Genomic DNA, 111609 nt, shown 5'->3' with positions numbered 1-111609 from the left:
CGCTGTCCGTGGCTTCCTTCTGCGGCGCGCCCTGATTCGGCGCCGCTTGTTTGGTGTCGGCCGACATCGGCATCGCGGCCGACTCGCCGCCGGAATCGTTCGCGGAGCAGCCCGCCAGCGCCAGCACGATGCCGGCGGCGGCGACCCATCTCAATCCCTTGTGCATCAAAACCGTCTCCCTCCAGTGCTGCGGAAAGAGACGGAACGGACGACGGTGCCGTTGCACCGTCCGGGTCACGAGTCGGTCAAGGCCCCGGGTTCGTGCCCGTTCGAAGGCTCGACGAGATGTTTGAACGCCTGAAGGTTCGCCAGCGACTCGCCGCGCGAGACGCGCCAGTCCCATTCGCGTTTGATCGATTCGGCGAACCCGAGTTCCAGCAACGTGTTGAAGTCGCCGTCGGCGGCCTCCAGCACCTGCCCGAGGATCTTGTCCAATTCGGCTTCGGTGACCGTGTCCAGGCCGAACCGGCCGACCAGGTAGATATCGCCGATCGCGTCCACCGTGTAGTGCACGCCGTACAGTTTCGCGTTGCGGCGCAACAGAAAGCGGTAAACGTCCTCATGGGACTCATCGGGACGGCGGCAGACGAAGGCTTCGACGGCGAAAGCGTGGTCACCGGCGACGAGCCAGCAGTTGGTCTGCAGCTTCTTGGTGCCGGGCAACGTGACGAAGTACTTTCCCTCGCCACGCCTTTCGTATTCCAGGCCCGCATTGTCCAAAGAGGACCGCAGGGTCTCGTCGAGCGTCAAACCGCCACCTCCGCGCGCTGTTCGAGGGCACGCCGGAACGCGCCGGTCGCCTGAGCGTACGTGTCCAGCAGGCGGTCCGTCGTCCGGCGCCAGGAGAAGCGCCGCGCGTGGACGACGGCGTTGGCCGAAAGCTCGGCCCGCCGATCGGGCCGCAGCGCGACGTTCGCCAGCGCACCGGCCCACTCCTTCGGGTCGTGCGAAGGCACGAGCAACCCGGAGACACCGTGCGGAACGGCGACCGGCAACCCGCCGACCTCGGCCGCGATCACCGGTGTCCCGCAGGCCTGCGCTTCGAGCGCGACCAGCCCGAACGACTCGTTGTAACTCGGCACGGCGACGATGTCGGCCGCCCGATAGACGTTGACCAGCGACTGGCCGGGCTGCGGCGGCATGAACCGGGTCTGCGCCTCGATCCCGAGGGAGCCGGCCAGTTCGCGCAGGGCCTGCGGCTGCTCCAGCCCGGTCCCGGACGGGCCGCCGACGATCAGCACCACCAGCCGCGACGCCAGCTCCGGCCGCTCGCGCAGCATTTCGGCCGCGGCCAGCAGGAGGACGTCCGGCGCCTTCAACGGCTGGATCCGGCCCGCGAAGGCCAGCACGATCGCGTCCCGCGGCAGCCCCAGCGCCCGGCGCGCGGCGGCCTGGGAGCCGGGCGTGAAGCGGTCGAGGTCGACGCCGGGCGGGATGGCGTGCACGGCGTGCGGGTCGGCTTCGTACAGCTCGATCAGCTCGCGGGCTTCGACGCGGGTGTTCGCGACCAGGCAGTCCGCCTCCTCGACGACCTGCTCCTCGCCGATCACGCGGGTGCGCGGTTCGGGGGTGTCGCCCTCGGCCAGCGCGGCGTTCTTGACCTTCGCCAGGGTGTGCGCGGTGTGCACCAGCGGCACCCCCCAGCGGTCGCGGGCGAGCCAGCCCGCCTGGCCGGAGAGCCAGTAGTGCGAATGGATGAGGTCGTAGTAGCCCGGCTCGTGGAACGCCTCGGCCCGCAGCACCCCGGCGGTGAAGGCGCACAGCTGCGCGGGCAGCTCGTCGCGTCCCAGCGGCTCGAACGGGCCGGCCGGGATGTGCCGGACGAGCACGCCGGGCGCCAGTTCGGCGATCGGGGGCTGATCCGAGGACGTGGCCCGCGTGAACACCTCGACCTCGACGCCCCGGCGGGCCATCTCGGTGGCCGTCTGGCTCACGTAGACGTTCATACCGCCGGCGTCGCCGGTACCCGGCTGCTCCAGCGGAGAAGTGTGCAAGGACAGCACCGCGACGCGCCTGGGCGCGGCGTCGAACCCGTGCAGAGGGATCGTCACCTGGTCAACACTCCCGAAGTCCTACTGATCGGCGAACCCGCGCAGCAGTTCACCGAACTCGTCCGCCGCTTCGGCGAACGGCAGATGCCCCACCTCAGGTAGCCAACGCACGACGGCCCCCTGAATCTTCCCCGCCGCGTATTCCGCCGCCGTCGGATCGATCACAGTGTCCGCGAGACCATGGACGATAAGTGCCGGTTTGTCCAGATTTCGAAGGACGTCCTCGCTCCCGACGTCACGCCGGAACAGCGCGGAGCGCACCGCGGGCGGCGTCGAAAGGCAGGCGCCGAGCAGCGATTGGGTGAGCGTGCCGGACACCGGCGCGGTGGTCATCCGCGCGCTGAACTGCACCAACGCGGGAATCGCGACCTCCGGGTCGTCCGAAAGCACCGCCGGAATGGCGTCGCGCATCGCGGGGCCGACCTTGCCGCCGGGGCGGTTCTTGCCGATTTCTGTGATAGCGCCCACAAGAACGACGCCACCGAGCCTCGACGAGCCGTGCACGCGGAGGTAGTCGGTGATGACCAGACCTCCGTAGGACCAGCCGACGACGATCGCGTCTTCGCCGGCGAAGTCGAGAACGGAGGCGAGATCCTCCGCCCACACCCGCGGATCGTCGTAGCCGGCGGAGGGCACTTCGGAATCCCCGTGACCGCGCAGATCCATCGCGACTAGGCGGAACCGCTCACTGAGCGCGGGATCCGCCAGCTGCGGCGCCCAGGCCCGGCCCGACTGGGCCCAGCCGTGCACGAACACGATCGGACGGGTGTTCTCCGCGCCCTCGACCCACAAGCCGATGCGGGTCCCGCCGTAGCCGACTACCTCGGTCTTCATATGTCCTTGATATCCGACGGGCTACTTGATCGCCGAAAGGGCCTTCCAGGACTTCCAGTCGTAGAACCAGTTCTTGACGTCCGATTTGGTCGGGCTGCCCAGTTTGGAACCGGTGATCTCGACCGGGTCGCCGATCATCGCCGAGTCGAAGTACTTCTTGGCGTCCGCTTCGAGCAGGTTCACGCAGCCGTGCGAGGTGTTGGCCTTGCCGATGTTCGCCGCGTTGTCCTGGTTCTCGTGGATGTACTCGCCGTTGTTCGAAATCCGGCAGGACCACTTCTTGTTGACGTTGGTGTAGCCGTAGCGCGCGTTGTCGAACCGCGCCATCGGCTCCTTCGTCATCACGATGAACGTGCCGTTGGGGGTGTTGCGCTGGACGTCGGAGTCCAGGCCGTTCGAACACGGGTAGCTCGCCGATTCCGCCCCGCCCCGGTAGACCTTCATCACGTGGTCCGGGGTGTTGATCTTGACCACCTGGTTGCGGCCGATCTTGAACTCGGTGGTCACGTCGGCCTTGCCGTACGCTCCGCCGCCGAGCGCGACGCCGTAGAGCTTCGCCTCGACGTTGACCTTGATGTTCGCGGGCCAGTACTCCTTGGGCCGCCAGTCGACCTGCGTATCCGACAGCCAGCCCCAGGAGCCCTCGACGTCCTTGTCGGTCTTCACCTTGAGCGCCTTCTCGGCGGCCGCCTTGTCCTTGACCGGGGACGCGAACTTCACGCTGATCGGCATCGCGACGCCGACCTCGGCGTCGTCGGTCGGGTTCAGCGTGGCGCGAACCTCCTTGGCGGGCCTGACCGTGCTGAACGAGCCCTTGAACTCGGCAGGTTTGTTGTCGCTGCCGGTGGCCTTCGCGGCGTACGTGTACGTCTTGCCGTAGCCGAGGACTTCGGTGCTGGTCCAGGTGAGCCCGTCGGGGGAAAGCTCGCCCTTGACGTCCTTGCCGCTGTCCCCGGTGACCTTGACCTCGGTGAGCTTGCCGTCGGCGACCTTCACCACGACCGGCGTCACCACGGACGCGTCCTTGGCGTCGGCGGCGGGTTCGGCGGTGATCTTCGCGACCGGGGCGGCGCCCTGTTCTCCGCCGCCGCTGCCTTCCGGCTTGGCGTTGCCGCCTTCCTCGCTGGAGCAGGCCGCGGCCAGCATGGCCGCCCCCGCGGCGAGCGCGGCCTTGAACACCGTGCGCCGTTCGATCACCGTGTACCTCCCATGAAGATCCCCGCGAGCTTCTACCCGCTCAGCGCCGGGAACCTCTCCGACGTTACCCGCGGCGACGGAACTCACCCTCGCCCCTCAGAGGGATAGACGCACGGGGGTGGCCTGGGGTTGTTCGCTCAAAGCGCGCAGTTGATGAGCAGGGGTTCCGGGTGCAGCGAAACGCCGAAGCGAGCCTCGACGCCGTCGCGCACTTCGCGCGCCAGAGCGAGGAGGTCCTCGGTCGAGGCCTTGCCCCGGTTGGTGAGCGCGAGCGTGTGCTTCGTCGACAGCGAGACCCGGCCGCCGGGCCCTTCGTGGCCCTTCGCGAACCCTGCCCGCTCGATCAGCCAGGCCGCGGACAGCTTCGTGCCGCCGGGCGCCGGGTACTGCGGCACGCGCAAGTCCTCGCCTGTGACGGCTAGTGCGTCGGCGATGCCGGCCAGCACCTTCGCCAGCCGCGCCTCCCCGATGATCGGGTTGGTGAAGAAGGAGCCCGCGCTCCAGGTGTCGTGGTCGTCGGCGTCCAGGACCATGCCCTTGCCGCGACGCAGCCCGAGAACCGCTTCGCGCGCTTCGGCCGCCGGGACGCGGTCACCGATCTCGACGCCGAGCGTGCGGGCGAGTTCGGCGTAGCGGATCGGGGCGGAGAGGCCGTCTTCGCTGACCTTGAAACGCACTGTGAGCACGACGCCCGCGTCGGTCCCCTTCAGGATCGACGTGCGATAGCCGAAGCCGAGCTCTTCGGCGGTCAGCGTGCGGATTTCGCGGGTGGCGCGGTCGTAGAGATCGACCGAGACCAGGGATTCGGCCACCTCACAGCCGTACGCGCCGACGTTCTGGATCGGCGTCGCGCCGACCGAACCGGGGATCCCGGAGAGGCATTCGAGCCCGCCGATGCCCTCGGCGACCAGGCCCTCGACGAAACCGTCCCAGTTCTCACCCGCCGCGACCTCGACGAGATCTCCGTCACGTGTCCAGCCGGTGTTGCCGACCTTCAGCACCGTGCCCTCGAAACCGTCGTCGGCGACGACGAGGTTCGAACCACCGCCGAGCAGCAGGACCGGCTCGCCCGCTTCGTCGGCCTCGCGGACCGCGTCGACCAGGGCCTGCACGGTCTTCGCCTCGGCATAACGCCGCGCCGGACCGCCGAGGCGCAACGTGGTGTGGTCGGCGAGGGTGGGAGTTTCGGCAGTGCTCACGCCCGTGAACGGTACTGTCTGGCGCCATGGCCTCCCGTATCGAGCACCGCTCAGCGTTCTCCGCAGACCTCGCGACCACGTTCGACGCGGTCGCCGGCGAGGCGGCGCTGCGGGCGAGGCTGGAGCAGATCGGCGGCGACGACGCGGAACTGCTGGAGTACGCCCCGGCCGAGGACGGAGTGCGCTACAAGCTGCGTCAGGGCATCAGCTCGGACAAGCTCCCGTCGGCCGTGCGGACGCTGCACCGGGGCGATCTGATCGTCGAGCGCGAGCAGAGCTGGAAGGCGGCGGGCGACGGCTACACCGGCACCGCGACGGCGGCGGTCTCGGGCGTGCCGGGCGAGATCACCGCGAAGACGTCGCTGACCGGCGAAGGCGAGCGGACGACGCTGGTCAACAGCGGCCAGGTCAAGGTGCGGATCCCGTTCGTCGGCGGAAAGCTGGAGGGCGTGATCGCCGAACAGGTCACCAAGCTGCTGGAGCGCGAGGCGGAATTCGTCGCGAAATGGCTGGCCGAGCGCTGAAACCGGTCGGGGCACCGACCCGGGGCACGACCAACCCGAACCGGCTCCGCCGGGTGGACCGGTGGCTCGCGAGCGATCCGGGAGTGACGCGGCTGCTGCGCCGCGCGGACGAACCGCTCGTGGTGGACCTCGGCTACGGCGCCTCACCGGTGACCACGGTCGAGATGGCGCGATGGCTGCGCACGGTCCGCCGCGACGTCCGGGTCCTTGGCCTGGAGCTGGACGCCGAACGGGTCGCCGTCGCGCAAGCCGCCGTCGACCGGCCGTGGCTGGACTTCCGGCGCGGCGGCTTCGAACTGGCCGGGACGCGGCCGGTGCTGGTACGCGCGTTCAACGTCCTGCGGCAGTACGACGAAGCCGAGGTCCCCGGTGCCTGGTCGCTCATGCTGGACGCGATGACACCGGGCGGGCTCCTCGTCGAAGGCACCTGCGACGAAATCGGGCGGCTGAGCACCTGGGTCGCCGTCGGGCACGACGGACCGCGCACCCTGACCTTGTCCGTCCATCTCGCCAGCCTGGAACGTCCGTCCACAGTGGCCGAACGGTTACCCAAGATCCTGATTCACCGCAACGTTCCCGGCGAACGGGTCCACGATCTACTGTCCACTTTGGATATCTGCTGGGCGACGGCGGCGCCGCACCAGAACTTCGGCGTCCGCGCCCGCTGGGCGCACGCCGTCCATCTGCTCACCGCCCGGGGCTGGCCGGTGCTGAACCGCCCGTCACGATGGCGGTTGGGTGAACTCACGGTGCCATGGTCGTCAGTAGCCCCGGAGTAGGAATTCACCGGTCGAACCCCGCTCCGTCACCCCAAAGCGACCTGCGGTGATCACCATGGAACCGTGGAACTGCTGGAGTACGTCACCGGGCTGCTGGAGGGCACGCTGGGCTCGCCCTGGCTGTGGGTGATCGTGTTCCTCGTGTCCGGGTTGGACGCGCTCCTGCCGTTCATGCCGAGCGAGACCACCGTCATCACCGTCGCCGTCCTGATCGGCACCGATTTCCCCCGCCTGGCGCTGCTCGCGCTGATCGCCGCGCTCGGGGCCTGGCTGGGCGACTGTCTCGGCTACACCGTCGGCGCCGCCGCGGGCCCGCGGGCGCTCGCCCGCCTGCAGCGCGGTCCGGACGGGGTCCGGCGCTACGAATGGGCGAAGATCCAGGTGCGGCGCAACGCCGTCCTGCTGATCCTCGCCGCCCGTTATCTGCCCGGCGGCCGCGTCGCGAGCGGGCTCGCCAACGGCAGCCTCGGCTACCCGCCACGCAAGTTCGTCCCGCTCGACGCCCTCGGCGCGGGTATCTGGGCGGTGTACAGCGTCCTGATCGGGCTCGTCGGCGGAGCGGCCTTCGCGGACGAACCGGAGAAGGGCCTCCTGCTGTCCTTCGCACTCGGCCTGCTGCTGGTCACGGCGATCGAGATCGGGCGGCGTGTCCGCGTCCGCATACTGACCCGGCGCCGCGCGGCGGCCGAGACCAGCGACAATGGTGTGCGTGTCGAACCCTGAACGTCGCTATGTGATCTCCTTCGGCTGCCCGGACCGCACCGGCATCATCGCCCGCATCTCGGGTTTCCTCGCCGAGCACGGCGGTTGGATCGTCGAAGCGGCGTATCACACCGACCCGGACACCGGCTGGTTCTTCACCCGCCAGGTCGTGCGCGCCGATTCGCTCCCGTTCGACGCCACCGAGCTGCGCACGCGCTTCGCCGAGGTCGCGAAGTCGCTTTCGGCCGAGTCGAGCTGGCAGGTCACCGACACCGGTGAGCGCCGTCGCGCGGTGATCCTCGTCTCCAAGGCCGGGCACTGCCTCTACGACCTGCTCGGCCGGGTCGCGTCCGGGGAACTGGACGTCGACGTCGCCGCCGTCATCGGCAACCACGCGTCGCTGGGCGACATCACCCGCGCCCACGGCATCCCGTTCCACCACGTCCCGTTCCCCGCCGGCGACCCCGCCGCCAAGGCGCCGGCGTTCGCCGAAGTACGGAAACTCGTCGACGAGCACGACCCGCACGCCGTCGTCCTGGCCAGGTTCATGCAGGTCCTGCCGCCGGAGCTGTGCGAGGCGTGGGCCGGGCGGGCGCTCAACATCCACCACAGCTTCCTGCCGTCGTTCGTCGGCGCGCGGCCGTACCACCAGGCTCACGCGCGCGGGGTGAAGCTCATCGGCGCGACCTGCCACTACGTCACCGCCGACCTCGACGCGGGCCCGATCGTCGACCAGGACGTCATCCGCGTCGACCACGGCGACTCGGTCGAGGACATGGTCCGCAAGGGCCGCGACATCGAGAAGGTGACGCTGGCGCGCGGGCTCCGGTGGCACCTCGAAGGCCGCGTGCTGGTGCACGGGAACCGGACTGTCGTGTTCTAGTGGTTCACTGGGGCCATGGGGACCTCAGAGATCAAAGTGATCGAGACGCGCGAGGCGTTGCGTGAGCACCTCGGCCACCCGGCCGAGCGGACCAGGGGAAAGATCATCCCCTTCCTCGATTCGCACGCGCGCACGCTGATCGAGCACTCGCCGTTCTACCTGCTGGCGACGGCGTCGTCCGACGGGACCTGTGACGTCTCGCCGCGCGGCGACCCGGCCGGTTCCGTGAAGGTGCTCGACGACAAGACGCTGGTGCTGGCCGACAGGCCGGGCAACAAACTGCTCGACAGCCAGACCAACATCCTCGACAACCCTCACGCCGGGCTGCTGTTCCTGGTGCCGGGGATGAACGAGACCCTGCGGATCAACGGCCGCGCGAAACTGGTCGCGGACGCGCCGTTCTTCGACGACCTGGTGGTCAAGGGGAAGCGGCCCGCGCTGGCGATCCTGGTCGAGGTCGAAGAGCTGTACATGCACTGCGCCAAGGCTTTCCTGCGGTCGTCACTGTGGAAGCCGGAGACGTGGCCGGAGCGGTCCAGCCTGCCGACCGCGGGCCAGATCTTCCGCGACCAGATGAAGCTGGACATATCGGCGGAGGCGCTGGACGCCACGCTGACCGAAGGCGCGCTCACGACGCAGTACTGAGCCCCCGCGCGTGCTATGAACGGTCCGTTCCTTGCAAATTTTGCAAGGAACGGACCGTTCATAGCATCCGGAGGCGGGTCAGACGCGGACCAGCATCTTGCCGGTGTTCGCCCCGCCCAACAGGTCGAGGAACGCCTGCGGCGCGTTGCGGATACCGTCCACAATGGTCTCCGAGTACTTGAGCTCCCCGGAGGCGACCAGCGGAGCGACATCCTTCACGAACTGCGGCTGCGACGCGAAGTGGTCGCCGACGAGCATGCCGCGCATGGTGAACCGCTTCGCGATGATCGACGCGAGATTGCGCGGCGCCGCGGCCGGTTCGGTGTTGTTGTAGACCGAGATCATCCCGCAGATCGCCATCCGGCCGTGCAGGTTGATCGAGTCGATGGCCGCTTCGAGGTGCTCGCCGCCGACGTTGTCGAAGTACACGTCGATGCCTTCGGGCGCCGCCGCGCGCAGCTGCTCGGCCACCGGGGCGTCCTTGTAGTTGAACGCCGCGTCGAAGCCCAGCTCGTCGGTCAGCCACTTGACCTTGTCGTCCGTGCCCGCGCTGCCGATGACCCGCTTCGCGCCCTTCAGCTTCGCCAGCTGGCCAACGACGGACCCGACGGCGCCCGCCGCGCCGGACACGAAGACGGTGTCGCCCTCCTTGAACTCCGCGACCTCGAGAAGTCCGGCGTACGCGGTGAGCCCGGTCATGCCGAGGACGCCGAGGTACGCGGTGATCGGGGCGGCCTCAGGGTCGATCTTCACCGCGTGCTTCGCGGCGACGACGGCGTGCGAGCGCCAGCCGAGGCCGTGCAGCACGATGTCACCGGGCTTGAAATCGTCCACGGTGGACTCGATCACTTCACCGACGGCGCCGCCGTGCATCACCTTGCCGACCTCGTACGGCTCGGCGTAGGACTTCGCGCTGCTCATCCGGCCGCGCATGTACGGATCCACGCTCAGCACCTGGTTGCGAACCAGGATCTGCCCCTCGCCCGGCACCGGGATCTCGACGTCGGCGATCTCGAAATTCTCCAGCGTCGGGACACCGTGCGGACGGGAGGCGAGCCGGATCTCGGTTGCGTTCACGAGGTAACTCCAAGTCTGTTTGCCGAAGCGGGGCGGTCGCCCCGTATTCACGACGGGTACAACGAGGGAACCGGGGCGCCCATTCCGGTTGTGGCGAGCGCTACACGACCTCGGCGAGCTTGCCGAGCACACCCTCGTAGATCCGCTTGAGCCCACCGGGCGCGAAGGTCTTCTCGAAGAAGCCGCCGATGCCGCCCGCACCGTCCCAGGTGGTCTCGATGCGGACGAGGCTGCCGCCCGACACCTCGCGGACGGTCCAGGTGGTCACCATGCTGGAGTTCGCGTCGGTCTCGACGAGGGTGCCTTCGGCGGGCTCAGTCACCGTCGCGGCGACGTCACGCACGCGCTTCGACGTGGCCTGCAGCTTCCAGCGCGCCTTCGTGCCCGCGCCGACGCCGCCTTCCGTGACCTCGTAGTCGCGGTAGTGCTCCGTCAGCAGCTTCGGCCGGGTTTCGGCGTAGTCCGCGACGAGCGTCCTGACCTTGTCCGCCGGCGCTTCGATGGTGCGCTCCGCGATGGCCGTGACCTTTCCCATCTCACTCCCTTTCACCCGTGTTGCAAGACAGCGTCCACGATTCCATCGCTGCTCGCAGTGGGAGCGGGCGGCCCCGTGGGAGCCGGCCGGGAAGGGGACGCCGACGTCGCGAAAGCCACTTTCGCGACGTCGGCTCGTCATCCCGATCAGACGCGCGGCGCGGTGCCGTTACTACACAATTATCCGCCAATGCTGAGCCGGAACGTTGTAATTGCACGTCGCGGTTCGAACACCGTGTTCGCTGGTTTGCACCAAGCACTGCCCGGTCGCGTAATTCCGCAGGCGCGGAAGAGACGTCGACGACGGAACTCTTTCCACATACCAGGTCCGATTCGGGGCGCCGTCACATGGACTCGTGTACACGTCGCCGGCGGAATTCCCGGACAGGCACCGAGCCGTCCCGACGTTCTTGAGCGTGGTCCTCGACGGGATGGCGCCGGACCAGGTCCACTTCTGGAAGTTGTTGCCCCTGACGCAGGGATTCATGTACACCAAGCCGCCCACGTTGCCGTCCAGGCAGTATCCGTACGCGAAGTTGACGAAGTTATGCGTCGCCGCCTGCGTGTCCGCCGAGGCGGGCCAACCCGCGACGACCAAACCACTCGCCACCGCGACACCGCCCAGCAGCACTCGAACCACATTCTTCTTCATTATCTCCCCTTTCCCAGAACGAGCAATGACGGCATTTGGCGAATCGAATGCCACCAGCGGACTGCGATTCCCCCGAACACCGGACTTACGACGAGAATATGCGCCGTCGGATTTCTATCAAATTGATTCGACCACGTTCGAATGTTGCCGAGCGCGCGCCGTGACGGCATAGCATTCGATCCATGCTCACGTTGCGCATGAACACGAGCGGGATGGGCAGGGTCAAGCTGGCCTTGTCGCCCGCCTCCGAGGTGCTGGTGTGGTTGTGGCTGCTCACGACGGGGCGGCGGCATCCCACCTTCGGCTTCCCCGGGCCGGTTGCGCGGTCGGCCCTCGGCCATCCCGACGTTGCCCTCGTCGCCGGCGCACTCTCGCCGGTCTACGCGCCCGACATGCTGACGCCGGCCGCCACTCCGGGCAGGAGCGCCGCCGTGCTGGACCACCAGCTGTCCCTCGTGAGCGGGACGGCCATGGAGACCGTCGCGGAGCAAATCGGGCACGTCGCCGTCTGCGGTGGCACGCTCTCATCCGAGGTACGTGGCTCGATCGATGCCGGCACCTTCGGCGCTCGCGCGGCAAGCGGTCTCTGGGTGTTCTGGCGGCAGGTGCTCGCCGACGACTGGCGCGGGCTGGAGACCACCATGGAAGCCGATCTCGCGCGGCGCAGGCACACCATGGCCGATCTCGGACTCGGCGAACTGCTGGGTTCGCTGCACCCGCGAGTGTTGTGGACCGGGCGGTCACTGGCCATCGATCTCGGCGCGCATGACGAGGAGGTGGAACTCGGCACCCGTGAGCTGGTGCTGTCACCGAGCATCCTCAACTGGCCGAACGTGACGGCACAGATCTGCGGCGAGCAGTCGGCGGCGATCAACTATCCCGCCTTCGGACAGGCGACACGTGACGGCCATACCCCGAAGTCACTTGCCCGTCTCTACGGCGCCACCAGGGCGAGTCTGCTCGCCGATCTGGAGTCGGAGCGGTCGACAGCCGAGCTGAGCGCGCGCCACGAGCTGTCCCCCTCGACCGTGTCCTATCACCTGAAGGTTCTGTATCAGGCCCGGCTGATCACCCGGCGACGCGAAGGACATCTCGTTCTGTACCAGCGAAGGACGTCGTCACCGTGATCTCGCGCGGGCGGACCCGGCCGAAACGGCTCCAGCCAGTGCCCTGCCGACTCCACCGGCCCCCGGATGCAATGAACGGTCCGTTCCTTGCGAAATTTGCAAGGAACGGACCGTTCATGGCACGCGACGGGACTAGATGAGCGACTTCTCCTTCAGCCAGTCCTTCGCGACGTCGCCCGGCTTCTCGCCGTCCGAGTCGACGCGCTTGTTCAGCTCACGCAGCTGCACGGTGTCGAGGGCCTTGCTCACGGCGTTGACGGCGGCCGCGAAGTCGGCGCCGCGCTCGTCGAGGACCTTCTTGTTCACCGCGGGCACGACGTTCTCGGTCGGCACGATGGCGAGGTCGTCCTCCAGCGCCACGAACTGCGGGTCGCCGACGAGCGGGCTCACCGAGTCGACCGGGATGACGGTGACCTTGCCGGACCGCAGCTGTTCGACGCGCGGGCCCGCCTCCTGCACCGTCTGGAACGTGGCCTTCAGCTTGTAGACGTCGGTGAAGCCCTTGAAGCAGGGTAGCCGCTTCTCGCACTCCGGAGCGCCGGCGACGACGACGTCGCCGACCTTGGACAGATCGCTGATCTTCGCCAGCCCCTTCTCCTTGGCGAGATCGGCCTTCACGATGTAGGTGTTCTTGTTCTCCGCCGGCGAGTAGTCCAGCAGGCCGATGCCGTCCGGCTCGAACAACTTCTTGAGCTGCCCGTGCTCGCCCTCCGCATCCTTCGCGGCGTCCTTGCCGAATCCGGTGCTGATGGCGGCGCCCTGGTATTCCGGGACGAACTGGAGTTCGCCGGACTTCAGCGCCGGGTAGATCAGCTCGCGCGAACCGAGGTTCAGTTTGCGGGTGATCGGGTATCCCTTGGCCTCCAACGCGTTCGCGTACAGCTCGGCGAGGATCACGCTGTCGGTGAAGTTGAAGGAGGCGACCACGATCGGCGCCCCGCCCTTGCTCTGCGCGGCCGGGGCCGCCGCGTCGTCGCCGCCCCCACAGGCGGTCATACCGAGGACGGCGGCGGCGAGCACCGCGCCCACTCGAACATTCCGTGTCCAGCGCACGTGCACACTCTCCTATGACTCGTTCAGAGGAATGGACAGTATCTCCGGGTCACGACAGAATCCACATTTTGAGAGCTGCACCCCTCGCGCTCCCAGAGAACGGAATCCGGCACCCCGAACGGGGTAAGGTCGGCCGGTGCGAGCCTCCTCCGTGTTCCCCGTTCCCGCCCAGGGCGGACGGCCGCTCTTCGAGTGGCGGTGGGTGGACCGTCACCTCGACGAGATCTTCGAGCGGCTCGGTGAGCACATCACCCTGACCGCGGCGGCGCTCGCCATCGGGCTGGTGGTGTCGATCGGTGTTTCCGTGATTTCGCTGCGTCGCCGGTGGTTCTACGTCATCGCGCTGAGCGCGGCGGGTTCGCTGTACGTCATCCCGAGCCTCGGCGCCTTCGCCGTGCTGGTTCCCTTCACCGGCCTGACTTCCTTCACCACAGCGGTGATCCCGTTGGCGACGTACACGTTGCTGATTCTCATCCGCAACATCGTCACCGGCGTCGAACAAGTACCCAAGGAAGTCCGCGAAGCCGCGATAGGCATGGGTTTCACCCGTTCGCGGTTGCTGTGGCAGGTCGAACTCCCGCTCGCGCTGCCGGTGGTGATCGCGGGCCTGCGGGTCGCGGCGGTGACCACGATCGGGCTCGTGACAGTGACTTCCATGCTCGGCAAGGGCGGCCTGGGGTACTTCATCCGCAACGGCATCCAGACCGCGACGCCGAACCCGACGTCGATCATCGTCGGCGTCGTGCTTTCCGTGGTGCTGGCCGTGGTGGTGGATCTGCTGCTGTGGCTCGGTGGGCGCGCGCTCGCGCCGTGGTCGCGGAAGGCGGCGTCGCGATGAGCATCATCGACCAGACCATCGAATGGCTCGGCGAACCGAACCGATGGAGCTGGACCGATCCGGCGGGCGTGCCGTACCGGACGGTCGAGCATCTCCAGTTCTCGTTGCTGGCGCTGGCGATCTCGGCCGTGCTGACGATCCCGGCCGCGTTGTGGCTCGCGCATTACCGCCGCGCGCAGTTCCTCGCGACCAGCGCGGTGAACATCGGCCGCGCGATCCCCAGCTTCGGACTGGTGATCCTGTTCTGGTTCCTGGCCTCCCGGCTCGGGGCCGACACGACGTTCTGGCCGCTGATGCTCGCGCTGGTGGCGTTGGCCCTGCCGCCGTTGTTCACCAACACCTATGCGGGCGTCGTCCAGCTGGAGCAGGAAACCGTCGACGCCGCGCGCGGAACCGGTTACCGCGAGTGGCAGATCATGCTGCGCCTGGAGCTGCCGCTCGCGTCGCCGGTCATCCTCGCGGGCGCCCGTGTCGCGTTCCTGCAACTGGTGGCGACCGTCGCGATCGGCGCGATCGTCAACGACGGCGGCGGGCTCGGACGGTACATTGTGGACGGTTTCGCGCTCGGAGATCCCGGCCACGGCGAGATCCTGGCGGGCGGGATCGCGGTCGTCGTACTGGCTTTGGTATGCGAGGGGGTTTTCGCGCTCGTCACGCGTTGGGTGACTCCTCGCGGGCTGGCGATCCAGTCCCGCGCGGAAACCCGTTCCTGAGCGCCGAAACCAGAGCCGTCACCGCCGGACCCAACGGCCGGTCCACCTCGACGGGCGGCACCAGTTCCCGCAGCCACTCGTAGGTCGCTCGCAGCTCCGGCGCCCCGTCCCCGGACGCCAGCCACCGCGCCTGCGAGCCCGTGATCAGCTCACAGGCCGTGATGGCGAACATCCGCGCACAGGCGTCGCGGAGCTGATTCCCCGCCGCCCAGGCGAACGCCTGCACATCCTCCTGCCCACCGGAAGTGTCGACGGAACCCAAGGTCGCGGGCGTGGCGAGCCGCCGCAGCGCGTGCAGCTCCCCCACCGCGCGTTTGTGCAAGGGGACCAGCCCCGCCTGCGGTCCCGGATCCACCGCGAGCTGTGCGGGAAGGCCGCTGAACCGCTCGTCGAGCAACCGGTGCGTCCGCTGCACGCTCACTTCGCCGAGATGCACCAGCGCCGCTGTCACCGCGTCCATCCGCAGTCCGAGTTCGACGGCGTGAAACCCTGTCGTGGACACGAATTCGCTGTCGAGGAACACGGGCGAATCGGTCGGCACCGAGCGCCCGAGCACCTCGTCCAGGTCGGCGGCGACCCGCGTCAGATGAGCCAGCGCGCGCGGAGCCACCCGCACGGAAACGGGCGCCTGCACGACCGGCCGTTCGACGGCACCTCGGATCAGACCGCTCACCTCGCGCAGGACCGAACGCAGCACCAGATCGTCTCCCGCCAACGCGGGTCGATAGACCCCTTGCGGCGCACCGAGAACGTCGATCGCGATCGCGGCGGCCAGCGTCTGGAGATCCACCACCTGCTGGACCTCGGTCCGCGCGAAGGCGGCGAGCGTCTCCGCGAGTGGCGAGCCCTGGATGAGGGTCGCGGCCTCCTTGAGGCCTGGCTCGTACGGCTCCGCCAGCACCTCCGACGCGGGCGTCTCGACGCCGTCCACCAGCACGGTCCCGACGCCGAGGAAGGTCTGGAAAGCATGCGCCAGCGGGATGATCTCACCGGCGCTGCCCAGCCCCGTCCTCGGCACGGCGGGGGTGAACCCCTCGTTCAGGCGGTCGACGAGGAACGTCACCAGCTCCGGACCGGCGCCCGCCTCGGGCGCGAGCAGATCCCGCAGACGCACCAGCAGCAGCCAGCGCACTTCTTCGGCCGAGAGCCAGGGCGGGCCGCCGACGGCACGGCCGATCAGCAGGTTCCGCTGGTGCGCGCTCGACGCGGGCGCGGCGGCTCCCGCGAGCCGCCCCATGCCGGTGTTGACGCCGTAGACGGGTCGCTCGTCCAGCGCGGCGAGGACTCGGGCGCGGTTTTCGCCGAGCCGCGCCAGCAAGGGGGGATCGATCTCGATGAACCCCGCCTCGAAGGCCGCGGCCAGCGGAAAGTCCTTTGTGGACAGCCTCACTCGACGGGGCGCGCGAGCCCGTCGATCACTTCGGCGCCCGGCAGGGACGCGAGCACCGAGCCCGGGATCAGCAGCTTGCCGCCGCGGATACCGCTGCCGATGACCAGTTCGGGTTCGTCGGCGACACGCTGGTCGATCAGGATCGGCCACTCCCCGGGCAACCCGACCGGCGTGATGCCGCCGTACTCCATTCCGGTGAGCGAGACGGCCTCGTCCATCGGGGCGAAGGAGGCCTTGCGGACGTCGAGCCGGCGCTTGATCACGCCGTTCACGTCGGCGCGGGTGGTGGCGAGGATCATCGCGGCGGCGAAGCGGACCTCGCCGGCGCGTTTGCCGGCGACGACGACGCAGTTCGCGGACGCGGAAAGCGGTGAGCCGTACGCCTCGCAGAAGGCGGCGGTGTCGGCCAGCCCGGCGTCGATCTCGACGACGCCGACGGCGTCCGGATCGGGCAGGGCGGCGAGTGCCTTGGCGACGGGCTCGGCGAGCAGATCCGTGCGGGTGAGGGCGGGGACGACGGTGAGGCTTCCGGCGATGGTCCAGGTAGTCACAGGCCCACCATAATCACCAGTTGCGGCCGCCGCGCTGGACCTCGATGAGCTTGGGGCGGACGTCCACGAGGTAGACCAGGACCGCGACCAGCGCGGGCAGCCACAGGATCATTCCGCCGCCGTAGAACTGGAAGAAGGTCAGCACCACGGTGGCCCCACCGGTGATGAGCATCCAGATGGGTTTGGTCTTCCGATCGGCGGCCGAATACGCGTCCGCACGCTGCAACAGCGCATGCACGAACGCGAACAGCCCCGTCAGCGCGCCGCCCCAATGGATGGCGATGAGGATCCAGTTGGCAACGAACACGCACTCAGCTTACGTCAAACCGGGCGAATGACCCGGGCCCCCGGCACCGAAGAGGTGCCAGGGGCCCCGGAATTCACGCGGACCTTACTTCTCGGTGGTCTTCGGCGCGGTGGCCGGCTTCTTGGCGGCCGGGCTGGAGGTGGTGCGGCGCGCGGTGGCCGTGGTCTTCGGCGCGGTCTTGTTGGCGACCTTGCGCGAAGCCGAGCGGGTCTCGTGCGCGAGGTCGTCGCCGATCTCCTCGACCTCGTCGGCGATCTCGCCGGCGACCTCGGTGACCTTGCGGGCGGTCTTCTCGCCGACGGAGCGGGTGCCCTTGGTGACCTTGCCGAGCACGGTGTCGATGCGCTCACGGGCGTCGGTGGTCGCACCCTCGACGCGGTCCTGCGCGGTGCTGATCGCGTCTTCGAGCTGCTCGATGGCCTTCTTGACCTGCGGCTGCGCGGCGATCTTGTCCCACGCCTGCTCACCGGACTCGGCCAGCTTGTTGTACAGCTTCAGCGCGGCCTCGGTGTACTCGTCGATGACCTTGCGCAGCTCGGCCGGGTCCAGCTTCTCGCGGAGGCCCTCGACGTCGTGCGGGAGCTCTTCGAGGTTCTTGCGGGCGGTCTCGCTGCCCTCGACGACCTTCTCCTTGGCCTTCGAGACGGCGTCGACGACGGCCTGGCCCGCCAGGTTGCCGGCGCCCAGTGCGGCCAGCAGCGGCGTGCGGACCTGGTCGAGGGCGGTGTGCTTGCGTTCGGTCTTGGTGGCCGTGGTCATGCTGACTCCTTGGTTTCCGTGGCTTCTGTTTTCGCCTGGGCCGCCTGTTCGGGTTTCGAGGCGGCGTTCTCGCGGCGGAACGATTCGTAGACGTCGAGCAGGACCTGCTTCTGCCGTTCGGTCAGCTCGGTGTCGGCGCGGATCGCGTCGCCGACCGGGCCGCCCGTCGGCAGATCGAGGATTCCCGCTTGCACATAGAGCGCCTCGGCCGAGATACGCAGGCCCTTGGCGATCTGCTGCAGGATCTCCGCGCTGGGTTTGCGGACCCCGCGCTCGATCTGGCTCAGGTACGGATTGGACACGCCGGCGAGTTTCGACAGCTGCCGCAAGGAGATCTTCGCGTTGCTGCGCTGCTGGCGGATGTACTCGCCGATGTCGGAAGCGATGTCCGCGACCTTCTCCATCGGTCCGCCCGATGTGGGCTGATCCCGGTCGGTGTCTGACATCGGTCACCTCCTCGCGACGTCTTCAACGCTACGCCCGAGTGCTAGCAATTGCAAGCACTCTGCTTGCAACCATCGGGTGTGTTGGTGCTCACCCGGCTACCGTGTAGGGATGTCGAACGCCACGCGGCTGCGACGGCGCCTCGTCGAGCATCTGCTCGCCGAGGGCGTGCTGCACGACGCGCACTGGATGGCCGCGTTCCGCTCGGTGCCGAGGCACGTCTTCCTGCCGCGGTTCTTCGTCCCGGCGGCGAACGGCTGGGCCGCCGTCGAGCACGGCGACGACGAGTGGCTCAGGCGCGTCTACTCGCCCGACGTGCTGGTCGTCCAGCTGGACGACGATTCCGGGCTCTGGGAACGGGCGCGGTATCTCGGCGCGCAGCCGGGAACGCCGACGAGTTCGTCCAGCCAGCCGTCGATCATGGCGATCATGCTCGAAGAGCTCCGGGTGGCCGACGGTCATCGCGTACTGGAGATCGGCACGGGTACCGGGTACAACACCGCGTTGCTGTGCCATCGGCTCGGTTCCGGGCTCGTGTACACAGTGGACATCGACCCGGATCTCGTCGACGCCGCGCGCAAACGGCTCGCGGAGATCGGGTACGTGCCCTCGTGCGCGGCGGCCGATGGTGCCGAAGGCTTCCCGGCGGGAGTGCTCTACGACCGGGTGATCTGCACCTGCTCGGTGTCGTCGATCCCGCCCGCGTGGCTGGCGCAGACGATGCCGGGCGGGCTGATCGTCACCACGCTGAACCGGCCGATCGGCGGCGGGCTCGTCCGGATCGTCGCGGGCGAAGGCGCGACGGGACACGGGCGGGTGCTCGCGCGCGACGGGCGCTTCATGCCGCTGCGCGCGCACCGGTTCAAGCAGTCGAAGATCCCGGACGGCGACGTCACCTGGCGGCCTGCCCGGCTGCCGATGGGAGTACTCACCGACGTCCGCAGCCGTTTCGAGTTCTTCGCCGGGCTCTGTCTCCCGGGCGTGACGGCCTCGCGAGACGGCCAGAGCACCGCCTTGGTTCATCCGGACGGCTCATGGATGCGCCACCGGCAGGCGGGCGACGAGTTCGAAGTGGCCGAAGGCGGCCCGCGGCGGCTGTGGGAGATCGTCGAAGCCGCGTACGACGACTGGCTCGACCTCGGCCAGCCCGGACGAGACCGGTTCGGGCTCAGCCTCGACGGGAATGAACAGGTGATCTGGCTGGATTCACCCGATGGCCGCACTTGGCCGTTGGGCTCCTGAAAGCAGGCCTCGCACCCACTTCTCGACATGGTCGACGGCGTCGCCGACCGGGATGTGGGTGGTGTCGAACAGTTCGACCGGCGGATCCATCGTGGGCGCTTCCGCTCGCAGCCACGCGTTGAACTCCAGCATCTCCTCGACGCGCTCCTCGTCCCACTCGCGCCAGGCGGGCCGCGCGAGCAAACGCTTGCGCAACGCGTCGGGCTCGCTGACGAGCGCCAGGTAGTGGATGTCGGAGAAGAAGACGCGCTCGGGCAACCGCTCGAATTCGGGCGGCGCGACCGTGCCGCACAGCACGACCGGCCGTCCGTTCTGGTGCAGCATCGCCGCCATCCGCAACCAGGTCGAGCGGAACGCGGGATGGCCGGGGACGTCGTCGCGCAACGCCCCGGTCCAGAGCACGTCCTGCTCGACCACGAGCGCGAGATCGCCGAGCCGTCGCGCCAGCAGCGGCCCGACCGTCGACTTGCCCGCGCCGCTCGGCCCGGTCAGCGCGAACAGCGGAAGCCGCCGGAACGGCCACCGGTGTGCGCATACCGCGCACACCAGCAGCCCGCTCTCGACTCGTGGCCGTTCGGCGCGATCACCGCAGGCCGGGCAGATCTTGAGATCGAGGACCACGGTCAGTCGAAGAGGCCCTCGAGGAAGCCGCCCTTACGACGCTTGTGTCCGTACCCGTGCGGAGAGTCCGCGTACCCACCGCGGTACCCCTTGGGCGAGTCGGCGTAGCCACCCCGGTAGCCCTTCGGCGAGTCCGCGTACCCGCCGCGATGCGGCCGCGGGGAGTCCGGACGGCCGTAGTGCGGCGCCGGCGCGTGCCCACCTCCCTGATACGGCGGAGGCGGCTGATGCCCGCCGTAGTACGAGCTCTCGGCGTTGGTGATGGCTTCCAGCTCACCCCGGTCCAGGAAGATGCCGCGGCATCCCTGGCACTGGTCGATGTGGATGCCGTTCTTGTCGACGGTCTTCATGGCGTTCTGGCACTTCGGACAAATCACGTATCAGAGATTACGCATTTTTCGCCCGCGAGGTCAGCAGGCGCACAGACAAAACGGGTGTCCGGCCGGATCCGCGTACACCCGGAAGGTCTTCGGCGAGTCGTCGAGCAGTTTCGCGCCGATGGCCAGCGCGCGCTCGTGGGCGGCCTCCATGTCGGTGACGTCGAGGTCGACGTGCGCCTGCTGCGGATTCTCGGCGGACGGCCACGCGGGCGGCCGGTGGTCCGGCACGCGCTGGAAGGAGAATCGCGCGCCGCCCTCCGGGTTCCGCAGGGTCACCCAATGGCCGTCTCCGGCGACTTCGGCCGCCTCCCAGTCGAGCAGCTCGCGGTAGAACTCCGCCAGCGCGACCGGATCCGGACAGTCGAGAGCCACCGCGCCGAAGGTCGGTACCGCACCCATCGTTCAGCCTCCAGAATGATCGAGTAACCAGTTAACTGAGTATGGGGGTTATCGAAGCCGATGACAACCGGTCTCGCCCGTACACTGGGCGAGGTGAACACCGACGCGTCCCTGGTGGTCGAGTTTCTGAACACGGTGAACGTCGAACGCGGCACCGACCTCCTGGACGAGCTGGAGTCCTGGCAACGCTGGGCCCGCGATCACCGGCTGCGAGCGGATACCCCCGCGGCCGCGCGCGAAACCCGGGACGCGCTGCGGGCCGCGATCGGCGATCCGCGGCTTCCTCGGCTCGGCCTGCGCGCTCCGGCGGAGATCGTCCTCGGCGCGGAAGGCCCGCTCCTGGTCTCGGAAACGGTCTGCGAGGCGGTACTGGCGGCGTCGACCCGGCTGACCGTGCTCGGCGAATGGATCCGGCTCAAGATCTGCCCGGCGGACGACTGCCTGTGGGCGTTCTACGACGAATCGCGGAACCGGTCGAGGACGTGGTGCTCGATGCGGGCCTGCGGGAACCGGGAGAAGGCGCGGGCCTGGCGGGCACGGACGGCGGACATCTCGACCTGAGTGCCGAACCCGAACGACCACAACTTCTGGGGTCACCCACCCCCGAGTTACCCCCAGGGGTTGTGCACAGCGTTAGGCCAAAGACGTGAAAAGCTGTGGATAACCCTGGGGATGACTCCACTTCCTGTGGACAACTCCCGGCGCGGCCCCTGGAGTGTGGTATACGCGCAGCGCTCAGAAGAGCAGCTGCGCGACCGTGTAGATGACCAGGCCGGCGAGCGCGCCGACCACCGTGCCGTTGATCCGGATGAACTGCAGATCCCGGCCCACCTGGAGCTCGATCTTGCGCGAGGTCTCCTCGGCGTCCCAGCGCTCCACCGTGTCGGTGATGATCGTGGTGATCTCCTTGGAGTAGTGGGTGACGACGTAGGCCGCCGCGCCCTCCACCCAAGTGTCCACTTTGGACCTGATGTGGTCGTCGGAGACCAGCCGCTCCCCGAGGGCCTCGAGGCCCGTGCGTACCCGGCGCCGCAGCTCGCTCGACGGATCCTCGGCGGCGTTGAGCAGCATCTCCTTCGCCGTCGCCCACGCCGAACCGATCAGCTTCTGCACCTCGTCGTGCCCCAGCATCTGGGATTTGACCTGCTCGGCGCGCGCCATCACCTCGGGGTCGGTCTGGAGATCCTGGGCGAACTCGCCGAGGAACTTGTCCAGCGCCAGCCGCATGGGGTGGTTGACGTCGGTCTTCACGGCCCAGACGAACGACAGCACCTCGCCGTAGACCTTGTCCGCGAGCATCTCGTCGACGAATTTCGGCGACCAGCTCGGCGCCCGGTCCGAGACCACGCGCAGCATCGTCGAGTGGTTGTCCCGCACCCATTCGTAGCCGCGGTCGCACATCAGGTCCACCAGCTTGTGGTGCGCCCCGTCGGCGAACACGCCTTCCAGGATCTTGCCGAGCGGCGGACCCCACGGCTTGTCCACGATCCGCTTGACCACGGCCTGTTCCATGATCGCCTGGACGTCTTCGTCGCGGAGCACCCTGACCGCCGCCCGCACGACGGTGGCCAGCTCGGACGTCACGCGCTCGGCGTTGGCGGGCTGCGAAAGCCAGCCGCCGAGCCGCTTCGAGACCTCGACCCGGCTCAGCTTCTCGCGGACCACGGACTCGGACAGGAAGTTCGAGCCGACGAAGTCACCGAGGCTGCTGCCCAGCGCGTCCTTCTTGTTCGGGATGATCGCGGTGTGCGGGATCTTGATCCGCAGCGGATGCCGGAACAGCGCCGTCACCGCGAACCAGTCGGCGAGCGCGCCGACCATCCCGGCCTCGGCGGCCGCGCGGACGTAGCCGACCCAGGCGGGCCATCCCGCGGCCTCGGCCCAGCTGGTCAGCAGGAAGATCACTGTCGCGCCGAGCAGGAACGACAACGCGACCGTCTTCATCTTGCGCAGGCCGCGGCGCTTCTCCTCCTCGGCGGCGGTTCCACCGGGCGGATCGGCTGGGGTCACCTTGGCGGGCGTCAGTTGCTCCACACCGCCATTGTCCGTGAGGATGGCTGATCGTGCGCGAACCTGTCCTCGTACCCCGCCTCCAGCCCTTCACGTCGACCATCTTCGCGGAGATGACGGCACTGGCCGTCCGCCACGAAGCCGTCAACCTCGGCCAGGGTTTCCCCGACACCGACGGCCCCGCCGGAATGCTCGACGCCGCCAAGAACGCGCTGTTCGGGGGTGCGAACCAGTATCCGCCGGGTCCGGGGCGGCCCGAGCTGCGCGCGGCGATCGCGCGGCATCGCCTCCGCTACGGCGTCGAGTACGACCGCGACACGGAGATCCTGGTCACCGCCGGTGCCACCGAGGCCATCGCGGCGTCGCTGATCGCACTCACGCAGGCGGGTGACGAGGTGATCGTCATCGAGCCGTACTACGACTCGTACGCGGCCGCGGTCGCCATGGCGGGCGCGGAGCGGCGCGTCGTCGGCCTGGTGGAACGCGACGGCCGGTTCGCGCTGGACGTCGAGGGCCTGCGCGCCGCGGTGACCGGCCGGACCAGGGCGATCCTGATCAACTCGCCGCACAACCCGACCGGCACGGTGTTCACGCGTGCCGAGCTGGAAGCCGTCGCCGCGCTCTGCGTGGAGCACGACCTGATCGCGATCACCGACGAGGTGTACGAGCACCTGGTGTTCGACGACGCCGAGCATCTCCCGCTGGCGACGTTCCCCGGTATGCGCGACCGCACCGTGTCGATCTCCAGCGCGGGCAAGACGTTCAACTGCACCGGCTGGAAGATCGGCTGGGTCTGCGCGAGCCCCGAACTGGTCGCGGCGGTGAAGGCGGCGAAGCAGTTCATCACCTTCGTCTCGGGCGGCCCGTTCCAGCCCGCCGTCGCCCACGCGCTGGACCACGAACTGCCGTGGGCCGAGGAGCTGCGCACGAGCCTTCAGGACAAACGGGACCGGCTCGCGGCCGGCCTCGCGGAGGCGGGGTTCGCCGTCCGGCCGACCGCCGGGACGTACTTCGTCTGCGTCGACGTCCGTCCGCTCGGCTTCGTCGACGCGGCGGAACTGGCCTGGGAGCTCCCCGAACGAGTGGGCGTGGCGGCCGTGCCCGTAAAGGTGTTCACCGATCACCCGGAAGAGTGGAAACACCTTCTGCGTTTCGCGTTCTGCAAACGCAACGAGGTCATCGACGAAGCGGTCACCCGATTGCGCAAACTTCGGTGACCCGTCCGATGTTCACGCCCAGCCGCCCTTTTCGAGTGTCCGTCTGAGCCGGTCCAAACACCGTCTTCGGAGCCTGCCGACACTGGCCGGACTGATGCCCAGCTCCCCCGCGAGCTGGGCGTAGGACAAGTCCGGCCGGTGCGCGAGAAGCCGCGCGAGCCGTCGATGCGAATCCGGCAGGCGATCGACCGCCGCCCAGAGCGCGCGGTCACGTTCGGCGCGGACGACCTCGGCCTCCGGGGTCGTCTCCGCACCGGGCAGCGGACGCGGCGTTTCGCGCCTGTTCCTGGTGATCATCCGGAGCGCGCGACGCCGCGCCGTGGTGGTCAGCCAAGCCCGGATCTTCGCTTCGTCGCGTAGCGCACCGGGCACGCGAAGCAGTTCCAGCCAGGCGTCCTGACAGATGTCCTTGGCATCGGTTTCGCTCAGCCGGTAGGTCTTCAGCGCCTTGAGCACCGCCGCCGACACCGCGTTCACGTCCCACATCCCGGACCTTCCCCTCCCGGCGGCTTGCGCCCGCCGCGCCGATCACCGAACGCGACTTCGACGGCACGCACCGCATCGGGGATCCGGAAAAGGTCAGGTCACCGAGGATTTGAGTAGTTCCACCCGTCCTCGGATGGCCGCCGGGCACATACCGAGAGTGATCAACTTCGGTACTCCAGGCACCGGAGCCGGTTGCGTCGTTCCGCCTAACGGGCTGGATCAGCGGCGGCTGAGGTGAAACACTCCCCTCCGGTGCTAAAACTGGTGCAGCCCCGGGGGAACTGCGACCTGACCGGAAGAGACCCCAAGCAAGATCGAACTCACGCGGAAAACGTGGGTTTCAGGCGCGGACGGTGGTGATTGCTGTGAGTGGTGCGGCAGTCGTGCGCCGTCACGACCTCACTTCCTGGAAGACCGGCACGCGAATTCTTTTCGCGGGCGGGCTCGCGCTCACCGGCTGGCTCCTCGGCGCCGTTTTGAGCACCCCGGCTTCGGCCGACGAACAGCTCCCCGTGACACCGGAAACCTCCGTGGTGCAGCCCTCGGACGAAGCCGGACCCGGGAAAACGACTACTCCGAACGAGTCCACTTCGGACTCCAGCACCACCGAGACCACGAAACCCGCCAAGCCCACCGAAACCTCGAATGAGCCCGCTCCCGTTTCGAGCGAAGAGCCCGAGGCCACTGTGGAGGAAAAGGCCGTTTCGAGCGCGAGTTCCGTCGAGAAGACTTCTTCTCCGGAGCCGGAAACGAAGACCGCGAAGGCCTCCAACGGTTTGCTGGGCGGCCTCATCGGCGGCGTGCTGAACACGGTCACGACCACGGTCGGCGGCGTCGTCGAAACCGTCGGCGGGGTCGTCGGTGTCGTCGATGGAATCGGCGACCAGGTCGTCGCGCCGATCGTCACGCCGAATCCGTGCTGCGGAGCGGGCGCCCCGGTGATCCTGCCGGGCACCGGCGACCTGCTCGATCCCGTCTTCGGCGGCGGCTCGGGCGAATCGGCGAGCGGCTCGGTCACCATCGCCGTCCCGGCGAAGGCCGTCACGCAGGACGCGCCCGTCACCCCGGCCCCGCGTCCGCTCGTGCCCGCCGAGAACCCCGTTCCGGTCGTGGCGAGCCAGAACCACCGCGTCACGCTGCCCGTCCGGGTCGAGTACGGCGCCCAGCCCGCTCCGGCCGCGCCCGCCGAGTCCGACACGCACGCGTCCAGGGACGGCGGCGGCTCGGGCGGCGGCGGCGGCCTGCCGAGCGCACCGGTGGCCCCGGTCGCGCCCACGACGACCGTCCAGCCTGGACACGACCACACCGGCGGCGGCCGCGGCCCGCTCGCCGTGCTCGACTCCGGAATCCCCGCCACGCAGCTGAAGCTCATCGGAACCGGCTGCGACCACGAAGGCGAGCGCACCGGCCGGGAAGCCGCGCTTCCCGCCACCTCCCCCGACTGACCTGACCGGGTCGCCGGGGAGAACCACGTCCAAACCAAGATCAACTTCTGGTTTCGGCGTCTGCTGATCCCACCGGCACAAGCCGCTTTCGCCTGCCCCTCTTTCAGGCAACCCCACTTTCTTTCCGAACGGCCGACCGCGCCCGGCCGGTTCGGATCCCGGCCCCGGCGCCGCGCTGCCCCTGCGGCGCCGGGACCAGCACCGGGTGGACTCCGGGGGTTTCTGCTCACCGCGCCGAGCAGGAGCCGGCCAAGCTCGAAGTCCGCCTGAACCGCGGGCGGTTCCCGGCACGTCGAGGGGCTGTGCCGGGTAACCGCCGCGGTGCCCGTCCCGAGGTCTCGGCCTCGGGGCGGGCCGGATAGCCGGTGCGCTGGTCGTGCGGCGCCGATGCCCTCCCTGGAGCATCGGCCGCCCCGCCGGCGCACCGGCTATTTCCGTTTCCGCCCTTCACGTTTCGGGAATCAGGTGACCTGGACGGCGACCGGGGCGACGATGGAGGGGGTCGCGGCCACCGAAGCGGCCGCCGCGCCCAGCCGTCGCACGGCCTCGAAAAGCATCTCGGCCGGAAGCGCGTACGGCAGCCGTAGCCAGCGCTCCAGTCCACCGTGGACACCGAACCGCGAGCCCGGCGCCACCTGCACCCCGTGCCCCGCCGCCGCGACGGCCAGCCGCGTGCTCATCGGCTCCGGCAGACGGCACCACAGCGAAAGCCCGCCGGGCGGGACGGTGAACGTCCATTCCGGGCAGTACCAGTTGAGCGCCCCGGTCAGCGCGTCACGCAGGGCCAGCGCCTCCTGACGGCGATGCGCCAGCGCGGCCCCGCCGTCGTCGAGCAGTTCCGCGAGGACGAGCTGTTCGAAGACCGGCGACCCCAGGTCGACGGCGAACCGGGCGGCGATCAGCCTGCCGATGACGTCCTCGGAGGCGCGGATCCAGCCGAGCCGCAGACCCGCCCAATGCGATTTGGACGCCGAGCCGATCGTGATGCCGAGATCGCCCATGAACGCGCCCAGCGGCGGTGGCCCGTCGGCCGGATCGCCTTCGAGGTCCAGTTCGACCAGTGTCTCGTCGATGATCGCCGGAGTCCTGGCGCGGTTCAGCGCGGCCGCGAGCCGCTCCCGGCCGGTGGCGTCCATGCGCAGTCCGGTCGGGTTCTGGAAGTCCGCGACGAAGTAGGCGAGCCGCGGCGCGGACTGCCGCAGCGCGGCCTCGATGCCGACGACGTCCCATCCGGTGACCGGGTCCAACGGCACCGGTACCCCGATGGCGTGCGCGGCACCGATGGCTTCCAGCGAGTTCGGATACGTGGGCTGCTCGACCAGCACCCGGTCGCCTGGACCGGCCAGCATGCGCAGGACCTGCACGAACGCGTGGTGCGCGCCGTTGGTGATCATCACCTGGTCGGCGTTGGTCGGCAGGCCGCGTTCGGTGTAGCGGCGGGCGATTCGCTCACGCAGGATCCGCAGGCCGCGCACCTGGTAGCCGTTCTCGCCGAGGTGGTCCACCAGCGCCTTCCGCGCGGCGTCCACGGCCGGGACCAGCCCGGCGACGGCGGGCGGGCAGGCCTGGGCGAGATCGATGAGGTCCTCGCCGGTCGGCAGGATCGCGCTCCGGCCCCGGCCGCCGGGGGACGCGATCCACGAGCCCGCCCCGCGACGGCTAGCGACCAGGCCGTCGGCGCGCAGTTTGTCCAGCGCGGCACCGATCAGCGTGCGGCTGACGTCCAGCGCGTCGGCGAGCTCCCGTTCGGCGGGCAGTTTCGTGCCGAGCGGCAGCCTGCCGTCGAGGACCAGCAGCTCGACGGCGGCGGCCAGATCCGCGGCACCGTGTCGAGAACCACTCTGCCGCCAACTCCCCAGCAAGAGGGCCAATTTCGGGCCTGAAACGCGTCCAGTCAGCGGGATCAGCGGTTCCATAAGACCAATTGTTCCAGATTGGCCATGGTCAAGGTAGCCACTTACCCCCGATGGTGCATTCGTGGCACTCAAACTCGACCTCAGACCTGTCGGCATCTCCCAGGACACCACCCGCCGTTCGATCCAGCTCGTCGGCGGGCTCGCCCTCTACGGCGGCAGCATGGCCATGCTGACCAGGTCGGGACTCGGCCTCGACCCGTGGGACGTGCTCCACGAAGGCCTGATGAAGATCACCGGTCTCTCGTTCGGCACGGTCACCGCGATCGCGTCGGTCCTCGTTCTGCTGCTGTGGATCCCGCTGCGGCAGCGGCCCGGTATCGGGACCGCGGCCAACGTCGTGGTCATCTCGCTCACCGTCGACCTCGTGCGGGTCTTCCTGCCCGAGCAGGACGTGCTCGGCTGGCAGGTCTTCAACCTGGTCGCCGGGGTCGTGCTCAACGGCCTCGCCGCCGCGATCTACGTCGGCGCGCGGCTCGGCCCCGGACCCCGTGACGGGCTGATGACCGGCCTCTCGGCCCGGACGGGCAAGTCGATCCGCCTCGTCCGGACCCTCATCGAGATCACCGTCCTGGCCGCGGGCTGGCTGCTCGGCGGCACGGTCGGCGTCGGCACGGTCCTCTACGCGCTCGCCATCGGACCGCTGACCCAGGCGTTCCTGCCGTACGTCGTGTGGCGGGAACGCGCACACGCGTGACTGGACGGACGGCACACGTGTCGGGATGGACGACACGCGTGACTGGGCGGACGACACGCGCCATAGCCCCGGCCGCGCGCGTGTCGTCCATCCGGTCACGCGTGTCGTCCGTCGGATCACGCGTGTCGTCCATCCGGTCACGCGAAAACGCCGGGCGAGCAAGAGCGACGGCTTCGCGATGGGTGATCAGCTGGCCTCGCGCTGCTCAAGGAGGCGGCGGACGGCGAGGTAGTCGATGCCCCGCTGCGCGAGCACGTCGGCGGCCGCGCCGGGAACGGCCGTCAGCGCGAGCAAGAGGTGTTCTCCTTCGATGCGCTTGCTGCCGACGTCGATGGCTTCGCGAAGGCTCTTCTCCAGCACCTTCTTCGCCTCCGGCGTGAACGGCCGATGACCGCGTCCGGCGCGCTTCCCGCCGGCCAGCGCCCCCGGGCCGTGGGTCTGCTCGACCCGCTCGACGATGTGCTCGACGTCGATGCCGAACCCGCTCAGGGCTTCGACATCGGCGTCGCTCATCCCGCCCCGGCGGCGGACACGCCGGAGGTCGTCGGCCAGTTCGTCCGCCGGACAGCCCAGCGCGGTCAACACACCGGTGTGCCGGGCGAGTGAGGTCAGCAGGTGCAGCCCGTCGACGCTCGCGGCTGTCTCGTCCGACGCCACACGCTGGGCGCCGACGACGACCTCGCGCAGTTCGGGCGTGAAACGTTCGAACATCAATGCCTCCCGTACTTCTTGTGCACCGCTTGCCTGCTGACCCCCAGCTCGGCCGCGATCTCCTGCCAGGACCAGCCGTGCACCCGCGCACTGCGGACCTGCACGGCCTCGAGTTGTTCCAACAGCCGGCGCAAGGCGGCGACGGCGCGCAATCCCACCCGGGGATCGCGGTCGCCGGCTCGCGCGGCCAGATCTGTCGCTTCGGTCATGACGTCAACCTACGTTGACATCTCGTCCACGTCAACCTCGGTTGACAGTTAGGGTCGGGGCATGGCCGAAATCGCAGTGGCGGAAAGGGACGGAGTAGGCGCGGACGGAGCGACGCGCCCGACCGAAGACCACGTCGCCGTCCTCGGCAACGCCGTGGTGGTGCTGGACGGGGCGACGGCGCCGAGGCCGGATCTGCCGTCCGGCGGCTGGTACGCGAGCCTGCTCGTGCACAGCCTGTCGCGGGCGCTGAGCGCGGAACCCCAGGCCGATCTCGCGGTGTTGCTGGCCGAGTCGATCGCCGACGTCGCCCGGCGCGAGGGCCTCGAACCGGGACGCTCGCCGTCGAGCACGGTCGCGATCGCGCGCTGGACGGACGACACCGTCGACGGGCTGGTGCTCGCCGACAGCCCCATCGTCGCCTTCGGTCCCTCCGGCGCCGACCCGCTCACCGACGACAGGCTCGTCTCGCTGCGCGAAAGCGGTCAGCTCCGCACCGGCGCCGACGTCCGCGCGAAACGCAACGCGCCGGGCGGCTTCTGGGTCGCCGAAGCGGAGCCCAGGGCCGCCGCCGAGGCCGTCCGGCGCAGCTGGCCGCGCTCGGAGGTCGACGCCCTGCTGCTGGCCACCGATGGCGTCGCGATCGGCGTCGACGAATACGGCCTGTTCGACTGGCCGGAGGTGCTCGCCATCAGCCGGAAGCGTGGCCCGGACGCCGTCCTCGACACGGTGCGCACGGCGGAGAAACAGGACCCCGACGGCGAGCGCTGGCCCCGCGCGAAAAGGCACGATGACCAGCTACTGGTACTGGTCGACTTCGGGGTAGCCCCAGGGTAAAACCGGGGGCTTCCCGGATCGGAAAATCGCGCCCGCGCGAGCACGCTGGACGCATGACGTTCCCTGGGGAGAGATCGCGGACGAGACCCTGGCTGATCGCGTCGGGCGCGGCCATCGGCTGGGCGCTGTTCACCATGGTCGTGCTTCACCTGATCAGCTCACGCGATCCGGTGTTCGACACGCTGTCCAGCTACGCCTACGTCGACCGCGGCACCGGCATGCTCGGCGCCAGCGTGCTTTCCCTCTCCATCGGCTCGCTCACCGCGCTCGGCGCGCTGGCCGCGGCCGGGATCCCGCTCAGCCGCACCACGAAACTGCTGTTCGTGCTGTGGTCGCTGGGGCTGGCGGCGGCCGCGATCTTCCCGGCGAGCTACCCCGAATTCCCGGATCCGGTCAGCGGCGAAATCCACCTGTACGCGTGCCTCATCGCGTTCCTCAGCCTGCCCGCCGCCGGTTTCACCCTGCGCGACAACCTGCGCGGCACCCCGGCGGCCAGGCTCGTCGGGCGCCTGGCCTGGGGTAGCGCGGCCGGTCTCGTCGTCTTCGGGCTCAGCTTCATCTTCGTGCGCCTGTCCGACATCCCGTTCTTCAAGACACTGACCGATATCGCGCCGGTCGGTGTCATGCAACGGATTTCGCTGGTGGCACACGTGATCCTGATCGCCGGGATGCTGAAGGTCGCGTCAGCGGCGCACCGCGTCGGCGAATTCGGGGGCGTAACCGTAGAGGCCGGGCAGCCCGCCCGTGTGCAGGAAGACGACGTGCTCGTCGGGCGCGAAATGGCCTTCGGCGGCCCAGCGGATCAGCGCGGCGCCCACTTTGCCGGTGTACACGGGATCGAGCGCGATTCCTTCCGTGCGGCCGAAAAGCCGCACCGCGTCCCACGTCTCGCCGGTCGGGATCCCGTAGCCGGGGCCGATCGTGCGGTCGTCGATACGCAGACCTTCGAGTGACGGCGGCTCGGTGCCGAGCAGCGCGGAGGCGGCGATGGTGAGATCGGCCAGGTTGTCGAGGGCTTCGTCGACCGGATGGCTGACGCAGGCGATGTCCAGGGTCAGCCAGCCGAGGTCCGCGGTCCCGACGACGAGCCCTGCGGACGTCCCGCCACTGGCGTGCGGGGCGACCAGCCTGGCCTTGGTGACCCCCAGCTCGGCGAGCTGCCCGGCGATCTCCCGCGCGGCCGCGACGTAGCCGAGCGCCCCGACACCGTCGGAGCCGCCGACGGGGAACGTCGCCACCTGGCGTCCCTCGGCCGCGGCCTCGGTGATCAGCCGGTCGTAGGTCCGTCCGGTCTCCTCGCCGTCGCGGCAGATGTGCACGTTCGCGCCGAAGAGATGGTCGAGGGAGACGTTGCCGGACCTTTCGTACGCGTCACCGTCACGAGGGACCTTCGCCGTCAGCACGAGCTCGCACCGCAGCCCGAGCTTCGCGCAGGCAGCGGCGGTCTGGCGGCCGTGGTTGGTCTGCAGGGCGCCGAAGGTGATCACCGTGTCGGCGCCGTTCTCGATCGCCGCGCCGAGCAGGAATTCGAGTTTGCGCAGCTTGTTGCCGCCCACGCCGAGCGGATGCACGTCGTCTCGTTTGAGCAGCAGGTTCGCCACGCCGAGGGCCTCGCCCAGCCGGGGCGCGGGATGCAGCGGCGTCGGGTAGCCGCCGAGGTCGACGCGGGGGAAGCGATCGAGATTCATGAACGTCACGTAACCACACGGAGGCTACTCGGTGGTATCGTTCGTTTGAACGAACGAGAACCAGCGGGGGGAACCCATGACCACCTCGAAGACCGACCTCGCGTTCACTGGCCTGGCCGAACAGGCCTCGCTGCTCGCCACCGGAGCCACGACATCCGTCGAGCTCACGCGCTTGGCGCTCGAAAAGGCCGAAGCCAGCCAGCCCGTTCTCAACGCCTTCAAATGCCTTCGCGCCGAAGAAGCCCTTCGCGAGGCCGAGGAGGCCGACCGTCGGCTGGCCGCCGGCGAGTCCGCTCCCCTGCTCGGCGTCCCGACCGCGATCAAGGACGACCTCGACGTCACCGGACTGCCGACCGCGTTCGGCTGCGAGGGCGATTTCACTGTCGCGACAACGGATTCCCCGGCCGTCGCCGCACTCCGCGAGGCGGGCGCGGTGCTCATCGGCAAGACCAACACCCCGGAACTCGGCCAATGGCCCTTCACCGAAGGCCCCGCGTTCGGCGCGACCCGCAATCCGTGGGACACCGAGCGCACCCCGGGCGGTTCCTCCGGCGGCGCGGCGGCGGCCATCGCGTCGGGGGTGATCGCCGCCGCGCTGGGTTCCGACGGGGCGGGGTCGATCCGGATCCCGGCCGCGTGGACCGATCTGGTCGGGATCAAACCGCAACGCGGCCGCGTCCCGACCGAACGCGAACTCTTCCACGGCCTCACCGTGGTCGGCCCGCTCGCGCGCACCGTCGCCGACGCGGCCCTGCTGCTCGACGTCGCCGCCGGCACCGGTACCGCTTTCCAGGCCGCCGCCCGCCGCGAACCTGGCCGGATGCGGATCGGGTTGTCCACCAGGATTCCTTTCACCGCAACGAAAACGAAACTCGATCCGCAGGCGCACACGGCCGTCGTCCGGCTCGCGGAGCGGTTCGCCGAACTCGGCCACGAGATCGTCGAGATCGAACCCGACTACCGGCTGATCGGCCTCACCTTCCTGCCGCGTTCGCTCGTCGGCGTGCGTGACTGGTCCCGCCGCGTCCCGGACCAGGCGCGGCTCGACCCGCGCACACGTGCCAACGCGCGGCAGGGTTCGGCGCTGGCCGGGCCGGCGCTGCGGCTCGCCCGCGCCACGGAACCGTTGCTGCAACGGCAGATCGGCTCGGTGTTCGGCCGGGTGGACGTCGTGCTCACACCCACCACCGCCACGCCGCCACCGCGGATCGGCACCTTCGACAAGCTCACCGGCTGGCAGACCGACCAGGCCATGATCGCCGCGTGCCCTTACGCTTGGCCGTGGAACGTGCTGGGCTGGCCGGGGGTCAACGTCCCCGCCGGGCTGAGCCCGGAAGGCCTGCCGCTCGGCGGTCAGCTGCTCGGCCCCTCGCACGCCGAGGAACGGCTCATCTCGCTGGCCGCGCAACTGGAAGAGGTCGAACGGTGGCAGGACCGCAAACCCGAGACCGCTTGGTGAACACCCGCGAGGCCATTCTCCACGCCGCTCTCAAGGTGGTCGGGGAACAAGGTGTCGGCGGGCTGACCAACCGCCGGATCGCGCGGCAGGCCGAGGTTTCGCTCGGCACGCTGACCTACCACTTCCCGAGCCAGACCGCCTTGCTGCGCGAGGCGATGCTGCTGTTCGTCGAAGAAGAGACCACGAAGCTGACCGGGTTCGTCGACGCGTACCGCGAGCAGGGCTTGAGTGTCGAGCAGGCCGCGTCGGTGGTCGAGCAGGTCATCGCGCGGCTCCCGTTCGGCACCGACGAACTCGGCGCGCACGAGCTCTACCTGCAGGCCGCCCGCGATCCCGAACTCCAGGACGCGGCCGCCCGCTGTTTCGCCGCCTACGACGAACTCGCGCTGGTGATCCTGAAAACGCTCGGCGTGCCGTCGCCGGAGCGGCTGACCGGTCCGGTCGTCGCGCTGATCGCCGGTCTGCAGTTGCGCAGGCTGGCCACGGGCGCCGACGGCGCCGGGGTGGCGCAGTCGCTGATGATGCTCGTCCGCGGCGCGTCATGACCGGTCCGCCGATCGTCAAGGGGACGGCGGCGTGGAAGTACTTCGGCGACTTCCGGGCCGGGCTGCTGGCCGGCCAGGTGCTGGTGCTGCAGGTCGCGCATCCGGTCGTCGCGGCCGGGGTGCGCGATCATTCCGACTACATCGAGGATCCGTGGACCCGGCTGATGCGCACGGCCGCGTCGCTGTCCATCTACATCTACGGCGGCCCGGAGGGCGCGCGCTACGAGGCGGACCGGCTCCGGGCACTGCACCGGTCGTTCACCGGCGTCGACGACGGCCGCCGGTACAGCGCGCTGAACCCGCACGCGTACGCCTGGGTGCACGCCACGCTCGTCATGGTTCCCGTTGACACACAACGGTTCTACGGAACACCGATGACTCCGTCCGAATTGGACGAATACTACGCGCAGATGTGCGACGTCGGACGGCTGCTCGGCTTGCGCGAGCAGGACCTGCCGCCGACGTGGCCGGAATTCGAGCGGTATTACGCGGACATGATCGACGGGTTCGGCCCGAACGAGACGATTTCGACCTTGTTCGAAACGATCCGCACGGTGAAGAAGCCGTGGCGATGGCTGCCCGACAAACGGTGGATACGGCTACAGCGATGGCAGCATCGGGGACAGATGTTCGTCATCCGCGCCACGCTGCCGCCCGTCCTGCGTGATCGCCTCGGTCTACAGTGGACAGCTCGTGACCAGCGCCGGTTCGACCGGTTCCGCCGCGCGGTGCGGTTCTTCGGCGGTCTCGTGCCGGTGACGCTGCGGTCTTCGCTCGTGCGGCGGATCGGCAGGCTCAACGTCTGGTTCCGGGCGCATCCACGCGCGTATCGTTTCCTGGGGGGCTGACCCCCACCGGAGTAAGGGGCGCGGTCCCCTGTACGGGGGACCCCGATTCACCCCGAGCCGTGACGCTTTCCCGGGCCTTCGTCGTTAACTTCAGCCGGGATGGGGAATTCACCGAGGGGGCGGCGCACGGCGCCGATGGTCATCGCCCGCGTACTCGTACTCTGCGCGCTGGCGTCCGTTCTGCTGTCCGGCACCGCCCAGGCGGACGGCGTGTCGAGCGGCGCGGACGTCCAGGTCGCGCAGACGCTCGGCACCCGGGATCTCACGGTCATCCTGCGGCGGATGGACATCGCGCCCGGCCCGCTGCACGTCGACGTCGTCACGCACACCGGAAGCGCGCCGGGAACGCTGAAACTGCGCGCGTCCACCGCCGGAACGACGTTTTCCGAAACCACGATGCGGCTGGACGGGAAACCCGGCGCCCACGCGGCACAGCTGCGGGTCGATCAGCCGGGTCCGTGGGAGCTCGGCCTGGACGACGGGACGGACACCGCGTCGATCCCGTTCATCGTCCCGGCCAGGGTCATCCCTCCGTGGGAGAAGGCCACCTTCGGCGGCTTCGTCGCCGCGGGCGTGTTCCTGGTGCTCGGTCTCGTCGTCGCGATGCGCGTCCGGCGGCCACAGCTCGCGCTGATCCCCGCCGGCGGGATGGTCGCCGCGCTCGCCGTCGCGATCACCGGCGCGATGCTGTCCGCGTCCACCCCGCCGCCGCCCGCGCCCGGTGCGGCGCTGGATCCGACGATCGACAACATCCAGGACCCGTACGCGAACGCGCAGATGTCCACAGTGGACTTCTCGCGCCCGCCGGTGAATCTGGCCGTGCGCTCGCCGAACGCGCGAGCGGGCGCGCTCGCCGAGGTGCGCCTCGCCCTCGCGGACGGCGCGACCGGCCGCCCCGTCGACGACCTTCTGGTGCACGACAACGCTTTGATCCACCTCGTCGTGATCTCGCCGACGGGCAGGCTCTGGCATCTGCATCCCGTTCGTGTCGGCCCCGGTGACCACCGGGTGAAATTCACCCCGCCCGAGGCCGGGACCTACGCCGTCGCCGCGGAACTCGCCAGACGAGGCGGCGGCGTGCAACTAGTCCGCACCACGATGAACGTCGCGGCGGGGACCGAGTCTCCCGCCGATCCCGTCCCCGCCGGAGCCGGAAAGCGGGTCGTGCACGGGAACCCGGTCGACGTCGAGGTCAAACCGGGCACGCCGACCACGATCACCGCACGATTCGCCCGACCGGATCTCCAACCCTGGCTGGGCATGCTCGGCCACCTGATCGTCGTCGGCCCGATCTCCGACGACAACCGGGTCGGCGCGGATGCCGCTGCCGCGCCGACCTGGGCCCATGTGCACTCGATGATCCCGCAGTCGCCGGGAATGCCGGACAAACCCGATGAAACGGTCGCCGCGTACGGCCCCGACGTCCCGTTCACCTACACCTTCGCCGCGCCCGGAAAGTACCGGGTGTGGCTGCAGGCCGAACGCGACTACACGGTGCTGACCGTGCCCATGCTGATCGAGGTCCCGGCGGAAGGGGCACCACAGTGAATTCCACAGTGGACAGACGCAGACCCGTCCTGCTCATCTCCGTGGTCGCCGTGCTCGCGGCGGCGATCGTGGCTTGGCTTGTGTGGCCGAGCAGCGGCGGGGCGCAGGTGCAGCGCTCGACGCAGGGCCCGTACACGGTGCAGCTTTCGGTCGAAGATCCGCACCAGGGCGGCAATGTCTTCGCGCTGACCGTCACCGGTGCCACGCCGGACGTCGTCACTCTCGAACCCGTCATGCCGCAGATGGGGCACGCGCTCGCCCCGTCGCCCGCCATCGCGGAGGGGCCGGGCCGGTTCCGCACCGGCGACGTCCTGCTGCCGATGCCGGGGCAATGGGAGATCACCGTTTCACTGCGCGGGCCGTCCGGCGCCACGCAGCACGTTTTTCCTTTGCTGGTCAAGTAAGAGAGGGAGGTCGGGGGTATGGATCTCACCGCGGGAGGGGCGAGGGCCGTCTCGGTGTCACGCAGTGAACGCACCGGTCTCGTACCGGCGGGCACGGTGCTGGCCGGGTCGGTGATCTCGCTGGTCGGGCTGACCTGGGACATCCAGTGGCACGGCGACGTCGGCCCGGACACGTTCTTCACGATGCCCCATCTGTTCCTGTATTCGGGCAGCGCGATCTCCGGGCTCGCGAGCCTCGTGATCGTGCTGATGACCACGGCCGCGCGCCGGGCGGGACGTCCGGTCGACGCACGGGTCGGCGGCCGCGCGATCAACGTCTTCGGCAAGGTCTTCGCCGCACCGGCCGGCTATCTGGTGACCGGGACGGGCGCGGCGATGTTCCTGCTGTACGGCCTGTGGGATCAGTGGTGGCACGGCCTGTACGGCTTCGACGCGGTGATCGACTCGCCGCCGCATATCGGGCTGCTGCTGTCGATCACGCTGAGCATCATCGGCACGGTCATGGTGTTCGCGGCCGCGCGGGAACACCGCTGGGGCACCGTCGGCGTGGTCGGCAGCCTCGGCGTGCTGATCGCGTTCAGCACGGTGACCGTGCTGGGGTTGCAGCAGATCGACCTCGACGGGCTCGACGTCGTCTCCGTCGGCATCGCACTGCTTTCGGTGCTGCTGGTCTCGGCGGGCGCCGGATTCTGGGGACGGCCGGGCGGAGCGGTCCGGGTCGCCGCGGCGCTGGCGGTCATCCAGGCGATCACCTGGTGGTTCTCGCCGTGGGCCGCCGAGGCGTACGCGAGCGCCGTCGGCCTGCCGATGCGCGACTACATCGACGGCGTTCCCGCGATGCCCGCGATGATGCCGATGGCGCTGCTGCCGATCGCGGCGGTACTCGAAGCGGTGTATCTGCTTTCACGACGCGGCCGGCAGGCCGGCCGGGTTTCGGTGCTGGCCGGTGTGGTCGGCGGGCTGCTGGTCGGCGCGAGCATGCCGATCCAGAACGCGATCGTCTACGGCTCCGACCGGATGCCCTGGGCGGTCGTGTTCGCCACCGCCGCGGCCGGCGCGGTGGTCGGGCTGCTCGGCGGATTCGCCGGGTGGCGGTTCGGCGGGATGCTGAGGCTGCTGGCCCCGGCGAAGGGGGAGAACGCGCATGCGTAAGACACTGCTGGCCTTGGCGGCGGCGATCGGGTTACTGTTCGCGACCACGCCCGCGGCGAACGCCTACGAACCGGTGAACATCGTCCACACCGAACGGGTCCAGGTCGGACCGTACGGGATGACCGTCGGCTTCAGCACGTGGCCGTTGCGCGCCATGCAATCGCTGGACTTCACGTTCATCCCGGACGACGGGATCGCCGGGAAGTCGGGGACGCTCGCGTTCCTCAATCCGGAGACCGGGCGGCTGGGCCGTCCCCAGCCGCTGGCGAAGCATCCGCGGAAACTGGAGGTGTGGGGGCTGGACATCCGGGCCCTGCAGACACAGGGCGCGTGGACGTTCCGGTTCGAGATCGACGGGCCCGCGGGCAAGGGCGTGGGAGAACTCCGTGATCTCGCGGTGCTCGAACAGCCGGGGCCGCCGATGGCGGTGAGCTGGTCGATCAGCCTGATCCCGCTGATCGTCCTCGCCGTCCTGATCGCCGTCGCCTGGCGGCGCACGAAATCCCGGCTACGCGGGAACGGGCTTCCCGCGACGGTGTGACTCGAAGTGACGAAGATCGGATGGCTCGCGTGTCCCGATGGACGCGCGAGCCTTTCGTCATGGGCTCAAATCGAACTGTCCGGCCTTGACCGCCTTGAGAAAGGCGTTCCACTCACCGGAATCGAAGACGAACACGGGGCTGTTGGTCAGCTTGGTGTCACGGACCCCCACCAGGCCTTCGCGAGCGAGGTTGACCTCGACACAGTTCCCCCCGTTGGGTTCGCTCGCGAAGGACTTCTCCCACGCGGAGTCGTCGAACAGCGACACGGCCGTGGTCGGATCGTAATCCGCCGCCGATGGATAATCGGCCATTGGTCGTACCTCCGAACGTCGGTCGGGGGTGCGGGCCGCGACCTGCGCGAACCGTCACCGTCCCGGCTTCTCCCTGCCTCAACGGGACTATCCCGCACGGCCAAGTGGGTGATCAACTCCGCCCACCCTCGACATGAAGATTATTCCAGGAGTAGGATTAATCGCAGCGGCCGGGGCTCGGTTGTTGGTGAATCGCTCGCAGTACGCGGAGACTTCGGCGGCGGATGCAGCCGAGTGCGTTCCGCGGGGAGTTTCGCCGTTCCAGCAGGCCACCGACGGCAGGTGACCGGCCGGACACCGGCCTCGCGGCGCATGACCACCCACCGCCGACCTCGTGGGGGAGGATCAGCGTGATCATTCAGGACACCATGCCGGCGACGGTACTCGCCGTCGGCAGGCTCATGGCCGGGACGGCGGGCGAAAGCCGCCGCTCCGCGCATCTTTTCGACTTGCACTCCGGGGGTTCGCACCCCGAGTTCCTGCACGCCCGTTGTGGCGCGGCGATGCCTTACGACCACCTGGAATGGGTCCCCGTCGGTTCGGGGATGCCCTGTGAGCGTTGCCTCGGCCTCGCCGGTTCGGCCGACCAGGCGCGGTTGCCGCGTCCGAGCCGGGGGGTGTGACCGCCGTGGCCGTCCGCCTCACCACGCTGCTGTTCCGCCGTGAGGACGAACGCCTGGCCTCGGCGAAGCACCACCGCACCATCGGGCTGGAACTGCGTCAGCGGTTCGGGTTCAGTCTCATCCAGGCGCCACTGCGCAAGCAGCCGCCGTGGAACTCCGAGGTCGATTCGCCGGGCGCACACCGGGATCTGATCAGGACCGGCCGGCCGCTCGAAGGTCAGTTCGAGCTGACACCCCTGATCGGGCATCTGACCGGCCGGGCCTGACGGAGATCAGGGCTTACGGCCCAATCCGCCGAGGCCGCCGGTGAACGTCGGGTCGTCGGCGAACCGGTTGCTGGCACGGGAATCCGCCTCGTCGAGGTGCCAGGTGGCCATCCAGTCGATACCCGGCTCCACCATCTCCAGTCCGTCGAAGAACGAGGCGAACTCCGCGCGGGACCGCAGGTGGAACGGCGCGCTGGTCTTCTTGTACAGCTCCTGGACGTTCTCACGGTTGTCGCCTTCCTTGCGCGTCACGCCGTCCTCGGTCAGATGCGAGGACAGGAAGTACGAACCCGACGGCAGGAAATCGAGATAGCGCTGGACCATCTCGTGGACGGGCTCCTCCGGGCCGAGGAAGTACAGCAGCCCGACCAGGACCAGCCCGATCGGCTGCCGGGGGTCGAGCACACCGGTGTCGAGGGCGCGTTTCCAGATGTCGGCGGGATCCCGGACGTCGCCCTGCAGCACCGCGTGCCGCCCGAGCAGGCCCTCGCGTTCCAGCAGCAGCTGGGAATGCGCGACGGCGACCGGTTCGATGTCGACGTAGACGACCCGGCTCGCCGGGTTGACCGCGCTCGCGATCTGGTGGACGTTGCCGACGGTGGGCACGCCGGAACCGATGTCGAGGAACTGCGTGATCCCCTGGCGGGCCAGGTATCCCACGCCGCGGCCGAGGAAGTCGCGGCCGACGCGGGCGAACGTCTTGACCTCCGGGAACTGCTTGATCACCTGCGAGCCGAACTCGCGGTCGATGGCCCAGTTGGCCGAACCGCCGAGGAACCAGTCGTACACCCTGGCCACGTTGGGCCGTTCGAGATCGACACCTTCGGGGGCCACCGGGTCGATGGGGTCGTGCTGCGTCGTCATACCGTCACACCTCGTCAGGAACCGGGTTTGCGGGCGACCCCGCCGATGGCGCAGTCAACCGCAGGCGAGCGGGGGTCGTCCAGCCGCCATGCGCCGACCGGGACCAGACCCGGTGCCACGAGGTCGAAATCCCCGAAGAAACCGAGGATCTCTTCCTTGTCGCGGAAGGACGCGGGCGTGCTCGACTGTTCGTACTGCTTCACGACGCGCTGGATCTGGGCCAGCTCGTCACCCTCCACGCCGGACATCGTGACGTGGGACAGGACGTAGAAGGAACCGGCGGGCAGGAGCCTCCGGTAGCGCGCGATGACGTCGGCGAGTTCGGGGCCCGGTACGAAATGCAGGACCGCGACGGTGAGCAGGGCGACCGGTTTCGCCGGGTCGAGCACGCCGGTGTCGAAGGCGTTTTCCCAGATGTCGTCCGCGTCGCGCAGGTCGCCGCCGAGCACCGCGTGCCTGGCCGGGTCCCCGTTCTTCTCCAGCAGGATCCTGGCGTGCGCGACGGCGACCGGTTCGTTGTCGACGTACACGCACCGGCTGTCGGCGTCGATCTCGTCGGCGATCTCGTGGACGTTGCCGACCGTCGGCACGCCGGAACCGAGATCGAGGAACTGGGTCACTCCGTGCTCGGCGCAATACCTGACCGCGCGGCCGAGGAAGGCCCTGTTCGCCCTGGCGGCGGTGCGCACGAGCGGGAAGGTCTTGACCAGTTGTTCGCCGAATTCCCGGTCCACCGCCCAGTTCGCGGTGCCGCCGAGCGCCCAGTCGTAGATCCGGGCGGCGTTGGGCCGCTCGAGATCCACGCCTTCGGGAAGGAAGTCAGGGTCCATCTCAGGCTTGCATCTGTGTTCTGTACAACTCGGCGAGTTCCTTGAGGAACTGCCGGGTTTCCTGGCGTTCCAGCGCGGCACCGCGCAATCTGTCCCAAGAGTCCACGAAGATGTTGAAGTCCTTGACGTCGTCGAGGTACAACCCGCCCGCGGAGTGTTCGATGTAGACGAAATCCCTGGTGCGGTCCGGGAAACGCATGATGGTGAAGTCGTTGGGCACGGCGGCGAGCCGCGCACCGAACGGCAGCACGTGCACGTACACGCGCGGATGCTTGTCCAAAGCCAGCAGATGTTCGACCTGGTCCAGCATCACCGCCGGGGCGGAGCCGCCGGGAGCGCGGCGCAAGGCGCCCTCGCTGATGATGAACCGGTAGTAGGGCGGCTGTTGCTGTTCGAAGACGGCCTTGCGGTCCAACCGGTTGCGGACCAGCGAAGTCACATCCGTGGCGCCGGCTTCGGTGAACTGCTTGAGCATGTAGTGCTCGGACTGCAACGGGCCGGGGATGCGCTCGCCATGCCAGGTGAGGATCTCCGCGGCCGCGGGTTCGAGGTCGGTGAAGGTGCGGAACCAGTGCGGCACCACGGATCGGTAGCCGGACCAGTGGCCGCGCTGCCCGGCCGCGGCGCGGGCCAGGTTCATCAACGTGTCGGCCTCGTCGCCGTTGATCCCGAACGCGTTCAGCATCGATCGCACATCCCCGAGCTTGACCCCGACGGCACCGGACTCGATCTTGTTGACCTTGCCCTGGGTGCAGCCGAGCACTTCGGCGACCTGCTGCTGTGTCATCCGCGCGGCGTTGCGGGCATGCCGGAGCTCGTTCCCGAGCTGCTTCCGGCGCGAGGTGACGGTGCTGGCCATCGCCTTGCTCTCCCGGACCACATAGACCAGGACCACGGCTGCCCGCCGTCCTGCGCGCGAATACTCGAACCCACCCAGGGTACTTCACCTTGCGGGGTTCGATGATGACATTCCGCAGCGTTCCAGGAAACGGCCCAAAACACCAGTCACCTGGTACGTCACCCTGGTGGCGGAGCGATCTCGTCACATTTCGGGCACGTCGGTCGGGCATAGTGACCGAGTGGACCAATCCCCCTTCGCCAGGCAGGTCACCGATGGTGTGTACGGGTACGTCCAGCCCGACGGCTCGTGGTGGATCAACAACTGCGGGTTCGTCGCCGCGGACGATCACGTGGTGGTGATCGACACGTGTGCGACCGAACGGCGTACCAGGGCGCTGCTGGCGACGGCGGAGTCGACCGGCGGGGCACCGGTGACCACTGTGGTCAACACGCATCATCACGGCGACCACACGAACGGCAACCACCTGGCGACGGGCGCGACGATCATCGGGCACCGGAAGACACGCGAGGCGATGGTCGCGACCGGGATCAACGCCTACGAGAACTGGTTCACCGGGAACGACTGGGGGCGGCTGGAGCTGCGGCCGCCCGAGGTGCTGTTCGACGACCGGCTGACCGTGCACGCCGGCGACGTCCGGCTGGAGCTGATCCATCCCGGACACGCCGCGCACACCACCAACGACGTCCTCGTCTGGCTGCCCGAGCGGCGGGTGCTGTTCGTCGGCGACCTGATCTTCAACGGCGGCAGCCCGTTCGCGCTGATGGGCTCGCCCGCCGGCTGGCGGCGGGCGCTGGACCTGGTCCGCGAACTGGAGCCGGAGACGATCGTGCCGGGCCACGGCCCGATATGCGGCCCCGAGGCGATCGACGTCGTCGACGGATACCTGGGTTTCCTGCAGAAACTCGCGTCGTACGGCAAGGCCGCCGGGCTGACGCCCCTTCAGGCCGCTCGCGAAGCGGACCTGGGGCCTTACGAGGCACTGTCCGAACAGGAACGGCTTCCGGCGAACCTGCACCGGGCGTATGCCGAACTGGACGGTCTCGCGTGGGGTGCGCCGATCGATCTGGGGGCGGCGCTGGCGGACATGGTCGCCTTCAACGGCGCCCCGATCCGGTGCTTCTCCTGACTCGCTCCACTCGCGACACTCAGACGGTGAGGACGAGCTTGCCCTGGAGATGACCGCCGTCGAGCAGCCGGTGCGCGTCGGCGACGCGCTCGAACGGGAACGTCTCGTGCACGTGGACCCGAAGCCTGCCCTGTTCGGCGAGACTCGCGAGCCCTCGCAGGGCGACCGGGTCGGGGTCGACCGCGATACCGCTGAAGCGCATACCGGCCGCCTCGAATTTCGCGATGAGCTCCGTTTCCTCGTCGGCGACCGCCGTCACCAGGTGACCTCCCGGGCGGAGCACGTCGAGCGAGCGCTCGGCGGTGTCGCCGCCGATCGTGTCGAGCACGACGTCGACGTCACGGATCGCCTCGGTGAAATCGACCGTGGTGTGGTCGATCACTTCGTCGGCGCCGAGCCCCTCGACGAACTCCCGCTTGCTCGCGCCGGCGGTCGTGATCACGTGCGCTCCGAGCGCTTTCGCGAGCTGGATCGCGACGTGCCCGACCCCGCCACCGCCGCCGTGGACCAGGACACGGTCGTCGCCGGTCACGCCCGCGAGGTCGACGAGCCCCTGCCACGCCGTCAGCCCGGCGATCGGCAGCGCCGCCGCCTCGGCGTGTGAGAGCACCGCCGGCTTGTGTGCCAGGTGCACCGCCGGCGCCGCCACGACCTCGGCGTAAGCATTCGCCGCCCGCGGGAACAGCGGCATCCCGAAAACCTCGTCACCGGGCCTGAACCGCCCCGTCCGGGCCGACTCGACCACACCGCTGACGTCCCAGCCGAGGACGAACGGCGGCTCGCCGAGCAGCGGGAACTCGCCGGCGCGCAGACGCGCCTCCAAGGGGTTGAGCCCGATCGCCTTGACCCGGATGAGGACCTCGGTCGGCAGGGGACGGGGCTCGGGCAGGTCCGTGATGGTGAGTACCTCGGGACCGCCGAGTGTCCGCTGGGTGATTGCTCGCATGGCTCCACGCTAGGTTTCCGATAGGAACCGGCAGGTACCTTTGCGTCGTGAGCGGTTTCGGTTCCGGCGAGCTCTTTCTCGCAGACTGTCCGGCGCGGCTGACGGTCGAGCTGATCGCCGACAAATGGACCGTGGTCGTCCTCGCCGGCCTCAGCGGGGGACCGGTGCGCCACGGCGAGCTGATCGAGCTGATCGGCGGCATCTCCCGCAAGGTGCTCACTCAGACGCTCCGGCGACTCGAGGCGCACGGACTCGTCCGCCGCCAGGCCTACGCCGAGACGCCGCCCCGCGTCGAGTACGAGCTCACCCCGCTCGGGACGACCTTGACCGGCCCGATCCAGGCGCTGACCGAATGGGCGAGGGCGAACGGCGACGCGGTGCTTGACGCGCTCGACGCCGCTCCCGAATCACTCGCGCGCCCCGACTGAACCCCCCGCCCGTCCCTGGGGGACGGCCCCGCACCCAGCATATCGGCGCTTCCGCCGGAACGGGGCGGCCGAGCCGAGTTGTCCACAGGCAGGCCTGATTGTGGACAACTCGGCTGTGATCCCTTCTCGTCCCGGCGCCGTATCCCTCAACGGGGATAGGCTCGGCACGGGAATCGAAGCGGAAGGGTTCGGATGAGCAAGAAGGCGAGCATCGGGGTCACCGGCCTGGCGGTCATGGGCCGCAACCTGGCCAGGAACCTGGCGAGGCACGGGCACACGGTGGCCCTGCACAACCGTTCCGAGCAGCGGACGAAGGAACTGGTCGAGCAGTTCGGCGACGAAGGCGACTTCATCCCGGCGTATTCGGCGCAGGAGTTCGTCGACGCGCTGGAGCGCCCACGCCAGGTCGTGATCATGGTCAAGGCCGGCGCGCCGACGGACGCCGTGATCGACGAATTCGTCCCGCTCCTCGAGAAGGGCGATGTGATCGTCGACGCGGGCAACGCGCATTTCGCGGACACCCGGCGTCGCGAGGCCGCGCTGCGCGAGAAGGGCATCCACTTCGTCGGCACCGGCGTGTCCGGCGGCGAGGAGGGCGCGCTGCACGGGCCGAGCATCATGCCGGGCGGTTCGAAGGAGTCGTACCAGTCGCTCGGGCCGCTGTTCGAGGACATCTCGGCGAAGGTCGACGGCGAACCGTGCTGCACGCACGTGGGCGCGGACGGCGCCGGGCACTTCGTGAAGATGGTGCACAACGGCATCGAGTACGCCGACATGCAGTTGATCGCCGAATCGTTCGATCTCCTGCGCGGCGCGGGCGGCTACTCCCCCGCCGAGATCGCCGACGTCTTCCGCACCTGGAACTCCGGCCGGCTGGATTCGTACCTGATCGAGATCACTTCGCAGGTGCTGGCCCACACCGACGCCGCGTCCGGCAAGCCGTTCGTCGACATCGTGGCGGATCAAGCCGAGCAGAAGGGCACCGGCCGCTGGACCGTCCAAATCGGACTGGACCTCGGCGTGCCGATCAGCGGCATCGCCGAAGCCGTCTTCGCGCGCTCGCTGTCCGGTTCGTCGAACCTGCGCGAGGCCTCCCGCGGTCTCGGCGGTCCCTCGCGCGCCCCGCTGACAGGGTCCGCTTTGGACACTTTCGCGGACGACGTCGAGCAGGCGTTGTACGCGTCGAAGGTGGTGGCGTACGCCCAGGGCTTCAACCAGATCCAGGCGGGCGGCGCCGAATACGGCTGGGACATCGACCTCGGCAAGGTCGCGTCCATCTGGCGCGGCGGCTGCATCATCCGCGCGAAGTTCCTGAACGACATCACGGCCGCGTATGCCGAAGAGCCCGCGCTGCCGACGCTGCTGACTTCAGGTGGCTTCCGCAAGGCCGTCGAGGACGCCCAGGACTCCTGGCGTTCGGTGATCTCCACAGCGGTGCGGCTGGGCATCCCGACCCCGGGCTTCTCGACCGCGCTGGCCTACTACGACGGTCTGCGCGCGGAGCGGCTTCCCGCCGCGCTGGTGCAGGGGCAGCGGGACTACTTCGGTGCCCACACGTACCGCCGCGTCGACCGCGAGGGTTCGTTCCACACCGCCTGGGCCGCCGACGGCCGCCCGGAATCCCCCGCCTGACAAGGGAAAGTGTCCTTCACCGCGGCTGACGCGGTGAAGGACACTTTCAGCCCTCCCCGCGTGCCGCGACGATCTCCGCCAGCGCCCGCACGATCACCGCCTCGGTGTTCTCCTTCGTGAGGCCGAGCCCGGGCAGCAGGTCGTCGCCGAGTTCGAACAGGGCCAGCAGGATGTGCTCGGTGCCGATGTAGTTGTGCCCGAGCCGCAGAGACTCCCGCATGGTCAGCTCCAGCGCCTTCTTGGCCTGCGCGCCGAACGCCATCTTCGCCGCCTCCACCGGTTCGTCGGCGGGTTCCGGCAGCTTCGCCTCCGCGGCCTCGCGGACGGCTTCGAGAGTCACCTTCTGCGCGACGATCGCCCCGGCGGCGAGGGCCGCCGGTTCGGAGAGCAGCCCGAGGACCAGGTGCACGGGCTCGATCTGCGGACTCTTCGCCGAAACAGCGGCGTCCCGCGACGCGACGACGACGTGCCGCGCCCGATCGGTGTAGCGGCTGAACACCTTCACCAGGTCTTCGAGCGATGAGCCGCTGGAGTCGACAAAGCGCTTCTGCGCCGCTTGCTTGGACACCCCCATGTTCTTGCCGATTTCGGTCCAGGACGCGCCGGAACGCCGCGCCTGGTCGACGAAGTGGCCGATCAGGTGGTCGGCCACTTCGCCGAGGTGTTCGCCGAGGAAGACCGCGTCGGACAGCTGTCCGAGCACGTCACCGTCGGGATGCTGCTGCTTGATGTGGGAGATGAGGTCGTCGAGCCGGACTGGATTCGTCATGCCGTCAACTTTAGGTTGACGATCGCTCATCGTCAACCACGAGTTGACGCGAAGGTCGCCTTGAGGTCGAAGCCGTTGGCCTCCAGCGTCTCGAATCGCGGCGCCGGATCCGCGGCGAACAGACGGCGCGCGGCGATGTGGTCCGGCGGCCGGTTCACCGACTCGACTCCGGCGAGCACACCGTCGCGGAACGACAGCACCGAGAACTTCCCGCCCTCCCGGTCCCCGGTCACGACGGTCTTGTCCGCCCCGGTCAGGATTCCGGCGATCTGCAGTTTCGCGCCGAGCTGGTCGGTCCAGAACCACGGCAGGCTGTCGTAGGGCGCGGGTTCGCCGGCGATGACGGCCGCCACCGCCCGCGCCTGGTCGACGGCGTTCTGCACCGACTCCAGCCGCGTCGCCGTGCCCGCCTGGACGCACGGGAAGTTCGCGCAGTCCCCGACCGCCGAGATCTTCGGGTCGCTCGTGCGCAGGTGCTCGTCGACGACGACACCGTTCGCCACGGCGAGCCCCGCCCCTTCGGCGAGCCGCGTCCGCGGCTCCACCCCGACCCCGACCAGCACCAGATCGGCGGGCAGCAGGGTGCCGTCACTCAGTTCCACCTCGGCCACCCGGCCCTCACCGCGCAGCGCGGCCACACCCTTGCCGAGCAGGATCGTGTGACCCGCCTCTTCGTGCAGAGCGGCGAAGTACGCCGAGACCTCCGGAGTCGCGACGCGGGCCATCAGCCTGTCCTGCGCCTCAACGATCGTCACAGGCCGCCCGGCGTGCGCGGCGAACTCCAGCCCGATGAACCCGCCCCCGACCACGACCACGTTCTCCGCGCCTTCCAGCGCGGCCCGCAGGACGTCGGCCTCGTCCTTGGTACGCAAGGTGAACACACCGTCCAAAGTGGACCCTGGTACCGGTAGGGCACGGTTGACCGCTCCCGTCGCCAGTACCAGATGGTCGTACTCGTGAGCACTCCCGTCTTCGAGCACCACCTTCGCCCCGTCGCGATCCACTGACGCGACGCGGCCCGGGATCAGTTCGATGTTCTTCTCCGCGAAGAAGTCCTCGGGCCGCAGACGCAGCTGGGCGTCGCCCGCGGTCCCGGCGAGATAGCCCTTCGACAACGGAGGCCGTTGGTAGGGCAGCCCGGGTTCGTCACCGATCAGCACCACCCGCCCGCCGAACCCCTTGTCCCGCAGCGAGGTCGCCACTCCGAACCCGCTCTGCCCGGCCCCTACGACGAGGACGGTCTCCATCGGCGCTCCTTTCGTTGTGCCCGACATCCATTCAACACAGCTCCAGCCTCTTCGACCGCCCTTTCGCAACGTGATCCTCACGCGGTGGACGCGCTACGGTCATGCCCGACGAGTCCACTGGTGTTCCCGCACGTCACAGGGGGTTACATGAGCCGTCCCGACGTCCACCCGGTGGACGCCCGCCCGCCACTGCCGAAGCTGACCTTGCTCGGCCTGCAGCACATGACGATCATGTACGCGGGTTCCGTCGCCGTCCCGCTCGTCGTGGGCAGCGCGCTGAAACTGGACGCGGCGACGATCGCGTTGCTGGTCAACGCGGATCTGCTGGTCGCGGGGATCGCGACGCTGATACAGGCGATCGGGATCGGGCGGATCTTCGGCATCCGGCTGCCGGTGGTGGCGGGCGCGACGTTCACCGTGGTCAACCCGATGATCATGATCGCGTCCCAGTACGGCATGCAGGCCGTCTACGGCGCGATGATCGCGTCGGGCGTGTTCGGCCTGCTCATCGCCAAGCCCTTCGCGAAGATGATCCGGTTCTTCCCGCCGCTGGTTTCGGGCACGCTGCTCATGGTCATCGGTATCTCGCTCATCGGGCCGGGGGTCGGCCTGATCGCCGGCCACGACACCGGATCGCCGGATTACGCGAACCCGGCCGACATCGCGCTCGCGTTCGGCGTGATCGCGGTGATCGTCCTGTTCACCCGGGTGCTGCGCGGATTCGCGAGCCAGATCGGCCCGCTGCTGGCATTGCTGATCGGCCTGGTCGCGGCGATCCCGATGGGCCTGGTGAGCTTCAAGGGCATCGCCGACGCCGCTTGGTTCGGTCTCGCGTCGCCGTTCCATTTCGGCCCGCCGACCTTTCCGATCGCGGCCGTGCTCTCGATGTGCGTCGTGATGCTGGTGACCTACACCGAATCCACCGCGGACCTGGTCGCCGTCGGCGAGATCACCGGACGCCCGGCGACGGACTCCGACCTCGCGCGCGGTCTCGCCACCGACGGTCTCTCGGCCATCCTCGGCGGCGCGATGAACTCGTTCCCGGACACGGCTTTCGCGCAGAACGTCGGCCTCGTGCAGATGACCGGGGTGCGCAGCCGGTGGGTGGTCGCGGTGGCGGGCGGCCTGCTCGTGCTGATGGGCCTGGTGCCGAAGGTCGGCGCCTTCGTCGCGGCCGTGCCGGAACCGGTGATCGGCGCGGTCGCGGTGGTCATGTTCGCGATGGTCGCCGCGATCGGCGTGCAGAACCTGAAGAAGGTGGAGTTCTCCGGCAACCACAACACCTTCATCGTCGCGGTGTCGGTCGGGGTCGGCCTGCTGCCCGCGTTCGCCACGAACCGGTTCGGGAACTCGATCTTCTTCCAGCATTTCCCGGCGTGGTTGCAGACCATCTGCGGCAGCCCGATCACGGTCGCCGCGATCGTCGCCTTCACCCTCAACCTGCTGTTCAACCACCTCGGCAAACGCCGGGAGCCCGATCTACTGCAAGCTCCTTAGCAGTGTTCGTCCAAGCGCGCTTCCGGACTTCCGCAGCCGGGCCGTGGCATCACCTTGTAGCTCACTCAGCCGCTCCGGGCGGCCCGCCTCCGCAAATCCGGGGCCTCCGGCCGAAGAGAAACGCGCGCGCGTGCCCTCACCCCACCTGCAAGCTCCAGCCTGGAGACACCTCCTAGCAGAAGAGCCACTTCGGCCACAGATTGCACTCTTCCGTCGGCGTCGTCGAGGGCGGCGGCGGGGTCTGATCGGGCGGCTGCGGAACGACCGTGGACCCGGTGGTCTGCGGTGGATCGGCGGGCCCGTTCGACGACGTCGGCGTGGCGGGGTCCGGCGAGTCGGACGTATGCGCGGCCGAACTCGACGTACGGCGACTGGACGTCGACCTGCTGGGCCGTGTCGAGGTTCCACCGTCACCGGTTTCGACCGTCTCGGTGGACGGGACGGCCGAAGTCGCGTCAGCTCCCCCGTTTTCCGAAGGCCGCTTCGGCATCTCGATGACGCTGTTCGGCTTCGGTGCCGCGTTCTGTTCGGGATCCGAATCGAACCCGACGAGAACAGCGGCCGCCCCGCAGGCGACGACCACGGCGATCACCACCGCGATAACTCTCCAGCGTGACTTTGCCCGTGACTCCTCGTGGTCGTCCCAGCCCTCGCGAATAAGCAGGTCGGCGACCGAAACGTCGTCGTCATCCACCAGCTGAAACCTTTCACACCGGGAACGAGCGAAGAGTAGTTTTACCGCAACTCACCGCCGAATGGGTGAAGTTAACCAAAAATTATTCACCCGATGGGACATGCCAGCGTAGGGCAGTCACACAGCGTGTATTCATACGCTTCCGCGCATATCAGCGGTGACCTACCTTCGGCTCGCGTATACAGCGCCCTCCGCGGGTGGTGTAATCGACGGTGCCAGCACCGGAAGAGGGGGTTCGGACGGATCATGGAGGCTGACGCCCTCGCCGTGCCAGGGGCCGGGAATTCCGGTCGTCCGGCAGGCGCGCCGCTCGGAAACGAGCCGCTCGGCGATCTCGGCCTCGCGGGCGACCACGCCGCCATCTGGTCGTACGACTTCGAGGCCGAGACCCTGTCCTGGCTGCCCGGACTGGAGAACCTGCTGGGCGGAGGCACGCTGACCGAAGCCGAGATCGAGTCCAGGCTCGCCGATCTGGTGGCCCCGCTGACCTCCGGCACCCGCACCTCCCCGCCTTGGCGCGAGTTCGAACTCGAACAGTCGTTCCGGAACCCGGCGGGCGAGATCCGCTGGGTCCGCCTGCGCGCCCGCACCATCGGCGACGACGACGGTTCGTCGGGGCTGCTCGGCATCGCCACCGACGTGACCGACGTCCGCGAGAACCGGCAGGCCCTCGAAGATCTCACTGACCGTTACCGGCTTTTGGTGGAACTCAGCCCGGACGCGGTCTGTGTCCACGAGGCCGGCGTCGTCACCTACGTGAACCGGGCCGCCCTCACCGCGCTCGGTGCGTCGTCGACCGCCGAGCTGATCGGGCGGCCGATCATGGACTTCGTCGCCGACGAGTCGCTCCCGGCCCTGCTGGACAGGATCGCGTCGCTGCACCGCCAGGGCGCGTCGACGGTTCCCGCCGACACCGTCATGCTCCGTCTCGACGGCACGAAGTACCTGGTCCAGAGCATCTCGGTGCGCACAACCTGGGAAGGCAGGCCCGCGTTCCAGGTCATCATGCGCGACATCAGCGCGCAGAAGGCCGCCGAAGCGACGCTGCGCTACCAGGCCGCGCTGATCAGCCATGTCAGCGACGCGATCATCGCGACCAGCGGCGGCGGCGTGGTGACCAGCTGGAACCCCGCCGCCGAGAACGTCTACGGCTGGACGGCGGACGAGGCGATCGGCGGCACGGTGAGCGATCTCGTCGGCGCCGCGCTCGACCCGGAAACGGTGCTGCGCAGGGGCGGCGTCATGCAGACGACCCACCGCCACCGCAACGGCTCGACACTGGCCATCCGCATCTCCGCCGCGGAGATGAACGACGGTTTCGTCCTGGTCTGCGCCGACGAAACGGCGCGGCGACGGGCCGAACAGCACTACAGCACGGTGGTCGCGTCCCTCGACGAAGGCGTGGTCGTCATCGGGCCCGGCGGTCTCATCGAATCGGCCAACCCCGCGGCGTGCCGGATCATCGGGGTGGGCCACGACGACCTCATCGGTGTCCCGTGCGTGACGCTGGAGCTGTACGACGAACAGGGCCGTATCCCGCCCGCCCGGATGCCGTCGGTGGTGACCCGGCGCACCGGGGCCACGCTGACCGGCCTCGTGCTGCGGCTGCGGAGGCCGGCGGGCGACGACGTCTGGATCTCGCTGACGTCGCGGCTGCTGACCCCGGAAGACCCGTCGGCCCAGGCGGTGGTCGCCTCGTTCACCGACATCACCGAACGCCGCGCCATCGGCGAGCGGCTCGCCCACGAGGCGACGCACGACCCGCTCACCGAACTCGCGAACCGGACGCTGGTGCTGGACAGTCTCGCCGAGGCGCTGTCCGGCGCGGGCCGCGCCGAACTGACCACGCTGCTGTTCATCGACCTCGACAAGTTCAAGGTGATCAACGATTCCCTCGGGCATTCCGTCGGCGACAAGGTGCTTCGCATCGCGGGCGAACGCCTGCGCCGGGGTATCGGCGAGAACGATCTCGTCGGCAGGCTCGGCGGCGACGAATTCGTCGTCGTCACCGCGGAGATCACCGAACCGGACGAGATCAAGGCACTCGCGGAACATCTGCGCGAGGCGCTGACCGAGCCGATCACCGTCAACGGCAGGCAGCTGCACATCGACGCCAGTATCGGCATCGTCACCGCGGCCAACGACGACACCCGGACGGCCGAAGATCTGCTGCGGGACGCCGATGTCGCAATGTACCAGGCGAAAACGCTCGGCCGGGCGCGCTACGAGTTCTTCGACGTCGAGCTGCGCGAGCGGATGCAGCGACGGCTGCGCATGGAGCAGGATCTGCGCGACGCCCTGCAGAACGAGGAACTCTGGACGGCGTATCAGCCTGTCGTGGACATCGAATCCGGCGAGATGGTCGCCGTGGAAGCGTTGCTGCGCTGGAAACATCCCGCGCACGGCACGATCTCGCCCGCCGAGTTCATCCCGCTGGCCGAGGAAAGCGACCTGATCAACCTGATCGGCAAGTACGTCCTGCGCACGACCACCCGTGAAATCGCCAGGCGGCGCAAGCAGCTCGGCATCGACCTGAATCTCAAGGTCAACCTGTCGGCCCGGCAGCTGGACGATCCGCATCTGGTGGCCGGGGTGCAGGACGCGCTGAAGACCACCGGGCTCCCGCCGCACGCGCTGACCCTCGAAGTCACCGAAAGCGCGCTGATGCGGGACCAGGCCGCGGCCGCCGAAGTGCTGACGTCGTTACGCGATCTCGGTGTCTCACTGGCGATCGACGACTTCGGCACCGGCTACTCGTCGCTCGCCCAGCTGCAACGGCTCCCGTTGGATACGCTCAAGATCGACCGCACCTTCGTCACCGGCATCGCGGAATCGCGTGACGCGGCCGCGATCGTCAAGAGCATCATCGCGATGGCGCACGCCGTCGACCTGATCGTCGTCGCCGAAGGTGTCGAAGACGAAGAGCAGCTCACGGTTTTGCGTGAGCTGCACTGTGATCAGGCGCAGGGCTTCCACTTGGGTCGCCCCGCGCCGCCGGACGAACTTTTCGGAGCAGCTGGATGAGTGTCGAGATCAAAGCCGGAGAAGACCGCTACGACATCGTCGTGGACGGGAACCCCGCCGGGTTTCTGGAAACCCGCACGCGCACCGACGCGATCCTGTTCCTGCACACCGAAATCTCGGACGACTTCGCGGGCCAGGGCCTGGCGGGCAAGCTCGTGACCGCCGCGCTCGACGACGTCCGGTCGCAGGGCAGGTCCGTCCTGCCCTACTGCCCGTACGTGCGTTCCTTCATCGCGAAGCACCGCGAGTACGAGGATCTCGTCCCCGAGGACAAGCGCGCCGAATTCGGGCTCTGAGCCTTCAGCCCGGGTAAATCGTCAGCAGTTTCGCGAGCTCGTCCCCGGTGAGGACGACGTCCAGCTCGCGCAGTGTCGCGTCGAGCCGCTCGGGCGGGATCGTGGTGGTCTCCTTGGTCCCGTCCGGGCGTTCGACGATGAACTCTTCGCCGACCAGTTTGCGGCTGAGCCCTTCCTCCAGGCGCATGACCACCAGCTGCCCGGTGAACGGCGACCGCGGATGTGTCGACGTGTAGTGGTGGTAGACCTCGTAGTCGATCCGGTGCATCGGCGTGAGCGTGAAGGCGTGCAGGTCGGTCCAGTCTTCGCCCTCCTTCTTCTGCAGGCGCCACCAGTCGCCGTCGGCGACGAGCCGGTGTGGCCAGCCTGCCTGATCCACCACCGCGCCGTCGACCAGTGGCATCGGCACCAGCATCCCGGCGCCGAAGCCGACGTCGACCAGGTGCTGGACGCCGTCCGCCTCGATCGCGAGCGTCATATGCGTGTACGGCCCGTTCTTTTGCGGCTGCACGCGGGCGACCAGGCGGCGCACGGGGTAGCCGAGCTGCTCGGCGGCCGCGGCGAAAAGGCTTCCGTGCTCGTAGCAGTAGCCGCCGCGATGACGGCCGACGAGTTTGCCGATCACGTCGTCGAGCGCGATTCCCTTGTGCTGCCCCAAAACGACGTCGACGTTCTCGAACGGAACGGCCAGGACGTGCGCCTTCGCCAACTCACGCAACGCGGCGGCGGAGGGTGTCGCGCGGCTCTGACCGATCCGGCCGAGGTACGCGTCGAGGTCGAGGGTGCCGACGGTCCATTCGTCGACCTGCTCAGGTGCGATTGTCATGCTTCGAGATTGACACCTCCACCTAACTAGAGGTCAAGATCGGTCCCAACTGGTAACTGGCAACGGCCACCGACTTTCGTCACTTCCACGAACGAGTGACGATTGGCCACTCTTCCGGAGTGAGCCGGTGAAACACACCGGCGCGGAAGGAGAAAGCAGATGAGGACTCGTTCCCTCGTCGCCGGTCTGCTGGCTGGAGCGGCTGCCGTACTCGGGTCGGCGATGCCGGCTTCCGCCGCCGAACCCTCGGGCGTGCAGCCACTGATCGTGGGTGGTGTGGACGCGACCGAAACCTACAGCTTCATGGCTTCCATGCAGACCAAGAGCGGCGACCACAACTGCGGCGCGTCACTGATCGCACCGGAGTGGCTGGTGACCGCCGCGCACTGCGTCGAGGGTGAGCAGCCCGCCAACTGGCAGTACCGCATCAACACCACCGACCACACCAAGGGCGGCGAGGTCGCCGAGGTCGACAAGTTCGTGGTCCACGAGAAGTACGACGGCTCCGGCCCGTACGACATCGCACTGGTGCACCTGAGCAAGCCGGCGGAGGCGGCGCCGATCGAGATCGGCCAGTCGCCGCAGCCGGGCACCGACGTGCGGGAAATCGGCTGGGGACTGACCTGTCCCACGCGCGGCTGTGGTGAAGCACCGGTGGTTCTCCAGCAGCTCGACACCAAGATCGCCGAAGACTCCGGCTGTTCCGGCTCCGGGGCCTACGACGCGCAGAGCGAGCTGTGCATGGACAACCAGGGCGGCAAGGCCAGCGCCTGCTACGGCGACTCGGGTGGTCCCGCCGTGGTGAAGAACGGCGACAAGTGGACGCTGGTCGGCGCCACCAGCCGCGGTCAGACCGCCAGCTGCCCGGAAATGCCGGGCATCTACACCGACGTGACCGCGTTCACCGACTGGGTCAAGCAGCAGACCGGCAAGTAGGACACCAAGTCCCGCACCGCGCGGTGGCGCCCGATGCTCCTGCGACATCGGACGCCACCGCGCACTGCTGTGGACGGACACGAAATCGGCCTCAGGCATGAAAAAACCGCCTCGATGTGTATCGAGGCGGTTCGTTGAGCGGTGGCCAGGGCCGGGGTCGAACCGGCGACCTTCCGCTTTTCAGGCGGACGCTCGTACCAACTGAGCTACCTGGCCGGGAACGCCGGCAAGGAGCCGAACGATCTTGCGACCCTGACGGGACTCGAACCCGCGACCTTCGCCGTGACAGGGCGACGCGCTAACCAACTGCGCCACAGGGCCTTGCATACTGCTGTGTAACTGTACTGCGTACTCCCAACGGGATTCGAACCCGCGTTGCCGCCTTGAAAGGGCGGAGTCCTAGGCCGCTGGACGATGGGAGCCCGGTTCGGTTTCGGCGAACCGACCGACCCGCGCTCTCCGGTGTCCCCGGGAGCGAACATAACTATAGGACACCCCTGTTTCGGCTCCCGCACAGGGGGTCCTCTAGTTGTTCACAGGGCTGGGACCTGCGAGAACGCGGCGAGGTCAGGATATCAGGGCCGAGGCGTCCCGCAGGGCTCCAAGACGTCCCCGAAGCTCCTCCCGCTCGTCGCCCGTGAGAGTGACAGCGAGGAGTTCGGCCACGCGTTGGTCGGTCAGGTCCTCGGCGTGCCGCCACCGCTGCCGCAGATCGCCCTTCGCCTCCGCCGCGGCGATCAGCTCGCCGGCGGCCTCCTCGGACCACGCGGTGCGCAGGAGGCGGCCGCGCCCGCCCTCCGGATCCGCGACGACCGCTTCGGGCACCGTCAGGCCCACCGCGCGAAGGGCCGCGAAGTGGACGCCGCCGCGGAACTCGCGGAAGACCATGAGCGCGAACGCCAGCCGCTCGACGTCATCAGCCGGACGTTCGGCGACTTGCCATCCGGCGAACAACGCGAGACCGCTCGCGTCCGCGGCGTCCACGAGACGGAACAGCAGATCCGCCGGACGGCCGGGGTCGCCGGCACCCGAAAGGTTGACGCGCGCCCAGTTCGCCGATGACCGCGAGTAGGCGCGGACCGCGGAGGCCGCGTCGAGGGCCGTCGTCGCGGCCGGGAGCGCGAACTCGAAGAGCCAAGCCGGGAAGATGCCGAACAGCTCCGCGACCACCTTCGGCGGCGGGTCGCCCAGCACCGCGGACCGGCCACGGAGGTACAGCGTCCGCGGTGGCAGTCCCACCTCCTTCTCGACCTCGGCCAGCTCCGGCGAGGTCATGAACTTCCCGCCCAGCACCTGCACCGGGCCCCGGATCTCCCGCGCCGCCGCGATCGCCGCTTCGTCGGCCATGTCGCCACACCTTCCCGCCAGTTGATTGATAACAGTGTTACACAACTGGCGGCCGACCGTCGAGGACAAACGAAAGCCCGGTCGCGCGGCACACCCCGCGCGACCGGGCTTCGTGAACGAACGAACTCAGCGCTGAACGGGCGCCTGCCCGTCCTCGTCCAGCGTCAACCCCAGCATGTCCAGCAACTGGACGCAGTCATCGACACCCAGCGCCCCATTGGCCACCGCCAGCCGGGCACGCCGCACCTGATCGTCGGACACCCGCTGGGCATCCCCCTGACCCGTGCGCTGCGCCGGCAGGCCACCGGCCAACGTTGTCGAACTTCCCCCATCGGCACCTTCGTACCGAAGGAGGAACTGCCGCACTTCCACAGACCCACCCATGGTTCCTCCAGACGGCCAACGAACAGCTTGGCCGCGAGGCTAGCCAGAGCCGGCCGCGACACACAGCCCCCCGGAGAGTGAACCTGTCGCCACGCTCCGCACAACGCAGAGCAATCACGCGCATATCCGCGCCACATGAACCACAGGCGAATCAGAGGTGGCGCCCTGGCCGGAATTCTGACCGCGCCCACTCGCCCTTCTCAGGAAACCGTGCAACAATCGATTCGCTGACACACCCCCGGTCAGCGCCTGTGGAGATCCCCTCCGACCCCCGCGTTCCTCCCCCTGGCGCGGGGGTCGCTCCGTTTTCTGGGGGCCACCCCCAGACCCCAGGTTCCTTGCGGCGGAGGTTGGCGGCCCCGGACCGGCTCCTTGATCTTTTCCCCGAAAAACCTCTTCCGACTGTCTCGTCGGTTGCGTTTTGTGATCACGGGAAAAGGATTTCCTGTCGGCATTGGGCCGTTCGAGACAAAGATTCGGGTGTGTCGTGGCTCACTGTGGTTGGTTTGCCGAGACCGAACCGTTATCGTGACCCGGTGCCCCTTCCTTCCCTGAGCCGTCGTAGCGGCAGCCGCACGAACTTGAAGCCGGTCAACCCCGGTCGTCACCGCAACTCCCCCACCAAGGAGGCCGAAGCGGTCGTCGAAGACACGGAGCTCACCAGCTACCTTCGTGCCCTCGCCCCGGAGAACGACCCGGAAAGCACCGGCACCGGCAAGCGTTTCGGCGAAGCGCAGGTCTTCCAGCTGCGGATGAACCTCATCGCCTGCGAACAGCTCAAGGACGCCGCCGCCGAGCGCAACCTGTCGCCGCAGGCGCTGGCGCAGGAATGGATCCTCGAGCGCCTTTCGTGGGAGTCGCAGGCCAACTCGGCCCAGCAGCGCCGCCACGAGGAAGCCCACACCGACGAATTCCGCTTCGACGCCAATGCGTGGGAGCAGCCCGTCACCCGCTGACCGTCGTACCGGAACGGAACAGCACACCAGAAGAAGCTTGAGCGGCAAGGGAAAAGCCCCCGGCGAGATCGCCGGGGGCTTTTCCGATCAGTCTGAGCAACGCCTGAAGGGCGGACTCAGATCGCGCGGACCTTCTGGGCCTGCGGGCCCTTCTGGCCCTGACCGACCTCGAACTCCACTCGCTGGTTCTCTTCGAGCGTGCGGAAACCGCGACCCTCGATCTCCGAGTAGTGAACGAAGACGTCGCCCTCGCCGCCATCCTGCGCGATGAAGCCGAAGCCCTTCTCCGCGTTGAACCACTTCACAGTGCCTTGCGCCACCGCTTTACTCCTCGTTGCACATCCGCTTCGAGTGCCTCCGAAGCGACACCCAGACCGTCCCGGGCGGTTCCAACGAGTCGAGCGAAGAGCGCGTCACCGGCTCATGGCTCGCGTCAGAAGTTCCGCGAGTGTGAAGCCACGAACACGCAAAACGACGGCCTGATGGCAGCGTACCGGGATCTGGCCATATTTGAAGCCCGTGATCGGACTCTGGGCACCCCCAAGTACCAAGGTCACCGGAACGTCGTATACCGATCCGGCTTCTGTCGGACCCCCTCGCTAGCCTGTCGCCGCACGCCGACCTCAGGTCATCGCCGGACACGGACCGAAGTCGGCCATGCCCCGATCGTGAACTAGGATCCACTCGATTGTGACTCGCATCACTCTCGATGGGATCAACTTACGAGGTGGTCCGGACGTCATGGTCGGTGTACAGGGGAGCAAAGGGGAAGCTTTGAGGTTCACGGAAACCGCGCGCCGCCGGGCGGCGATCGCGGCACTGGGGTTGGTGGCCGTTCTGACGCTGGGGGCGTGCAGCAGCGAGCCGACCGTGTCGGCCAGCGGGCCGGACGGCGGCGGGCCGGTCAGCAGCGATACCGGCGGCAAGGCGCCCGCGCCTGCCAAGCTGACGTACGAGCCCGCCGCGGGCGCGCAGGACGTCGCGCCGGGGCAGCCCATCAGGGTCACCGTCGCCGACGGCACGCTCGATCAGGTCGTGCTGACCAATCCGGACGGCAAGCAGGTCGCGGGGCAGCCGTCCGAGGACAAGAAGAGCTGGTCCACCACCGAGCAGCTCGGCTACGGCAAGTCCTACACGTGGTCCGGCAAGGCCACCGGCACCGACGGCAAGCCCGTCGAGATCGGCGGGGCCTTCACCACGGTCAAGCCGCGCAAGCAGGTCGGCGCGAACATCAACGTCTTCGACGGGCAGACGTACGGCATCGCCATGCCGATCACGCTGACGTTCCCGAGCACGGTCACCGACAAGGCCTCGGTCGAGAAGGCGCTGTCGGTCGAGACCACGCCGAAGACCGAGGGTTCCTGGGCCTGGGTCCACGACGACACCTCGGTGCACTGGCGGCCGAAGGCCTACTGGCAGCCCGGCACCACGGTGAAGTTCAACGCCAAGATCTACGGCGTCAAGATCGGCGAAGGCGTGTACGGCAAGGAAGACCGCTCGGCGAGCTTCACGATCGGCCGCTCGCAGATCGTCAAGGGCAACACCCAGACCCACCGGCTCCAGGTGATCCGCGACGGGCAGCAGATCGCGGATTACCCGGCCAGCTACGGCCTCGACGCCGACCCGGGCCGCGTCACGCCGAGCGGCACGCACGTGGTGATGTCCAAGCACGACACGTACTCGATGACCAACCAGCGCTACAACTACGAGAACATCGTCGTGCCGTCCGCGGTGCGGTTCTCGACCAACGGCGAGTTCATCCACGGCTACGCGCCTTCGATCTGGGCACAGGGCAAGAAGAACATCTCGCACGGCTGCGTGAACCTGGCGCCCGCGAACGCCAAGGCGTACATGGACGGCGCCCTTGTCGGGGACCCTGTCGAGATCGAGGGCAGCACGGTGAAGATCAACCGGGCGCGCGACTACAGCGACTGGACCTACTCCTGGGAGGAGTGGTCCAAGCTCTCCGCTCTCGCGAGCTGAAGTACTTCCATGGAACCGGGCGGCCGGAGACCCCTGTGGTCTCCGGCCGTTCGTGTTGATTGCCTGAGATTTTTCAAAAAGTCGATGCAACCTCGTTGCGGGCGGGACGCATGTCTAACGACGTAAGGCGCCGCGGCCAATGAGCGGCGCCCGGATCGAGGAGACACTCTTGCGTACTCGTATCGCTCTCACTCTCGGCGCGCTGCTGCTGGCGGGCGGCGCCGCCTTCGCGACCACGTCGCTGGCGTCGGCCGATCAGAGCGCGCCGTCGCCGACGGCCACTCAGGCGCCCCAGCCGCCGACCAAGGAGCCCACCACCACGCGGCCGGCGGAACCGCCCCGCGCCACCACCGCGCCGGCGCGCGATGTCCCGAAGACGCCGGCCGTCGCCGCGCCGGGCGAGCACCGCGTGCCCAAGGCCGTTCCCGCCGGGCCGACCGGGGATCTGCACCTCCCCGCCATCGTCGAAGGAGCCGGTAACTAGGTGACGCCGAGCCGCTCGTCGAAGACCGGGACGGGCTCGCCGTGGGACGGCGAGTTCGCCCGGTACTTCGACGAGCGCGCGCACAGCCTGCGTGCCACCGCGTACCTCCTGTGCGGCGACTGGCATCAGGCCGAGGACATCACCCAGGCCGCGCTGCTGAAGCTGTACCTGGCTTGGCCGAGGCTCTCCCGGCACGACGCGCTCGACGGCTACGCGCGCAAGATCGTGCTGCGGACGTTCCTCTCCGAGCATCGGCGCGTCTGGCGCAAACGGGAGAAGCTCACGGACGCTCTCCCCGACATCCCGGGCGAAGCGAGCGGCACGGAACAGGAGATGCTGGTCAGGCATGCCCTGTCCGGTATCGCCCCGAAGCAGCGGGCCGTACTCGTCCTGCGTTATTTCGAAGATCTCAGCGTTGAAGAGACGGCCACGGCGCTGGGCTGCAGCACCGGGAACGTGAAGAGCCAGGGCGCGCGGGGGCTGGCGACCCTGCGCAAGCGGCTCGGCCCGCATTTCAGCGAACTGGCCTTGAGCGGAGCGCACCACGATGGGAGGTGAGGAGATGGACGAGGACATCAAAGGCGTGCTTTCGCACGGTGCGAGCGGTCCCCCGCTGGGCATCCGGGCGGCGGACATCATCGAGCAGGGTGGCCGGATCCGGCGACGACGCAAACGGCTGGCCGTGGCGGGGAGTTCGCTGGCGACGATCGGGGTGATCGTGTTCGGCGCGATCGCCGTCGGCGGGCGCGGGGGCGAGGGGCCCTCGCCGGTTCAACCCGCGGGGCCGGGTCTGTCGACCATCGCCCCGGCGCCGGTTTCGCCCGCGCCCTCCGAGACACCTCCGCGACCGGAAGTCACTCCCGAGGAACCGCCTCCGGCCGCGACGGCCCCGAAGACCGATCAGACACGCTCGATACCGAGAACCGTTCAACCAGGGCGTACGACGACGACCGGTCCGCACCGTGCGCCCGTCCCGACGAAGCAGCCGAGCGAGCCCCCGACGACGGCCACGACCCGCTGATCTTCCGTCCGGAACGTCCGATTCCCGAAGTGTGACCCAAAGTAATCGGAAATTCTCCGACATCGGCTTCACCTGGTAGTTCGTCACCGTCTTGGGGGAACGGCGCTCTCACGGCCGATCCAAAGCGCTGAACACGGACGTTTGAACCCCTACGGTCGAGGGAACAAACCCTCGACGATGGGTAAGTAAACGGGTGGGTCGGGAGGTCAAACCCATGGCCGAAGAGGCGCTGAGCGCGTCACATCAGGAAAAAGGGGAACCAGCGGAGGCCCCACCTGAACAGATCAGAAAGGCCGTCGCCGGAGCGGCGATGGGTAACTGCATCGAGTGGTACGACTTCGGTGTTTTCGGCTTCATGCCTGCCATTCTGGGGCAAGTCTTCTTCAATGCGTCGAGCACTTCCGAAGGCGCGCTGGCGACCTTCGCGGTCTTGGCCATCACGTTCATCGTGCGGCCGTTCGGCAGCTTCGTGTTCGGGCCGCTGGGGGACAAGATCGGGCGCCAGAAGGTTCTCGCGCTGACGATCATCCTGATGTCCGGGTCGACGTTCGTCATCGGCCTGTTGCCGTCCTATGCGACGATCGGCCCCGCCGCGGCGGTCCTGCTGATCCTGTTGCGCACCATCCAAGGTTTCTCGGCCGGCGGTGAGTACGGCGGCGCGGCGACGTTCATCGCGGAGTACGCGCCCGCGCGGCGCCGCGGTTTCTGGGGCAGCTGGCTGGAATTCGGCACCCTCGTCGGCTTCGCGATGGGCGCCGGCTTCGTCACGATCTTCACCGTCGTACTCGGCGACGAGGCCATGCGCGAATGGGGCTGGCGCCTGCCGTTCCTGATCGCGGGCCCGCTCGGCATCGTCGGTCTGTACCTGCGGAACAAGCTGGAGGACACTCCGCTGTTCCAGGAGATCGAGAAGAAGGACCAGGTCGAGAAGTCGCCGCTGAAGGCGCTGCTCAAGAAGCACTGGACGTCGATCCTGCACCTGATCGGCATCGTGGTGATGCTGAACGTCGCCGACTACATCGTGATCACCTACCTGGAGACCTATCTCAAGGACGTGGTCGGATTCAGCGGGCACGCGCCGTTGCTGATCATCCTGGCGACCATCGGGCTGATGCTGATCCTGATCGTGCCGGTCGGCATGCTGTCCGACCGCATCGGGCGAAAACCCATCCTGATCGCGTGTTGTGCGAGCTTCCTGGTGTTCCCGATCCCGGCGTTCTCACTGATGGGCGCGGCCGCGGACGATCAGAACGCCTGGCAGCTCACCCTCGGCGTGCTGATGATCGCGGTGCCGCTGGTGCTGATCCTGGCCGTGCTGGCCGCGACGCTGCCGGCGATGTTCCCGACGCAGGAGCGCTACAGCGGTTTCTCCATCGGGTACAGCGTTTCGACCGCGGCCTTCGGTGGCACGGCGTCGTACATCATCGGCAGTCTGGTGACCTCGACCGGGGACAACCTGTGGCCCGCGTACTACCTGATGGGCTCGGCGGCGATCGCGGCCATCCCGATCCTGCTGCTGCCCGAAACGGCCGGGGTGTCGCTGCGCGGCATCGTGAACTCGCGGATCGCGCGGCGCCGGAAACCGGAACCGGCGACTCCCGGCGGCGCTTCGGAGCTACCGGCGAGTTAACGTCTTTCCATGAGCCGTATCTCGCAACCGTGGCCGCCGGTCGAAGTCGAACCGGCGACCGTCCACCCGGAAGCCCCCAAGCAGGGCAGCCACCTCGGCATCCACTTCGGTGAGTGTTTCGGGTGCGGCGACGAGATCGAGGCCGGGCTCCACCTGCATTCGACGGTGGGCGAAGGGACGACGGTGTACTCCAAGTTCACCGTCACCTCCGCCCACCAGGGTGCGCCCGGCCTCGCCCACGGCGGACTGCTGGCTTGCGCCTTCGACGAGGCGCTCGGCGCGACCGTCGGCAACCTGCTGCGCCGCCCCGCCGTCACCGGGAAACTGGAGACGGATTTCCTCCGGCCGGTCCCGGTCGGCTCGACCCTTTACATCGCCACGAAACTGGACGGCATCGCCGGCCGGAAGATCTACGTGAGCGCCGACGGACGGCTCGACGCCGAAGACGGCCCTGTCGCGGTGCGCGCGCGGGCGTTGTTCGTGCGGGTCGAGTTCGAGCACTTCAGCACCCACGGAGATCCCGAGGCGCTGCAGAAACTCGCCGCCGCGCACGAGAAGGCCCAGCGCGCACGCGAGTGGGACATCAACCCGTAATTTTGCCGCGCGCTGACGAAAACTCGCTGCAGGGGCGTCGTTTCGTAGTCAACTCAAGTTGTCGATGGAGGTGCCCCTCCATCGAGTTTTCGTGGCCTTCGGCCTAAAGAGGCGCGCGGGTGAAGTCTCCGTCGGGCGCGGGGCGCCCTTTGGGAGACCTTTCGGTTGCGTATGTAGGCGCGCGCTATGTCATTGTGCGCGGCCGGATCGCGTTCGCCTTGTCGACGAGTTCGACGCGCTTGTCGACCGATCCGGCCAACCGCGCCAACGTCCGGTAGCAGCGCTCGAGCCCGAACCGCAGGTCTCGTTCGTCCAAGGCGCAGCCCAGCACCTTCGCGCCCGGTGTCGGCTGGTTCTGCAAGTTGAGCCAGCCGTACGCCGCTTCGAGAACCTCCGCCGACAGACGAGTGCGGCGTTCGGCGTCGAGCTGCAAGCGCTCCAACCGCGTCGAGGCGTCGACGAGATCCCGCTCGGACACCATCACCGGATCCTTGCCGCCGCCGTTGATCCTGGTCTTGATCTTGATCGCGGCCACCTGCGCGGCGACGTGATGCGACGACGACGCCGGGACGGCCTCCAGCACCTCGATCGCGCTGGCCCTGGCGCCCTGCGCGAGGTACACGCGAGCGAGCCCGAAGGCGGCGCTGACGTACGACCGGTCCGTTCGCCACACCAGCTCGTAGTAGCGCGCGGCGCCGAAGTAGTCCCCGACCCCCTCCGCGCTGACGGCCAAGGCCAGCTTCGGCGCGATCTCCCCGGGAAGATCGTCGTACACCGCTTCGAACGCGACATGCGCGACGCGGGACCGTCCGCCCGCGAGCTCGATCAGGCCGCGATACCAGTCGATCCGCCAGTCGTGCGGGAAACCGGCCTTGATCGCGAGGTACTGCGCGGCCTGCAGCTGCCGCTGCGCCTCGACCAGCTCGCCGAGTTCGATCCGGGCGCGGACGATGCGCAGCCGGACCTCGATCGACTCGCGCGGCGCCCCGGCCAGCGACTCGATCGCGCCCCTTGGATCGAGCGCGACCGTCGACGCGAGCACGCCGGCCGCCGGATCGTCCGTGTCGACCTGCGGGATCGGCAGTCCGGCGACCACCTCGCCCGGATCGGGCAGCGGCACGCTCCCGCCGTGTTCCGGAACGACCATGTCGACACCGAACGTGCGGGTCTCCGGCCCGAAGACGGTCGACGCGCCAGGGCGCGGTTTCCCGGTGCCCAGCGCCATGATCTCGCGGAGCACACCGGTCAGCTGGTCGGCCATGTCCTCGGCCGCGATGAACCGGCGGTCCGGGTCGGTGTGCGTCGCACGCTTCAGGAAGCGGTAGTACGAACCGAAGAGCGCGAACAGCGGTACGACGTCCGGGCCGGGCAGGGTCGTCTTGTACTTGCTGGTGTAGCCGGAGAATTCGAAGCTGAGCACGGCGAGCGTACGGCCGACCGTGTACAGGTCCGATGCCACCGAAGCACCGTGCGTCGCCAGCTCGGGCGCGCTGTAGCCGGTGGTGAAGAACAGCGGGCTCTCGTAGTCGTCGGTGCGGCGGACCGCGCCGAGGTCGATCAGCTTGAGCTGTTCGTGCGTCTGGATGACGTTGTCGGGTTTGAGGTCGCAGTACAGCAGGTTCTGGCCGTGCAGGTAGCCCATGGCGGGCAGGATCTCGAGCCCGTAGGCGATCACCTGGCCGATCGGCAGCGGCTCCGGGCGCTTCGTCTCGCGGTGGTGCGCGAGCGCGAGCTGGCGCAGCGACTGGCCGCCGACGTACTCCATGACGATGTAGCCGACCGAGTTGCCGGTGTCGCCGTCCGGGTGCTGCACGAAGTTGTGGATCTTGACGATATTGGGGTGCTCGACCTCGGCGAGGAACCGCTGCTCGTTGGCGGCGGCCGCCATCGCGGTGGCGTCGCCGGTGTCGATCAGGCCCTTGAGCACCACCCAGCGGTCGCTGACGTTGTGGTCCTGTGCGAGATAGATCCAGCCGAGGCCGCCGTACGCGAGCGCGCCGAGCACCTCGTACTGACCGCCGACGATCTCGTTCGGCCGCAGCTTCGGGACGAAGGAGAACGGGTTCCCGCACTTCTCGCAATTACCCTCGGGCGACCCGGGCTTGCCGTCCTTGCCGCGGCCGACCTTGGCACTGCAGCTGCTGCAGAAGCGTTTCTCCTCGGACACCATCGGGTTTTCGAGGACCGCGGACGCCGGGTCGCGGTACGGCACCTGCGGGACGTCGACGAGCCCGGCGCCGAGACGGCCGCGACGCGACGTGCGTGACGACGTCCGGCGCGCCGTGCCGGGGAACGAACCCGTTCCGGTCCCGGTTCCGGTGCCGTGGCTGCCCGATCCGGTGCCGGTGCCGGTTCCCCGGCTTTCGCTGGAACGTTCGGGGAGGACGCTTTCCGTGCCCGGGTCCGGCAACGGCCCCGGGCCGCTGTCGACGCGCGGCGTCGGCGGCATGATGCTCTGCGTCTCCGGTGTCGGCGAAGAGAGCACGCTGGTCGGCTGCGGCGCGTCCGCGGGCGTCTGCCACGCGGGACGGACGACCTGGGCCTGCGGGCTCACCGGAGCCATGTCGCCCGGCGGACGTGTGGGGTCCTCGGCGCCCGGGATCGGCCGCTGCTGGCCGCGCGGCGGAGTCTGCGGACGCTGGACGGGCGCGTGATAAACCGTGCGCTCGGCGTCCTTCTCCGGCTGGGGCTCCTGCTTGGGCCGCGGCGGCTCGGAGAGATCGAGCCTGCCGGAAATGGACGGTTCGGGCGTTTCCCAGCGGACCGGCGCCGGCGGTGTCCAGGAGGCGGACTCCGCCTCACGCTCCGGCGTGGCGTCGTCCGGCGCTGCATGCCGAGGACGGCGCGGCTCTTCCGACACTGGTACCTCCCGAAATCCCCGCGACGGCTTGGGACTCGATCCTAGCCGTGAGCAGGCAGGTCGTGCCCGCGCCGGGTCGAACCCGCTACGGTGCGGTGGAGAACCGATTCAGCAGGTGATGAGGGGGAGGGACCGGTGCCTGCGTCATTTTCGATGTCGATGGCCCAGCTCGACGTCGTACTCGAAGAACTCGGGCTCGGCAGATTCGTGCTGCCGTTCGAGATCCCGACCGTCGGAACCACCATCACCGAACGCGAGCGGCACTGCGAAGAGATCTGGGCCGGGCTGGCCGACCGGGGCTTCGCCCGCGGCCGCGAACTCCTGCGCGACTACGAGCAGACCCTCCGGCTCTGGGCCACCGGCGATTTCGTCGTCACCATGGAGGCGCACGAAGTCGAGCAGGATGCCGAATACCTCTATCGGGGCGCGTGGAACAGCCGCCTGGGTGTCGTGAGCCAGCAGCGCGGCTTCGACATCCTCTTCGAGCCGGTCTTCCCCGAACAGGTCGTCGCGACCCTCCTCGGCTATCTGCCGTCCCTGCAGCCGTTCCCCGGCCGGGTGACGACGTCCAGCACGCTCCCCCCGGCCAAACGACCGGACGACCCGTTCGACGAGGACCCGAACAACCTCCGCCTGGGCGCGGCCGCCCGCTTCTTCGAACACCCGCTCGCGCGACTGGGCACGGTCAGCGTCACCCTGCGCGACGACCGGGGCAAACCGCAGCAGAAGAGCGTCCAGTGGTTCGACAGCCTTCAGGGCCGCTTCATGCTCACCACCGACCGCTTCCCCGACGGCGAAGTCCGCCGCACGTTCACTCCGACAAGTGGCTCTCACCTGGCACGATGGGTCCACGACCTGGTCGAAGCCGCCCGCGTCGGCAGCGCGTGATCCTCGCCGGAGGGCGCCCTTCGGGGCCCTTTCCGCTGATATCGTGATCTGACGAGCGCTACGAGTAACCGGGACTTGGTACAGGGGAGAGACCATGACGGACGGCACCGGCGGACCGCCGGGCAACTTCTCCGACATCTTGGGCGACTTCTCGGCGCAGGCCGATGCGATGGTGAAGGCCGCGAAGGAAGGGCGGTTCGCGGTCAGTGAGGAGGCCGGAGAAGCCCTTAAGGCGGCGATCTCCGACTACATCACTGACTGGTCGAACCACCAGGTCCAATTCCAACGCCTTACAGAAAAACCGAAGCTGGGCACTGGCCCCTTCGCACAGCAAGTCGGTCAGCACGCGACTCTCGTGGCAGACGGCGACGAACTATCCGCCAAGACTCAACTCGATGCACTACGGGACGTTCTCAACCGTGCGGAAGAAGCGATCAACCTGGCCAAGTCCAAGTACTTGCAACGAGATACCGCCAACGCCGACCAGCTGAAATCTCTCCAAAAGGACTGACAAAGACCGACATGATCACAAAATCACGGACCCTGCTCGTCGTCTCTTTGTCGACCCTTCTCGCCGTCGGACTTTCCTCCTGCTCCACAGAGAAACCCGGCAATGCGACGCCTGCGCCGACGCAGCCCAACTCGACATCGGCGACCAAAAGCGAGGCCCCCGCTGATGTTTTCGGTGAGTTGAAAGCCTGCGACCTGCTGGAGCCGACGACGACGGCTAAAGGCTTCGCTTCACCTGCTGAAGAGACCTACGAGAGCGACAACGGGTGTGGGGCGCGGAAACAGGGGTTCGGCTTCGTGAGCCTCTACCTCGTCCCCGAGGCCGGGATCGACCAACTGTCCCCCGGACAGGGAACCAAGATCCCGACGAAGGTCGGCGAACGCGAAGCCGTCGAGATCCCTGGCGACGCAGGGAAACAGGCCTGCACCGTGGCAATCGCTGTCACACCGAATGCCCGGTTGACGGCATCGACCGGCTTGAACAAGGGAACCAACGAGGAAGCCTGCGCCCTGTCCAGGGAAATCGCCACGGCCGCTGAACCGAAACTGCCTAGAGGCAACTGACGACGGAACGGGAGGGACCATGGTCAACGTCGGGCAAGACGACTTCGACAGCAAGTTCTCGGCGCTGGGTAACACCGGCCGGACGTACGAAGCCAAGCGGTACTCCGACGCGTACAACGAGACCAACGCCGGGCCTGGCGGGAACTCCGTGACCGCGAGGCTGACGGCTGAAGCGAAGGCTGGGCAGTACTCGGCCGATCAGGCCGCGGCGCTCACGCAGGGCCAGCAGTTCCGCACCGGTCTCAACCCGTCGGAACAGCGCTATGAAGCCGTCCCTCACGGCGAGCTCAAGAACATGGTCACGCAGGACCTCGATCCGCGGGACATCGACGAGAAGGGCGAGCTCTGGAACAACCAGGGCAACTCCCTGAACAACTTCAGCAACGCCGTCCGCGACGCGATCGGTAAAGAGGGCGAGCACTGGCAAGGCGACGGCGCCAAGTCGGTCACCGACTTCTTCACCAACATCAGCAAGTGGGCCGACACCGCGGGCGACGGCGCATACCTCGCCTCCAACCGCTTCTCCCAGTCCGCCGCCGCGGCCACCTCCGCGAAGAACTCGATGCCCGAAGAGATCCCCTTCGACCGCAACGCCGAGTACAAGAACGCCCTCAACCAGCTCGCGACGGGGAATCTCGCCGGCGCTGTGGACACGGTCGGCAACATCTCGGCCAAGCAGGAGCAGTCGTTCCAGGCGCATCAGCAGGCCGCGCAGGTGATGCACACCTACGACCAGTCGCTCTTCGACGTCAATTCCAAGCAGCCCACCTTCGCCCCGCCGCCGGAGATGGGCGAATCGACGACGGCCTCCGGGTTTTCCGGGGGCACTGAGCCCAGGGGCTTCAGCGGCGGGCCCGGGCCGAACAGCGGTCCCGGTCCGGGGGTGCCCGGGCCGGGTGGCCCGAGCGGGCCGGCGCCGGGGCCCGGGATCACCACGGGTGGCGGGCACACCGGCGTGCCGGGGCCGAATCAGCCGGTCGGCGGGCCGCCGGGGTCGTTCCGGCCGGGGCCGGCACCTGGGTTGGCGGCGATGAACGGGCCTGGTCCCACCGGGCTCGGGCGGCTGGGCAGCGAGCAGTATCGCGGCAAGCCCGGCCGGACCACGAGCGGGCCGGGTGGCAGTGCGGCGAACCGGTTGACCAGTGGCGGGTTCGGGCGCAACGGCGGATCGGGCAACGTCGCCGAGCGGCTCGCGGGCGGCAAGGTTTCGGCCGGTGACGCCGAGAAGCTCGCGGGCAAAGGCGGCGGGTCCGGGGCGGGCAAGCTGCCGGAGGAGCGGGTCACCAGGGGTGGCGCGGCCGCGGCGGGCAAGAGCGGCGGCCAGGGGCCGATGGGTGCCGGTGCGCCCGGTGGCAAGGGGCAGAAGGAAGAGGACAAGGAAAAGAAGGCCCCGAACTACCTGCAGGAGGAAGACGCCGACGTGTTGTTCGGCGGCTACGAAGGCGAGATGAAGCCGGTGCCGCCGGTGATCGGCGACAAGTCCCCGTAAGACGAAGCGGGCCGTTCGGGAGCGAATCCCGAACGGCCCGTTCTCACTTGTACTGCGCTGCGGGCGGCGTCCCGCCCTCGAGTTTGTTCCCGATCCATTTCGCGTAGATCGCCTGCCACGCGCCACCGCGCACGTTCTCCAGCACGGCGTTCACGTACCGCACCATGTCCTCGTTCTCTTTCGGGATACCGATGCCGTAGTTCTCCTCGGTGAACCGGTCCCCCACGATCTTCAGCGTCGGGTCCTGCGCGAGCATCCCGGCGAGGATGACGTCATCCGTCGACACGGCCTCGACCTGCTTCTGCTGCAGCATCACCAGGCAGTCCGACCAGTTGTCCACCGAGACCGGCACCGGCTTCGACGGATCCGCCGCGATCTTCGTGAGCGAGGTCGACGTCTTGGTCGCGCACACCCGCCGCCCGGCGAGATCCGACAGCTGGGCGACCTTCGAGCCGGATTCGACCAGGATCCGTTGTCCCGCCTGGTAATAAGCGGTCGAGAAGTTGACCTTCTTCAGCCGGCTGCAGGTGATGCTGTAGGTCCGCACCACGATGTCGACCTGCTTCTTCTCGAGCACTTCTTCCCGCAGTTTCGACGGGATCGCCCGGAACTGCACGCGGCCTTCCGCGCTGCCGAAGATCGCCTTCGCGATCTCGTTGACCATGTCGATGTCGAACCCTTCGAGCTGGCCCGACGTCGGATTCCGGAAGCCGAACAGGAACGTCGTCTGGTCGACGCCCGCGACGAGCTTGCCGTTCTCCTTGATCTTCGCCATCGTCGAGCCGCTGGTGATCGACGTGCCGCTGGTCGGCCGCAGGCTGGCCAGCGGGTTGCAGCTCGTGTCGGTCGTTCCGCCACCGCCGGTGTTGTCGGCGCCGCCGACGTTCGCGGGCAGCGGCGGCGCGACGTCGCCGACGGGGGCCGGGTCGACCGGCGCCCCCGCGCTGCCACAAGCCGTCGCCAGCACCAACACCGCGCCGAGCACGGCCGTTCGCAGACCGTTCCGCATCACCGGTACTCCCTCAGCCGTTCACGGATTCCCAAGGCCGACCCCGCCGCCGCGAGTACCGCCAGCACCGCGATACCCGGCGCGAGCAGGGTCAGCGCGCGTTCGGCGCCGCGGGTGTCGTCGAGGAATTCCTGTCGTCCCACGTTGATCGCGGCCACCAGGTTCTCGTCGAGCCGCAGGAACGCCCCGGCCGCGCCGTCCTTCTTGTCGTCGCGGATGGCGGTGGCGACGGCGTCCTGGTAGAAGCCGTCGTTGTCCTGCCGCCGCACCTCGCCGTGCGCCTTGAACCACGCCGACGCCGCCTGGATGGCCGCGTCCACCTTCTCCGCGGCCGCGCCGCCCGCCGCGAGTCCGCGGGCCTCGCCCAGCAGACCGCCTTGGCCGTCCGTCCCGCCCAGTTGCGCGGCGAGATCGCCGAAGTTCTTCTCGTACGCCGCGCCGTCGCCGCGGGCGACGAGGGTCAGCGTTTCGTCGGCTCGCGCCTGCAGCGCCGCGATCCTGGCGCGGACGAGCACGTCCACCTGGTGCGAGCCGTCTTCTTCACCGCTGCCGACGAGGGTGCTCTGCACGATCAGCGCGACCGCGCCCCACAGCAGGGCGACCACCACCGACGCGGTCGCGACGACGAGCCCGACGTTCAGCAACCGATTGGTCTTCCGCGTCAGGTGCACCTGCGTGACGATCAGCGCGGCCAGCAGGGCGAGCACCAAAGCCGTTGACAGCCAAGGGAATCCGGTCGCGTCGTCCTGTTCGGCGGCGAGCCGGTCGGTGTCGGTCCGGTAGAGATCCTGTGCGGCGGGAAGGATTTTCGCCCGCATCAGCTCCGACGCTTCGCGCAGATACGAAGCGCCGACGGGATAACCCTGCCGGTTGTAGACGCGCGCGGTTTCGATCAGTCCCGTGTAGACGGGGATCTCGCGGCCGAGGATGTTGATCTGCTCGGCCGCCTTGCCGACGCCGGACGAGTCCGATGCCGCCTTCGCCAGCGCCGCCCCGGCCTCCGCGATGTCGCGTTCGTACCGCTGGCGCATCGGGAGCGGCTCGGTGCCGATGGAGAGGAACGAACTGGCCGCTGTCGCGTCGGCGTCCGAAAGCGCTCGATAGACCTGTTGCGCGGCGGCGGCCAGCGGTTCGCGGTGGTCGATCAGGCCGTTGATCGTGTCCTTCTTGTCCTGCGCCGCCAGCGTGCCGAACAGCCCCGCGACCAGCGACAGCAGGACGAGCCCGATCGCGATCACCGACAGCCTGCCCGGGGTGGTCGCCGCGGACCGGACGATCGCGCGGATCCCGTTCCCCGGCAGCTCGAGCAGCCCGGCGATCCCGCCGCGGCCTTCCGGCGCGGAGGGTGGCGCGGGGCTCCCCGGCCGGGTCACAGTGCTCGTCATCGCCGATCCTCCCCATTGGCTCTATCCGCAAAGAAGGTATCCGAGTCGGGATCAGCGCAGCCAGTGACACCGGCGTGTGTCATCGGCACGTGATCTGCGGGCAGGCTCAGAGGCCTTTTTCCAAGCCGTACCGCACGGCCTCCGCACGATTGCGCACACCGATCTTGGCGAAGCCGTGGTTGATATGGCTTTTCACGGTCGCCTCGCCGATGAACAGCTCGGCGGCTATCTCCGGATTGGACAGCCCGCGCGCGATGAGGCCGAGCACTTCGGCTTCGCGTGTGGTGAGTCCGTCGGGCAGCTCGACCTTGGCCCGCGTGACCGATCGCGCGTCGAGCGCGGCGACGAGCCTGTCGGAGACTTCCGCGGCGAAGATCGCCTGCCCGTTGGCCGCCGAGCGGACGGCCGCCCCGATCTCGGCGCGTCCGGCGTCCTTGGTCAGGTAGCCGCGGGCTCCGGCGCGCAACGCGTCGGCGATCGAAGCGTCGTCCGCGTACGTCGTGAGGACGACGACCGCGACCTCCGGGTGATCGCGTTTCAGCAGCCTGGTCGCGGCCACCCCGTCCAGGACCGGCATGCGCAGATCCATCAGCACGACGTCGGCCGCGGTGCGGCGGAGCAGGTCGAGCGCCTGCCGTCCGTCGCCCGCGGCGCCGGCGACCTCGATCCCGTCGATCAGCCCGAGCAACGCGACGAGGCCTTCGCGCATGACCTGCTGGTCATCGACCACGACCACCCGGATCACGACCGCACCACCGCCTCCACCGTCCAGCGCCCGTCATCCGGGCCCGCGGTCAGCGTGCCACCGGCGAGCGCGAGCCGCTCCCTCATCCCGGTGAGTCCGAACCCGCCGGTGTCCTCCGATCGGACGGTTTCGCCGAGTTCGTTCCACACTCGCAGGCGGACCTCCGCATCGGTGAAGTGGAGCCGGAGCGACACCGGCCGCCCGGGGGCGTGCTTGGTCGCGTTGGTCAGCGCCTCCCGCGCGACACCGACCAGCGAGACCACCGCGGCGGACGGCAGCGGCCGCTGCTCCCCCACCACCTCGAAGGTCACCCCACCGTGGTGCGCGGCGGCCAGCTGCCGCAGGGCTTCGGCAGGCGACGGGACGTCGTTGCGCAAGGCGGCGACCGCGTCCCGTGCCTCGGCGAGCCCGTCCGCGGCGAGTTTCCTCGACGACCGCACCCTGCCGAGCGCACCGTCCACATCGGACTTTTCGGCGAGCAGCGCCTCGGCGACCTCCAGGTGGACTCCCAGTGCCCCCAGCGAATGCGCGAGTACGTCGTGGATCTCCCTGGCGATCCGGGTGCGCTCGTCGAGCGCCGCCGCCCGCGCGTGTTCGGACTGCGCCAGTCTGGTCTGCTCCAGCAACGCCGCCGCCTGTACCGCCTGCACCTCGTACTGCCGCCGGTTCAATCCCAGCAGCATCAGCACGAGCAGCACGCCGACGTTGCCGAACACCAGCGGTTCGGCCGCGCCCGCGACCAGGCCGGTGACCGCCGCGAGGCTCGCGTCGAGCCCCACCACCCCCAAGATGGCGGCCACCGACGGCTCGGTCAGGGTGGCGAACCGGCTGACCGTGACCACCGCCAGCACGATGGCGGAGGAGTCCTCCGCCCAGCCGAGCGCGATCGACGGCGCGATACTCGCCACCGCGAGCAGGACGGTCGCCACCCGGGGGAAACGCGGGGAGGCCACGACGAAACCCAGCCAGCAGGCCCCGCTGATGCCGTACGCCGTCCAGATCCACGGATCGGACTCGTTCGCGGTCAGCAGCACGACCACGACGGCTGCCGTGCCGAGCAGCTGGACGACCAGCCAGCTCGGCGCGATCGTGTCCGGCAGCAGCGGTTTCTCCCGCTTACCCATCTCCCCCCTCAGTGATCGCTCAGCCGCGTGATCATCTCGACCAGGATCAGCCGGTAGGCCAGGAACCCGAGCAGGACGACGACACCCACGACCACCAGCCCCAACAGGCCTTTCACGTTCATTTTTCCCATGCCACGGACGTTAGGCACGTCGCGGGGTGGAGCGGACCCACCGGCGGGTTGAGCCGGGGATGGAACTCAACCTCGGACGGCGGGCGCGACGGAGTGCGGCAGGACCTCGCCGTCGGCGGGCCGTTCGACGAAGACCTCGACGTCGTCGTCGAACCGGTACGGCCTGGCCAGCAGGAACCCGCCGAAATGCCGCCGCATCCTGGACATCTCGGCGCGGACGGTGACGGTGCGCCCGGCGTCGCCGAAGAGGTCGAGCGACAGTTCCGAGGCCGACCGCCCTTCCCGATGGCGTGCGAGGACGTACAGCATCTCCGCGTGCCGCGGGCTCAGCCGATGCGACCAGGTGCCCGCCTCCCCCGAGACGCGCAGCGTGCTCTCCCGCGACGATCTCAGGTCGAGCACGACCCGGGTCGGCGGCGCGTCCTCCTCCTCGCTGAGCCGGACGAGCCAGCCCCCGGGCAGCGGCTCCAGCAGGCAGTTCCCGTACGTCGGCAGCCAGGTGCGGCCGGGGGCCGCGTCGTTCGGCAGCGCGATCCGGCCGACCGGGACGAGCCCCGCCGAGGCCGCGATCCAGCCGTGCGGGTCGGTGATGACCGCCCGGCCCTTCACCTTGGTGAGCAGGGGCGAAGCCAGACCTCGCAGCCGTTCGAGATCCGAGAGGTGCGTCGTGCGCAGATGCGCTTCAGCGAGCTTCGCGACCGCATCGACCAGGGCGAGGGTCGTCGGGTGCACGGTCGAGGCCGGTCCGGAGAGGTCGACGACGCCGAGCAGCCTGCCGTCCCTCGGATCGTGCAGCGGTGCGGCGGCGCAGGTCCATTCGTGCAGGTTACGAACGTAGTGCTCGGCCGAGTAGACCTGCACCGGATGCCTGGCGACCAGCGCCGTTCCGATGGCGTTGGTACCGACGGCGTGTTCGTGCCAGTCGCCACCTTCGACGAAGCCGATGCCGTCGGCGCGGCGGCGGACCGGGGTGCTGCCGTCACGCCAGAGGACACGACCGTCGGCGTCGACGACGACCATGATGTGCGCGGCCTGTTCGGCGAGGCTGATCAGACCGCCGCGCAGGACGGGCAGGACGGCGGCGAGGCGGCTCTCGCGACGGCGGGCTTCCAGCTGTTCCGCGGCGAGCGGAGGGGTCGGCGAACCGCGGTCCGGGTCGAGGCCCAGCCGCCGCATGCGCTGCCAGGACGCGCCGATGACCGCCCGTGGCCGGCTTGGGAGTGTGGTCCCGGCGAGCGCGGCCTCGCGCACTTCGGCGAGGGCACGCGCGTGCCGCCGAGGATCCGCACCGACCGGCAGCGCCGCCTCGAGCTGCACCTGGCCTACTCCTTCTGCTGTGTTCAGGCCAGTGTGCCCGGGTGTCCCGGGGAGCGGAAGGTTTCTGTGACCTGGCGCGGTCTACCCGGGGAAGGGCGCGTCCGCCAGGTGGGACGCGGAAAAGGCCCCCGTCGGCTTCCGGCCGAGCAGCAGGCCGGTCCTGGTGGCCTCGGCCATCACCGCGCGGACGTCGACGCACCACGGCCCATCGGGCTTCAACTCGACGAAAGCGCTCTCTCCCGGCTTGAGCACGAAATGCGGCTGGCCGTCCAGCGCGATGGAGCCACCACCGGCGGCGAGATCGACGCGGACCCCGGCGTGCAGCACGCTCCAGCCGCGTACGCCCACCGCCCGGACCTCGCCGGGCGCGATCGGCGCCTGCACGACGTACGGCGTCTCGTCGACCGGCCCGAGCGAGACCGCGACACCGTCCACAGTGGACTTCGGACTGGGGCACAGCCGTCCGGGGATACTCGACAGCCCGACCCCGTCCGGAACCGCGAACGTGCAGTACAGCTCGGTCAGCGACGCGGGATCCCACCGGCTCTCCGAGCACACGCTGACGTCGATCAGCGCGATCTCACGACGGGCCTTCGTGACCACCTCGAGCACGGTGGCGCGGTTCGTGACCAGGTCCGTGTCCACCTGATGGGTGGCCACCAGTCCGGCGGCGAGCCCGGCGACGGTGGACTCGTCGGCACCCCCGGCGGGCAGCATCAGCAGCGGGACGTCGCCACAGGCGGCCGCCGCGGCCCGCATCATGCTCTCGTTGCCCAGGCAGATGAGCACACTCGCGCCCGCGTCCACCATCCGGCGGACGGTGCCGATGATCTTGCCCGCGTCGGTCCACACCATCACGCGGCCGACGCCGGCCACCCTCAGTGCCGAACGCAGGCCCTGGATGTCACGCTCCGAAGCGGGGTTCGCCACGATCCCCGCAACCGCTTCGCCCACATGTCCTCCGCTGCCGCGCCAAGTCCCTACAAGGAAACGACGTCCGGGCCACGAAAGAAAGAGTTGCACGAGGTTGCATCACAAAGCCACTGGAACTTCGGCGGGCGAAGGCGGCCCGAATCGCCACTCGGTGCCGGAAAAGCAGCAGGGCCGCCTCCCCGAGGGGAAGGCGGCCCTGCTTGGAAAACCTGGATCAGATCACGGTGACCGAGGTGGCCTGCGGACCCTTCGCGCCCTGCCCGATCTCGAACTCCACGCGGGCGTTCTCCTCGAGGGTACGGAAGCCGTTGCCCTTGATCTCGCTGTAGTGCACGAAGACGTCGCCGCCGCCGTTGTCGGGAGTGATGAAGCCGAACCCCTTCTCGGAGTTGAACCACTTCACAGTGCCCTGAGTCATAAAATCTCCATATGCAACACAAACAAACAGGAAGCCACGTCGGCAGCCCGGGTCATGACCAGACGGTTTGCTTCCCCGGAAACACGAGGAGACACTACGCCCGCTGAGTTCTGCGAGCGTGAACCAACACGAACACAAAAATCGAGACCTGGTGCAGTAAAGCACACCTCACGCAGGCCGACAAGCGCCATCACCCGGGTGTGCGCAGCCGCACTGCACCTTTACGGACTGTACCTCGCCGGCCGGACAGGCCACCGGCCGGGCTATTCCCCGCTGGCCGCGCGCAGCGGCACCTCGTTGCCGAACGGCGAACGGCGCAACGCCTCCCGGTTCGTGGCCACGACGGCGATGTCGTGGGTCTCCGCGTCCGCGCTGAACAGCACCGGCACCACGCCGGAAACGGACTTGTCCTGTGGCTTCGCTTCGTCAGCCATGTTTTCTCCCAGTGTCAACACAACGCTCTACGTACGTACTGCGTGCCAACAACCCCACCGGCCATTGCCCCGGTCCATATCGGACTCTCGGTGTTGCCGCGATTGTGCCACGGCCGACCGACGAAATCCGGTGTCCGCGATCGAAAGTCGGCCGAGTCGTCACCTTGTTCCCACCCTTTGGAGCAGGTGAAGGCGGCACCACAAGGGTTTCTGTGTATCCCCTGAGAAAAAGTACCGCCCGGTAATCGGCGTGGCGGCCCCTACTGGCCGCCCTGTTGCGGCCTCGCGGCGCCCAGTAGGCTCGTCAGCCGGATATCCGGGGTCACCACGTCCGGATCCGTGCGAATGTCGATCACACAAGGCCGTTGCCGCACCAGCGCGCTCGCGATGATCGGCTCCAGCTCTTCCCGATCGTCCACCGTGTACCCGGCGGCGCCGAGCCCGCGCGCCCACGACGCGAAGTCGGTGACCGGGACGGTGACTCCCGAAAGCCGTCCGTGTTTGCGCGCCTGATGTACGGCGAGCGGGCCGTGCAGTCCGTTCTGGAACACCAGGACGGTCACCGGCACCCGGTAGCGGACGGCGGTCTCGATCTCCTGCCCGGTCATCAGCGCGCCGCCGTCGCCCGCCATCGCGATCACCGTGCGGCGTGGTTCGGCGAGTTTCGCCGCGACCGCCGCGGGGACCGCGTAGCCCATGGCCGCGTTGCTCGGCCCGAGCTGGCTGCGCGGCGCGGTGAAACACCAGTAGCGGTGCATGAACTGGGCGAAGTTGCCCGCGTCGCTGGTCACGATCGCGTCTTCGGGCGCGAGTTTGCGCACCGCGCGGATGACGTCCGCGGGGTGGACGCGGGTGGCGCCGCTGGTGTCGGGCGGTGTCATGAAGGTGTGCACGGCGGCGTTCGCGGCCGACGCGCGCCGCTGCCGTGGCGAGGCGACATTGCGCAGTTCACGCAGGAAGGGCTCGACCTCGGAGTCGACCCGGAAGGTCAAGCCGCCCCGGCGGGCAGGCTCGATCCCGGTACCGACCAGCACCAGCGTCTGCGACGGCGTCGGGTAGCGGAAGGACTGGGTGGTGACCTCGTCGAGCTGCGTGCCCAGCGCGAGCACGAGGTCCGCGCGCTCCAGCGCGTCGAGCTGCCGCGCGGGGATGCCGATGCCGAGATGGCCGGCGTAGCGCGCGTGGTTCTCGGGGAACGCGTCCTGACGGCGGAACGCGTTGTACACCGGCAGGGCGAGTTCGTCGGCGACGGCGATCAGCTCGTCGCGCGCCGCGCGGGCCCGGCCGCCGACGATCACCACCGGGTAGCGGGCCTCGTCGACCAGCTGCGCGACCGCCTCGGCGGTCCGGCCGAGCGCGCCGGTGGCGGGCGGGCGCACGGCGGCGACCGGTTTGGCCGAATCGAACGGGACACCCCAGAAATCGGCGGGAACGGCGACGACGGTGGGGCCCGGCCGTCCCTCGCGGCAGCGGGTCAGCGCTTCGACCAGCAGGCCGGGGACCTCGTCAGGGGATTCCGCCCGGCCGGTCCATTTCGAGATCGGCTCGAACATCGCGGTCAGATCCGCGGTGGGCAGCTCGCTCGTCGGGCCCGGATCCTGCGGCGGGTTCTCCAGGAGGACGACCATCGGGCTCTCGTCCTGGTACGCCGTGGAGACGCCGATCGCGAGGTTCGCCGCGCTCGGGCCGCGGCCGGCGAGCAGGACCGCGGGGTGCTCGGTGAGCTTGCCTTCGGCCTCGGCCATGAAGGCGGCGCCGGAGTCGTGCCTCGCCGAGACGAACGTGATCGAGCGCTCGCGTTGCAGCGCGTCGAGCAGATCCAGGAAGGACTCACCCACCACCGCGTACACGCGGTGGATCTGCGCCTCGGTCAGGATCCGCACGGCCGTCTGGGCGACGGACGCTCCCGGTTGGTATCTAATGAGAAGAGCTTAGGCGGGCGGTGATCGGTGCCGTCAAGCGATCTTCCGATTCCGGAGACCCCGGAGCGGCGGAATGTCCGATATTCGGAACGTGTTCGAGCAAGGGAGCACGAAAACGTGACCTCAGCCACCGCCGGACGTGAAACTGTTTTCACTTACGGGGCGCCTGCCTTGAAGTACGGCACCGGGTCGAGCGATGAGATCGGCTACGACCTCACCCAGTACGGCGCCCGCCGGGTGCTCGTCCTGACCGACGCGGGCGTCGCCGCGACGGGCTGGCCACAACGGATCGCCGAAGGCATCGAGACCTACGGCATCGAAGCCGTCGTCTTCGACGGCGTACACGTCGAGCCGACCGATGTCAGTATGCGAAAGGCCGTCGACTTCGCGCGCGGACAGGGCGAGTGGGACGCTTTCGTCGCGGTCGGTGGCGGGTCTGCCATCGACACCGCCAAAGCGGTGAACCTGTTGACCAGCAACGACGGCGACCTGATGGACTACGTCAACGCGCCGGTCGGCGGCGGCCGCGCCCCGAGCTCGCCGCTGAAACCGCTGGTCGCCGTGCCGACCACCACCGGAACGGGTTCGGAGAGCACCACGGTCTGCGTGCTGGACGTGTTGTCGCTGCGGGTGAAGAGCGGTATCAGCCATCTCCGGATGCGGCCGAGCCTCGCGGTGGTCGACCCGAGGCTGACGGTCTCGCAGCCGCCCGAGGTCACCGCCGCGAGCGGGATGGACATCCTTTGCCACGCCGCGGAAAGCTACACGGCCAAGCCGTACACCGAGTTCGACCGGAAGCGTCCGGAGGACCGGGTTCCTTACTGTGGCTCGAATCCGCTGGCCGACATGTTCGCCGAGCAATCGCTGCGGCTGCTGTCGTGGGCGCTGCCCGCGGCCGTGCGGGACGGCTCCGACCTGAAGGCGCGCGAGGCGATGGCGCTCGCGGCGACGTTCGCCGGGCTCGGTTTCGGCAACGCCGGGGTGCACATCCCGCACGCCAACGCGTATCCGATCGCCGGGCAGGTGCGGGAGTTCCACCCGTCCGGGTATCCGGGCGACGAAGCGATGGTGCCGCACGGGATGGCCGTCTCGCTGACGGCGCCGGCGGCGTTCCGGTTCACCTTCGACGCCGCGCCCGACCGGCACATCCGGGTGGCGCGGCTGCTCGCGCCGGACTACGAATGGCCGGGCGATCTGCGGGATCACCTGCCCGCGGTGCTGGGGCAGATCATGCGGGAGATCGGGATCCCCAACGGGATCGGCGCCGTCGGTTACACCGAGTCCGATGTGGACTCACTGGTTTCCGGCACGGTGAAACAACAACGACTGCTGGCGACGGCGCCGCGCGAGGCGTCCGAAGCGGACCTCGCCGTCATCCTGCGGGAATCGGTGACGCTGTGGTGAACGCCGAGTACCCGCACTGGCAGACGGTTCCCTTGCGATGGAAGGACAACGACGTCTACGGGCACGTCAACAACGTCGTCCACTACTCGGTGATGGACACCGTGATCAACACCTGGTTGATCGAACGCGGCGGCCTCGACATCGAGACCGGTGCGGTCATCGGACTGTGCGTGGAATCCCAATGCAAGTACCACGCTTCGGTGTCGTTCCCGGGAGAACTCGAAGTCGGCCTGCGGGTGGGCCATCTCGGCCGGTCCAGTGTCCGCTACGAGATCGGGATGTACTCGAAGGAGACGGTGATCGCGGAAGGGCGTTTCGTGCACGTGTTCGTCGATCGCGAATCCCGGCGTCCGGTGCCCGTCGAGGGTCTACTCAGGAGCGCGCTGGAAGAACTGCGTACTGGGCTGGGGTAGCCGCGGCGACCAGGCGTGCATGAGCTGGGCGTAGCGCGGGGACCGGTCCATGAGTTCGAGATGGGTACCCAGTGCGGTCTCCTTGCCGTCCATCACCAGGACCCGGTCCGCGCGCAACGCCGACGTCAGCCGGTGCGCGATCACCACCAGCACCCCGCCCCGTTCGGCGAACGCCCGTTCCGCGCGCGCTTCGGCGGGCGGGTCGAGATGCGACGTCGCCTCGTCGAGGATGACGACGGTCGCGTCGCTCGCGTACACCCGCGCGAGCGCGATCAGCTGTGCCTCACCGGCGGACAGCGTGCCGTGCCCGATCTCGCCGTCGAGCCCGCCCAGCCGGGTGACCAGCGGTTCCGCGCCGACGGCCGTCACCGCCGCCAGGAGTTCGCCGTCCATCGCGGTCTGCGCGAACAGGCCGACGTTGTCCCGCACGGTCCCCGCGAAGACGTACGCCTCCTGCGGGATCAGCGCGACCATCCGGTGCCGCAGCGCCGCGGGAACCTCCCGGACCGGCACTCCGCCGAGCAGCACCCGGCCGGCCTGCGGTTCGAGCATGCCCGTCAGGAGCCCGGCCAAGGTCGACTTGCCGATTCCGCTCGGCCCCACGACCGCGAGCCGCTCGCCGGGCCGCAGGTGCAGGTCGAGTCCGCGCACCACCGGTCGCGCGGCCGCGCCCCAGCTGAAGGTCAGGTCGCGCACGTAGATCGCGGTCCCGTCGGGTTCGGCCGTGCCGTCGGCCTCCGGCTCGGCCTCGGCGGTCTCGGCGAGCCGCCGCAACGCGACGATCAGCCGCAGCACCACGGTACTCGCGGTCGCGGCCAGCCCCCGCAACGCCGGCTGCATCGTCGTCGCCAGGTAGACGAGCGCGCCGAGCGCGGCACCGGCGGTGAGCACCCCGGCCTCGACCAGGCCCGGCGCCACCAGCAACGCCAGGAGCAGCGGCACGAAACCGCCGGTCGCGATCACCACCGTCCTGGCCGCCCCGGACCGCGCCACCCGCACGGCCGCCTTGGCCTGCGTGTCGATGGCGTCGTAGAGCTCCAGCGCGGCCAGGGGTTCCGCGCCGCACGCGACGATGTCACGCATACCGGACAGCGACGCGCCCGCGACCTCGGCGGTCCGTTCGTCGGCCAGCGCGAGCGCGCGCTGACGCCGCGCCAGCGACGGGAGCAGGCAGGCGAACACGAGAACCGAGACCACCACCGGGATCGCCACGATCACCGCGAGCGAACCGGCGACGGTGAACAGCCCGGCCAGCGCCGCCACCGTCGTCACGATCATCCCGCGCGCCTGCACCAGCAGCCCGGCCGTGGCGTCGCGCACCACCTCGACGTGCTGGGTGATCCGGGCGACGCCGCTGGCGTCCGGCTGATTGCGCGGTGGAGCCGGATCGTGCAGGACCCCGCGCACGACGGCGGTCACCAGCGCGTCGCGCAACGGCTCGACGACCTTGCCGAGCTGATGCCACACCAGCCGCGAACCGAACGCGCCGATCACGGCCACCAGCCCGAAGACGGCGAGCCAACGCAGTCCGGTGCCTGGCCGATCCGCGGCAAACCCCTCGTCGACCGCGAGTTCGACCAGGCGACCGGACAAGAACGCGGGCGCGCTCTCCAGCACGGAGCAGGCCAGCAGGACCAGCCCGCCGCGCCACTGCCCGGCCAGCGCCGAGCGGTAGAGCCCCCAGACGCTCATTGCGCGCCCTCGGTGAAGACGGCTCGATAAGCCGGAGTCCGCCACAGCCCGTCGTGCGTGCCGACCGCCCGGACCCGGCCGTCTTCCAGCCACACCACCGTGTCCGCCCGCGACGCGGTGGCCGCGCGATGCGTCACCACCACCCTCGTCCTGCCGGGCAGCGTGCGTTCGATCGCCTCCTCGACGGCGGCTTCGGTGACCGTGTCGAGGCTGGCGGTGGCGTCGTCGAGGATGAGCACCCGCGGCGCGTGCGCGATCGCGCGCGCCAGCCCGATCCGCTGCGCTTCCCCGCCGGAGAGCGGTGTCTCCCTGAGCGGCGTCCGGTAGCCGTCCGGCAGCCGGACGATCAGATCGTCGACCTGCGCGGACCGGCAAGCGGCGCGTACGGCGGCCTCGCCTGCCCACGAGCCGTAGCCGACGGCGTCGCCGATCGTCGCGCCGAGCAGCGCGGGCCGTTCGAAGGCGAACCCGACGACCGCGCGGAGTTCGTACGGCCGCAGCTTCTCCAGCGGACGGCCGTCGAGCGTCGCCGTCCCCTCGTCCGGGGTCAGGAGCCCACCGAGGACGTTGACCAGCGCGGACTTCCCCGAACCGGACCGCCCGACGACCGCGGTGAACCGGCCGCCCCGGACGAGAAGGTCGACGTCGTGCAACGCGCCCTCGACGGTGACCCCGCGCAGTTCGAGCGTGCCCCGCCCGGGGACGACGCCGAGCCCACCCGGTTCGGGGACCGGCGCCTCCAGCACCTCGGTGATCCGCCGCGCACACGACCGAGCGCGGGAAAGTGTCGTGAGCAAAGGAATCTGCGTGATCAGGCCCATGCCCAGTGCGACGTAGCCGAGGGCCGCGAGGACCTGGCCGACGGTCAGCCTTCCTTCCAGCACACCGAAACCGGCGGCGCCGAGCACCGCGAGTTCGACCGCGGGCAGCAGCAGGCCGGAGCGCCACACCATCCGGGCCTGCGTACGCCACATCCCCCGGCCGGCGAGGCTCAGTTTCGGCAACGGCCGCAGTACACGGTCGGCTTCGCGGTCGGCGGTGCCCGAAGCGGCGATCGTGCGGAGCCCGGCGACGGCGTCGACCATCCTCGCCGCGAGTTCGCCCGACACCTCTTGGTAGGTGAGGACGTCGTCGGCGGTGTTCTTCAAGTGGGTGCGCGCGAGCATCAGGCCGAACGGGATGCTGCCGAGGAAGACGAGCGCGAGCCGCCAGTCCATCAGCGCGAGCAGGACGACGGCCCCGCCGGAGATCAGCGTGGTCGACCCGAGCTGGACGACGACCGAAGCGACCAGTCCCGCGCCGGTGCAGTCGCCGGTGAGCCTGCTGATCGCGTCGCCGTCGGCGAAGGCCGATCTGGTGCCGAGCGCGAGATAGCGGTCGGCGAGTTTCCGGCGCAGCCAGGCGGTCGCGGACGCGGTCATCCGGGCGGTGAGGATGCCGCCGATCAGGCCGACGGCGATCTCGGTGACACCGAGGACGATCAGCCAGGAGACCTCGGGCAGGCTGGGCCGTCCGGCCACGACCGCGTCGACCGCGGCGGCGAGCGCGCCGGGCAGGAGCAGCCCCGCCGCCGTCCCGGCGAGCGCGCTGAAGATCAGCGCGATCAGGCGGGGGCGATCCAGCGCGGTCACCTTGACCAGCAACCGATCGGCGGAACCCGCCATCCCACTCCTTAGTCTTGGTGACTAGCGAACACCGTGATCCCAACGAGATGAACCGGAAGGCAAAATGAAGACGCGGGAGCGGCGCACTTGGCCTGTGCCGCTCCCGCGCCTTCAGTGATCAGCCGTGACTCAGTGGCAGGTCAGCAGGCTGACGGTGCTGTTCGCGCAGGAGGCCAGCAGGCTGAGGTTGCTCGCGCCGCCGTGGCTGCCACCGCCGCCGCCTTCGAGAACCTCGGGGGCTTCCAGAGCCTGCAGGTCGAGAACCAGTTCCATGGTGTTCCCTTTCACTAGTTATCTCTTGGTCCGCCGTCCTCAGCGGGCGGCAGTTCGGGAGGACAGGAAAGGCAGCGCGGCCTTCCCGTCCAAAGTGGCGGCCAAGGCGAGCAGGACGCCCGCGCCGCCGGTGACGACGTCCATCGACAGCCGCAGCAGCTGGTTGCCGGGGAACGCCAGGCCGCCCTTGTACGGCACCGCGTACCAGGCCAGCCGGGAAAGATGCAGGTCGATGGCGTCGCGGACGCGGTGGTCCGGTTCGTCGCCCATGGCCAGCGCGGTCATCAGCCCGCTCCGGCCGAACAGCAGGCCGGGGTGGATGACGAACTCGCCGCGGCACGCTTCACGCAGGCCGGGAAGGCTCTTCAACGCCTTCGCCTCCGGACGGTGCTTCGCCAGCTCCTCGGCGACCATGAGGATCCCGGCACTGCCGACACCCGCGTACGGCAACGTCCGGGTCTCACCGTCGCGGACCTGCAGCGAGCCGTCGTCGGACTCGACGCATTCCTCGATGTCCCGTTCCAGCGCCTGGTCGGCGAAGGACAGCCAGCCTTCTTCACGGGTGCGTTCGAACAGCCGCACGAACAGCAGCGCCGGACCGGACCAGCCGTTGAGCAACCCGGCGCGGCCGAAGTCGCCGGGCGGATCGGCGATTTCGAGCGCTTCGGCGAGCCGGACGGCGGTGGCGAGCGCCTGCCTGCCGAACTCGTTGTCCTTACGGGCCACCGCGAAGTGCAGCTGGGTGAGCCCGATACCGGACAGGCCGCCTTCCAGACCGTGGTCGGTGGTCTGTTCGACCAGCGTCGCCGACGCGGACAAGAGCTTGGTGGCTTCTTCCCGGTATCCGAGCTCTTCGAGGACGTACGCGATCCCGTACGAGCCGTCGTAGAACCCCGGCCGCCCCGGCGGATCGCGGCGGATCGAGTCCAGCAGCCAGCGTTCGTGCGCGGGATGCCGCTCGCCACCGACCGTTTTCAGCGCGTGGAGGACGCCGGCCGCGCCGTAGCCGAAGCACGCTCCGCCGACACGGAACTGTTCGATGTCGCCGGGGAAGAGCCGGTCGGTGCGCTCGGGGGTCGCGCTGGCGAGGATCGCCTCGGTGATCTGCTTGCGGACCAGCGCCCAGTCCGGTTCGTCCTGGTCCAGCTCGGTGGTGCTCGTGAGCGGCGGCAGGTTCCGGGGCGCGAGCCGCGCGACGATCGAGTCCGCGTAGCCCTCCGGGACGTCGAAGCGCCATTGGACGAAGTCCGCGAGCCCGCGCAGCTTCCCCGGGGCGAGCTCGAGGAGCGTCGTGAGCGGCAGGAAGATCCACAGCTTCAGGACGGCGAGCGCGTACTCGTCGAGCTCGAACCCGTTCCGGTCCCTCGGGGCACGGAAGCCGGGCGCGCCGAGCGCGGGCCGGGTGCCGCTTTCGATATCGGACGCCATCTCGAAGTCGATCAGGGAGACGGTGTCGTCGTCCTCGCCCACCAGGATGTTCAGCGAGTGCAGATCGCCGAAGACGATCCCGCGGCCGTGCACCTCGCCGACCGTCGCCTCCACCCGTCGGACCAGCGCCAGCGCGCGTTCGGTGTACGCGGCGATGTCGGCCTCGGTGGTGTCGCGCCGGGTGAGCGGGTAGTTACGGGCGAGCCAGTTGCCGAGCGAGACACCCGGCATGTACTCCATCGCCAGGAAGTGGTGCTCCCAGACGGTGAACCGGTCGTAGGCGGTGGGGATGCCGTCGATGCCCTTCAACCGCTCCAGCACCTCGTGCTCGCGGCGGAGGCGTTCGACGGCGTCGACCTCGTCGCGGTCCAGGCCGGCGAACGGCCTGGCCTCCTTGAGGACCACTCGTTCGCCGTCGGACTTCCGGTCGGCCAGGTACACACCGCCGCCGTTGGAGAAGTGCAGAGAACTTTTCACCTGATAGGGGAACTGATCCGCGCCGCCGCCCTTGCGAGCAGCGAGATGAGGCGCGAGGAACTCCGGGATCGTCACCCAGTCGGGTACGGAGAAGGTCGGTTCGCGCTTGTCCGGGACCAGCGTCCCGTCCGGTTTGCGTATCGCGAGAACCCGCTTCCCATCGAGTTCGACCCATTGCTCGGCGAATCCGCCGTAGCGGACGTAGAGCGGTCCGGCACCATACCGAAGATCACTGAGAATGTACGCCCCTGGTTCGCCGTCGAGCTTCGCCGACAACGCCGCGAGAACACGCTCAAGCTCGTCGTTGTCAGCCGGATAAAGAGTCAGTAACTTACCGCTTCCGTCACGCGGGGCGTATTTGGAATTCCTGGCCAGCAGGGTGGTCCGCGAACGCAGATGCTTGTAGGACACATCGTGTTCGACACAATGCTCGTGCACCTTCACGAGCACCCGCTCGGCATTGCCCAGAGCTGCCGACACGTGAATTTTCCAACCCTGCAAGGGAAGGTTTCGAGCAACAGGGTGCAACAACCGCCACACTCCGCGCACCCCGGTGCGCCAGCCGTCCGCCGGAGCGGGCAACAGGGAGGCGAAATCGTCGGCGGCGTCCCCGGTTTCCCGCTGCTCGTCGAAGAACAGTGGATCGGCGAAGCAATACGCTTCGTACCGGACGTCCATCGAGCGCCCCCTCCTTGGCACCAATCGGATGGGCCATGTGCACCATCGCGATGCAGAATATTCCACCCGTCGGACACCGAACGGCCAATCCGCCATATCGGGGGTTCGGATGGGCTGTTCAGGGACGGGAATTCGAAAACTACCGAATGGTAGGGGTACCCAGCGTGAGATCAACTCGGATTCCAACCACCCGGTCGGTGTGTAACAGGAACGCATCAACGCCGTAATCCCAGGTCGTGGCGGCGAACACAATAATGCGCGACGGAATTGACAGGGCGCCAACCGGCCGGGTTTCGTGATCTATTCACCCGAGGTCTGGACCACTGCCCGCCTCGTGGCGCCCGCCACGCGGCCCACCGGTCGCCCGTCGGCGGTGATCCGCCCGGAGGTACGTTGTCGCCGGTGGAGCGGGTAAGGAGGCCGACGTGATCACAGGGTTCGCGGTGACCGTCGCGATCTGCGCGACGCTGGTCGCGGCGTGGAGTTTCGTACAGGCGGCACGCAAGAAGCTGCCGGACAACGCACTGCTCGCCGGCCTCGCCGTGATCGAAGTCCTCCTGCTGGCCCAGCTCGTGATCGGTGTCGTCCTGCTGATCGGCGGCGGCCGCCCCGGCAGCATGGCCACCTATCTCGCCTACCTGATCGGCTGCCTGGTCGTGCTCCCGCTCGGGACCTTCTGGGCGCTGGCCGAGCGCACCCGGGCGAGCACCGCGATCCTCGGCATCGCCTGCCTCGCCATCCCGGTGATGGTGCTCCGGCTGCACGAGGTGTGGGCGGGCGCCAGTGCCTGAAGAAACCGAGGAGAAGACGGTGGACACCGCGACGGACAAGGCCTCCGGCCCGGGACGGATCCTGGTCGCCGTGTACGCGATCTTCGCGCTGGCGGCGACCTCGCGCGCCGCCGTGCAGATCAGCACCAAGTTCCACGAAGCCCCGCTGGCCTACGCCCTCTCCGCGTTCGCGGCCGTCGTCTACCTGTTGGCCACCGTGGCGCTGGCCCGCCGCGGCGCGGGCTGGTGGCGGGTCGCGCTGATCGCCTGCGGCGTCGAACTGCTCGGCGTGCTGACCATCGGCACGTTCAGCCTCTTCGACCGCGAGGCCTTCCCGCACGCCACCGTGTGGTCGGTGTACGGGCAGGGCTACCTCTTCATCCCGCTGGTGCTGCCGGTGATCGGGCTGTTCTGGCTGCGGCGGACGAAGCCCTGACACCGAACTCGCGTGATCGAGGACGTATCTCGCGTGATTGAAGGCGTATCTCGCGAGTTCCGGCTCCAATCACGCGAGTTGCGCCTCTGATCACGTGAGTCACGACTTTCCGCTCACTTCTCGAAACAGCCCTTTTCGTTGAGCGGGCCGAACGTGGGCAGGACCAGCCCGCACAGATAGCCGTCGATCCAGCGTCCGTTGCCCGCGACGTTGGTGAGCACCCGGATCGCCGGCGCGAACGCGGCGATCCCCTTGGCCAGCGAATCCTGATTGCGCTGGAGCATCGACGTCAGCCGGTCGAGTTGTTCGAGCACCGGCCCGAGTTGCCCGTCGTTGTCGGCGATGATGCCGTCGAGCGCGGTCGCGAGCCGTTTCGAGCCGTCGAGCAGGTCCTTGATCGCCTGCTGCCGGGTGGCGATCGCGCGCAGCAGCGCGTTGCCGTCCTGGATCAGCCGCTGGGCCTCGGTGTCACGGTCGACGAGGGTCTGCGAGACCTGACGCGTGTTCGCGACGAGCGTCCGGAGCTGCCGGTCTCGGGCGGCGATGGTGCCGGAGAGCTTCGTGATCCCGTCGAGCGCGGAGCGGACGTCGGCCGGCGTATCGGCGAAGGTCGCCGAAATCGTGTCGAAGCTTTTCGCCAGTTGACCGACGTCGATGGCGTCGACGGTTTTCGACAGATCCCGAAACGCTTCAAGGACGTCATACGGCGCGGTGGTCCGCTGCAGCGGGATCGGTTCTCCAGGGTCGAGGATCGCTTCGCCGTGCGGGTCGAGCGCCAAATACTTCTGCCCCAGGACGTTCTTGATCTGAATCGACGCGCTCGTGGCGTCCCCGACCCAGGCGTCCTTCACCCGGAAGGAGATGAGCACGCGATCGCCTTCGAGGTCGATCTCGGACACCTTGCCGACCTTCACCCCGGCGATCCGGACGTCGTTGTCGACGTGCAGGCCGCCCGCGTCGGAGAATTCGGCGGAATACGTGGTGCCGCCGCCGATCACCGGCAGGGCATCGGCGTTGAGGGCTGCCGCCATGCCCAGGGCCATCGTGGCGAGCCCGGCGAGCGCCACCTTGACCGGATCCACCGCGCCGAAGGACCTCATCGTCTCACCTCGCAGGTCACGAGCGGTCGAGCTTAGGGGCCGCCCTTGCCCATCGCCAGGCGAAACGTTGCACCGATCGGGTGGCAACCTCTGTCCATTGTGGACTTCATGGAGTGTCGGGCCGGACTTCGTAGTGGAGCGTCTTGTACTTCTTCAGCCGGTGGACGAGCGGGACGAGGAAGCCGTGCAAGAGCCGGTGCTTCCTCGCCAGGAGGGCGGCCGCGTGCCGCGCCTCGGCACCGTCGAGCAGGCGGACCCGCGCGTTCACGGGTTCCCCGGTCGGGACGCCGCGGAACGTCGACGGGGTGATCTCGACCCGCGGATCGTTGCGCATCCGCTTGGCCTTCCACGCCGCGTCATACGTCCGGATGTACGCGTGATCGCCTTCGACGGCGATGTTGACCGGCGTCCCGACGGGCGTCCCGTCCCGTTTGAAGGTCTTCAGCAGGATCGTCTTCTGGGTGGTGAACCCGGTGAGCTGTGTGGTCATGTCATGGGGACGAAGCCGCCGCGCGAAACGTGACGGCTACCGCCAGAGCTCGTTCGCGGTGCCCCGCGCGACATGCTCCTCGTAGACCTCGACCTTCCGGCTGATCAGCTCCAGGCAATCGGCCAGTTCGGCGATCCGGTCGCGGACGGTGTTCTGGTGTTCCCGGAGCAGTTCGAGGCGCTTTTCCTCGTTTCCCGGCCCTTGGCGGACGAGTGCGGCGAATTCGCGGATGACGGCGAGCGGCATTCCGGACGCCCGGAATTTCGTGCAGTTCAGCAGCCATTCGACGTCGTTTTCGGTGTACACGCGGCGCCCGTTCGCGTCCCGTTTCACCGGTGCCGCGAGCAGCCCTTCCTTCTCGTAGAAGCGGAGCGCGTGCACGCTGAGGCCCGTCCGCTCGGTGACCTGGCCGATCGCGAGTTCCGTCACCGGGCTGACGATAGCGCCTTGACCTAGAGAGCCCTCTAGCTCTTAGCGTCCGCCCCATGACCACCGCACAACACAAGATCGGCTCCGGCTTCGGCGCGCGCAGCACCGCCGGTGAAGTACTGAACGGCATCGACCTCTCCGGCAAGCTCGCCCTCGTCACCGGCGGATACTCGGGGCTGGGCCTGGAAACCACCCGGGCGCTGGCGAACGCCGGCGCGCACGTGGTCGTCCCCGCGCGCCGTCCGGCCGACGCCGAGGCCGCCCTCGCCGGGATCTCCGGTACCGAGGTCGGCGAGCTCGACCTCGCCGACCTGGCGAGCGTCGAGGCCTTCGCCCGCCGCTTCCTCGGCACCGGCCGCCCGATCGACATCTTGATCGCGAACGCCGGGATCATGGCCGCGCCCGAACGGCGGGTCGGCCCCGGCTGGGAGTCGCATTTCGCGATCTGCCACCTCGGTCACCACGCCCTGGTGAACCGCCTTTGGCCCGCGCTGAAGGCCGCCGGTGGCGCCCGTGTCGTCACGGTGGCCTCCTCCGGCCATCACTCCTCGCCGATGCGCTGGGACGACGTCCAGTTCGATCGCGGCTACGACCGCTGGCTCGCGTACGGCCAGGCCAAGACGGCGAACGTGCTGTTCGCGGTGCACCTGGACAAGCTCGGCGCCGACCACGGGATCCGCGCGTTCAGCCTGCATCCGGGCGCCATCCTCACTCCCCTGCAGCGGCATCTGAAGCGGGAGGAGATGGTCGAGCGCGGCTGGATCGACGAGCAGGGGAACCAGGCCGACCCGGATTTCAAATCGCCGGAGCAGGGCGCGGCCACCCAGGTCTGGGCGGCGACGGCGCCTCAGCTGCACGGGCTGGGCGGGCTCTACTGCGAGGACTGCGACGTCGCCGAGATCGCCGCCGAAGAAGGCGAGTGGGTCGGTGTGCGTCCCTATGCGATCGACGCCGGTGAGGCCGAGCGGCTCTGGAGGTTCTCCGTCGGCCTCACCGGGGTCTCCCTCGGCTAGTTCCAGAACTTGATCTCGGGGTTGTCCGCCACCGGCCCGTCGAGCAGGGGCTGCTGCCTGCCGCGCAGGTTCGCGTCGAAGAAGGCCGAGACATACGCCCTGGTCAGCTGCATTCCACGCTCGCCACCGAGCAGACCGGGCTTGCTCAGGCCGAGCTGCTCACCGAGTACGCCGACGTCGGTGAAGGACGGGTGCCCGGCCGTCGCGACGCTGATCCAGCGCTTCCAGCCGGTGAGGTTCGGCCAGCTGCCCGCCCAGGTCGTGTCCGGACCGGCCGGGGTGTACTCGCTTTCACGGCCGAGCAGCAGGAACGGCCGGTCGATCCCGGACGCGGGGATCGGCGACCACAGCCTGCCGTCCAGGTCGGCGCCCGCCCGGATCCGCTGGTCGTCGACCATCGCGGTCGGCGTGCTGTACCCGCCGATGGAATGCCCGGCCATCCCGATCCGCGTCCGGTCGATCAGCCGGGACCAGCGCGACGAAGGCTTGGTCAGGGTGTCGAGGACGAAGGAGACGTCCGCGGAACGGATCGGCGGGAGCAACGTGGAGTCCGACCCGCAGGCGGCGCATCCGGTGACGTGCCCGTCGGGGAAGGCGGTGCCGTGGGACTCGTAATTGTGGCCGATCAGCGCGACCACGAAACCCTTGCTCGCCAGCTCTTCGGCCAGCCCGGTGAGCGTGGTACGCGGTTTGCCGAATCCCGGCGACAGGACGACGAGCGCGTGCTTCCCGGGCAGCGGCGGCGCGTCGACCCTGGCGCTGGTCCGGAGCCCGGAGAGCAGCGCGGGGTCGACGTCGGGGAGGCCCGATTCGGTCAGGAACGCCTTGGCCTCGGCCGAGGTGAGGTAGGGCCGCTTCTGGCCGAACGGCACCAGCGCTGGGTAGAACATCGACACCATCAGCTCGCGGGGACCGGACGGCACCCAGGGGTCCTGGCGCGAAGAGTCGATGAGATGCAGATCGGTGGAGCCGACGGAATGCGAGCCGGTCGGCGGCGGCAGCTTCAGTCGTGGGGCCGCCCCGGCCGGGCTCGCCAAGGACACCATGCCGGCGAGGGCGATCAAGGCGACGAGAAGCCTTCTCATGAGGATTCCGTTTCTGTCGGGGATCTTCCTGCGTCCAGCCTGGGACCCGGCGCCGTATTCGCGCGTCTGTCGCAGGTCGTATCCCGATGTCTGCCGCGAGAGGGATCCGCGCGGCCCCGACCCGGGATTACGCTCGGCCGGTGCTCTCCTACCTCAGGAACCACCCGAAAGCCGTGGACATCGGGCTGACCGTGCTCATCGGACTGTCCACTGTGGTCTCCGCCGACGATCCGGAGGGCTTCGGATGGTGGCTGACCTCCTTGGTGGCCTTGGCTTCCCTGCTCGTCCGGCACCGCAATCCCGCGATCACCTTCGTGACGGGTGCGGTCGTCTCGCTCCTGCATCTGGCCATGGGCAACGATCTCCGGCCGGTCGACGTCGTGGCGTTGGTCGGCCTCTTCTCCGTCGCGGCTTGGGGATCTCGGCGGCTTTCGTTCGCCCTGCTGGCGGCGAGCCTGCTGGTCGCCGGAGCCTGGATGATCCACGCCGCCGACGCGAACACGCGGGAACCGGCTCCGGTGCCGCCGCGGATCATCGTCATCGATCCGCTGGCGCCTCCCGGGCCCGAGGACGACCAGGTGCAGGACTGGGGCGGTTTCGCCGGTGTCGGGTTGTCGCTCGCGGTGGCGTGGCTCGCCGGGCTGAACACGCGGCAGCGCCGGATCCGCCTTTCGGTGCTGGAACAGCGGGCCGCCGACCTCGAACGCGAACGGGACACCCAGGCGGCGCTGGCCGTGGCCGCCGAACGCGGCCGCATCAGCCGAGAACTGCACGACGTCGTCGCGCACGCGCTTTCGGTGGTGGTGTTGCAGGCACAGGGTGCCCAAGCCGAACTGGAGCGGCGGCCGGAACGCACGCGGGAGGCGCTGGACGCCATCGTCGGCACCGGACGGACCGCGTTGAGCGAGATCCGGCGCCTGCTCGGCGCGCTCGGCCAGGACGAGCCGGATTGGGAGCCCCAGCCGGGCGCGGAACGCCTGCCGCGGTTGGTCGCCGACATCCGTTCCGCGGGTACGCCGGTCAAGTTCCTGGTCGAAGGGGAACCCCGGCCGCTTCCGTCCACAGTGGACCTCGCGGCGTACCGGATCGTGCAGGAAGCGCTGACGAACGTGCTGAAACACGCCGGTCCGGCGGCGTCGGTGACTATCGTGATGCGGTATGGGCCCGAGACGCTGGAGATCGAAGTGACCGACGACGGCATCGCGACGGAAGCGCCGTCCGGCTCCGGGCACGGCCTCGAAGGAATGCGGGAACGGGTGAACGTACTGGGCGGCACCTTCGACGCCGGACCGCGTCCGGAGCGCGGCTTCGCCGTCCGCGCGACCCTGCCGTCATGACGATCCGGGTGGTCATCGCCGACGACCAGTCGCTCGTGCGCACCGGCCTGCGGATGATCCTGGACAACGCGGACGACATCGCCGTCGTCGGCGAGGCGGGCGACGGCGCGGAGGCCGTCACGCTGGTGGCGGAGCTCGACCCGGACGTGGTGCTCATGGACATCCGGATGCCCGAGATGGACGGCGTCGAGGCCACCGCCGCGATCGCTGCGGCCCACCGTGCCCGTGTCCTGGTGCTGACCACGTTCGACCTGGACGAATACGTCTACGCCGCGCTCCAGGCCGGGGCCAGCGGCTTCCTGCTCAAGGACGCGCTGGCACCGGATCTGCTCTCCGGCGTCCGGGTGGTCGCCTCCGGGGAGGCCACCCTCGCGCCCACCGTCACCCGGCGGCTGCTCGACCGCGTCGTCACCGGCCTGCCCGCGGCACCGCCGGACGACCGGCTCGCCCTGCTCACCGGACGCGAACACGAGGTGCTGCAGCACCTGGCCAGGGGCCTGTCCAACGCCGAGATCGCCGAACTGCTGTTCCTCTCACCCGGGACGGTGAAGACGCACGTCGGCCGAATCCTCACCAAACTCGGCCTCCGCGACCGTGTCCAGGCGGTCGTGTTCGCCTACGAATCCGGGATGATCAGCCGCTGATCGCGGCGGGCGCCCGCCAGTGCTTGCCGCGACGGGGCCGCCGGTGCTGGCCACGCCTGCCGAGGTCGCCGAGGGCGTCCAGGGGCCGTGCGGCGAATTCCTCGGCCGTGATGCCCATCCGCACCAGGTACTTGATCTCGCCGCGCACCACCTCGGTGTCGGCCAGCCTGCCTTCCTCGCGGAAGCCGAGGCCGCCGTGCAGCGAGAGTGACGCGAGATTCCCGCCGTACACGCTGACCTCGCATTTGCGGAAGCCGCGCTGCCCGAACATATGCGCCAGCAGGACGGTGATGGCGTCCGTGGCGTAGCCGCAGCGCTGGTGGCGCGGGGCGATCCCGATGCCGTAGCCGAACCGGCCGGTCGCCGGGTCGGCGCCGATGGTGCAGACCGAGCCGACCAGCATCCGGCCGCGCACCGTCTCGATGCCGAAGTGGATGTCGTCGCCCGCGGACCCCGAACGGTGCGAAGCCCAATGCCGGTGACCGCCGCCGATCAGCGGCGTCGCCTCGCGGGCCATGTCACGGTCGAAGCCCATCAGGACCCGGCGGTCCCGGAGGCCGACCTCGCGCAACCGCACCTTCCGCCCGACCTGCTCGGGCTCCAGGGCGGAGCGGCTCACCGTGTCCGGCCGCACGGGTGCTCACGAACGATCACAAGCATGCTTCGACGATATCGGTACCCGAAACGCCCGAAGGCCCCCACCCGGTACGGATGGAGGCCTTCGGGGTGAAGAAAGTCAGATGGCGACGACGCGCTGGGCCTGCGGGCCCTTCTGACCTTGGCCGATCTCGAACTCGACGCGCTGCCCCTCGTCCAGGGACTTGAAGCCGGTGCCCTGAATCTCCGAGTAGTGCACGAAAACGTCCGGTCCGCCGTCGTCCTGAGCGATGAAGCCGAAGCCCTTTTCGCCGTTGAACCACTTAACGCTGCCCTGAGCCATACTTTTTTACCTGCTCTTCATAGCGAGTCTGAGCCCATTCGATGCCCCGATCTCGCCGTCCATTGTCGCAGGTCTTGCCCGTTCGCACACGCTGCCGTCCCAAACCGGGTCATTTCCCCAGGTCAACATCAACCTTGGCGAGTCGGCCGGATCGTCAGATCGCCGATTTCGACGTCGTCGGGCTGCTCGATCGCGAAGGCGATCGCCCTGGCGACCGCCGTGGGGTCGATCCCGAGCTCGGCGTGACCGGAGAGCTCGGTGCGGACGTAGCCCGGCGAGATCGACGTCGTCCGCAGGCCACCGTCGGTGTGCTCCTGGCGGAGGCCCTCCATCAGGGTGCGGACCGCGTTCTTGGTCCCGGCGTACACCGCCTGGGTGGGGACGATCCGCAGGCCGGCCGTCGAAACGACGGTGACGAAGTGACCGCTGCCCTGCCTTTGGAACACCGGCAGGGCCGCGGCGATCCCGTGCAGGACCCCCTTCAGGTTCACGTCGACCATCGCGGACCAGCCGTCGACGTCGAGATCGGCGAGCGGGCCGAGCTCGGCGATACCGGCGTTGCCCACGAAGACGTCCAGGCGGCCGAAGCGCTCGACAGCGACGTCGACCAGGGTCTTGAGGTCGCCGGGATCGGTGACGTCCACCCGCGTGGCGGCCGCCTGCCCGCCGCCGGCCTCGATCTCGGCGACCAGCCCGGCCAGCCGATCGGCGCGGCGGGCTCCCAGCACGACGGGCGCGCCGAGCGAGGCGAGGTGACGAGCGGTCGCCTCCCCGATTCCGCTGCTGGCGCCGGTGATGGCGACGACCTTGCCGGAAAGGGTCATGAGCATCCTCCGGATAGAGTGGACACATGTCCGGTTACCCCGACCAGCTTAGCGGACACGTGTCCGCTTCCGCCGAGAGCGGTCCTCGCCGCGCGGATGCCCAGCGCAATCGAGAGCGGATCCTCCAGGCGGCTCGTGCCCTCGTGCACGAACCGGGGGAACTGAAACTCAACGCCGTCGCGAAGGCCTGCGGCATCGGACAGGGCACCCTCTACCGGCACTTCCCGACCCGTGAGGACCTCCTCGCCGAGGTGTACCGCCGCGATGTGGAAGATCTGGTCGCCGCCGCTCCGCTGCTACTGGCCGAGCACCGGCCGCTGGACGCCCTGGCCGCGTGGTTCGACCGGGTGGCCGCGTACGCGAGGGTGAAACGCGACGTGTTCGCGGCCGTCGAGGCGGCGACGTGGCGCGACCTCGCCGCCCACAGCCTCGGCCCGATCGGCGAAGCGCTGGAGCTGCTGCTGGCCGCCGGCCGCTCGGACGGCAGCGTCCGCGCCGACGCCGAGGCCCGGGACGTCATCGTGCTCATCAGCTGGCTGTCCCGGCTGGACGACGCCGAACTCGACGCGCGCGGGCCGCGGTTGCTGTCGATCCTCGTCGACGGCCTTCGCGCCCAGGCTTGACCTTGACCCTGCGTCAGGGTCGGAGGCTTGCCCTATGACGAACACACCCCCTATCGGAGGATTCCAGGAGATCGACGGCCGCCGCCTTTTCGCGTACCGGTCGGGTGACGGCGGGCCCGCCGTCGTGTTCTTGCCGGGCGCCGGTGCGGTCGGCCTCGACTACTTCGGCGTCCAGCAGGAGATTTCGCGATTCACCACCGCCGTGGTGTACGACCGCGGCGGGACGGGCTACAGCGACGCGCTCCCCCTGCCCCGCGACGCCGCGGCGGTCGCGACGGAACTGCACGATCTCCTGGCCGTCCTGGACATCCCGGCCCCGTACGTACTGGCGGCGCACTCACTCGGCGGCCTCTACGCGCACCGGTTCGCGCAGCTCTACCCGCGCGAGGTGGCCGGACTGGTCTTCCTGGACGCCCTTCATCCCGACTGGGACGACTTCATGCCGTCCACCGCGAGCCTCTCCGCGGCCGGGCGGCCGTCGCCCGATCCGGATCGCGCCGCCCTTCGCACGATGTACGCCGAGCTGCGCGAGGGCTATCCGGAAGACGTGCGAGAAGCACTCGTCGAGGCCAAGGTGAGCGACGAATGGCTCCGCGCCGGCGCCGCGGAGCGCACCGGGCTGGTCGCGCTCGCCACCGAACTGCGGGCCGGGCCGGAGCTGCCCGACGTCCCGGCGATCGCGCTCACCGTCGTCGCGCATCCGCCGCAGGAGATCGACGAGGCGAAGACGAAGATGGACGCGGCCAGGATCGGCGGGTTCTCCCGCGGGGAGCAGCGCGTCCTCACCGACACGCTGCACCACCGGCTCTGCTTCGATCGTCCCGACGCGGTGGTCCAGGCGATCCGCGACGTCATCGACGGGTCGTCCGCGGGGTAGGACGAACGTGTCGGGGTCACGGTGGGCGGTCAGCTGGCGGCCGCGCGACCGTGTCGCGAAAGCCACTTTCGGGACATCACACGTCGCGAAAGTGGCTTTCGCGACGCACGCCCAAACGTTGGGCCTCACTAGTGTCCTGAGTCAGAAGTTCGCGTCGTAAGTCGGCATCAACCGGGCATTCGGCCGCTGAAGACCGTCTCTTGTGGACATTCATGGCACGGGCCGCTCATCTCACGCGATGAAGGACGCTGTACCCGCGTCACATGCGGTGAAAGTCCCCTTCAGCCACCCCGAAACCAGAACAACTTAAGACGCGGACTAACGACTCGGGACACTAGACTCGGCCGGGAAGAGGAGGACGGGTGCTCACGATCGGCCAGCTCGCGGCGACCGCCGGCGTGACCGTGCGCACCGTCCGCCACTACCACCACATCGGCCTGCTGGCCGAGCCCGAACGCGACGCCTCCGGTTACCGCCGCTACAGCGCGCAAGCGGCGGTGGACCTCATCCGGATCAGGACCCTCGCCGACGCCGGGGTCCCGTTGGCCCGCGTCGACGCGCTGCTGCACGCGGAACCCGCCGAGTTCGCCGCCGCCATCACCGATATCGACGCCGAACTACAGCGCAAGATCGACCGGCTCGCCGAAAACCGCCTCCGGATCGCCGAACTGACCGGCGGCGAGCGGCTCGTCCTGCCGCCCGACGTGGTCGCCCTCCTGGAGCGGATGCGCGGCCTCGGCGTCAGCGAACAGCGGGTGCTGCTCGAACGCGACGCGTGGATCCTGATGCGGGCACTGGATCCCCGCGCCGTGCCGGAACGGTTGCGGGAGAAGAACGCCGCCTTCGACGATCCCGGGACGCTCCGCGTGTATCTCGCCTGCGATCAGGCCGTCGGCTGGGATCCGCGCGATCCGCGCCTGGACACGCTCATCGAAGATCTGGACGCCTGGGCGGTCGAACACGAGCGGCGGGGCGGCCGGCCGGGGTACGGCGAGCTGGTGGTTTCCCGTGTTTCCGAGGCTTCACCGGCGTGGCAACGCGTGGTCGGCGAACTCGCCCGGCGGCGCGCCGAACGCGGATAGTTCAGAGTTCGCCTGCCCGCTCGTACAACTTCCGCACCGGCTCGGTGAAAGCGGCGCCGCTCAGGTCCGTGGTCACGCCGTCCTCGGTCATCGTCCCCCGGCTCGTGACACTGAAGATCGTGCCCTTGCCACTGACGGGATCGAGGTTCCGCAGCCACGGACCGCCACTGGAGCCGCCCGCCAGATCGCAATCCGTGTTCCACGTCGTGACGACCGAATTCGCCTCGCGGGTGGCGGGCCGGGCACAGGAGAACAACGCCTCGCCGCCTGCCGCTCGCGAAACGGGATAGCCGAACATTGTCGTGTCCACAGTGGACGGTAGCTCTTCGAACGAGATGTCCTGGGTGCCCGCGACGTCCGCGACGTGGCGCCCACCGACCGGGTCCAGCGCGATCACCGCGTCGTCGTCCGACCCGCTCGTCGGCCCCGAGTACGTACTGGACCAGGCGAAAGACCGCGCCGCGAACACCCCGTGCGGCGCGGCGCCGTGGTCGTAGCCAGGAACGAACACGACGTTGACGATCTTGATCGGCCGGTCGAACCGGTCCAGTCCGCCGTTCACACAGTGCCCGGCGGTGAACACGACGTCCTTGCTGGCACTGGGAACCACCGTCGCCGTGCAGGATCCGTCGACGCCGGGCTCGGCGGTGAAGAACAGCCGCCCGACGCCGGGCGGGACCGGCCCTTCCCAGACGCGGCCGATCTTCTCGGCGGGTGGCAGGTTCTCGTCGCCCACCCATTGCCGCATCCGCTCCGGCGTCCAATGGGCCAGCGCCGCCGCCCGGCCGTCCTCGCTCACCACGGTGACGACCTGGTCGCCGGCCGCGGCCGCGGGTGCGGCGACGGCCACCGTCGCGGCACCGAGGACGGCCGACAGGGCGACGATCCGGCGAACCACGTGCTTCAAGTCCATACGAAGGGGACGTTCCGGCCGCCGGGAAGGTTGTTCACTCACCCGTGTGCGTCGGGCTCGGAGCCGATCCGGTACGGCACAGGCCTGCCGTCCTCGTCCCGCACCTCGACCGGTTTGCCGTCGGCGTCCACGATCTTGCCGTCGACGATCTTGTCGCCGTTCTTGAGGCGGGAGAAGGCTTTCAGGTCGGAGTAGTCGATCACCCTGGTCGCCGTCGCGAACACCGACGGGTCGCTGCCCGCCTTGGCGGGCCTCAGGTGGTTGAACAACAGGTTCAGCACGACGGCCGTGAGCGCGGCGGAGCTGATCCCCGAGTGGAAGATCGTGCCGACCCACGCCGGGAAGTGGTGATAGAACTCCGGCGCCGCGATCGGGATCATGCCCATCCCGACCGACGCCGCGACGATCACCAGGTTCATGTTCCCGTTGTAGTCCACTTTGGACAGAGTCTTGATACCGGACGCCGCGACCGTCCCGAACAGTACGAGACCGGCACCGCCCAGCACCGGATACGGGATCGCGGCCACCACCCGGCCGAGCACCGGGAGCATGCCGAGGATCAGCAGGATCACGCCGCCCGCGGTCACCACGAACCGGCTCCTGATCCCGGTGATCGCGACGAGGCCGACGTTCTGCGCGAACGCGCTCTGCATGAACCCGTTGAACACCGGCGCGATCGCCGACGACGCCATGTCGGCGCGCAGCCCGTCGCCGATCCGGCGTTTGCCGACGCGCGTGTCGACGATCTCCCCCACCGCGAGGATGTCGGCCGTGGTCTCCGTGAGGGTCACCAGCACGACGATGAACATCGACACGATCGCGGCGACGTCGAAGGTCGGCACGCCGAAGGCGAACGGGGTCGGTACCGCGAAGATCGGGCCGTCCCAAACCTTGGAGAAATCGGCCTTGCCCAGCACGGCGGCCAGTACGGTGCCCACCACGATCGACAGGAGGATCGAGAGCCGGGAGATCGCCGGGACGGCGACCTTGCTGAGCAGCAGCACGATCGCCAGCGTCATCGCGGCCAGCCCGACGTTGGAGACCGAACCGAATTCCGGCGATTTGGTGTTGTTGCCCATCGCCCACTGGGCCGCGACCGGCATCAGGCTGAGCCCGATCACGGTGATGACGGTCCCGGTGACGACCGGCGGGAAGTACTTCACCAGCCGCGAGAACACCGGCGTGATGAGCAGGCCGAGCGCCGCGGACGCGATCACCGAGCCGAACACGGCCGGCAGCCCGCCGTCCGCGACGATCGCGGTCATCGTCGCCACACCCGCGAAGGAAGTGCCCTGGACCAGCGGCAGCCGGGAGCCGAAGAAGGGGATGCCGAACGACTGCAGGATCGTCGCCAGCCCGCCGATGAACAGGCACGACGCGACGAGCAGCCCGATCTCCGCCGTCGAAACGCCCGCGGCACCGCCGATGATCAAGGGTGGCGCGATGATCCCGCCGTACATCGTCAGGACGTGCTGGACGCCGTAAGTGAAACTCTTGCCGATCCCGAGCCGTTCGTCCTCGGGCCTGCCGCTCGCGGCCGTTCCGGCCTGCGTCCTCTTCACCATGGATCCGCCTCTCGGTAGAAGCGAGCGATGCCGGGCAATTTTCAGTCTGCGGAGGTTAGCTTCCGCATCGCAGAAGTTGCAAGACCCTGCCCGTACGGGTCGTCCTCCCGGCGCGCGGACAAAGATCCTTTCCCGCACAGGGAACCAGGGCGCGGCGATGGTAGAAATCGGCTGGCCCAGTCGGCGAGGATCCCGAGGCAGGAAGACGGCATATATGGCGAATCCGCTGGTCGCTGAACGTCAGGACTCCACCAAGGGGCACTCCGGCGTTCCGTTGCTGGAATCGGCGAACGACCTCAAAGAGGGCATCGAGAAGGGCGACTGGGCCGCCGTCGCGATGGGTGCCGTCGGGACGGCTCTCGACGCGCTGTCGATGGCCATGGATCCGTTCGGGTCGATCCTCGCCGCGGGCGTCGGCTGGCTGCTCGAACACGTCGGCCCGCTCTCCGACGCGCTCGACGCCCTGACCGGCGACGCCGACCAGATCAAGGCGCAGGCCGAAACCTGGTCCAATATCGCCAAGGAACTCGGCGCCGTCGGCACCGAGCTGACCGACCTGGTCAAGGCCGACCTGCAGACCTGGGCCGGTGACGCCGCGGACCGCTACCGCGAGCGCTCGGCGGACACCGTCAACGTCCTCACGGCGGCGCAGAAGGGCTGCGAAGGAGCCTCCAGCGGGGTCAAAACCGCAGGCGAGGTCGTCGCCGCCGTCCGCACCCTCGTCCGCGACATCATCGCCGAACTCGTCGGCCACCTCATCAGCTGGGCGCTGCAGGTGCTGTTCACCCTCGGCATCGGGCTGACCTGGGTGGTGCCGCAGGTGGTGACCGCGGTCGCCAAGACCGCGTCGAAGATCGCCGACATCACCACCAAACTCGTCAAGGCGCTCAAGGGCCTGATGCCGCTGCTCAAGCGGGCCGACTCGCTTTTCGACGACGCGGCCAAGGCGCTGCGGAAGCTGCAGGGCGGGAAGGTCGACGCCCCGCCGCCGCCCAAGACCAAGGGCGGCAACGATCGCGGGCTCGACGAGGGCACCACCGGTTCGAGCGCCGGAGGCGGCAACAACAGCGGTGGTGGCGGCGGTAACTCCAACGACAGGAGCATCGACACCAAGAGCGACAACGACCAGACGAACACCAGCGGCACCGGCGGCGGAGGCGGCCGGGACCGCGGCGGCAGCAACGACACCACCAAGAAGGACGGCAACGGCGACCGCTCGACGTCTTCGGATGCCAAGAACTACTGCGGCGACCCGGTCGACGTCGCGACCGGCGAAGTCGTCATGAAGCAGGTCGACGTGACGTTGCCCGGCGACGTGGCAGAATTGGAGCTCTCCCGCACGCATCTGTCGTCCTATACCGCCGGCCGCTGGTTCGGTCCTTCTTGGACGTCCACAATGGACCAACGGCTGGTGTTCGCGAGCGATCGCGTCCTGTTCTACGCCGAGGACGGCATGGTGCTCACCTACCCCGTTCCGGCGGGTACTCCCGTGCTGCCGGCGCAGGGGCCGCGGCACCGGCTGCGCCGCGCGGCGGACGGCTATCGGCTGTCGATGGGCGATCGCGAACTGCGCTTCGCCGGCGCGGGCCGGATCCTGCCGCTCGTGGCCATCGAGCAGAACGGCGGACGGACCGAGTTCGCGTACGCGGCCGACGGCACGCCCGTGGGACTTCGCCGTGACGACGGCGTCGAACTCGCGATCGGCACCGCGAAGGGGCGGATCGTCGCACTCGGCGCTCCGGGACAGCCGCCACTCGTGCGCTTCTCGTACAACCGGCTCGGCCAGCTGAGCACCGTCACGGACTACGCCGGGCGCCCCATGACACTCGACTACGACTTCGGGCACCGGCTCGTCGGCTGGAAGGACCGCACGGGCACCTGGTACCGCTACGTCTACGACGACGCCGGGCGCTGCGTCCGCGCCGTGGGCGCGAATGGTTACTACAACGCGACGTTCGCCTACGAGCCCGGCACGACCAGGCACACCGACGCCGTCGGCCACACGTGGACGTACCGCCTCAACGACGCCAAGCAGCTGACCGAACGGATCGACCCGCTGGGCAACTCCCAGCGCTACACCTGGAACCGGCGCGACGAGCTTCTGTCCACAGTGGACGAAATCGGCCGGGAAACCGGTTACGAATACGACGAAGACGGCGAGCTGGTGGCTGTCCACCGTCCCGGCGGATCGACGGTGCTGCTGACGCACGCCGAGGGCACCGTCCGGCTGTCGGCGGGCGACGTCCGGCGGACGGTCCCCGCCTTCGACCCGGCCACCACCCTGACCGGCACCGGGCTGCCGGTGGAGATCCCGGACGCCCCCGACCCGCTCACCGACGCCCCCGTGACGGATCGCCCCGGCGACCGCGATCTGTTCGGCCGCCCGCGGCTCGCGTACACGGCGTCCGGTGGCGCGGCGCGGCTCGGCTGGACGGCCGACGGCCGCCGCGCGTGGCGGCTCGGCCCGGACGGCGGCCGCGAGACGTGGGTGCACGACGCGGAAGGCCACGTCGTCGAGCACCGCGACGCGACCGGTGCCGCGCGGCGCCGCGAGTACGGCCCGTTCGGCCTCGTCCTGGCGGAGACCGACGCCGCGGGCGCGCGCACGCTGTTCACCTACGACGGCGAACTGCGGCTCACCTCGGTGACGAATCCGAACGGCCTCACCTGGCGCTATGTCCGCGACGCCGCGGGACGGCTCGTCGAGGAGACCGACTACGACGGCCGCCGGATCGGCTACGCCTACGACGCGGCGGGGCAGCTGCTTCGCATGACCAGCAGCACGGGCGACGCGACCGAGTACGACTACGACCTCCAGGGCAACGTCGTGGCACGGCGTACCCCGGACGACGTCACCCGGTACGAATACGACGCGCTCGGCAGGATGACTGTCGCCGAGAACATCGAGTCGCGGGTCGAGATGGTCCACGACGACGGGGATCAGGTCGTCATGGACACGATCAACGGGCTCGGGGTGTGCTGGCGTCACGACGGGGACGTGCTCGTGCGCCGGACTTCGTCCGGTGTGGACAGTGAGTGGCGGTTCACCGGATCAGGACTGCCGCGGTCGCTGCGGATCGCCGGGCACGAGATCGAATTCGGCTACGACGACGCCGGACGCGAGATCACGCGCGGCGTCGACGGCACCGTGGTGCTCCGGCGGCGCTTCGACGCGGAAGACCGGCTCGCCGAAGAGGAGATCGCGGGCGTCGGGACGCGCGTGTACGGCTACCGCCCGGACGGCAGGCTCGCCGCGGTCGACGACCCGATCCGGCCTTGGCAGCTCACTTTCGACGCCGCGGGCCGGGTCAGCGAGGCGCGCGGGCCCGCCGGGGCCGAGCGGTTCACCCATGACCCGGCGGGCAACATCACCCTCGACGAGGGCGTCTACGACTCCGACGAGCGAGGGCGTGTCACCGCCGATCGGTCCTGCGCCTACGCGTGGGACCACCTCGACCGGCTGCGCTCCGTGCGCACCCCCGACGGCGCGCTCTGGACGTACCACTACGACCCGCTCGGGCGGCGGTTCGCCAAACGCCGCTGGCTGATCGATCAGGACGGCGAGGCCGAACTCACGCACGACGTCCGCTTCCTGTGGAGCGGGATGAACGTGGTCGAGCGTATGGATTACGACCCCTCCGACGAGTCCTACCGGCTCTTCACCTGGGAACGCTTCGACGACGACCGCCCGGTCGTTCAGGTCGAACGCACCGGCGCCGGAGAGGACGTGTCGTTCCGCGCCGTGATCACGTCGCCCGCGGGCACGCCGACCGAGATGCTCGACGAACGCGGCACGCTGGTCTGGCAGGACCGCAGCAGTTTCTGGGGTATGCCGTTGCCCGGCGCGGACACCGCGTCGATGCCGCTGGCGTTCCCCGGCCAGCACCGCGACGAGGAAACCGGGCTGCACTACAACGTTTTCCGGTACTACGACCCGAGGACCTCGCGCTACCTCAGCCAGGACCCGCTCGGCCTCGCGGCCGCGCCGAACCCGGTCGGTTATGTCGAGCAGCCGCTGCTCGTCGGCGACCCGCTCGGCCTCGCCGGCACCTGCGGCAAGACCGGGCCCGGCAGCCAGCAGCGGCCCCAGCCGGTCGGCCCCAGCGGGCAACCCCAGCCACCGCGCAGGAGCCCGAGGAAGCCTCCCATCAACGTCGACAAGATGTCGAAGGAGGAGTTCGAGAAGTTCAAGCCGAAGCTCGACGAGATCTTGAAGGCCGACAAGCACTTCTTCTGGTCCGGCGGACACAAGAAGCGCAAGCGCGGCGAAGAGGACGAGTACCTCGGCTCCGTCGAGGAGAAGGCCACCAAGATCGCGAAGCAGAACGGCGGCAACACCCTCGAAGGCACCCTCAAGGACAACAACGTCAAGATGCCCGGGTGGATCAACGATCCCAAGGACCCGAGGAAGCCGCTCGTCCAGGAGAAGTGGGACTACGTCTCCGACACCTTCGCCAAGAACTCCAACAAGGACACGCACGTGGTCTTCCCCAGCTGGCCGGGCAAGGGGCACGACGTCTACCCGCACCGCCGCGAGGACAACGTGTTCAAGGTGACCGAGTACCCGAGGCTCGAGAAGATGGGGATCGACCACATCACCAAGCACAACGCCGAAACCGGGCACACGCGCCCGTACCGGCACACGAAGTGAAGCACCTGACGTTGCCCCAGCGATAGCACTTTGGTATACCAAAGGGAGCTCGTCGAGAAAGGTGCTCCCTTGTTGATCCGTGACGTCCGCCCCTGGGGTGGACAGCGCAGCGACGTCGAAGTGGCCGATGGCCGGATCAGCGAGGTGCGGCCGCACGATCCCGCCACCGCGACGGCGCCGGACACCGTCGACGGGCGCGGCCGGCTGCTGTTCCCGTCGTTCAGCGACGTGCACGTCCACCTGGACTCGACGCGGATCGGCCTGCCGTTCCGGCCGCACACCGGCGCGCCCGGCGTATGGGCGATGATGCTGAACGACCGCGAGAACTGGCGTGATGCCGAGGTCCCGCTGCCCGAACGCGTCGCCGCGACACTGGAACGGATGATCGCCAACGGCACCACCCGCGTGCGCACCTACGCGCAGGTGGACGTCGACTGCCGCCTTGAGAAGCTCGACGCCGTCCTCGCCGCGAAGGAACGCTTCGCCCAGCACGCCGACGTCGAGATCATGGCGTTCCCGCAGGCCGGGATCCTGCGCGAACCCGGCACCGTGGACGTGCTGGAGGCCTCGCTGCGCTCGGGCGCCACGGTCGTCGGCGGGATCGACCCGTGCTCGCTGGACAAGGACCCCAAGGGGCACCTCGACGTCGTGTTCGGGCTCGCCGAGAAGTACGGCGTCGAGGTCGACATCCACCTGCACGAACCCGGCCACCTGGGGGTGTTCTCCACCGACCTGGTGATCGAACGGGTCCGCGCGCTGGACATGCGCGGCAAGGTCACCATGTCGCACGCGTACGAACTGGGCTCGATCTCGGAATCGGTGAGCCGTCGCCTGATCGACACGTTCGCGGAACTGGACATCGCGATGGCGACCGTCGCGCCGTCGACCGACGGTCAGCTGTCTCTCGCGGACCTCACGACCGCGGGCGTGCGCGTCGGCCTCGGCGAGGACGGCCAGCGGGACTACTGGAGCCCGTACGGCAACTGCGACCTGCTCGACCGCACCTGGCAGCTCGCCTTCACGAACGGCTTCCGCCGCGACGACCTGATCGAGATGGCGCTGGCCGTCGCCACGATGGGCGGCGCGTCGATCATGAGCCACGACGTGCCGCGGCTGGCCGGTATCGCCGACCGGCCGGGGGTGGCCGTCGGGGACCGCGCCGACCTCGTGCTGGTGGACGGCGAGACCCCGACGAGCGCGGTGATGGACCGCGGCAAGGACCGCACGGTGCTGCACGACGGCGTCGTCGTGGCGGACGGGCTTTCGGTGGTGGGTTAAAGCGTTGGCGCGCGATCGCGGCCGCTGTTACCGTGCCGGAGGCCGTGCGAGCGAACGAGGAGGTGGTACCCGTGAACATTTCGACATGGGTGCTCCCCTCAGGGGTCACGGTCGGGCGATAGGTCGTCCGGGAGCGCCGTTTCACGAGCACTCCCGAAAGGCACGACCATGCACTTCACTTCCGAAAAACGCCTCGAAGACGGCGTCCTTGAGCGCGAATTCACCCTCGGCGAGATCCCCGGCATCCTGTGGACGCCGGAGTCGGAAGCGCCGGCCCCGCTGATCCTGATGGGCCACCCCGGTGGGCTGGACTGGATGCGCCCGAGGCTCGTTGCCCGGGCCCTGGGTTGCGCGGCGGAGGGCTACGCCGCGGCCACCATCGAGCTCCCCGGCGCCGGTGACCGGCCGCGTTTCACCGTCGTCGACGAGGCCCGCGCCGATCTGCGGCGCGTGCTGAAGGCCGGCGAGCCGGTCACCGAAGACATCATCGACCGGCTCGTTCTCCCGCTGGTCGAAACGGCGGTCCCGGAATGGCGGACCACCCTCGACGCACTCCTCGCACTGCCCGGAATCGGTGGCCCGGTCGGGCTTTCGGGCGGGGTGATCGCGATCGGCACCCGGCTGGCGCTGGTCGAGCCACGCGTCAAAGCCGCCGTCCTGTTCGCCGGGAGTTACGTGCCGCGCGGCATCCTCGAAGAGGCCCGGCAGGTCACCATCCCACTGCACGTCATGCTGCAGTGGGACGACGAAGGAAACGACCGGCAGCAGGCGCTGGATCTGTTCGACGCCTTCGGCTCCAAGGAGAAGACGTTGCACGCCAACATGGGCGGGCACACGGGCGTCCCGTGGTTCGAAGGGGAAGCCGCGGGCCGGTTCCTCACGCGACACCTGAAGTGACGTCCGGGGCCGCGGCGGTACCGGCCGTGCCGCCGCGGCCCCGGCATCAGGCCGTATCCTGAGCTGTTCCGCACCAGGCGGACCCGCGAACCGCGGCGACCCGACCGGAGTGCGGAGTGGACGAACGAGCCCGAGACATCCTGTGCGGTCTGAGGACGAACCCGGCTTTGCCCGGTCACCTGCGCGCGCTCCTGCCCGCTCGCCCCGTGGAAACGCCACCTGACACGACCTGGCACGATGTCGACCCGGACGTCGCGCGGGCAGGTGCTCCGGCCACACCTTCGGACGAGGTGATCGCGTTGCTGGACCACGACAACGCGCTGGTCCGGTGGACACTCGCCGGTCGTCCGGACCTGCCCGGCGAGATCCACGAGCGGCTGGCCGCCGATCCCGTCCCCGGTGTCCGTGCGGACCTCGCCGCCAATCCCGTCGTGGTGTCGGCGTCGATCCTGCGCGGACTGGCGAACGACGAAGACGCGGAGGTTCGGCGAAGCGTCGCGCACAACCCGTCCGTCCCGCTGGACGTGCTCATCCACTTGGCCTGCTCGATCCGGATCGGGCCGAACCTGGTGCCTCGTGTCATGACGGCGACGGACGACGAACTGCGTCTTCTCACGGCATCACCGTCCGCACGGGTCCGTATGCTGGTCGCCCAGCGCACCGCACTGCCCGCGGACGTCTTCGAACTGCTCGTGACGGACGACGACATCCGTGTCGCCAAAGGAATCGCGCCGCACCCCGCGCTGTCGGCGGACCGGCTGTGGGCACTCGCCGAGCGGCACGGGCCGAGCCTGTTCCGCAGGCTCGCGACGAACCCCCACTGCGATCCGGACCTGCTGCATCACATGACCCGCAACGCCACCGCGCGCCGGACCTACCGCGCGGTCGCCGAACACGTGAACACGCGCGGGGAAACCTTGCTGCTCTGCCTCGGGGACGATGTCGCACGACGGTGGGCCGCGGCGCACCCGAACCTGCCGGCCGACGTCCTGGCCGGACTACTGGAAGATCCGAGCCTGGCCGGATGCGCGGCCGCCAATCCGTCACTCCCGGTCGAGGTGATGGAACGACTGATCGCTGCTTACAACCATGACGGGTGTGCGCGATGACGTCCTTCTGTGCTCACCCATGCCGGTCGTGGCCGTCGTCTCCTTCGAGCCGGGCGAAAACGATGACGTTGTCGCGATAGGAACGTGCGGTCCGGTCGAAGGAACCGCCGCAGGTGATCAGTCGCAGTTCCGGGCCGGCGGTGTGGCCGTAGACCTCCTTGGTGGGGAAGCGATCTTTGGGGGCGTGGATGGTCCGGCGCACCACGAAAGTGACGACGGAACCGTCCGCGCGTTCGACGGCGACGCGGTCTCCCGGCGCGAGTTCGTGCAGCCGATAGAAGATGCCGGGCCGGGTCGCACCGTCGACGTGACCGACGATCACCGCGGGCCCGGTCTGTCCCGGCGCCGGTCCCGGCTCGTACCAGCCCGCCTGCATCGGGGTGGTCACCGGCGGGGTCCGCATGCGGCGGTTCGCGTCGAGGCCGAGTTCGATCAGCGACGAGTCGGCGCCGAGCTTGGGGATGTGCACCGCGGTCGGGGTCACGCGGACCGTGGGGTCGACGATCGTCCGGGTCGGCGTCACCGGCGGTGGGGACGGTCGTGAGTCCGCCATGCCGGGCGCGGGCGGTGCTTGCATCGAGGTTGTGGTCATGCCGATCACCAGACCCAATGCCGCCGCCGCGGCCACGGGCGCGATGATCGCGCCGTACCCGGGACTTGGGCGCAGCTGCCGACCGGCCTGCTGGAGCGTTTCCCAACCGACGCCGACGATGATCACGAAAGACGCGCTCACCACGGCGAAGCCGGTGTCGCCAGGCAAGAACGTGACGGCCGCCAGCATCCACGACAGGCCGACCAGCGCGAGCAGGAGCAGCCTGGTCCAGATGGTTTCGACAGCCATGGCCCATTCCAGTCGTCGAACGGGGAGGGGTGGTGTGGTGTGGCCGGGGCAGGGCCACACCACACCGTTCCCCCTATCGGAGGTGACGACGGCGCGCGGCTGCCGCGGTCACCATGAGCAGGGCGATCACCAGGAAGGCCAGTCCGCCGCCGACGATTCCGCCGACGGCGGGCCGCTGGTCCTCAGCGGTTCCGCCGCCACCGGCCTCGACGGCACCGGCGGGCACCGGGTATCCGGCATCGGCGTGCTCGCCGGAGGCGCCGTGGAGCGACGCTTCCACCGAACCGCTGTGCACTCCGGCCGCATGGGAAGCGAGACCGCCACCCACCATGACCACTCCCTGACCGGCACCCACGGTGCCGTGCCCGGTGTCACCGGTCTGGTGACCGGCCGTGTCACCGGTTCCGCCGGTGCTGCCACCGGAGGGCGAACCCGGGTGGGTTCCGGGTGGGTTCCCGGAGCCACCGTGCGGGTCACCGGTGCCCGGAACCGGAACCGGCGCCGGTACAGGCGCCGGTGCGGGCGCGGCGGGGGCGAGGTAGGCGGTACCGGTGGTGCCGGCCTGCTCCCCGTCCGCCGTGGTGCCGGTGACCGTGACCGGAGCCGCGGTGGTGTCCGCGGCCGGCGTGAACGGCCCGGTGCACATGGTGCTCTCACTGGCGGTCAGCGTGCTGTCGTAACAGGTCATCGCACCACTGGGGGTAGTGCCACTGACGTTGCTGACCGTGCTCGTGCCGGTGTTGGTGACCGGGACGGTCACG

The 111609-nt window shown here is 69.0% G+C and carries 117 protein-coding genes, 3 tRNA genes and 1 pseudogene (2 of these 121 running past the window's edge); 56 read left to right on the top strand and 65 right to left on the bottom strand.

The genetic code is table 11. The annotated features are described in order from the left end of the window. The 6 genes from ACIBTM_RS15685 to ACIBTM_RS15660 form a co-directional block, all read right to left on the bottom strand. A protein-coding gene (locus ACIBTM_RS15685; protein WP_395877195.1) for a DUF4349 domain-containing protein crosses the window boundary here: on the bottom strand, positions 1–166 show its start. The gene continues 755 nt to the left of window position 1, outside the view; only the first 166 of its 921 coding nucleotides appear in the window; the start codon lies at positions 164–166; its stop codon lies off the left edge, out of view. 68 nt (positions 167–234) lie between these two features. Beyond that, entirely contained in the window at positions 235–750 is a 516-nt protein-coding gene (locus tag ACIBTM_RS15680; RefSeq protein WP_395877193.1) for a YbjN domain-containing protein, read from the bottom strand. Continuing rightward, positions 747–2051, bottom strand: a complete 1305-nt coding sequence (gene mshA, locus ACIBTM_RS15675; protein ID WP_395877191.1) for a D-inositol-3-phosphate glycosyltransferase — start codon at positions 2049–2051, stop codon at positions 747–749. Before mshA ends, ACIBTM_RS15680 begins: the two co-directional genes overlap by 4 nt. 21 nt (positions 2052–2072) lie before the next feature. Continuing rightward, a complete protein-coding gene (locus tag ACIBTM_RS15670) occupies positions 2073–2885 on the bottom strand; it encodes an alpha/beta fold hydrolase (RefSeq protein WP_395877189.1) in 813 nt (270 codons plus the stop codon). A 21-nt stretch (positions 2886–2906) separates the two neighbouring features. Beyond that, positions 2907–4082 (bottom strand): Ig-like domain-containing protein, encoded by a 1176-nt coding sequence (locus ACIBTM_RS15665; protein WP_395877187.1) that lies wholly within the window; start codon positions 4080–4082, stop codon positions 2907–2909. Positions 4083–4219: 137 nt separating this feature from the next. Continuing rightward, complete coding sequence (locus tag ACIBTM_RS15660) at positions 4220–5281, bottom strand: UDP-N-acetylmuramate dehydrogenase (protein WP_395877185.1); 1062 nt, start codon at positions 5279–5281, stop codon at positions 4220–4222. A 26-nt stretch (positions 5282–5307) separates the two neighbouring features. On the opposite strand from ACIBTM_RS15660, the gene ACIBTM_RS15655 reads away from it, so the two are divergent. From ACIBTM_RS15655 to ACIBTM_RS15635, 5 genes are all read left to right on the top strand, one after another. Further along, positions 5308–5805, top strand: coding sequence for a DUF2505 domain-containing protein (locus ACIBTM_RS15655; protein WP_395877183.1), 498 nt, complete (start codon positions 5308–5310; stop codon positions 5803–5805). Further along, positions 5787–6584 carry a class I SAM-dependent methyltransferase gene (locus tag ACIBTM_RS15650; protein WP_395877181.1) on the top strand — a complete coding sequence of 266 codons (798 nt, stop codon included), beginning with the start codon at positions 5787–5789 and terminating at the stop codon, positions 6582–6584. Before ACIBTM_RS15655 ends, ACIBTM_RS15650 begins: the two co-directional genes overlap by 19 nt. A gap of 63 nt (positions 6585–6647) precedes the next feature. Then, a complete protein-coding gene (locus ACIBTM_RS15645; protein WP_395877179.1) occupies positions 6648–7307 on the top strand; it encodes a DedA family protein in 660 nt (219 codons plus the stop codon). Beyond that, positions 7285–8169, top strand: coding sequence for a formyltetrahydrofolate deformylase (gene purU, locus ACIBTM_RS15640; protein ID WP_395877177.1), 885 nt, complete (start codon positions 7285–7287; stop codon positions 8167–8169). The genes ACIBTM_RS15645 and purU overlap by 23 nt, the downstream gene beginning before the upstream one ends. Before the next feature lie 15 nt (positions 8170–8184). Next, entirely contained in the window at positions 8185–8814 is a 630-nt protein-coding gene (locus ACIBTM_RS15635) for a pyridoxamine 5'-phosphate oxidase family protein (RefSeq protein WP_395877176.1), read from the top strand. A 78-nt stretch (positions 8815–8892) separates the two neighbouring features. Here the strand turns inward: ACIBTM_RS15635 and ACIBTM_RS15630 are convergent, their stop codons facing one another. From ACIBTM_RS15630 to ACIBTM_RS15620, 3 genes are all read right to left on the bottom strand, one after another. After that, positions 8893–9891 (bottom strand): NADP-dependent oxidoreductase, encoded by a 999-nt coding sequence (locus ACIBTM_RS15630; protein ID WP_395877174.1) that lies wholly within the window; start codon positions 9889–9891, stop codon positions 8893–8895. Between the two features lie 100 nt (positions 9892–9991). After that, positions 9992–10426, bottom strand: coding sequence for an SRPBCC family protein (locus ACIBTM_RS15625; protein ID WP_395877172.1), 435 nt, complete (start codon positions 10424–10426; stop codon positions 9992–9994). A gap of 171 nt (positions 10427–10597) precedes the next feature. After that, complete coding sequence (locus ACIBTM_RS15620) at positions 10598–11077, bottom strand: RICIN domain-containing protein (RefSeq protein WP_395877171.1); 480 nt, start codon at positions 11075–11077, stop codon at positions 10598–10600. Between the two features lie 182 nt (positions 11078–11259). On the opposite strand from ACIBTM_RS15620, the gene ACIBTM_RS15615 reads away from it, so the two are divergent. After that, entirely contained in the window at positions 11260–12204 is a 945-nt protein-coding gene (locus ACIBTM_RS15615; RefSeq protein ID WP_395877169.1) for an ArsR family transcriptional regulator, read from the top strand. A 132-nt stretch (positions 12205–12336) separates the two neighbouring features. Here ACIBTM_RS15615 and ACIBTM_RS15610 read toward each other — a convergent pair whose 3' ends face one another. Beyond that, entirely contained in the window at positions 12337–13233 is an 897-nt protein-coding gene (locus ACIBTM_RS15610) for an ABC transporter substrate-binding protein (RefSeq protein ID WP_395878079.1), read from the bottom strand. Between the two features lie 175 nt (positions 13234–13408). Here ACIBTM_RS15610 and ACIBTM_RS15605 point away from each other — a divergent pair, with 175 nt between their 5' ends. Together ACIBTM_RS15605 and ACIBTM_RS15600 are read left to right on the top strand one after the other, a co-directional pair. Further along, entirely contained in the window at positions 13409–14095 is a 687-nt protein-coding gene (locus ACIBTM_RS15605) for an ABC transporter permease (protein ID WP_395878077.1), read from the top strand. Beyond that, positions 14092–14808 (top strand): ABC transporter permease, encoded by a 717-nt coding sequence (locus tag ACIBTM_RS15600; RefSeq protein WP_395877167.1) that lies wholly within the window; start codon positions 14092–14094, stop codon positions 14806–14808. Before ACIBTM_RS15605 ends, ACIBTM_RS15600 begins: the two co-directional genes overlap by 4 nt. On the opposite strand, the gene ACIBTM_RS15595 is transcribed toward ACIBTM_RS15600, so the two are convergent. The 5 genes from ACIBTM_RS15595 to ACIBTM_RS15575 all read right to left on the bottom strand — a co-directional run bounded on the left by ACIBTM_RS15595 (position 14747) and on the right by ACIBTM_RS15575 (position 18219). Then, a complete protein-coding gene (locus ACIBTM_RS15595) occupies positions 14747–16198 on the bottom strand; it encodes an aromatic amino acid lyase (RefSeq protein WP_395877165.1) in 1452 nt (483 codons plus the stop codon). The two genes, ACIBTM_RS15600 and ACIBTM_RS15595, sit on opposite strands and share 62 nt — an antisense overlap. Beyond that, complete coding sequence (locus ACIBTM_RS15590; RefSeq protein ID WP_395877163.1) at positions 16195–16749, bottom strand: YbaK/EbsC family protein; 555 nt, start codon at positions 16747–16749, stop codon at positions 16195–16197. Before ACIBTM_RS15590 ends, ACIBTM_RS15595 begins: the two co-directional genes overlap by 4 nt. 13 nt (positions 16750–16762) lie before the next feature. Further along, complete coding sequence (locus tag ACIBTM_RS15585) at positions 16763–17056, bottom strand: DUF2516 family protein (protein WP_037333051.1); 294 nt, start codon at positions 17054–17056, stop codon at positions 16763–16765. A gap of 84 nt (positions 17057–17140) precedes the next feature. Beyond that, positions 17141–17815 carry a hypothetical protein gene (locus tag ACIBTM_RS15580; protein ID WP_395877161.1) on the bottom strand — a complete coding sequence of 225 codons (675 nt, stop codon included), beginning with the start codon at positions 17813–17815 and terminating at the stop codon, positions 17141–17143. Further along, a complete protein-coding gene (locus tag ACIBTM_RS15575; RefSeq protein WP_395878075.1) occupies positions 17812–18219 on the bottom strand; it encodes a helix-turn-helix domain-containing protein in 408 nt (135 codons plus the stop codon). Before ACIBTM_RS15575 ends, ACIBTM_RS15580 begins: the two co-directional genes overlap by 4 nt. A 151-nt stretch (positions 18220–18370) precedes the next feature. On the opposite strand from ACIBTM_RS15575, the gene ACIBTM_RS15570 reads away from it, so the two are divergent. After that, positions 18371–19501, top strand: coding sequence for a methyltransferase domain-containing protein (locus ACIBTM_RS15570; RefSeq protein WP_395877160.1), 1131 nt, complete (start codon positions 18371–18373; stop codon positions 19499–19501). Here ACIBTM_RS15570 and ACIBTM_RS15565 read toward each other — a convergent pair. Genes ACIBTM_RS15565 through ACIBTM_RS15555 form a run of 3 tightly spaced genes read right to left on the bottom strand, consistent with a single transcriptional unit; the run spans position 19466 to position 20901 of the window. Then, on the bottom strand, positions 19466–20122 hold the full coding sequence (locus ACIBTM_RS15565; RefSeq protein ID WP_395877158.1) for an AAA family ATPase: 657 nt from the start codon (positions 20120–20122) through the stop codon (positions 19466–19468). The two genes, ACIBTM_RS15570 and ACIBTM_RS15565, sit on opposite strands and share 36 nt — an antisense overlap. Positions 20123–20124: 2 nt before the next feature. After that, entirely contained in the window at positions 20125–20499 is a 375-nt protein-coding gene (locus ACIBTM_RS15560; RefSeq protein WP_378373026.1) for a zf-TFIIB domain-containing protein, read from the bottom strand. Positions 20500–20532: 33 nt separating this feature from the next. Continuing rightward, the gene (locus ACIBTM_RS15555; RefSeq protein WP_395877156.1) at positions 20533–20901 is read right to left on the bottom strand and encodes a VOC family protein; all 369 of its coding nucleotides are present in this window, start codon (positions 20899–20901) and stop codon (positions 20533–20535) included. Between the two features lie 93 nt (positions 20902–20994). Between ACIBTM_RS15555 and ACIBTM_RS15550 the strand changes: the two genes are divergently transcribed. After that, entirely contained in the window at positions 20995–21462 is a 468-nt protein-coding gene (locus ACIBTM_RS15550) for a CGNR zinc finger domain-containing protein (RefSeq protein ID WP_378373024.1), read from the top strand. A 174-nt stretch (positions 21463–21636) separates the two neighbouring features. On the opposite strand, the gene ACIBTM_RS15545 is transcribed toward ACIBTM_RS15550, so the two are convergent. After that, a complete protein-coding gene (locus ACIBTM_RS15545) occupies positions 21637–22935 on the bottom strand; it encodes a DUF445 domain-containing protein (protein WP_395877155.1) in 1299 nt (432 codons plus the stop codon). A gap of 29 nt (positions 22936–22964) precedes the next feature. On the opposite strand from ACIBTM_RS15545, the gene ACIBTM_RS15540 reads away from it, so the two are divergent. After that, positions 22965–24128 carry a pyridoxal phosphate-dependent aminotransferase gene (locus ACIBTM_RS15540; RefSeq protein ID WP_395877154.1) on the top strand — a complete coding sequence of 388 codons (1164 nt, stop codon included), beginning with the start codon at positions 22965–22967 and terminating at the stop codon, positions 24126–24128. A gap of 12 nt (positions 24129–24140) precedes the next feature. Here ACIBTM_RS15540 and ACIBTM_RS15535 read toward each other — a convergent pair whose 3' ends face one another. Then, on the bottom strand, positions 24141–24614 hold the full coding sequence (locus ACIBTM_RS15535) for an RNA polymerase sigma factor (protein WP_395877153.1): 474 nt from the start codon (positions 24612–24614) through the stop codon (positions 24141–24143). Between the two features lie 365 nt (positions 24615–24979). Here ACIBTM_RS15535 and ACIBTM_RS15530 point away from each other — a divergent pair, with 365 nt between their 5' ends. Beyond that, positions 24980–26059: a hypothetical protein gene (locus ACIBTM_RS15530; RefSeq protein WP_395877151.1), complete on the top strand. Its 1080-nt coding sequence runs from the start codon at positions 24980–24982 to the stop codon at positions 26057–26059. A gap of 461 nt (positions 26060–26520) precedes the next feature. Here ACIBTM_RS15530 and ACIBTM_RS15525 read toward each other — a convergent pair whose 3' ends face one another. Next, positions 26521–27975 carry a PLP-dependent aminotransferase family protein gene (locus tag ACIBTM_RS15525; RefSeq protein ID WP_395877150.1) on the bottom strand — a complete coding sequence of 485 codons (1455 nt, stop codon included), beginning with the start codon at positions 27973–27975 and terminating at the stop codon, positions 26521–26523. A gap of 61 nt (positions 27976–28036) precedes the next feature. On the opposite strand from ACIBTM_RS15525, the gene ACIBTM_RS15520 reads away from it, so the two are divergent. Continuing rightward, on the top strand, positions 28037–28669 hold the full coding sequence (locus tag ACIBTM_RS15520) for a YitT family protein (RefSeq protein ID WP_395877149.1): 633 nt from the start codon (positions 28037–28039) through the stop codon (positions 28667–28669). 186 nt (positions 28670–28855) lie between these two features. Here the strand turns inward: ACIBTM_RS15520 and ACIBTM_RS15515 are convergent, their stop codons facing one another. Together ACIBTM_RS15515 and ACIBTM_RS15510 are read right to left on the bottom strand one after the other, a co-directional pair. After that, the gene (locus ACIBTM_RS15515) at positions 28856–29380 is read right to left on the bottom strand and encodes a Clp protease N-terminal domain-containing protein (protein WP_395877147.1); all 525 of its coding nucleotides are present in this window, start codon (positions 29378–29380) and stop codon (positions 28856–28858) included. Beyond that, positions 29380–29589, bottom strand: coding sequence for a sigma factor-like helix-turn-helix DNA-binding protein (locus ACIBTM_RS15510; RefSeq protein WP_004559389.1), 210 nt, complete (start codon positions 29587–29589; stop codon positions 29380–29382). The genes ACIBTM_RS15515 and ACIBTM_RS15510 overlap by 1 nt, the downstream gene beginning before the upstream one ends. A gap of 61 nt (positions 29590–29650) precedes the next feature. Between ACIBTM_RS15510 and ACIBTM_RS15505 the strand changes: the two genes are divergently transcribed. Together ACIBTM_RS15505 and ACIBTM_RS15500 are read left to right on the top strand one after the other, a co-directional pair. Continuing rightward, the gene (locus tag ACIBTM_RS15505; RefSeq protein ID WP_395877146.1) at positions 29651–30424 is read left to right on the top strand and encodes a protein phosphatase 2C domain-containing protein; all 774 of its coding nucleotides are present in this window, start codon (positions 29651–29653) and stop codon (positions 30422–30424) included. A 53-nt stretch (positions 30425–30477) separates the two neighbouring features. After that, positions 30478–31029, top strand: a pseudogene (locus ACIBTM_RS15500) (DUF998 domain-containing protein); the annotation flags it as partial. A gap of 78 nt (positions 31030–31107) precedes the next feature. Here the strand turns inward: ACIBTM_RS15500 and ACIBTM_RS15495 are convergent. Then, on the bottom strand, positions 31108–32112 hold the full coding sequence (locus ACIBTM_RS15495; RefSeq protein WP_395877145.1) for a D-cysteine desulfhydrase family protein: 1005 nt from the start codon (positions 32110–32112) through the stop codon (positions 31108–31110). A 76-nt stretch (positions 32113–32188) separates the two neighbouring features. Here ACIBTM_RS15495 and ACIBTM_RS15490 point away from each other — a divergent pair, with 76 nt between their 5' ends. The 7 genes from ACIBTM_RS15490 (at position 32189) to ACIBTM_RS15460 (ending at position 38609) form a co-directional block, all read left to right on the top strand. Continuing rightward, positions 32189–33571 carry an amidase gene (locus ACIBTM_RS15490; RefSeq protein WP_395877144.1) on the top strand — a complete coding sequence of 461 codons (1383 nt, stop codon included), beginning with the start codon at positions 32189–32191 and terminating at the stop codon, positions 33569–33571. Further along, on the top strand, positions 33568–34116 hold the full coding sequence (locus tag ACIBTM_RS15485; RefSeq protein ID WP_395878073.1) for a TetR/AcrR family transcriptional regulator: 549 nt from the start codon (positions 33568–33570) through the stop codon (positions 34114–34116). Before ACIBTM_RS15490 ends, ACIBTM_RS15485 begins: the two co-directional genes overlap by 4 nt. Next, positions 34113–34964 (top strand): oxygenase MpaB family protein, encoded by an 852-nt coding sequence (locus ACIBTM_RS15480; protein WP_395877143.1) that lies wholly within the window; start codon positions 34113–34115, stop codon positions 34962–34964. The genes ACIBTM_RS15485 and ACIBTM_RS15480 overlap by 4 nt, the downstream gene beginning before the upstream one ends. A 99-nt stretch (positions 34965–35063) precedes the next feature. Next, on the top strand, positions 35064–36512 hold the full coding sequence (locus tag ACIBTM_RS15475) for a hypothetical protein (protein WP_395877142.1): 1449 nt from the start codon (positions 35064–35066) through the stop codon (positions 36510–36512). Next, positions 36509–36916: a FixH family protein gene (locus ACIBTM_RS15470; RefSeq protein ID WP_395877141.1), complete on the top strand. Its 408-nt coding sequence runs from the start codon at positions 36509–36511 to the stop codon at positions 36914–36916. Before ACIBTM_RS15475 ends, ACIBTM_RS15470 begins: the two co-directional genes overlap by 4 nt. 18 nt (positions 36917–36934) lie before the next feature. Then, positions 36935–38068, top strand: coding sequence for a hypothetical protein (locus ACIBTM_RS15465; protein ID WP_395877140.1), 1134 nt, complete (start codon positions 36935–36937; stop codon positions 38066–38068). Continuing rightward, the gene (locus ACIBTM_RS15460) at positions 38061–38609 is read left to right on the top strand and encodes a hypothetical protein (protein WP_395877139.1); all 549 of its coding nucleotides are present in this window, start codon (positions 38061–38063) and stop codon (positions 38607–38609) included. The genes ACIBTM_RS15465 and ACIBTM_RS15460 overlap by 8 nt, the downstream gene beginning before the upstream one ends. 57 nt (positions 38610–38666) lie before the next feature. Here the strand turns inward: ACIBTM_RS15460 and ACIBTM_RS15455 are convergent, their stop codons facing one another. Next, a complete protein-coding gene (locus tag ACIBTM_RS15455; protein ID WP_395877138.1) occupies positions 38667–38921 on the bottom strand; it encodes a DUF397 domain-containing protein in 255 nt (84 codons plus the stop codon). A 350-nt stretch (positions 38922–39271) separates the two neighbouring features. Here ACIBTM_RS15455 and ACIBTM_RS15450 point away from each other — a divergent pair, with 350 nt between their 5' ends. Continuing rightward, positions 39272–39544 (top strand): hypothetical protein, encoded by a 273-nt coding sequence (locus tag ACIBTM_RS15450; protein ID WP_240596030.1) that lies wholly within the window; start codon positions 39272–39274, stop codon positions 39542–39544. Then, a complete protein-coding gene (locus ACIBTM_RS15445; protein WP_395877137.1) occupies positions 39541–39810 on the top strand; it encodes a hypothetical protein in 270 nt (89 codons plus the stop codon). The genes ACIBTM_RS15450 and ACIBTM_RS15445 overlap by 4 nt, the downstream gene beginning before the upstream one ends. Before the next feature lie 6 nt (positions 39811–39816). On the opposite strand, the gene ACIBTM_RS15440 is transcribed toward ACIBTM_RS15445, so the two are convergent. Genes ACIBTM_RS15440 through ACIBTM_RS15430 form a run of 3 tightly spaced genes read right to left on the bottom strand, consistent with a single transcriptional unit; the run spans position 39817 to position 42363 of the window. Next, positions 39817–40674, bottom strand: coding sequence for an SAM-dependent methyltransferase (locus ACIBTM_RS15440; RefSeq protein ID WP_395877136.1), 858 nt, complete (start codon positions 40672–40674; stop codon positions 39817–39819). 14 nt (positions 40675–40688) lie between these two features. Beyond that, positions 40689–41504, bottom strand: coding sequence for an SAM-dependent methyltransferase (locus ACIBTM_RS15435; protein ID WP_395877135.1), 816 nt, complete (start codon positions 41502–41504; stop codon positions 40689–40691). Between the two features lies 1 nt (position 41505). Further along, positions 41506–42363, bottom strand: coding sequence for a helix-turn-helix transcriptional regulator (locus ACIBTM_RS15430; protein WP_037335949.1), 858 nt, complete (start codon positions 42361–42363; stop codon positions 41506–41508). 220 nt (positions 42364–42583) lie between these two features. Here ACIBTM_RS15430 and ACIBTM_RS15425 point away from each other — a divergent pair, with 220 nt between their 5' ends. Further along, positions 42584–43492, top strand: coding sequence for an MBL fold metallo-hydrolase (locus ACIBTM_RS15425; protein ID WP_395877134.1), 909 nt, complete (start codon positions 42584–42586; stop codon positions 43490–43492). Between the two features lie 19 nt (positions 43493–43511). Here the strand turns inward: ACIBTM_RS15425 and ACIBTM_RS15420 are convergent, their stop codons facing one another. Then, positions 43512–44438, bottom strand: coding sequence for an NADP-dependent oxidoreductase (locus tag ACIBTM_RS15420; protein ID WP_395877133.1), 927 nt, complete (start codon positions 44436–44438; stop codon positions 43512–43514). Positions 44439–44485: 47 nt separating this feature from the next. Here ACIBTM_RS15420 and ACIBTM_RS15415 point away from each other — a divergent pair, with 47 nt between their 5' ends. Next, positions 44486–44866 (top strand): winged helix-turn-helix transcriptional regulator, encoded by a 381-nt coding sequence (locus tag ACIBTM_RS15415; RefSeq protein ID WP_395877132.1) that lies wholly within the window; start codon positions 44486–44488, stop codon positions 44864–44866. Positions 44867–45058: 192 nt separating this feature from the next. Next, complete coding sequence (gene gndA, locus ACIBTM_RS15410; RefSeq protein WP_395877131.1) at positions 45059–46498, top strand: NADP-dependent phosphogluconate dehydrogenase; 1440 nt, start codon at positions 45059–45061, stop codon at positions 46496–46498. A gap of 46 nt (positions 46499–46544) precedes the next feature. Here gndA and ACIBTM_RS15405 read toward each other — a convergent pair whose 3' ends face one another. Beyond that, entirely contained in the window at positions 46545–47267 is a 723-nt protein-coding gene (locus ACIBTM_RS15405) for a Clp protease N-terminal domain-containing protein (RefSeq protein ID WP_395877130.1), read from the bottom strand. Positions 47268–47299: 32 nt separating this feature from the next. Further along, a complete protein-coding gene (locus ACIBTM_RS15400) occupies positions 47300–48514 on the bottom strand; it encodes an NAD(P)/FAD-dependent oxidoreductase (protein WP_395877129.1) in 1215 nt (404 codons plus the stop codon). A gap of 147 nt (positions 48515–48661) precedes the next feature. On the opposite strand from ACIBTM_RS15400, the gene ACIBTM_RS15395 reads away from it, so the two are divergent. Then, positions 48662–50011 carry a nucleobase:cation symporter-2 family protein gene (locus tag ACIBTM_RS15395; RefSeq protein ID WP_395877128.1) on the top strand — a complete coding sequence of 450 codons (1350 nt, stop codon included), beginning with the start codon at positions 48662–48664 and terminating at the stop codon, positions 50009–50011. 172 nt (positions 50012–50183) lie between these two features. Here the strand turns inward: ACIBTM_RS15395 and ACIBTM_RS15390 are convergent, their stop codons facing one another. Continuing rightward, entirely contained in the window at positions 50184–50705 is a 522-nt protein-coding gene (locus ACIBTM_RS15390) for a serine/threonine protein kinase (protein WP_395877127.1), read from the bottom strand. Positions 50706–50951: 246 nt separating this feature from the next. On the opposite strand from ACIBTM_RS15390, the gene ACIBTM_RS15385 reads away from it, so the two are divergent. Next, positions 50952–53729, top strand: a complete 2778-nt coding sequence (locus ACIBTM_RS15385; protein WP_395877126.1) for an EAL domain-containing protein — start codon at positions 50952–50954, stop codon at positions 53727–53729. Next, positions 53726–54025, top strand: a complete 300-nt coding sequence (locus ACIBTM_RS15380) for a GNAT family N-acetyltransferase (RefSeq protein WP_395877125.1) — start codon at positions 53726–53728, stop codon at positions 54023–54025. The genes ACIBTM_RS15385 and ACIBTM_RS15380 overlap by 4 nt, the downstream gene beginning before the upstream one ends. Before the next feature lie 4 nt (positions 54026–54029). Here ACIBTM_RS15380 and ACIBTM_RS15375 read toward each other — a convergent pair whose 3' ends face one another. Further along, a complete protein-coding gene (locus tag ACIBTM_RS15375; RefSeq protein WP_395877124.1) occupies positions 54030–54851 on the bottom strand; it encodes an arylamine N-acetyltransferase in 822 nt (273 codons plus the stop codon). 159 nt (positions 54852–55010) lie between these two features. Between ACIBTM_RS15375 and ACIBTM_RS15370 the strand changes: the two genes are divergently transcribed. Continuing rightward, a complete protein-coding gene (locus ACIBTM_RS15370; protein WP_395877123.1) occupies positions 55011–55787 on the top strand; it encodes a S1 family peptidase in 777 nt (258 codons plus the stop codon). 142 nt (positions 55788–55929) lie between these two features. Here ACIBTM_RS15370 and ACIBTM_RS15365 read toward each other — a convergent pair. The 5 genes from ACIBTM_RS15365 to ACIBTM_RS15345 form a co-directional block, all read right to left on the bottom strand. Next, positions 55930–56003, bottom strand: a tRNA-Phe gene (locus ACIBTM_RS15365). Positions 56004–56034: 31 nt separating this feature from the next. After that, positions 56035–56108: transfer RNA gene (locus tag ACIBTM_RS15360), tRNA-Asp, on the bottom strand. A 28-nt stretch (positions 56109–56136) separates the two neighbouring features. Continuing rightward, positions 56137–56209: transfer RNA gene (locus ACIBTM_RS15355), tRNA-Glu, on the bottom strand. Positions 56210–56354: 145 nt separating this feature from the next. After that, positions 56355–57134 (bottom strand): hypothetical protein, encoded by a 780-nt coding sequence (locus ACIBTM_RS15350; RefSeq protein WP_395877122.1) that lies wholly within the window; start codon positions 57132–57134, stop codon positions 56355–56357. A 126-nt stretch (positions 57135–57260) separates the two neighbouring features. Further along, positions 57261–57518 carry a hypothetical protein gene (locus ACIBTM_RS15345; protein ID WP_020633070.1) on the bottom strand — a complete coding sequence of 86 codons (258 nt, stop codon included), beginning with the start codon at positions 57516–57518 and terminating at the stop codon, positions 57261–57263. Positions 57519–58054: 536 nt separating this feature from the next. On the opposite strand from ACIBTM_RS15345, the gene ACIBTM_RS15340 reads away from it, so the two are divergent. Then, complete coding sequence (locus ACIBTM_RS15340; RefSeq protein ID WP_395877121.1) at positions 58055–58474, top strand: hypothetical protein; 420 nt, start codon at positions 58055–58057, stop codon at positions 58472–58474. 116 nt (positions 58475–58590) lie between these two features. Here ACIBTM_RS15340 and ACIBTM_RS15335 read toward each other — a convergent pair whose 3' ends face one another. Continuing rightward, positions 58591–58794 (bottom strand): cold-shock protein, encoded by a 204-nt coding sequence (locus ACIBTM_RS15335; RefSeq protein WP_003097368.1) that lies wholly within the window; start codon positions 58792–58794, stop codon positions 58591–58593. 421 nt (positions 58795–59215) lie between these two features. On the opposite strand from ACIBTM_RS15335, the gene ACIBTM_RS15330 reads away from it, so the two are divergent. From ACIBTM_RS15330 to ACIBTM_RS15305, 6 genes are all read left to right on the top strand, one after another. Then, positions 59216–60457: an Ig-like domain-containing protein gene (locus ACIBTM_RS15330; protein ID WP_395877120.1), complete on the top strand. Its 1242-nt coding sequence runs from the start codon at positions 59216–59218 to the stop codon at positions 60455–60457. Between the two features lie 139 nt (positions 60458–60596). Further along, positions 60597–60941 (top strand): hypothetical protein, encoded by a 345-nt coding sequence (locus ACIBTM_RS15325; protein ID WP_395877119.1) that lies wholly within the window; start codon positions 60597–60599, stop codon positions 60939–60941. Then, a complete protein-coding gene (locus ACIBTM_RS15320) occupies positions 60942–61499 on the top strand; it encodes a SigE family RNA polymerase sigma factor (protein WP_395877118.1) in 558 nt (185 codons plus the stop codon). A gap of 4 nt (positions 61500–61503) precedes the next feature. Beyond that, on the top strand, positions 61504–61962 hold the full coding sequence (locus tag ACIBTM_RS15315; RefSeq protein WP_395877117.1) for a hypothetical protein: 459 nt from the start codon (positions 61504–61506) through the stop codon (positions 61960–61962). A 214-nt stretch (positions 61963–62176) separates the two neighbouring features. Further along, a complete protein-coding gene (locus ACIBTM_RS15310) occupies positions 62177–63592 on the top strand; it encodes an MFS transporter (protein ID WP_395877116.1) in 1416 nt (471 codons plus the stop codon). A 9-nt stretch (positions 63593–63601) separates the two neighbouring features. Next, positions 63602–64186, top strand: coding sequence for a PaaI family thioesterase (locus tag ACIBTM_RS15305; protein ID WP_016330842.1), 585 nt, complete (start codon positions 63602–63604; stop codon positions 64184–64186). A gap of 184 nt (positions 64187–64370) precedes the next feature. On the opposite strand, the gene ACIBTM_RS15300 is transcribed toward ACIBTM_RS15305, so the two are convergent. Further along, the gene (locus ACIBTM_RS15300) at positions 64371–67046 is read right to left on the bottom strand and encodes a tetratricopeptide repeat protein (protein WP_395877115.1); all 2676 of its coding nucleotides are present in this window, start codon (positions 67044–67046) and stop codon (positions 64371–64373) included. Positions 67047–67181: 135 nt separating this feature from the next. Here ACIBTM_RS15300 and ACIBTM_RS15295 point away from each other — a divergent pair, with 135 nt between their 5' ends. The 4 genes from ACIBTM_RS15295 to ACIBTM_RS15280 all read left to right on the top strand — a co-directional run bounded on the left by ACIBTM_RS15295 (position 67182) and on the right by ACIBTM_RS15280 (position 70497). After that, complete coding sequence (locus tag ACIBTM_RS15295; protein WP_395877114.1) at positions 67182–67934, top strand: ESX secretion-associated protein EspG; 753 nt, start codon at positions 67182–67184, stop codon at positions 67932–67934. Positions 67935–68028: 94 nt separating this feature from the next. Then, the gene (locus ACIBTM_RS15290; RefSeq protein ID WP_395877113.1) at positions 68029–68445 is read left to right on the top strand and encodes a hypothetical protein; all 417 of its coding nucleotides are present in this window, start codon (positions 68029–68031) and stop codon (positions 68443–68445) included. A gap of 11 nt (positions 68446–68456) precedes the next feature. Continuing rightward, on the top strand, positions 68457–69008 hold the full coding sequence (locus ACIBTM_RS15285) for a DUF3558 family protein (protein ID WP_395877112.1): 552 nt from the start codon (positions 68457–68459) through the stop codon (positions 69006–69008). Between the two features lie 19 nt (positions 69009–69027). Further along, positions 69028–70497, top strand: a complete 1470-nt coding sequence (locus ACIBTM_RS15280) for a hypothetical protein (protein WP_395877111.1) — start codon at positions 69028–69030, stop codon at positions 70495–70497. A 43-nt stretch (positions 70498–70540) separates the two neighbouring features. Here ACIBTM_RS15280 and ACIBTM_RS15275 read toward each other — a convergent pair whose 3' ends face one another. From ACIBTM_RS15275 to ACIBTM_RS15230, 10 genes are all read right to left on the bottom strand, one after another. Beyond that, positions 70541–71506, bottom strand: coding sequence for a glutamate ABC transporter substrate-binding protein (locus ACIBTM_RS15275; protein ID WP_395877110.1), 966 nt, complete (start codon positions 71504–71506; stop codon positions 70541–70543). Continuing rightward, positions 71506–72891, bottom strand: a complete 1386-nt coding sequence (locus ACIBTM_RS15270) for a hypothetical protein (protein WP_395877109.1) — start codon at positions 72889–72891, stop codon at positions 71506–71508. Before ACIBTM_RS15270 ends, ACIBTM_RS15275 begins: the two co-directional genes overlap by 1 nt. Positions 72892–72997: 106 nt before the next feature. Then, entirely contained in the window at positions 72998–73636 is a 639-nt protein-coding gene (locus tag ACIBTM_RS15265) for a response regulator (RefSeq protein ID WP_395877108.1), read from the bottom strand. Then, positions 73633–74760: a sensor histidine kinase gene (locus ACIBTM_RS15260; protein ID WP_395877107.1), complete on the bottom strand. Its 1128-nt coding sequence runs from the start codon at positions 74758–74760 to the stop codon at positions 73633–73635. The genes ACIBTM_RS15265 and ACIBTM_RS15260 overlap by 4 nt, the downstream gene beginning before the upstream one ends. An 8-nt stretch (positions 74761–74768) precedes the next feature. Further along, positions 74769–74891, bottom strand: a complete 123-nt coding sequence (locus ACIBTM_RS15255) for a hypothetical protein (protein WP_255432399.1) — start codon at positions 74889–74891, stop codon at positions 74769–74771. Between the two features lie 66 nt (positions 74892–74957). After that, positions 74958–76208: a GAF domain-containing protein gene (locus ACIBTM_RS15250; protein ID WP_395877106.1), complete on the bottom strand. Its 1251-nt coding sequence runs from the start codon at positions 76206–76208 to the stop codon at positions 74958–74960. 81 nt (positions 76209–76289) lie between these two features. Continuing rightward, positions 76290–77162: an ATP-NAD kinase gene (locus ACIBTM_RS15245; RefSeq protein ID WP_395877105.1), complete on the bottom strand. Its 873-nt coding sequence runs from the start codon at positions 77160–77162 to the stop codon at positions 76290–76292. Between the two features lie 193 nt (positions 77163–77355). Further along, entirely contained in the window at positions 77356–77559 is a 204-nt protein-coding gene (locus tag ACIBTM_RS15240; RefSeq protein ID WP_005163378.1) for a cold-shock protein, read from the bottom strand. A gap of 263 nt (positions 77560–77822) precedes the next feature. Continuing rightward, positions 77823–77993, bottom strand: a complete 171-nt coding sequence (locus ACIBTM_RS15235) for a hypothetical protein (protein ID WP_395877104.1) — start codon at positions 77991–77993, stop codon at positions 77823–77825. Between the two features lie 260 nt (positions 77994–78253). Continuing rightward, complete coding sequence (locus ACIBTM_RS15230; protein WP_395878071.1) at positions 78254–79915, bottom strand: thiamine pyrophosphate-binding protein; 1662 nt, start codon at positions 79913–79915, stop codon at positions 78254–78256. Positions 79916–80086: 171 nt separating this feature from the next. On the opposite strand from ACIBTM_RS15230, the gene ACIBTM_RS15225 reads away from it, so the two are divergent. Both ACIBTM_RS15225 and ACIBTM_RS15220 read left to right on the top strand, forming a co-directional pair. Continuing rightward, entirely contained in the window at positions 80087–81319 is a 1233-nt protein-coding gene (locus tag ACIBTM_RS15225; protein WP_395877103.1) for a hydroxyacid-oxoacid transhydrogenase, read from the top strand. Continuing rightward, positions 81313–81732: an acyl-CoA thioesterase gene (locus ACIBTM_RS15220; protein WP_395877102.1), complete on the top strand. Its 420-nt coding sequence runs from the start codon at positions 81313–81315 to the stop codon at positions 81730–81732. The genes ACIBTM_RS15225 and ACIBTM_RS15220 overlap by 7 nt, the downstream gene beginning before the upstream one ends. Here ACIBTM_RS15220 and ACIBTM_RS15215 read toward each other — a convergent pair. From ACIBTM_RS15215 to lanKC, 4 genes are all read right to left on the bottom strand, one after another. Further along, a complete protein-coding gene (locus tag ACIBTM_RS15215) occupies positions 81688–83424 on the bottom strand; it encodes an ABC transporter ATP-binding protein (RefSeq protein ID WP_395877101.1) in 1737 nt (578 codons plus the stop codon). The two genes, ACIBTM_RS15220 and ACIBTM_RS15215, sit on opposite strands and share 45 nt — an antisense overlap. After that, positions 83421–85088 carry an ABC transporter ATP-binding protein gene (locus ACIBTM_RS15210; protein ID WP_395877100.1) on the bottom strand — a complete coding sequence of 556 codons (1668 nt, stop codon included), beginning with the start codon at positions 85086–85088 and terminating at the stop codon, positions 83421–83423. Before ACIBTM_RS15210 ends, ACIBTM_RS15215 begins: the two co-directional genes overlap by 4 nt. Before the next feature lie 129 nt (positions 85089–85217). After that, positions 85218–85361 carry a SapB/AmfS family lanthipeptide gene (locus tag ACIBTM_RS15205; RefSeq protein WP_123798255.1) on the bottom strand — a complete coding sequence of 48 codons (144 nt, stop codon included), beginning with the start codon at positions 85359–85361 and terminating at the stop codon, positions 85218–85220. Positions 85362–85400: 39 nt separating this feature from the next. Next, on the bottom strand, positions 85401–87944 hold the full coding sequence (gene lanKC, locus ACIBTM_RS15200) for a class III lanthionine synthetase LanKC (RefSeq protein ID WP_395877099.1): 2544 nt from the start codon (positions 87942–87944) through the stop codon (positions 85401–85403). Positions 87945–88369: 425 nt separating this feature from the next. On the opposite strand from lanKC, the gene ACIBTM_RS15195 reads away from it, so the two are divergent. Both ACIBTM_RS15195 and ACIBTM_RS15190 read left to right on the top strand, forming a co-directional pair. Beyond that, positions 88370–88735: a hypothetical protein gene (locus ACIBTM_RS15195; protein WP_395877098.1), complete on the top strand. Its 366-nt coding sequence runs from the start codon at positions 88370–88372 to the stop codon at positions 88733–88735. Then, positions 88728–89150 carry a hypothetical protein gene (locus tag ACIBTM_RS15190; protein ID WP_395877097.1) on the top strand — a complete coding sequence of 141 codons (423 nt, stop codon included), beginning with the start codon at positions 88728–88730 and terminating at the stop codon, positions 89148–89150. Before ACIBTM_RS15195 ends, ACIBTM_RS15190 begins: the two co-directional genes overlap by 8 nt. Positions 89151–89263: 113 nt before the next feature. Here the strand turns inward: ACIBTM_RS15190 and ACIBTM_RS15185 are convergent, their stop codons facing one another. The 3 genes from ACIBTM_RS15185 to ACIBTM_RS15175 all read right to left on the bottom strand — a co-directional run bounded on the left by ACIBTM_RS15185 (position 89264) and on the right by ACIBTM_RS15175 (position 91169). Continuing rightward, positions 89264–90250, bottom strand: a complete 987-nt coding sequence (locus ACIBTM_RS15185) for an MCE family protein (protein WP_395877096.1) — start codon at positions 90248–90250, stop codon at positions 89264–89266. A gap of 106 nt (positions 90251–90356) precedes the next feature. Beyond that, positions 90357–90740 (bottom strand): PPOX class F420-dependent oxidoreductase, encoded by a 384-nt coding sequence (locus ACIBTM_RS15180; RefSeq protein WP_395877095.1) that lies wholly within the window; start codon positions 90738–90740, stop codon positions 90357–90359. A gap of 36 nt (positions 90741–90776) precedes the next feature. Beyond that, positions 90777–91169: a MerR family transcriptional regulator gene (locus tag ACIBTM_RS15175; RefSeq protein WP_395877094.1), complete on the bottom strand. Its 393-nt coding sequence runs from the start codon at positions 91167–91169 to the stop codon at positions 90777–90779. A 56-nt stretch (positions 91170–91225) separates the two neighbouring features. Here ACIBTM_RS15175 and ACIBTM_RS15170 point away from each other — a divergent pair, with 56 nt between their 5' ends. Then, positions 91226–92182 (top strand): SDR family NAD(P)-dependent oxidoreductase, encoded by a 957-nt coding sequence (locus tag ACIBTM_RS15170; RefSeq protein WP_395877093.1) that lies wholly within the window; start codon positions 91226–91228, stop codon positions 92180–92182. Here the strand turns inward: ACIBTM_RS15170 and ACIBTM_RS15165 are convergent. Beyond that, the gene (locus tag ACIBTM_RS15165; RefSeq protein WP_395877092.1) at positions 92179–93267 is read right to left on the bottom strand and encodes an alpha/beta hydrolase family protein; all 1089 of its coding nucleotides are present in this window, start codon (positions 93265–93267) and stop codon (positions 92179–92181) included. The two genes, ACIBTM_RS15170 and ACIBTM_RS15165, sit on opposite strands and share 4 nt — an antisense overlap. Before the next feature lie 140 nt (positions 93268–93407). Between ACIBTM_RS15165 and ACIBTM_RS15160 the strand changes: the two genes are divergently transcribed. Continuing rightward, the gene (locus tag ACIBTM_RS15160; RefSeq protein ID WP_395877091.1) at positions 93408–94604 is read left to right on the top strand and encodes a sensor histidine kinase; all 1197 of its coding nucleotides are present in this window, start codon (positions 93408–93410) and stop codon (positions 94602–94604) included. Then, positions 94601–95248, top strand: a complete 648-nt coding sequence (locus ACIBTM_RS15155) for a response regulator (RefSeq protein WP_395877090.1) — start codon at positions 94601–94603, stop codon at positions 95246–95248. Before ACIBTM_RS15160 ends, ACIBTM_RS15155 begins: the two co-directional genes overlap by 4 nt. On the opposite strand, the gene ACIBTM_RS15150 is transcribed toward ACIBTM_RS15155, so the two are convergent. The 3 genes from ACIBTM_RS15150 to ACIBTM_RS15140 all read right to left on the bottom strand — a co-directional run bounded on the left by ACIBTM_RS15150 (position 95238) and on the right by ACIBTM_RS15140 (position 97012). Next, a complete protein-coding gene (locus tag ACIBTM_RS15150) occupies positions 95238–95882 on the bottom strand; it encodes a GNAT family N-acetyltransferase (RefSeq protein WP_395877089.1) in 645 nt (214 codons plus the stop codon). The two genes, ACIBTM_RS15155 and ACIBTM_RS15150, sit on opposite strands and share 11 nt — an antisense overlap. A 102-nt stretch (positions 95883–95984) precedes the next feature. Continuing rightward, on the bottom strand, positions 95985–96188 hold the full coding sequence (locus tag ACIBTM_RS15145) for a cold-shock protein (RefSeq protein ID WP_016330817.1): 204 nt from the start codon (positions 96186–96188) through the stop codon (positions 95985–95987). Positions 96189–96316: 128 nt separating this feature from the next. Next, positions 96317–97012, bottom strand: coding sequence for an SDR family oxidoreductase (locus ACIBTM_RS15140; protein ID WP_395877088.1), 696 nt, complete (start codon positions 97010–97012; stop codon positions 96317–96319). A 26-nt stretch (positions 97013–97038) separates the two neighbouring features. Between ACIBTM_RS15140 and ACIBTM_RS15135 the strand changes: the two genes are divergently transcribed. The 3 genes from ACIBTM_RS15135 to ACIBTM_RS15125 all read left to right on the top strand — a co-directional run bounded on the left by ACIBTM_RS15135 (position 97039) and on the right by ACIBTM_RS15125 (position 99594). After that, on the top strand, positions 97039–97635 hold the full coding sequence (locus ACIBTM_RS15135) for a TetR/AcrR family transcriptional regulator (protein ID WP_395877087.1): 597 nt from the start codon (positions 97039–97041) through the stop codon (positions 97633–97635). A 34-nt stretch (positions 97636–97669) separates the two neighbouring features. Next, positions 97670–98512 carry an alpha/beta fold hydrolase gene (locus ACIBTM_RS15130; RefSeq protein ID WP_395877086.1) on the top strand — a complete coding sequence of 281 codons (843 nt, stop codon included), beginning with the start codon at positions 97670–97672 and terminating at the stop codon, positions 98510–98512. 362 nt (positions 98513–98874) lie between these two features. Next, positions 98875–99594, top strand: coding sequence for a MerR family transcriptional regulator (locus tag ACIBTM_RS15125; protein WP_395877085.1), 720 nt, complete (start codon positions 98875–98877; stop codon positions 99592–99594). A 1-nt stretch (position 99595) separates the two neighbouring features. Here the strand turns inward: ACIBTM_RS15125 and ACIBTM_RS15120 are convergent, their stop codons facing one another. Both ACIBTM_RS15120 and ACIBTM_RS15115 read right to left on the bottom strand, forming a co-directional pair. After that, on the bottom strand, positions 99596–100507 hold the full coding sequence (locus tag ACIBTM_RS15120) for a trypsin-like serine peptidase (protein ID WP_395877084.1): 912 nt from the start codon (positions 100505–100507) through the stop codon (positions 99596–99598). A 38-nt stretch (positions 100508–100545) separates the two neighbouring features. After that, positions 100546–102072: a nucleobase:cation symporter-2 family protein gene (locus ACIBTM_RS15115; RefSeq protein ID WP_395877083.1), complete on the bottom strand. Its 1527-nt coding sequence runs from the start codon at positions 102070–102072 to the stop codon at positions 100546–100548. A gap of 214 nt (positions 102073–102286) precedes the next feature. Here ACIBTM_RS15115 and ACIBTM_RS15110 point away from each other — a divergent pair, with 214 nt between their 5' ends. The 4 genes from ACIBTM_RS15110 (at position 102287) to ACIBTM_RS15095 (ending at position 110007) form a co-directional block, all read left to right on the top strand. Beyond that, positions 102287–106723, top strand: coding sequence for a DUF6531 domain-containing protein (locus ACIBTM_RS15110; RefSeq protein WP_395877082.1), 4437 nt, complete (start codon positions 102287–102289; stop codon positions 106721–106723). Positions 106724–106792: 69 nt separating this feature from the next. Then, the gene (locus tag ACIBTM_RS15105) at positions 106793–108001 is read left to right on the top strand and encodes an amidohydrolase family protein (RefSeq protein WP_395877081.1); all 1209 of its coding nucleotides are present in this window, start codon (positions 106793–106795) and stop codon (positions 107999–108001) included. Between the two features lie 168 nt (positions 108002–108169). Next, a complete protein-coding gene (locus ACIBTM_RS15100; protein WP_395877080.1) occupies positions 108170–108898 on the top strand; it encodes a dienelactone hydrolase family protein in 729 nt (242 codons plus the stop codon). A 116-nt stretch (positions 108899–109014) separates the two neighbouring features. After that, positions 109015–110007, top strand: a complete 993-nt coding sequence (locus ACIBTM_RS15095) for a hypothetical protein (protein WP_395877079.1) — start codon at positions 109015–109017, stop codon at positions 110005–110007. 13 nt (positions 110008–110020) lie between these two features. Here the strand turns inward: ACIBTM_RS15095 and ACIBTM_RS15090 are convergent, their stop codons facing one another. After that, the gene (locus tag ACIBTM_RS15090; RefSeq protein WP_395877078.1) at positions 110021–110848 is read right to left on the bottom strand and encodes a class F sortase; all 828 of its coding nucleotides are present in this window, start codon (positions 110846–110848) and stop codon (positions 110021–110023) included. Positions 110849–110921: 73 nt separating this feature from the next. Further along, positions 110922–111609, bottom strand: the 3' portion of a protein-coding gene (locus ACIBTM_RS15085; RefSeq protein ID WP_395877077.1) for a hypothetical protein. 476 nt of this gene lie beyond the right edge of the window; the window shows 688 of its 1164 coding nt (coding positions 477–1164); the start codon falls outside the window, past its right edge; its stop codon occupies positions 110922–110924.

It is taken from the genome of Amycolatopsis sp. NPDC049868, assembly GCF_044461365.1.
Lineage (GTDB): Bacteria > Actinomycetota > Actinomycetes > Mycobacteriales > Pseudonocardiaceae > Amycolatopsis.
This window is presented reverse-complemented; position numbering and strand designations above follow the sequence as displayed.

Coding starts and splice junctions, on each gene's coding strand:
- ACIBTM_RS15670 (WP_395877189.1), bottom strand. CDS start 2,885: ATGAAGACCGAGGTAGTCGGCTACGGCGGGACCCGCATCGGCTTGTGG.
- ACIBTM_RS15655 (WP_395877183.1), top strand. CDS start 5,308: ATGGCCTCCCGTATCGAGCACCGCTCAGCGTTCTCCGCAGACCTCGCG.
- ACIBTM_RS15650 (WP_395877181.1), top strand. CDS start 5,787: ATGGCTGGCCGAGCGCTGAAACCGGTCGGGGCACCGACCCGGGGCACG.
- purU (WP_395877177.1), top strand. CDS start 7,285: ATGGTGTGCGTGTCGAACCCTGAACGTCGCTATGTGATCTCCTTCGGC.
- ACIBTM_RS15635 (WP_395877176.1), top strand. CDS start 8,185: ATGGGGACCTCAGAGATCAAAGTGATCGAGACGCGCGAGGCGTTGCGT.
- ACIBTM_RS15625 (WP_395877172.1), bottom strand. CDS start 10,426: ATGGGAAAGGTCACGGCCATCGCGGAGCGCACCATCGAAGCGCCGGCG.
- ACIBTM_RS15620 (WP_395877171.1), bottom strand. CDS start 11,077: ATGAAGAAGAATGTGGTTCGAGTGCTGCTGGGCGGTGTCGCGGTGGCG.
- ACIBTM_RS15615 (WP_395877169.1), top strand. CDS start 11,260: ATGCTCACGTTGCGCATGAACACGAGCGGGATGGGCAGGGTCAAGCTG.
- ACIBTM_RS15600 (WP_395877167.1), top strand. CDS start 14,092: ATGAGCATCATCGACCAGACCATCGAATGGCTCGGCGAACCGAACCGA.
- ACIBTM_RS15580 (WP_395877161.1), bottom strand. CDS start 17,815: ATGACCACGGCCACCAAGACCGAACGCAAGCACACCGCCCTCGACCAG.
- ACIBTM_RS15575 (WP_395878075.1), bottom strand. CDS start 18,219: ATGGAGAAGGTCGCGGACATCGCTTCCGACATCGGCGAGTACATCCGC.
- ACIBTM_RS15570 (WP_395877160.1), top strand. CDS start 18,371: ATGTCGAACGCCACGCGGCTGCGACGGCGCCTCGTCGAGCATCTGCTC.
- ACIBTM_RS15555 (WP_395877156.1), bottom strand. CDS start 20,901: ATGGGTGCGGTACCGACCTTCGGCGCGGTGGCTCTCGACTGTCCGGAT.
- ACIBTM_RS15535 (WP_395877153.1), bottom strand. CDS start 24,614: ATGTGGGACGTGAACGCGGTGTCGGCGGCGGTGCTCAAGGCGCTGAAG.
- ACIBTM_RS15525 (WP_395877150.1), bottom strand. CDS start 27,975: ATGGAACCGCTGATCCCGCTGACTGGACGCGTTTCAGGCCCGAAATTG.
- ACIBTM_RS15515 (WP_395877147.1), bottom strand. CDS start 29,380: ATGTTCGAACGTTTCACGCCCGAACTGCGCGAGGTCGTCGTCGGCGCC.
- ACIBTM_RS15510 (WP_004559389.1), bottom strand. CDS start 29,589: ATGACCGAAGCGACAGATCTGGCCGCGCGAGCCGGCGACCGCGATCCC.
- ACIBTM_RS15505 (WP_395877146.1), top strand. CDS start 29,651: ATGGCCGAAATCGCAGTGGCGGAAAGGGACGGAGTAGGCGCGGACGGA.
- ACIBTM_RS15495 (WP_395877145.1), bottom strand. CDS start 32,112: ATGAATCTCGATCGCTTCCCCCGCGTCGACCTCGGCGGCTACCCGACG.
- ACIBTM_RS15490 (WP_395877144.1), top strand. CDS start 32,189: ATGACCACCTCGAAGACCGACCTCGCGTTCACTGGCCTGGCCGAACAG.
- ACIBTM_RS15480 (WP_395877143.1), top strand. CDS start 34,113: ATGACCGGTCCGCCGATCGTCAAGGGGACGGCGGCGTGGAAGTACTTC.
- ACIBTM_RS15475 (WP_395877142.1), top strand. CDS start 35,064: ATGGGGAATTCACCGAGGGGGCGGCGCACGGCGCCGATGGTCATCGCC.
- ACIBTM_RS15465 (WP_395877140.1), top strand. CDS start 36,935: ATGGATCTCACCGCGGGAGGGGCGAGGGCCGTCTCGGTGTCACGCAGT.
- ACIBTM_RS15460 (WP_395877139.1), top strand. CDS start 38,061: ATGCGTAAGACACTGCTGGCCTTGGCGGCGGCGATCGGGTTACTGTTC.
- ACIBTM_RS15455 (WP_395877138.1), bottom strand. CDS start 38,921: ATGGCCGATTATCCATCGGCGGCGGATTACGATCCGACCACGGCCGTG.
- ACIBTM_RS15440 (WP_395877136.1), bottom strand. CDS start 40,674: ATGACGACGCAGCACGACCCCATCGACCCGGTGGCCCCCGAAGGTGTC.
- ACIBTM_RS15435 (WP_395877135.1), bottom strand. CDS start 41,504: ATGGACCCTGACTTCCTTCCCGAAGGCGTGGATCTCGAGCGGCCCAAC.
- ACIBTM_RS15430 (WP_037335949.1), bottom strand. CDS start 42,363: ATGGCCAGCACCGTCACCTCGCGCCGGAAGCAGCTCGGGAACGAGCTC.
- ACIBTM_RS15420 (WP_395877133.1), bottom strand. CDS start 44,438: ATGCGAGCAATCACCCAGCGGACACTCGGCGGTCCCGAGGTACTCACC.
- gndA (WP_395877131.1), top strand. CDS start 45,059: ATGAGCAAGAAGGCGAGCATCGGGGTCACCGGCCTGGCGGTCATGGGC.
- ACIBTM_RS15405 (WP_395877130.1), bottom strand. CDS start 47,267: ATGACGAATCCAGTCCGGCTCGACGACCTCATCTCCCACATCAAGCAG.
- ACIBTM_RS15400 (WP_395877129.1), bottom strand. CDS start 48,514: ATGGAGACCGTCCTCGTCGTAGGGGCCGGGCAGAGCGGGTTCGGAGTG.
- ACIBTM_RS15395 (WP_395877128.1), top strand. CDS start 48,662: ATGAGCCGTCCCGACGTCCACCCGGTGGACGCCCGCCCGCCACTGCCG.
- ACIBTM_RS15385 (WP_395877126.1), top strand. CDS start 50,952: ATGGAGGCTGACGCCCTCGCCGTGCCAGGGGCCGGGAATTCCGGTCGT.
- ACIBTM_RS15380 (WP_395877125.1), top strand. CDS start 53,726: ATGAGTGTCGAGATCAAAGCCGGAGAAGACCGCTACGACATCGTCGTG.
- ACIBTM_RS15375 (WP_395877124.1), bottom strand. CDS start 54,851: ATGACAATCGCACCTGAGCAGGTCGACGAATGGACCGTCGGCACCCTC.
- ACIBTM_RS15370 (WP_395877123.1), top strand. CDS start 55,011: ATGAGGACTCGTTCCCTCGTCGCCGGTCTGCTGGCTGGAGCGGCTGCC.
- ACIBTM_RS15350 (WP_395877122.1), bottom strand. CDS start 57,134: ATGGCCGACGAAGCGGCGATCGCGGCGGCGCGGGAGATCCGGGGCCCG.
- ACIBTM_RS15345 (WP_020633070.1), bottom strand. CDS start 57,518: ATGGGTGGGTCTGTGGAAGTGCGGCAGTTCCTCCTTCGGTACGAAGGT.
- ACIBTM_RS15330 (WP_395877120.1), top strand. CDS start 59,216: ATGGTCGGTGTACAGGGGAGCAAAGGGGAAGCTTTGAGGTTCACGGAA.
- ACIBTM_RS15325 (WP_395877119.1), top strand. CDS start 60,597: ATGAGCGGCGCCCGGATCGAGGAGACACTCTTGCGTACTCGTATCGCT.
- ACIBTM_RS15315 (WP_395877117.1), top strand. CDS start 61,504: ATGGACGAGGACATCAAAGGCGTGCTTTCGCACGGTGCGAGCGGTCCC.
- ACIBTM_RS15310 (WP_395877116.1), top strand. CDS start 62,177: ATGGCCGAAGAGGCGCTGAGCGCGTCACATCAGGAAAAAGGGGAACCA.
- ACIBTM_RS15305 (WP_016330842.1), top strand. CDS start 63,602: ATGAGCCGTATCTCGCAACCGTGGCCGCCGGTCGAAGTCGAACCGGCG.
- ACIBTM_RS15290 (WP_395877113.1), top strand. CDS start 68,029: ATGACGGACGGCACCGGCGGACCGCCGGGCAACTTCTCCGACATCTTG.
- ACIBTM_RS15285 (WP_395877112.1), top strand. CDS start 68,457: ATGATCACAAAATCACGGACCCTGCTCGTCGTCTCTTTGTCGACCCTT.
- ACIBTM_RS15280 (WP_395877111.1), top strand. CDS start 69,028: ATGGTCAACGTCGGGCAAGACGACTTCGACAGCAAGTTCTCGGCGCTG.
- ACIBTM_RS15275 (WP_395877110.1), bottom strand. CDS start 71,506: ATGCGGAACGGTCTGCGAACGGCCGTGCTCGGCGCGGTGTTGGTGCTG.
- ACIBTM_RS15270 (WP_395877109.1), bottom strand. CDS start 72,891: ATGACGAGCACTGTGACCCGGCCGGGGAGCCCCGCGCCACCCTCCGCG.
- ACIBTM_RS15260 (WP_395877107.1), bottom strand. CDS start 74,760: ATGGGTAAGCGGGAGAAACCGCTGCTGCCGGACACGATCGCGCCGAGC.
- ACIBTM_RS15255 (WP_255432399.1), bottom strand. CDS start 74,891: ATGGGAAAAATGAACGTGAAAGGCCTGTTGGGGCTGGTGGTCGTGGGT.
- ACIBTM_RS15240 (WP_005163378.1), bottom strand. CDS start 77,559: ATGACTCAGGGCACTGTGAAGTGGTTCAACTCCGAGAAGGGGTTCGGC.
- ACIBTM_RS15235 (WP_395877104.1), bottom strand. CDS start 77,993: ATGGCTGACGAAGCGAAGCCACAGGACAAGTCCGTTTCCGGCGTGGTG.
- ACIBTM_RS15215 (WP_395877101.1), bottom strand. CDS start 83,424: ATGAGCGTCTGGGGGCTCTACCGCTCGGCGCTGGCCGGGCAGTGGCGC.
- ACIBTM_RS15210 (WP_395877100.1), bottom strand. CDS start 85,088: ATGGCGGGTTCCGCCGATCGGTTGCTGGTCAAGGTGACCGCGCTGGAT.
- ACIBTM_RS15205 (WP_123798255.1), bottom strand. CDS start 85,361: ATGGAACTGGTTCTCGACCTGCAGGCTCTGGAAGCCCCCGAGGTTCTC.
- lanKC (WP_395877099.1), bottom strand. CDS start 87,944: ATGGACGTCCGGTACGAAGCGTATTGCTTCGCCGATCCACTGTTCTTC.
- ACIBTM_RS15185 (WP_395877096.1), bottom strand. CDS start 90,250: ATGAGGTCCTTCGGCGCGGTGGATCCGGTCAAGGTGGCGCTCGCCGGG.
- ACIBTM_RS15180 (WP_395877095.1), bottom strand. CDS start 90,740: ATGACCACACAGCTCACCGGGTTCACCACCCAGAAGACGATCCTGCTG.
- ACIBTM_RS15170 (WP_395877093.1), top strand. CDS start 91,226: ATGACCACCGCACAACACAAGATCGGCTCCGGCTTCGGCGCGCGCAGC.
- ACIBTM_RS15165 (WP_395877092.1), bottom strand. CDS start 93,267: ATGAGAAGGCTTCTCGTCGCCTTGATCGCCCTCGCCGGCATGGTGTCC.
- ACIBTM_RS15155 (WP_395877090.1), top strand. CDS start 94,601: ATGACGATCCGGGTGGTCATCGCCGACGACCAGTCGCTCGTGCGCACC.
- ACIBTM_RS15145 (WP_016330817.1), bottom strand. CDS start 96,188: ATGGCTCAGGGCAGCGTTAAGTGGTTCAACGGCGAAAAGGGCTTCGGC.
- ACIBTM_RS15140 (WP_395877088.1), bottom strand. CDS start 97,012: ATGACCCTTTCCGGCAAGGTCGTCGCCATCACCGGCGCCAGCAGCGGA.
- ACIBTM_RS15135 (WP_395877087.1), top strand. CDS start 97,039: ATGTCCGGTTACCCCGACCAGCTTAGCGGACACGTGTCCGCTTCCGCC.
- ACIBTM_RS15130 (WP_395877086.1), top strand. CDS start 97,670: ATGACGAACACACCCCCTATCGGAGGATTCCAGGAGATCGACGGCCGC.
- ACIBTM_RS15120 (WP_395877084.1), bottom strand. CDS start 100,507: ATGGACTTGAAGCACGTGGTTCGCCGGATCGTCGCCCTGTCGGCCGTC.
- ACIBTM_RS15115 (WP_395877083.1), bottom strand. CDS start 102,072: ATGGTGAAGAGGACGCAGGCCGGAACGGCCGCGAGCGGCAGGCCCGAG.
- ACIBTM_RS15110 (WP_395877082.1), top strand. CDS start 102,287: ATGGCGAATCCGCTGGTCGCTGAACGTCAGGACTCCACCAAGGGGCAC.
- ACIBTM_RS15100 (WP_395877080.1), top strand. CDS start 108,170: ATGCACTTCACTTCCGAAAAACGCCTCGAAGACGGCGTCCTTGAGCGC.
- ACIBTM_RS15090 (WP_395877078.1), bottom strand. CDS start 110,848: ATGGCTGTCGAAACCATCTGGACCAGGCTGCTCCTGCTCGCGCTGGTC.